At 43.7% G+C, this 115,343-nt stretch carries 113 protein-coding genes and 1 pseudogene (2 of these 114 only partly in view); 69 read left to right on the top strand and 45 right to left on the bottom strand.

The features are described from left to right. Positions 1-430: the 3' portion of a neutral zinc metallopeptidase gene (locus LKO26_RS06010; protein ID WP_227586944.1), read on the top strand. It extends 425 nt beyond the left edge of the window; the window shows 430 of its 855 coding nt (coding positions 426-855); its start codon lies beyond the left edge, outside the window; it ends in the stop codon at positions 428-430. A gap of 177 nt (positions 431-607) precedes the next feature. Here the strand turns inward: LKO26_RS06010 and LKO26_RS06015 are convergent, their stop codons facing one another. Then, the gene (locus LKO26_RS06015; RefSeq protein ID WP_227586945.1) at positions 608-2,287 is read right to left on the bottom strand and encodes a DUF6909 family protein; all 1,680 of its coding nucleotides are present in this window, start codon (positions 2,285-2,287) and stop codon (positions 608-610) included. A gap of 259 nt (positions 2,288-2,546) precedes the next feature. Here LKO26_RS06015 and LKO26_RS06020 point away from each other — a divergent pair, with 259 nt between their 5' ends. Together LKO26_RS06020 and LKO26_RS06025 are read left to right on the top strand one after the other, a co-directional pair. Next, a complete protein-coding gene (locus LKO26_RS06020; protein ID WP_227586946.1) occupies positions 2,547-4,748 on the top strand; it encodes a glutamine synthetase III in 2,202 nt (733 codons plus the stop codon). A 438-nt stretch (positions 4,749-5,186) separates the two neighbouring features. Next, positions 5,187-5,891 (top strand): C40 family peptidase, encoded by a 705-nt coding sequence (locus LKO26_RS06025; RefSeq protein ID WP_227586947.1) that lies wholly within the window; start codon positions 5,187-5,189, stop codon positions 5,889-5,891. A gap of 84 nt (positions 5,892-5,975) precedes the next feature. Here the strand turns inward: LKO26_RS06025 and LKO26_RS06030 are convergent, their stop codons facing one another. The 9 genes from LKO26_RS06030 to LKO26_RS06060 all read right to left on the bottom strand — a co-directional run bounded on the left by LKO26_RS06030 (position 5,976) and on the right by LKO26_RS06060 (position 13,189). Then, positions 5,976-6,482 (bottom strand): hypothetical protein, encoded by a 507-nt coding sequence (locus tag LKO26_RS06030; RefSeq protein ID WP_227586948.1) that lies wholly within the window; start codon positions 6,480-6,482, stop codon positions 5,976-5,978. Between the two features lie 80 nt (positions 6,483-6,562). Further along, the gene (locus LKO26_RS12705) at positions 6,563-6,685 is read right to left on the bottom strand and encodes a hypothetical protein (protein ID WP_262907420.1); all 123 of its coding nucleotides are present in this window, start codon (positions 6,683-6,685) and stop codon (positions 6,563-6,565) included. Between the two features lie 33 nt (positions 6,686-6,718). Further along, on the bottom strand, positions 6,719-6,850 hold the full coding sequence (locus tag LKO26_RS12710) for a hypothetical protein (RefSeq protein ID WP_262907421.1): 132 nt from the start codon (positions 6,848-6,850) through the stop codon (positions 6,719-6,721). 295 nt (positions 6,851-7,145) lie between these two features. Further along, positions 7,146-8,375, bottom strand: coding sequence for a rod shape-determining protein RodA (rodA, locus tag LKO26_RS06035; protein WP_227586949.1), 1,230 nt, complete (start codon positions 8,373-8,375; stop codon positions 7,146-7,148). Continuing rightward, positions 8,372-10,384 carry a peptidoglycan D,D-transpeptidase FtsI family protein gene (locus LKO26_RS06040; RefSeq protein ID WP_227586950.1) on the bottom strand — a complete coding sequence of 671 codons (2,013 nt, stop codon included), beginning with the start codon at positions 10,382-10,384 and terminating at the stop codon, positions 8,372-8,374. The genes rodA and LKO26_RS06040 overlap by 4 nt, the downstream gene beginning before the upstream one ends. Continuing rightward, a complete protein-coding gene (locus LKO26_RS06045; protein ID WP_227586951.1) occupies positions 10,381-10,887 on the bottom strand; it encodes a rod shape-determining protein MreD in 507 nt (168 codons plus the stop codon). Before LKO26_RS06045 ends, LKO26_RS06040 begins: the two co-directional genes overlap by 4 nt. After that, complete coding sequence (mreC, locus tag LKO26_RS06050) at positions 10,880-11,734, bottom strand: rod shape-determining protein MreC (protein ID WP_227586952.1); 855 nt, start codon at positions 11,732-11,734, stop codon at positions 10,880-10,882. Before mreC ends, LKO26_RS06045 begins: the two co-directional genes overlap by 8 nt. A gap of 24 nt (positions 11,735-11,758) precedes the next feature. After that, positions 11,759-12,784, bottom strand: coding sequence for a rod shape-determining protein (locus LKO26_RS06055; RefSeq protein ID WP_227586953.1), 1,026 nt, complete (start codon positions 12,782-12,784; stop codon positions 11,759-11,761). A 231-nt stretch (positions 12,785-13,015) separates the two neighbouring features. Next, on the bottom strand, positions 13,016-13,189 hold the full coding sequence (locus tag LKO26_RS06060; protein WP_227586954.1) for a hypothetical protein: 174 nt from the start codon (positions 13,187-13,189) through the stop codon (positions 13,016-13,018). A gap of 14 nt (positions 13,190-13,203) precedes the next feature. On the opposite strand from LKO26_RS06060, the gene LKO26_RS06065 reads away from it, so the two are divergent. Genes LKO26_RS06065 through hemE form a run of 6 tightly spaced genes read left to right on the top strand, consistent with a single transcriptional unit; the run spans position 13,204 to position 18,501 of the window. Then, a complete protein-coding gene (locus LKO26_RS06065) occupies positions 13,204-13,710 on the top strand; it encodes a hypothetical protein (protein ID WP_227586955.1) in 507 nt (168 codons plus the stop codon). Beyond that, positions 13,710-14,591, top strand: coding sequence for a sporulation-delaying protein SdpB family protein (locus tag LKO26_RS06070; RefSeq protein WP_227586956.1), 882 nt, complete (start codon positions 13,710-13,712; stop codon positions 14,589-14,591). The genes LKO26_RS06065 and LKO26_RS06070 overlap by 1 nt, the downstream gene beginning before the upstream one ends. 30 nt (positions 14,592-14,621) lie before the next feature. Continuing rightward, entirely contained in the window at positions 14,622-15,896 is a 1,275-nt protein-coding gene (hemA, locus tag LKO26_RS06075) for a glutamyl-tRNA reductase (protein WP_227586957.1), read from the top strand. Beyond that, positions 15,874-16,797 carry a hydroxymethylbilane synthase gene (hemC, locus tag LKO26_RS06080; protein ID WP_410681560.1) on the top strand — a complete coding sequence of 308 codons (924 nt, stop codon included), beginning with the start codon at positions 15,874-15,876 and terminating at the stop codon, positions 16,795-16,797. Before hemA ends, hemC begins: the two co-directional genes overlap by 23 nt. Before the next feature lie 11 nt (positions 16,798-16,808). After that, positions 16,809-17,483, top strand: a complete 675-nt coding sequence (locus LKO26_RS06085; protein WP_227586959.1) for a uroporphyrinogen-III synthase — start codon at positions 16,809-16,811, stop codon at positions 17,481-17,483. After that, positions 17,476-18,501, top strand: coding sequence for a uroporphyrinogen decarboxylase (gene hemE, locus LKO26_RS06090; protein ID WP_227586960.1), 1,026 nt, complete (start codon positions 17,476-17,478; stop codon positions 18,499-18,501). The genes LKO26_RS06085 and hemE overlap by 8 nt, the downstream gene beginning before the upstream one ends. A 345-nt stretch (positions 18,502-18,846) precedes the next feature. On the opposite strand, the gene LKO26_RS06095 is transcribed toward hemE, so the two are convergent. The 3 genes from LKO26_RS06095 to LKO26_RS06105 all read right to left on the bottom strand — a co-directional run bounded on the left by LKO26_RS06095 (position 18,847) and on the right by LKO26_RS06105 (position 22,228). Then, positions 18,847-19,461 carry a YdeI/OmpD-associated family protein gene (locus LKO26_RS06095; RefSeq protein ID WP_227586961.1) on the bottom strand — a complete coding sequence of 205 codons (615 nt, stop codon included), beginning with the start codon at positions 19,459-19,461 and terminating at the stop codon, positions 18,847-18,849. Between the two features lie 7 nt (positions 19,462-19,468). Continuing rightward, positions 19,469-20,605, bottom strand: coding sequence for a serine hydrolase domain-containing protein (locus tag LKO26_RS06100; RefSeq protein ID WP_227586962.1), 1,137 nt, complete (start codon positions 20,603-20,605; stop codon positions 19,469-19,471). A gap of 81 nt (positions 20,606-20,686) precedes the next feature. Further along, positions 20,687-22,228: a glycine--tRNA ligase gene (locus LKO26_RS06105; RefSeq protein ID WP_227586963.1), complete on the bottom strand. Its 1,542-nt coding sequence runs from the start codon at positions 22,226-22,228 to the stop codon at positions 20,687-20,689. 293 nt (positions 22,229-22,521) lie between these two features. Between LKO26_RS06105 and LKO26_RS06110 the strand changes: the two genes are divergently transcribed. Continuing rightward, entirely contained in the window at positions 22,522-23,547 is a 1,026-nt protein-coding gene (locus LKO26_RS06110) for a quinone-dependent dihydroorotate dehydrogenase (protein WP_227586964.1), read from the top strand. A 7-nt stretch (positions 23,548-23,554) separates the two neighbouring features. Here LKO26_RS06110 and LKO26_RS06115 read toward each other — a convergent pair whose 3' ends face one another. After that, entirely contained in the window at positions 23,555-24,799 is a 1,245-nt protein-coding gene (locus LKO26_RS06115; RefSeq protein WP_227586965.1) for a DUF445 domain-containing protein, read from the bottom strand. A 106-nt stretch (positions 24,800-24,905) separates the two neighbouring features. Between LKO26_RS06115 and msrB the strand changes: the two genes are divergently transcribed. After that, complete coding sequence (gene msrB, locus LKO26_RS06120; protein WP_227586966.1) at positions 24,906-25,361, top strand: peptide-methionine (R)-S-oxide reductase MsrB; 456 nt, start codon at positions 24,906-24,908, stop codon at positions 25,359-25,361. Between the two features lie 110 nt (positions 25,362-25,471). Next, positions 25,472-26,230 (top strand): murein L,D-transpeptidase catalytic domain family protein, encoded by a 759-nt coding sequence (locus LKO26_RS06125; protein ID WP_227586967.1) that lies wholly within the window; start codon positions 25,472-25,474, stop codon positions 26,228-26,230. Between the two features lie 72 nt (positions 26,231-26,302). Here LKO26_RS06125 and LKO26_RS06130 read toward each other — a convergent pair whose 3' ends face one another. The 5 genes from LKO26_RS06130 to LKO26_RS06150 all read right to left on the bottom strand — a co-directional run bounded on the left by LKO26_RS06130 (position 26,303) and on the right by LKO26_RS06150 (position 32,483). Then, positions 26,303-28,948 (bottom strand): TonB-dependent receptor domain-containing protein, encoded by a 2,646-nt coding sequence (locus tag LKO26_RS06130; protein ID WP_227586968.1) that lies wholly within the window; start codon positions 28,946-28,948, stop codon positions 26,303-26,305. A gap of 72 nt (positions 28,949-29,020) precedes the next feature. Further along, complete coding sequence (locus tag LKO26_RS06135; RefSeq protein ID WP_227586969.1) at positions 29,021-29,356, bottom strand: hypothetical protein; 336 nt, start codon at positions 29,354-29,356, stop codon at positions 29,021-29,023. Positions 29,357-29,405: 49 nt separating this feature from the next. Next, complete coding sequence (locus LKO26_RS06140; protein WP_227586970.1) at positions 29,406-30,047, bottom strand: hypothetical protein; 642 nt, start codon at positions 30,045-30,047, stop codon at positions 29,406-29,408. Positions 30,048-30,220: 173 nt separating this feature from the next. Further along, a complete protein-coding gene (locus LKO26_RS06145) occupies positions 30,221-30,907 on the bottom strand; it encodes a response regulator transcription factor (RefSeq protein WP_227586971.1) in 687 nt (228 codons plus the stop codon). 22 nt (positions 30,908-30,929) lie between these two features. Then, complete coding sequence (locus LKO26_RS06150; RefSeq protein WP_227586972.1) at positions 30,930-32,483, bottom strand: sensor histidine kinase; 1,554 nt, start codon at positions 32,481-32,483, stop codon at positions 30,930-30,932. 301 nt (positions 32,484-32,784) lie between these two features. On the opposite strand from LKO26_RS06150, the gene LKO26_RS06155 reads away from it, so the two are divergent. The 3 genes from LKO26_RS06155 to ligD are packed head-to-tail and all read left to right on the top strand — an operon-like array spanning position 32,785 to position 36,122. Further along, positions 32,785-33,564: a Ku protein gene (locus tag LKO26_RS06155; RefSeq protein WP_227586973.1), complete on the top strand. Its 780-nt coding sequence runs from the start codon at positions 32,785-32,787 to the stop codon at positions 33,562-33,564. Positions 33,565-33,582: 18 nt separating this feature from the next. Beyond that, on the top strand, positions 33,583-34,317 hold the full coding sequence (locus LKO26_RS06160) for a DNA polymerase ligase N-terminal domain-containing protein (RefSeq protein WP_227586974.1): 735 nt from the start codon (positions 33,583-33,585) through the stop codon (positions 34,315-34,317). Continuing rightward, entirely contained in the window at positions 34,260-36,122 is a 1,863-nt protein-coding gene (ligD, locus tag LKO26_RS06165) for a DNA ligase D (RefSeq protein ID WP_227586975.1), read from the top strand. Before LKO26_RS06160 ends, ligD begins: the two co-directional genes overlap by 58 nt. 612 nt (positions 36,123-36,734) lie before the next feature. On the opposite strand, the gene LKO26_RS06170 is transcribed toward ligD, so the two are convergent. From LKO26_RS06170 to LKO26_RS06180, 3 genes and pseudogenes are all read right to left on the bottom strand, one after another. Next, positions 36,735-36,920 (bottom strand): hypothetical protein, encoded by a 186-nt coding sequence (locus LKO26_RS06170; RefSeq protein ID WP_227586976.1) that lies wholly within the window; start codon positions 36,918-36,920, stop codon positions 36,735-36,737. A gap of 97 nt (positions 36,921-37,017) precedes the next feature. Beyond that, positions 37,018-37,398 carry a zincin-like metallopeptidase toxin domain-containing protein gene (locus tag LKO26_RS06175; protein ID WP_227586977.1) on the bottom strand — a complete coding sequence of 127 codons (381 nt, stop codon included), beginning with the start codon at positions 37,396-37,398 and terminating at the stop codon, positions 37,018-37,020. A 96-nt stretch (positions 37,399-37,494) separates the two neighbouring features. Further along, positions 37,495-38,034: pseudogene (locus LKO26_RS06180) on the bottom strand (REP-associated tyrosine transposase); the annotation flags it as partial. Between the two features lie 187 nt (positions 38,035-38,221). Here LKO26_RS06180 and LKO26_RS06185 point away from each other — a divergent pair. Further along, complete coding sequence (locus LKO26_RS06185; RefSeq protein WP_227586979.1) at positions 38,222-38,734, top strand: SRPBCC domain-containing protein; 513 nt, start codon at positions 38,222-38,224, stop codon at positions 38,732-38,734. Here the strand turns inward: LKO26_RS06185 and LKO26_RS06190 are convergent. From LKO26_RS06190 to LKO26_RS06205, 4 genes are all read right to left on the bottom strand, one after another. Continuing rightward, complete coding sequence (locus LKO26_RS06190) at positions 38,726-39,076, bottom strand: hypothetical protein (protein WP_227586980.1); 351 nt, start codon at positions 39,074-39,076, stop codon at positions 38,726-38,728. The two genes, LKO26_RS06185 and LKO26_RS06190, sit on opposite strands and share 9 nt — an antisense overlap. Then, positions 39,073-41,121 (bottom strand): S9 family peptidase, encoded by a 2,049-nt coding sequence (locus tag LKO26_RS06195; RefSeq protein ID WP_227586981.1) that lies wholly within the window; start codon positions 41,119-41,121, stop codon positions 39,073-39,075. Before LKO26_RS06195 ends, LKO26_RS06190 begins: the two co-directional genes overlap by 4 nt. Before the next feature lie 83 nt (positions 41,122-41,204). Further along, a complete protein-coding gene (locus LKO26_RS06200) occupies positions 41,205-41,945 on the bottom strand; it encodes a uroporphyrinogen-III synthase (RefSeq protein ID WP_227586982.1) in 741 nt (246 codons plus the stop codon). Between the two features lie 14 nt (positions 41,946-41,959). Next, positions 41,960-42,628 (bottom strand): DUF4271 domain-containing protein, encoded by a 669-nt coding sequence (locus LKO26_RS06205; RefSeq protein ID WP_227586983.1) that lies wholly within the window; start codon positions 42,626-42,628, stop codon positions 41,960-41,962. 78 nt (positions 42,629-42,706) lie between these two features. Between LKO26_RS06205 and LKO26_RS06210 the strand changes: the two genes are divergently transcribed. The 4 genes from LKO26_RS06210 to LKO26_RS06225 are packed head-to-tail and all read left to right on the top strand — an operon-like array spanning position 42,707 to position 46,041. Then, complete coding sequence (locus LKO26_RS06210) at positions 42,707-43,423, top strand: polyprenol monophosphomannose synthase (protein WP_227586984.1); 717 nt, start codon at positions 42,707-42,709, stop codon at positions 43,421-43,423. 2 nt (positions 43,424-43,425) lie between these two features. Further along, entirely contained in the window at positions 43,426-43,794 is a 369-nt protein-coding gene (locus LKO26_RS06215) for a DUF4296 domain-containing protein (protein ID WP_227586985.1), read from the top strand. Between the two features lies 1 nt (position 43,795). Then, entirely contained in the window at positions 43,796-44,932 is a 1,137-nt protein-coding gene (gene tgt, locus LKO26_RS06220; protein WP_227586986.1) for a tRNA guanosine(34) transglycosylase Tgt, read from the top strand. 14 nt (positions 44,933-44,946) lie between these two features. Then, positions 44,947-46,041: an LptF/LptG family permease gene (locus LKO26_RS06225; RefSeq protein ID WP_227586987.1), complete on the top strand. Its 1,095-nt coding sequence runs from the start codon at positions 44,947-44,949 to the stop codon at positions 46,039-46,041. Here LKO26_RS06225 and LKO26_RS06230 read toward each other — a convergent pair. Continuing rightward, a complete protein-coding gene (locus LKO26_RS06230) occupies positions 46,035-46,751 on the bottom strand; it encodes a biotin--[acetyl-CoA-carboxylase] ligase (RefSeq protein WP_227586988.1) in 717 nt (238 codons plus the stop codon). The genes LKO26_RS06225 and LKO26_RS06230 overlap by 7 nt on opposite strands. Before the next feature lie 75 nt (positions 46,752-46,826). Here LKO26_RS06230 and rsfS point away from each other — a divergent pair, with 75 nt between their 5' ends. The 7 genes from rsfS to LKO26_RS06265 all read left to right on the top strand — a co-directional run bounded on the left by rsfS (position 46,827) and on the right by LKO26_RS06265 (position 54,281). Further along, entirely contained in the window at positions 46,827-47,189 is a 363-nt protein-coding gene (gene rsfS, locus LKO26_RS06235; protein WP_227586989.1) for a ribosome silencing factor, read from the top strand. A gap of 19 nt (positions 47,190-47,208) precedes the next feature. After that, positions 47,209-49,236 (top strand): ATP-dependent zinc metalloprotease FtsH, encoded by a 2,028-nt coding sequence (ftsH, locus tag LKO26_RS06240; protein ID WP_227586990.1) that lies wholly within the window; start codon positions 47,209-47,211, stop codon positions 49,234-49,236. A 134-nt stretch (positions 49,237-49,370) separates the two neighbouring features. After that, positions 49,371-49,952, top strand: coding sequence for an LUD domain-containing protein (locus tag LKO26_RS06245; RefSeq protein ID WP_227586991.1), 582 nt, complete (start codon positions 49,371-49,373; stop codon positions 49,950-49,952). Positions 49,953-49,972: 20 nt separating this feature from the next. Beyond that, positions 49,973-50,845: a phosphatidate cytidylyltransferase gene (locus tag LKO26_RS06250; protein WP_227586992.1), complete on the top strand. Its 873-nt coding sequence runs from the start codon at positions 49,973-49,975 to the stop codon at positions 50,843-50,845. A gap of 3 nt (positions 50,846-50,848) precedes the next feature. After that, positions 50,849-51,502, top strand: coding sequence for a phosphatidylserine decarboxylase family protein (locus tag LKO26_RS06255; RefSeq protein WP_227586993.1), 654 nt, complete (start codon positions 50,849-50,851; stop codon positions 51,500-51,502). Positions 51,503-51,572: 70 nt separating this feature from the next. Continuing rightward, complete coding sequence (locus LKO26_RS06260; RefSeq protein ID WP_227586994.1) at positions 51,573-52,139, top strand: hypothetical protein; 567 nt, start codon at positions 51,573-51,575, stop codon at positions 52,137-52,139. Positions 52,140-52,148: 9 nt separating this feature from the next. Then, positions 52,149-54,281: a cation:proton antiporter gene (locus LKO26_RS06265; RefSeq protein ID WP_227586995.1), complete on the top strand. Its 2,133-nt coding sequence runs from the start codon at positions 52,149-52,151 to the stop codon at positions 54,279-54,281. A gap of 18 nt (positions 54,282-54,299) precedes the next feature. Here LKO26_RS06265 and LKO26_RS06270 read toward each other — a convergent pair whose 3' ends face one another. Next, positions 54,300-56,132, bottom strand: coding sequence for an ABC transporter ATP-binding protein (locus LKO26_RS06270; protein ID WP_227586996.1), 1,833 nt, complete (start codon positions 56,130-56,132; stop codon positions 54,300-54,302). 126 nt (positions 56,133-56,258) lie between these two features. Further along, a complete protein-coding gene (locus LKO26_RS06275) occupies positions 56,259-56,648 on the bottom strand; it encodes a DUF4293 family protein (protein WP_227586997.1) in 390 nt (129 codons plus the stop codon). A gap of 156 nt (positions 56,649-56,804) precedes the next feature. Between LKO26_RS06275 and rho the strand changes: the two genes are divergently transcribed. Further along, the gene (gene rho / locus LKO26_RS06280) at positions 56,805-58,547 is read left to right on the top strand and encodes a transcription termination factor Rho (protein WP_227586998.1); all 1,743 of its coding nucleotides are present in this window, start codon (positions 56,805-56,807) and stop codon (positions 58,545-58,547) included. Between the two features lie 251 nt (positions 58,548-58,798). Here the strand turns inward: rho and LKO26_RS12715 are convergent, their stop codons facing one another. Then, a complete protein-coding gene (locus tag LKO26_RS12715; RefSeq protein WP_262907422.1) occupies positions 58,799-58,930 on the bottom strand; it encodes a DUF3972 domain-containing protein in 132 nt (43 codons plus the stop codon). A gap of 73 nt (positions 58,931-59,003) precedes the next feature. Then, positions 59,004-59,141 carry a helix-turn-helix transcriptional regulator gene (locus tag LKO26_RS06290; RefSeq protein ID WP_227587000.1) on the bottom strand — a complete coding sequence of 46 codons (138 nt, stop codon included), beginning with the start codon at positions 59,139-59,141 and terminating at the stop codon, positions 59,004-59,006. Between the two features lie 156 nt (positions 59,142-59,297). Between LKO26_RS06290 and LKO26_RS06295 the strand changes: the two genes are divergently transcribed. The 7 genes from LKO26_RS06295 to LKO26_RS06325 all read left to right on the top strand — a co-directional run bounded on the left by LKO26_RS06295 (position 59,298) and on the right by LKO26_RS06325 (position 64,746). Beyond that, a complete protein-coding gene (locus tag LKO26_RS06295; protein WP_227587001.1) occupies positions 59,298-60,689 on the top strand; it encodes a hypothetical protein in 1,392 nt (463 codons plus the stop codon). Positions 60,690-60,706: 17 nt separating this feature from the next. Next, complete coding sequence (locus LKO26_RS06300; RefSeq protein ID WP_227587002.1) at positions 60,707-61,312, top strand: DUF6705 family protein; 606 nt, start codon at positions 60,707-60,709, stop codon at positions 61,310-61,312. A 47-nt stretch (positions 61,313-61,359) separates the two neighbouring features. Next, positions 61,360-61,941, top strand: a complete 582-nt coding sequence (locus LKO26_RS06305; RefSeq protein WP_227587003.1) for a DUF6705 family protein — start codon at positions 61,360-61,362, stop codon at positions 61,939-61,941. Between the two features lie 208 nt (positions 61,942-62,149). Beyond that, positions 62,150-62,752: a DUF6705 family protein gene (locus LKO26_RS06310; protein ID WP_227587004.1), complete on the top strand. Its 603-nt coding sequence runs from the start codon at positions 62,150-62,152 to the stop codon at positions 62,750-62,752. Positions 62,753-62,794: 42 nt separating this feature from the next. Next, positions 62,795-63,370: a DUF6705 family protein gene (locus tag LKO26_RS06315; RefSeq protein ID WP_227587005.1), complete on the top strand. Its 576-nt coding sequence runs from the start codon at positions 62,795-62,797 to the stop codon at positions 63,368-63,370. 43 nt (positions 63,371-63,413) lie between these two features. Beyond that, positions 63,414-63,986 carry a DUF6705 family protein gene (locus LKO26_RS06320; RefSeq protein WP_227587006.1) on the top strand — a complete coding sequence of 191 codons (573 nt, stop codon included), beginning with the start codon at positions 63,414-63,416 and terminating at the stop codon, positions 63,984-63,986. A gap of 163 nt (positions 63,987-64,149) precedes the next feature. Beyond that, positions 64,150-64,746, top strand: a complete 597-nt coding sequence (locus LKO26_RS06325) for a superoxide dismutase (RefSeq protein WP_227587007.1) — start codon at positions 64,150-64,152, stop codon at positions 64,744-64,746. Between the two features lie 77 nt (positions 64,747-64,823). Here LKO26_RS06325 and LKO26_RS06330 read toward each other — a convergent pair whose 3' ends face one another. Further along, positions 64,824-66,020: an endonuclease/exonuclease/phosphatase family protein gene (locus LKO26_RS06330; protein WP_227587008.1), complete on the bottom strand. Its 1,197-nt coding sequence runs from the start codon at positions 66,018-66,020 to the stop codon at positions 64,824-64,826. 256 nt (positions 66,021-66,276) lie between these two features. Here LKO26_RS06330 and LKO26_RS06335 point away from each other — a divergent pair, with 256 nt between their 5' ends. Next, the gene (locus tag LKO26_RS06335) at positions 66,277-69,075 is read left to right on the top strand and encodes a carboxypeptidase-like regulatory domain-containing protein (RefSeq protein WP_227587009.1); all 2,799 of its coding nucleotides are present in this window, start codon (positions 66,277-66,279) and stop codon (positions 69,073-69,075) included. Between the two features lie 17 nt (positions 69,076-69,092). After that, entirely contained in the window at positions 69,093-71,150 is a 2,058-nt protein-coding gene (locus LKO26_RS06340) for a DUF5689 domain-containing protein (RefSeq protein ID WP_227587010.1), read from the top strand. A gap of 353 nt (positions 71,151-71,503) precedes the next feature. On the opposite strand, the gene LKO26_RS06345 is transcribed toward LKO26_RS06340, so the two are convergent. From LKO26_RS06345 to LKO26_RS06365, 5 genes are read right to left on the bottom strand one after another with little or no spacing between them, the layout of a single operon-like run. Next, positions 71,504-71,974, bottom strand: a complete 471-nt coding sequence (locus tag LKO26_RS06345; RefSeq protein ID WP_227587011.1) for a DUF6702 family protein — start codon at positions 71,972-71,974, stop codon at positions 71,504-71,506. Between the two features lie 60 nt (positions 71,975-72,034). Continuing rightward, a complete protein-coding gene (locus LKO26_RS06350; protein ID WP_227587069.1) occupies positions 72,035-72,766 on the bottom strand; it encodes a TIGR00730 family Rossman fold protein in 732 nt (243 codons plus the stop codon). A gap of 32 nt (positions 72,767-72,798) precedes the next feature. Continuing rightward, entirely contained in the window at positions 72,799-73,512 is a 714-nt protein-coding gene (locus tag LKO26_RS06355; protein WP_227587012.1) for an NDP-sugar synthase, read from the bottom strand. A 15-nt stretch (positions 73,513-73,527) separates the two neighbouring features. Continuing rightward, positions 73,528-73,935, bottom strand: a complete 408-nt coding sequence (locus tag LKO26_RS06360; RefSeq protein WP_227587013.1) for an RNase adapter RapZ — start codon at positions 73,933-73,935, stop codon at positions 73,528-73,530. A gap of 5 nt (positions 73,936-73,940) precedes the next feature. Next, positions 73,941-74,951: an aminoglycoside phosphotransferase family protein gene (locus LKO26_RS06365; RefSeq protein WP_227587014.1), complete on the bottom strand. Its 1,011-nt coding sequence runs from the start codon at positions 74,949-74,951 to the stop codon at positions 73,941-73,943. A gap of 58 nt (positions 74,952-75,009) precedes the next feature. Between LKO26_RS06365 and xrtF the strand changes: the two genes are divergently transcribed. From xrtF to LKO26_RS06400, 7 genes are all read left to right on the top strand, one after another. Next, positions 75,010-75,531, top strand: coding sequence for an exosortase family protein XrtF (gene xrtF / locus LKO26_RS06370; protein ID WP_227587015.1), 522 nt, complete (start codon positions 75,010-75,012; stop codon positions 75,529-75,531). Next, positions 75,528-75,959, top strand: a complete 432-nt coding sequence (locus LKO26_RS06375) for an exosortase F system-associated membrane protein (protein ID WP_227587016.1) — start codon at positions 75,528-75,530, stop codon at positions 75,957-75,959. Before xrtF ends, LKO26_RS06375 begins: the two co-directional genes overlap by 4 nt. A gap of 37 nt (positions 75,960-75,996) precedes the next feature. After that, positions 75,997-76,725, top strand: a complete 729-nt coding sequence (locus LKO26_RS06380) for a WG repeat-containing protein (RefSeq protein WP_227587017.1) — start codon at positions 75,997-75,999, stop codon at positions 76,723-76,725. A gap of 191 nt (positions 76,726-76,916) precedes the next feature. Continuing rightward, on the top strand, positions 76,917-79,025 hold the full coding sequence (locus LKO26_RS06385) for a TonB-dependent receptor (protein ID WP_227587018.1): 2,109 nt from the start codon (positions 76,917-76,919) through the stop codon (positions 79,023-79,025). A 135-nt stretch (positions 79,026-79,160) separates the two neighbouring features. Next, positions 79,161-79,877: a hypothetical protein gene (locus tag LKO26_RS06390; RefSeq protein ID WP_227587019.1), complete on the top strand. Its 717-nt coding sequence runs from the start codon at positions 79,161-79,163 to the stop codon at positions 79,875-79,877. Positions 79,878-79,888: 11 nt separating this feature from the next. Next, positions 79,889-80,404 carry an acyl-CoA thioesterase gene (locus LKO26_RS06395; RefSeq protein WP_227587020.1) on the top strand — a complete coding sequence of 172 codons (516 nt, stop codon included), beginning with the start codon at positions 79,889-79,891 and terminating at the stop codon, positions 80,402-80,404. 34 nt (positions 80,405-80,438) lie between these two features. After that, on the top strand, positions 80,439-81,377 hold the full coding sequence (locus tag LKO26_RS06400; protein ID WP_227587021.1) for an NAD(P)-dependent oxidoreductase: 939 nt from the start codon (positions 80,439-80,441) through the stop codon (positions 81,375-81,377). Here the strand turns inward: LKO26_RS06400 and LKO26_RS06405 are convergent. Next, positions 81,374-83,164: a hypothetical protein gene (locus LKO26_RS06405; protein ID WP_227587022.1), complete on the bottom strand. Its 1,791-nt coding sequence runs from the start codon at positions 83,162-83,164 to the stop codon at positions 81,374-81,376. The two genes, LKO26_RS06400 and LKO26_RS06405, sit on opposite strands and share 4 nt — an antisense overlap. A gap of 168 nt (positions 83,165-83,332) precedes the next feature. On the opposite strand from LKO26_RS06405, the gene LKO26_RS06410 reads away from it, so the two are divergent. Genes LKO26_RS06410 through LKO26_RS06420 form a run of 3 tightly spaced genes read left to right on the top strand, consistent with a single transcriptional unit; the run spans position 83,333 to position 86,831 of the window. Then, positions 83,333-84,595, top strand: a complete 1,263-nt coding sequence (locus LKO26_RS06410; protein ID WP_227587023.1) for a serine hydrolase domain-containing protein — start codon at positions 83,333-83,335, stop codon at positions 84,593-84,595. A gap of 26 nt (positions 84,596-84,621) precedes the next feature. Next, a complete protein-coding gene (locus LKO26_RS06415) occupies positions 84,622-86,382 on the top strand; it encodes an Ig-like domain-containing protein (RefSeq protein ID WP_227587024.1) in 1,761 nt (586 codons plus the stop codon). After that, positions 86,379-86,831: a heme-binding domain-containing protein gene (locus LKO26_RS06420; protein WP_227587025.1), complete on the top strand. Its 453-nt coding sequence runs from the start codon at positions 86,379-86,381 to the stop codon at positions 86,829-86,831. Before LKO26_RS06415 ends, LKO26_RS06420 begins: the two co-directional genes overlap by 4 nt. A gap of 30 nt (positions 86,832-86,861) precedes the next feature. Here the strand turns inward: LKO26_RS06420 and fumC are convergent, their stop codons facing one another. Beyond that, positions 86,862-88,244, bottom strand: a complete 1,383-nt coding sequence (fumC, locus tag LKO26_RS06425; protein ID WP_227587026.1) for a class II fumarate hydratase — start codon at positions 88,242-88,244, stop codon at positions 86,862-86,864. A 182-nt stretch (positions 88,245-88,426) separates the two neighbouring features. Between fumC and LKO26_RS06430 the strand changes: the two genes are divergently transcribed. From LKO26_RS06430 to LKO26_RS06520, 19 genes are all read left to right on the top strand, one after another. Beyond that, positions 88,427-89,488, top strand: coding sequence for a helix-turn-helix transcriptional regulator (locus LKO26_RS06430; RefSeq protein WP_227587027.1), 1,062 nt, complete (start codon positions 88,427-88,429; stop codon positions 89,486-89,488). A 137-nt stretch (positions 89,489-89,625) separates the two neighbouring features. Continuing rightward, complete coding sequence (locus LKO26_RS06435; protein WP_227587028.1) at positions 89,626-89,958, top strand: DUF6150 family protein; 333 nt, start codon at positions 89,626-89,628, stop codon at positions 89,956-89,958. A 98-nt stretch (positions 89,959-90,056) separates the two neighbouring features. Further along, complete coding sequence (locus tag LKO26_RS06440) at positions 90,057-91,664, top strand: fumarate hydratase (RefSeq protein ID WP_262907423.1); 1,608 nt, start codon at positions 90,057-90,059, stop codon at positions 91,662-91,664. A 114-nt stretch (positions 91,665-91,778) separates the two neighbouring features. Next, a complete protein-coding gene (locus LKO26_RS06445) occupies positions 91,779-92,060 on the top strand; it encodes a hypothetical protein (RefSeq protein ID WP_227587029.1) in 282 nt (93 codons plus the stop codon). Between the two features lie 1,273 nt (positions 92,061-93,333). Further along, positions 93,334-93,939, top strand: a complete 606-nt coding sequence (locus tag LKO26_RS06450) for an REP-associated tyrosine transposase (protein ID WP_227587030.1) — start codon at positions 93,334-93,336, stop codon at positions 93,937-93,939. 316 nt (positions 93,940-94,255) lie between these two features. After that, complete coding sequence (locus LKO26_RS06455; protein ID WP_227587031.1) at positions 94,256-94,591, top strand: hypothetical protein; 336 nt, start codon at positions 94,256-94,258, stop codon at positions 94,589-94,591. 191 nt (positions 94,592-94,782) lie between these two features. Then, positions 94,783-95,328 (top strand): hypothetical protein, encoded by a 546-nt coding sequence (locus tag LKO26_RS06460; protein WP_227587032.1) that lies wholly within the window; start codon positions 94,783-94,785, stop codon positions 95,326-95,328. 5 nt (positions 95,329-95,333) lie between these two features. Then, positions 95,334-95,879 (top strand): hypothetical protein, encoded by a 546-nt coding sequence (locus LKO26_RS06465; protein WP_227587033.1) that lies wholly within the window; start codon positions 95,334-95,336, stop codon positions 95,877-95,879. Positions 95,880-96,077: 198 nt separating this feature from the next. Next, entirely contained in the window at positions 96,078-96,551 is a 474-nt protein-coding gene (locus tag LKO26_RS06470) for a hypothetical protein (protein ID WP_227587034.1), read from the top strand. Continuing rightward, positions 96,488-97,006 (top strand): hypothetical protein, encoded by a 519-nt coding sequence (locus LKO26_RS06475; RefSeq protein WP_227587035.1) that lies wholly within the window; start codon positions 96,488-96,490, stop codon positions 97,004-97,006. Before LKO26_RS06470 ends, LKO26_RS06475 begins: the two co-directional genes overlap by 64 nt. Before the next feature lie 663 nt (positions 97,007-97,669). Further along, the gene (gene prfA, locus LKO26_RS06480) at positions 97,670-98,755 is read left to right on the top strand and encodes a peptide chain release factor 1 (RefSeq protein ID WP_227587036.1); all 1,086 of its coding nucleotides are present in this window, start codon (positions 97,670-97,672) and stop codon (positions 98,753-98,755) included. A 94-nt stretch (positions 98,756-98,849) separates the two neighbouring features. Next, entirely contained in the window at positions 98,850-99,335 is a 486-nt protein-coding gene (locus LKO26_RS06485) for a TlpA family protein disulfide reductase (RefSeq protein ID WP_227587037.1), read from the top strand. Between the two features lie 10 nt (positions 99,336-99,345). Next, the gene (locus LKO26_RS06490) at positions 99,346-99,990 is read left to right on the top strand and encodes a thioredoxin family protein (protein WP_227587038.1); all 645 of its coding nucleotides are present in this window, start codon (positions 99,346-99,348) and stop codon (positions 99,988-99,990) included. 230 nt (positions 99,991-100,220) lie between these two features. Beyond that, entirely contained in the window at positions 100,221-102,338 is a 2,118-nt protein-coding gene (gene scpA, locus LKO26_RS06495) for a methylmalonyl-CoA mutase (protein WP_227587071.1), read from the top strand. A 391-nt stretch (positions 102,339-102,729) separates the two neighbouring features. Next, positions 102,730-105,222, top strand: a complete 2,493-nt coding sequence (locus LKO26_RS06500; protein WP_227587039.1) for a hypothetical protein — start codon at positions 102,730-102,732, stop codon at positions 105,220-105,222. A gap of 52 nt (positions 105,223-105,274) precedes the next feature. Further along, complete coding sequence (locus LKO26_RS06505; RefSeq protein WP_227587040.1) at positions 105,275-107,290, top strand: hypothetical protein; 2,016 nt, start codon at positions 105,275-105,277, stop codon at positions 107,288-107,290. A gap of 6 nt (positions 107,291-107,296) precedes the next feature. Then, positions 107,297-107,995 (top strand): hypothetical protein, encoded by a 699-nt coding sequence (locus LKO26_RS06510; protein ID WP_227587041.1) that lies wholly within the window; start codon positions 107,297-107,299, stop codon positions 107,993-107,995. Positions 107,996-108,209: 214 nt separating this feature from the next. Then, positions 108,210-108,644: a hypothetical protein gene (locus LKO26_RS06515; protein WP_227587042.1), complete on the top strand. Its 435-nt coding sequence runs from the start codon at positions 108,210-108,212 to the stop codon at positions 108,642-108,644. 43 nt (positions 108,645-108,687) lie between these two features. Next, positions 108,688-109,680, top strand: coding sequence for an enolase C-terminal domain-like protein (locus tag LKO26_RS06520; protein ID WP_227587043.1), 993 nt, complete (start codon positions 108,688-108,690; stop codon positions 109,678-109,680). Positions 109,681-109,712: 32 nt separating this feature from the next. Here LKO26_RS06520 and LKO26_RS06525 read toward each other — a convergent pair whose 3' ends face one another. After that, the gene (locus LKO26_RS06525; protein WP_227587044.1) at positions 109,713-109,997 is read right to left on the bottom strand and encodes a cytochrome C; all 285 of its coding nucleotides are present in this window, start codon (positions 109,995-109,997) and stop codon (positions 109,713-109,715) included. Positions 109,998-110,054: 57 nt separating this feature from the next. Beyond that, complete coding sequence (locus LKO26_RS06530) at positions 110,055-110,339, bottom strand: c-type cytochrome (protein ID WP_227587045.1); 285 nt, start codon at positions 110,337-110,339, stop codon at positions 110,055-110,057. Between the two features lie 113 nt (positions 110,340-110,452). On the opposite strand from LKO26_RS06530, the gene meaB reads away from it, so the two are divergent. After that, on the top strand, positions 110,453-111,442 hold the full coding sequence (gene meaB / locus LKO26_RS06535) for a methylmalonyl Co-A mutase-associated GTPase MeaB (RefSeq protein WP_227587046.1): 990 nt from the start codon (positions 110,453-110,455) through the stop codon (positions 111,440-111,442). On the opposite strand, the gene LKO26_RS06540 is transcribed toward meaB, so the two are convergent. Beyond that, a complete protein-coding gene (locus LKO26_RS06540; protein WP_227587047.1) occupies positions 111,432-111,959 on the bottom strand; it encodes a DUF4251 domain-containing protein in 528 nt (175 codons plus the stop codon). The two genes, meaB and LKO26_RS06540, sit on opposite strands and share 11 nt — an antisense overlap. A gap of 226 nt (positions 111,960-112,185) precedes the next feature. Between LKO26_RS06540 and LKO26_RS06545 the strand changes: the two genes are divergently transcribed. Continuing rightward, positions 112,186-112,992 carry a M48 family metallopeptidase gene (locus tag LKO26_RS06545; RefSeq protein WP_227587048.1) on the top strand — a complete coding sequence of 269 codons (807 nt, stop codon included), beginning with the start codon at positions 112,186-112,188 and terminating at the stop codon, positions 112,990-112,992. Between the two features lie 77 nt (positions 112,993-113,069). Next, on the top strand, positions 113,070-113,393 hold the full coding sequence (locus tag LKO26_RS06550) for a hypothetical protein (RefSeq protein WP_227587049.1): 324 nt from the start codon (positions 113,070-113,072) through the stop codon (positions 113,391-113,393). Positions 113,394-113,422: 29 nt separating this feature from the next. Here the strand turns inward: LKO26_RS06550 and LKO26_RS06555 are convergent, their stop codons facing one another. The 3 genes in view from LKO26_RS06555 to LKO26_RS06565 are tightly spaced (each overlapping or abutting the next) and all read right to left on the bottom strand, a layout consistent with a single transcriptional unit that may run on beyond the window. After that, positions 113,423-114,052 (bottom strand): outer membrane beta-barrel protein, encoded by a 630-nt coding sequence (locus tag LKO26_RS06555; protein WP_227587050.1) that lies wholly within the window; start codon positions 114,050-114,052, stop codon positions 113,423-113,425. Further along, positions 114,033-114,854, bottom strand: a complete 822-nt coding sequence (locus LKO26_RS06560) for an ABC transporter ATP-binding protein (RefSeq protein WP_227587051.1) — start codon at positions 114,852-114,854, stop codon at positions 114,033-114,035. Before LKO26_RS06560 ends, LKO26_RS06555 begins: the two co-directional genes overlap by 20 nt. Beyond that, positions 114,854-115,343: the 3' portion of an MlaE family ABC transporter permease gene (locus LKO26_RS06565; RefSeq protein WP_227587052.1), read on the bottom strand. It continues 263 nt past the right edge of the window; the window shows 490 of its 753 coding nt (coding positions 264-753); its start codon lies beyond the right edge, outside the window; its stop codon occupies positions 114,854-114,856. Before LKO26_RS06565 ends, LKO26_RS06560 begins: the two co-directional genes overlap by 1 nt.

The raw sequence follows: 115,343 nt of genomic DNA on the forward strand, positions 1-115,343 counted from the left end.
GAATCGTTTTGGCGCAGAGGTTACCGAGTTCTCTGTAGCGTATGTCATGGCTCATGAGATGGGTCACCATGTGCAGAACCTTCTCGGCACGCTTCAGAAAACAGAGCAGCTGAGAAGAAGCGGACGCTACTCCGAAGCTGAAATGAACCGCGTATCGGTCGCCACAGAACTGCAGGCAGATTTTTATGCCGGATTGTGGGCCAGATACACCCAGAACCGCGAAAACTTTCTGGAACCCGGCGACCTGGAGGCCGCCATCAGTGCTGCAGAAGCGGTGGGCGATGATAATATCCAGAAGCGCTCTCAGGGTTATGTCAATCAGGAGAGTTTCACGCACGGAAGTTCTGCACAGAGAAAAGAATGGTTTATGAAAGGCTATAACACCGGCGATATTCGTCAGGGTGATACCTTCAACGCACTGATCAGATAATCTGATTGTAGCCTTTGAACCCGATATAAAATTCCTGTCTGGCTTGCAGACAGGAATTTTTTGATGCATGCACTTCGGACTAGATCGCATTTGAGCCGGCAGTGGTCAAGATATTGAATACATCTGAAAATGACTGAAAACCAAAGGTTACAGCCATTTTATTTTCTGCATGATTGGCTATACCGTAGTTGCGGAATTCAGGATTTTTTCCAGAATACGGAGCGTAATCATATACGTGGGTTTTACACCGGTAAGTCCCAGACCTCCCGAGGAAAGGGTAGATCCTGTTTCCAGTGGGTTATCTGAGGCGTAATAACCGTAGCAGATAAACAAGTCCGGTGAAATATGATGTCTGATTTTGGAAGCCACCTGTATCGCTTTGTGATAATGAGCGCCTTCCATTTCCAGTCCTACAGCATTCCATGTGGTATTCATGAAATAACTCAGGATATCTTTGTTCTGAAGGGATGTGCCCAGTACCGTAATCATAGATCCTTCAAAAGCTTTAACTTCGTCATCTTCAAAATCTTCCACTTTCAGAGCGTTTTCAAATACATAATTGTCGGCTGTTCCTTCAAAAATGTGTGATGTTGGAATCATGATGTCGCCTTTGGCGCCCGTAAGAATTCCCGCTTTACCCATAATCGAAATGGATTTTACATGCATGGTATATATTTCCTGCTGATGCTCGTATGGCCTCAGTAATTCGTCCATAATTTCGAACGCCTGCTCCCCGAAGGCATAATCAAATACCAGAATTACGTCATCTCCTTTAAATTTAATGCTGGAAAAAGGTGTGTTTTTCAGGTTAATTTTGCTCAGGTCTATTATCTGAACATCGATATTACTGCCACTGTCGTCGTTAATGTAAATCAGGCCCTGCTTCTCAGCGTGAGTCAGCACTTTTTCCTGCAGCGGTTTCTTGTTGCTGATTTCTTCGTACAGCGTATAATCTACTTCTTTGGTTGCTTTTTTGCCCACTGCATCATTTCCGAAAAGCATGTTCTTTACAGAATGCATATTGGCCGAAATAATGTGAAGGGGTCTTTTGTGCAAATCATTGGTTGCCAGAACCTCTTTTACCTTATTGGCCCAACGCTCCCCGAAAAGGTGATGTCCTACGCGCTCTCTCAGAATCGCACTGAAGTAAATTTCACGTTCGCGGACACCCGTAAGGTCGTCCAGGCTTACTTTGCCCAGTGAATAGATGATTTTAAACAGCCGGTCCGGATTCAGGTCATCTCCGAAGTTATTGTAAGCGTTCAGTACTTCATCAAATGTTCTTCCCAGCAGTGAAGAAAGGTGAATTAAAGCCACTTCTTTCTCTTTTCTGCTCAGTTTTTTGGCCCCGGTGGCCACTTCTTCAATCACCCGCCAGGTCCGGGTAGGCTTGTATTCTTCGTCTTTGCGGTAACCCAGCTCACGAATTTTGTCTGCTTCTATGTACAGAAAGGTCAGGTGGGTCAGGATATCGTAAATCTCTGAGCGGCCCAGCAACACTTCAATATTCATCTGGTGCTCATCTATCCGGTAGCAGTTTCTGCGGCGCTTTTTGGGAACAATGACTTCAAAACTTCCCTTTTCGAAGCCCTCATCAGAGGTCAGGTGTACAAATGCAGTACTTTCTATGCCTTCCGGCAGGCGGTCCAGTACGTACAGCAGACCGTCCAGTTCCACTTTGTTTCCTACAGACATGGATCCGTAGATTTCGGGAGAAATGGTCATCAGTAAAGTTCGTATGGATTCTCCGGAAACGCCGCCCGGTTTGAAAAAGCCCCTGTAGAAAAGGTGGCGCATAGTGACGTAAAGTCTTTCAATCGCTTCAGTGGTCTCGCGCGCTCTTAGGTTTGTTGCCATAAAATTATATTGGATTTAGGTTATTTATAATTAATGACGCACAAAGATAACGATTTATAATAAAATATGAATTATTGTATTTCCGGTGAAAATAACTGCAAATAATAATTGTTATTTGATATACCCTATTATTTTGCATAGGGTGATATGGTTTTTTGAAAAAAAATTGAGTCCACCCCCTTAAGAAATATGATAATTTTAAATAAAGTGATAAAAAAAGTATTTACATTTGCAGAATAAAATTAAATACTCAGAAGTTATGTCCACTTTAAGATTCAATGCGCTAAAGGAATTGCCTTTCAGAAATTACCGGAAAGACAACTTCGTAGAAGTACCGAAAAAACTCTCAGAATTATTTTGTGAGAATGTTTTTTCAGAAGAAACCATGCGTTCCTATCTCACCAAGGAAGCATTCACGTCCATTCAGGATGCCATTAAGAGAGGTTCTAAGACGCCGCGGAATATTGCAGATCAGATTGCCGTAGCCATGAAAGACTGGGCATTGTCCAAAGGCGCTACGCACTACACACACTGGTTTCAGCCCCTCACGGGTTCTACTGCAGAAAAGCATGACAGCTTCTTTACTCCGTTTGAGAGTGATCGTGCTATTGAGCGGTTCAACGGGAGTATGCTCATTCAGCAGGAGCCGGATGCTTCTTCATTCCCAAACGGCGGAATACGAAATACCTTTGAGGCGCGCGGATATACGGCCTGGGATCCTACTTCGCCTGCTTTTATCATTGGCACCACGCTGTGTATTCCGTCTATTTTCATATCATATACCGGCGAAACACTGGATTATAAAACACCATTGCTGAGAGCGCTCAATGCCGTAGATATGGCGGCAACTGATGTTTGTAAGTCTTATTTTGATAAGAACGTGACCAAAGTAACGGCCACACTGGGCTGGGAGCAGGAGTATTTTCTGGTAGACAGTGCTTTGTATCAATCACGTCCCGATCTGGTATTCACCGGAAAAACTTTACTGGGGCATTCGCCGGCAAAAGGCCAGCAACTGGATGATCATTATTTCGGGTCCATCCCCACCAGAATCCTTAACTTTATGAAGGAACTGGAGATAGAATGTATGAAACTGGGCATCCCGGTGACTACACGGCATAACGAAGTTGCGCCCAATCAGTTTGAACTGGCACCGATGTTTGAAGAAACCAATGTGGCCGTGGATCACAATTCCCTGCTTATGGATATTATGGCAAGAGTTGCGCACAAACATCATTTTCATATTCTTTTCCACGAAAAACCCTTCAAAGGGGTCAACGGAAGTGGCAAACACAATAACTGGTCTCTGGCGACCGATACCGGCGAGAACCTGCTGAGTCCCGGCAAAAACCCAAAGAAAAATCTTCAGTTTCTTACTTTCTTTGTCAATACCCTGAAAGCGGTTCATGACTATTCTGATTTGCTGAGGGCAAGCATTGCCTCGGCCAGCAATGATCACCGTCTGGGAGCCAATGAGGCGCCGCCGGCCATTATTTCAGCTTTCATAGGCAGCCAGTTGTTTGGCGTGCTGGAAGAACTGGAAAAGGTGAGTGACGGCAAACTGTCTCCCGAAGAGAAAACCGATCTGAAACTCAATGTAGTGGGTAAAATTCCTGAAATCCTGCTCGATAATACAGACCGAAACCGGACCTCGCCTTTCGCTTTCACCGGAAATAAATTTGAATTCCGCGCGGTGGGGTCTTCTGCGAACTGTGCCGAACCTATGACGGTTCTGAACGCGATTGTAGCCAAACAGCTTCAGGTATTTAAAAAACAGGTAGACCAGTTGATTGAAAGTAAAAGCCTGAAAAAAGATGAAGCGATTTTCAATACCCTGCGCGAATACATCAAGGATTGTAAAAATATCATGTTTGAAGGAGACGGCTATTCCGGAGACTGGGAGAAACTGGCAAAAAAACGCGGCTTAAATAACCTGAAAACGACCCCTGAAGCTCTGAAACAAGAGTTAAATCCTAAGTTTATTGCTTTGTTTGAAGAGCTGGGCATCTTTAATCACCGGGAGTTTGAGGCCAGAAATGAAATCAAGCTGGAGAAATATTCTGCCGTGGTGGATATAGAAGCAAAGGTACTGTCAGATATTGCCAGAAATCACATCATTCCTGCGGCATTGTATTATCAGAACCGGGTCATTGAGAATGTAAAAGGACTGAAAGAAATTTTTGGCGACCAGGAATATCAGGTATATGCGAAAGAACAAATTGAGCTGATTAAAAATATTTCTGAAAACATTACCGGAATCAAAACGGGAGTAGATGAATTGATTTTGGCCAAAGATAAAGCCGCAGCTGCACCCGGAAGCCAGAAACAGGCAGAACTGTACTGTAATGAGGTGATTCCGAGGTTTAATAAAATCAGAGAGGCCAGTGATGAGTTGGAGATGATGGTGGATGATGAATTATGGCCCATGACCAAATACCGGGAATTGCTGTTTACACGTTAACAGTTCCTTCAAAAATAAATCCCGCTTCGCGGACTGCCCCAAAAAAGTCAGATACTTTTTTGGGGCTTTTTATTATTTGTTAAAACGTATAAATAATTGTTTATCAGTAATTTAATGAAGTGGTTTTAAGGATTGTTTAACAAGAGAGGCGCAGTTTCCTCAGCACGGAGTTGTTTACAGAATTACGCATAAATCTTATAGCATACGCAGATTTACGAATGAAAATGTTAACAATTCTTAAATAGAAATACAGCGCAAGCCCTTATTTTCAGTGCTTTCGCAAGTGATTTTCTTTAACAAACCAAAAAATACTGTTAAACTCTGTTAAAATTATTTCATGAGGTGGCTTCCACAGCAGCTATTGGAGCTGTTTTCTCTAATTTTGCCATGCATTTGAGTGATAATGTTGTAACATTTAACTCAATAAATATAAAATTTATGAAGAAAAACGCACTTTTATATTTAACGCTGATCATTTCAATATTCTCCCTGCAATCATGCGTTACCAATTACGTTGTGGCAGAGCCTTCACTATACAATAAAGAATACAAATCCAATACCAAAGCATCACTGGCCGAACTTAAAAGGCTGGAACAGAATAAACAAACGCTTGTAAACAGTTTTGCGGCAGAGAAAACTGCGAAAATGGCTGCCGTAAATAATCTGGAGAAAAAGGCTGAAATAGCCAGAGCCATTAAACTTACCAAAACTATTGATAATATTCTGGAAGAAGCAGCAACCTATCTGGGTGTGCCTTACAGATATGGCGGAATGACCAGAAGCGGCATAGACTGTTCTGCTTTTGTTCTTTCGGTATTTGGTGCCGCTGCAGGGGTACAACTACCTCGGGTAGCAGCATCTCAGGCCAATGAAGGTGAACGTGTAGAAAAAACCGAACTGCAGAAAGGAGATCTGGTGTTCTTCTCACAAGGCAGAGGTCGCATTTCACATGTAGGAATTGTAGATTCTGTAGATGAAAACGGTGAGGTAAAGTTCATCCATGCGGCAACTTCCAGAGGTGTGATGAAATCCTCTCTGAACGACCGCTACTGGGGTCCGAGATACCGTTTCGCAAAAAGAATCCTGACCACAGATTACGTGGCGAATCTGGAAAATGAAAACCTGGCCAGCAAAATGAATTAATTGATACGCATATATTGCAGAAAGCCTTCGCACAAGCGGAGGCTTTTTTTTTGGTGGTCATGAAGTGGGTTTCGGTACTGAATCCTATTGTGTTTCACCAGATGCTCTGTAGTTGATTAAGGCCATATAGTCAATGAGAAACGGCCAAAGTTCCATATGCTGCGTACCGGGAAGGAGTGGTTTCACGGTGGTTTGCTGAAGTTGTTCCTCATCCGGCGTCTGAAAGGCCGCATCATAGTAAAGCGGAAAGCAGTAATTATTGCGGCTGATCATCACCGTTTTGTAATCGTCCTTGTCATTGCCGTCCCGGTAGTGCCCGATGGCAAAGATCACTTCGATGGTTTCTTTCTGAGGAACAGCACTGAGCAAAGTATTGGTGTCCTGAATGCGGATGCAATCCGTAAATTCTTCGTATTGAATCACCCGGTAGTCGTAGCTTCCGGAAGTGTTTTTGACGAGTTTGAGCGTCATTTTGGACCCCAGTCCGAAAGCCATAGCATTGGCCACGGTGTCAGCAGGTGATTGTGCAGTGAGTTTTGGGGTGCCGGCGCAAAACAGTACAAAGGCCAGCAGGCAGGGTAAGATATTCATGGGTGTAAATCTGATCAATATTCAAACGGAAGGTTTCAGGGATTGTTGTGGTTTCAGAATCGTTATCCGTACAGTGCATTCTATTCCAGATCGATTTCCTGACCGGAGATTCCGTTTAAATCCATGATGGAAAACAGGGTTTCTTCGGTTTGTTTACAGAGCCGTACCAGTTTCTGGATAGTCGGATCTTCTACATCCTCCAAATGCGCCAGTGAAAAACGGTACGTATCTCCTCTTTAGAAAGCGTCTTCCAGATGGCTCATTTCGCCCGTCATGGCCAGGTTAATGATGTGCTCAAAAATGGTATGCCGTACGGATATAAGGCTGTTCAGGGTGTCTGTAATCTCCTGGCGGTTTAGTTTTTTCATCGGTATATTTTCTGTGAATCAGGCCGTAGCCTGCATCTTCAAAAATAGTAAATAGTTTGTTTCATATGCAGATTAATGATAATTTGTTGTCAGTTTTTGCATGAGGCGGGTGAAATTACTCCCTGGCGTCAACATAGCCCTGATCTGAGCGGCTACCCCGCACAGGATTCCCACGGTTTTAACCGTGGGAATCCTGGAGGAGTAATAGCGGAGAGCAGGTGAGTCCCGCCGGTTGAAGCGGCACACGAGGTGCTCCTTATTCTGCATCAAAGTGGTGAAACAAACAGGTATAATCTTATACCAGGGAATTCTTGTCTGCGTAGTTCAGTTTGAAGAAGATAAAGGTCATGATGGAAAATGCCAGCAGCGAACTCCCGCCATAACTGAAGTACGGAAGCGGGATGCCCACCGTAGGAAACAGTCCCATCACCATACCGATGTTGATGGAAAAGTGCATCAGCAGGACCGACGCAAAACTGTATCCGAAAACGCGGTTAAACTGCGATTTTTGCTTTTCTGCCAGGTAATAAATACGCCCGATGTACAGGGCATAAGCAAGAATGAGCAGGGTGCTGCCCACAAAGCCCCATTCTTCTCCCACGGTACAGAAGATATAATCGGTTTCCTGCTCAGGTACAAATTTTCCCTGGGTTACAGAGCCTTGTTTGTACCCTTTACCGGTCAGTCCGCCGGAGCCGATGGCTGTTTTGGAATACAAAAGATTATAACCGGAAGTGTCGCGGAATGCTTTTTCACCTTTGTAAAGTACCTCAATCCGTTCGCGCTGATGCTTGGGAAGTTTCTCCAGCACCGCCGGTGTGGCAAAGGAAATGGCACTGAGAATTGCCAAAACACCCACGACAGATGCAATGCTGAATATATTCCAGTTTATTTTTCTGAAGTTAAACAACAGATATAGCGCGGTGAGGGCCAAAAGCGCGAGCACCACATAGAGCGGATCTACCGCTATGGATACCAGAAATACGGCGGCCAGAATAAAGCCTACGCCAAAGAACCAGCCGGAGAGGCCTTCCCGGAACAAAGCAATAAAGAAAGCGGTAAAAACCAGTACCGAACCCACATCCGGAATGGCCAGCACAACCGTAGCCGGTACTGCAATAATGGCAATGGCGGTAAGCAGGGATCTGCGGTTCTGAATATTAAAATCCGGGCCGGATACATAATTGGCCAGCATGAGTGCTGTGCCTATTTTTGCGAATTCTACCGGCTGCATGGTAAATCCACCGAACTTGTACCAGTTTTTCTGCCCCAGAATTTCGGTGCCGAAAGGGAAGAGCCCGATGAGCAACAGCACGCCGAGTATGTAGAAAATACCGGCCATATTTTCAAACAGCTTGGAGCGGGAAAGAAAGATGACGATTCCGGCTATGCAGGAAATGATGAAGAAAATAAGTTGTTTTTTGCCCAGACCTTCGTCCACGCTGAAAATATTGGCGATGGCAAAGAGGCATATTAAAAAATAAAGCCCGAGCCCGAATTTATCCAGTCCTTCTGTCCACTTCATTTTGCAGGGGTTTTGGGTGGTTTATTCTGTATTCGGATTTTCAGAGAATCACGCTGATACAGTAATGTGGCGCGTTCTTCTGCGGTTTTGGTGGTTTTGAGTTTGGCCTCAATATTTTTCAGCAGTACAGAATCTTTGTCCGGTTCTTTGTACAGACCTTTTCTCTTCAGGTCTGCAATCCATTGTCTTTCATATTCCGGCATAAAGCTGGCGTTCACCATTTTCTTATACAAGTGTTCCCTTTTCAGGTCTCCGGTGAGGTACTGCTCGGCAATCACTGTAGAAGCGGGACCAGCCCACGTGGCCCCGAATCCGGCATGTTCCATCAGTGCCACCACGACGATCTGGGGATCTTCTGCAGGGGCAATCAGTACAAAAACGGAATTATCCTTACCCTGAGGTACTTGCGCGGTACCGGTTTTGGCCAGCTGTGTAAATTCTGTGGATCTCAGGCTTCTGGCGGTACCGTTCAGCACCACTTGCTCCATGCCTTGCAGAATGGGTTCGTAATGTTTGGGATCTACCAGTGTTTTATGTTTAACGCTGAATCTGGGGTCAGGGTTGGGTTTTCCGTCTATGGATTTTACAATGTGAGGGGTGTAATACCAGCCTTTATTGGCAATGGCTGCCATTCCATTGGCCAGTTGCAGTGGGGTGAGCATCACATCTCCCTGACCCATTCCGTTGAAAACGGCACCGGTAGAGAGCGGGCTCCAGTTTTTGGTTTTGGCTCTTTTTTCATAGAATTCACCACTCGGGATTCTGCCGGGTACACCGGTAGCCAGGTCATTATTTAGATAAACGCCAAAGCCGAAACTCTCCATTATTTTTTTCCATTCATCCACACCTTTTGACGGGTTACCCGGATATTTCCCGACGATGGCCAGAAAAGCATAGGAAAAATAACAGTTACTGGATACCCGGATGGCCGGTACCAGCGGATCTGCGCCACCGTGACCTTTGATGCGCAAACCTTTATAGTTGAAACCGCCGCCACACGGAAAAATCGTGTTTTCGTCCATCACGCCCATTTGCATCCCGGCAAGGGCCGTAAACATTTTGAATGTGGAGCCGGGCATGTGTGCAGATTGTGTAGAGCGGTCGAACATGGGTTTATTAAAATCGTCCCGCAATAGTTTGTTGATTTCTTTGGATTTGTTGGGTCCGGTAAAGAGTTTGGGGTCAATGTCCGGACCTGTAGCCAGCACCAGAATTTCACCTGTTTTGGGATCGAGTGCCACTATGGCGCCGCGTTTGTTCACCATCATTTCCTCGGCCATTCTTTGCAGGTCATAATCAATGGTAAGTGTAATATCTTTTCCGGTGACCTCTTCCTTGTCCAGTTCGCCGTCTTTATAGGAGCCAATATCCCGGAGTTTGATGTCTTTCTGGATGTAGCGCATGCCTTTTTCGCCGCGCAGTTGTTTTTCGTAAGACTTTTCTACGCCCGATTTTCCGATGTTATCTCCCGGGCGATAATAGAGGGAATCTTTTTTAATGTCGCTTTCGTTTACCTCATTAGTATACCCCAGCAGGTTACCGGAGGTGGACACTTCGTACTGGCGCTGTGGTCTCTGTACAATATTAAATGCAGGATATTTAAAGATGATTTCCTGTATTCTGGCCACTTCTTCCCGGCTCAGGTTCTTCATGAAAGTCATGGGGGTGAGCTTGGAATAATATTTTTCGTTGCGTATGGCTTCTATTTTTTCTTCGAATTCTTTTTTGGTGAGGCCTGCCAGACTGCAAAATCCCATCGTGTCGAAATCCGGACGCATAAGCGCCTGCGTGAAGGAAATTTCATAAGCCGGCTGGTTGCCCACCAGAATCTTACCGTTTCGGTCAAATATCACTCCCCGCTGCGGAATAATGTATTCTGTTTTAATGGAAGTATTGGCAGCATTGAGTGCGTACCGGTCTGTGAAGAGCTGCAAATACGCCAGCCTTGCTATAAAAATTACAGCAATAAGAATTAATATCGAAACAATTTTGAGATATTGTGGCTTCACACCCTTTGTTTAATTTTAAAAATCAAGACGTACAGTATAATAAATACAAACGAAAAAATACTGGATACTAAGATATTAAGAAAAATATCAAAAAAACGGCTTAACTTGAAAAATTCAATATACTGTACCATGAACTGATGAAAAAAGATACTGGAAAGTACAAACAGCAGAAAGCGGGGCCACTGCAGGGTAGAAAAAGTGAAAAAATCAGTGGTGGTATCTGTGGACGTCCGGAAAATCAACGTCCGGAAATAGGCAATTGCCGTAGTCGCAAAGGCATTGATGCCCCATGTTCCTAAAAACGCATCAATACCCAGTCCCAGCAGAAAGCTGAGGAGTAAAAACTGATACTTATTCCGGAAGAACGGGTAAAACATCACAAAAACAGGATACAGCACCGGCGTGTACTCACCAAACAGGGTAATGCGGTTCAGTACAAATATTTGCAAAGCGATAAGAAATGCAATAAGAATGATGTCTGTAAATAAGGTTCTGCTAATCATTTTCGCGTTTTATGGTGGCAGTAAGGGTATCCTGAATTCTCTCAACCTCGGCTCTTTTCAGATTTTTTACCACATAAATTTTGCTCAGGGTGCCCATCTTTTCACTCAGTTCCACAGAAATATCCCAGAATCCGGTCTTGCTGTCTACTTCATAACCGGCTACCGTTCCAATCATCACGCCTTTCGGGAAGATGGCAGATTTGCCGTCTGTTTCTACTGTGTCTCCCACTTGCAGGGGAACGTATTTCGGAATGTCTGACAAGTGCATAATCCGTGAATTTTCGCCCTTCCAGGTAAGTGTTCCGAAGTACCCGGATTTCTTCAGTGATGCGTTCACCCGAATTTTATTCACACTCAGCACAGACTGTACCAGTGCATAATCATTGGTGGTGTTGATCACGATTCCTGCTATGCCACGGGGAGCGATTACGCCCATTTTCGGGTACACCCCGTCTCTTCTTCCGCGGTTGATGGTGAAATAATTATCTTTCCGGTTGATGCTGTTATACACGATTTCGCCATCTACAAAAGTGTAAATCTGGCCGCCGCCCAGGGTGTCATGAACTTTTCTGAACTCCGGTTTTTTAAGGGCATCTTTTCCATATAATTCCTCCATCAGCGCTTTGTTCTGCGCTACCAGTTCGTCATTAATCTGCTTGAGTTTCAGGTAAGAAGTCCCTTTGTCTATATAGCCGGATGCCCAAGAATTCAGAGCCGCACTTTGGGCCGCAATCCAGGACTGTTGCATGGTGTTTCGGGTAAAGATGAGCACTAATGCTATGATTTGCAGCATTATAAAGAACATAAAAAGACCGTTCTTTGAAAATAATCTCATCAAAAATCCCATCCCAGATATGCAGTGGTGTTAATCCTATTTAATCAGGAAGTTAAATTTGTCCATGTTTTTCAGCGCAATTCCGGTGCCGCGTACAACTGCTCTCAGCGGATCTTCGGCTACAAAAACCGGCAATCCGGTTTTCTTGTGAAGTCTGTCTGCCAGACCTCTTAGCAACGCTCCGCCTCCGGCCAGATAAATTCCGGTTTTGTAAATATCTGCCGCCAGTTCCGGTGGCGTAAGGGAAAGGGTTTCCATTACGGCATCTTCTATACGGATAATTGATTTGTCCAGTGCGCGGGCAATTTCTTTATAGCCCACCATAATTTCTTTTGGTTTACCGGTAATCAGGTCTCTACCCTGTACCGGGATATCTTCCACGTCCACATCCAGTTCTTCCAGTGCGGAGCCTACTTCAATTTTAATTCTCTCGGAGGTTCTTTCTCCAATGTACAGGTTGTGATGGGTTCTCAGGTAATAGGCGATATCATTGGTAAACACATCTCCTGCAATTTTCACAGATTTGTCACAGACAATTCCGCCCAGAGCTACCACCGCAATTTCTGTGGTTCCGCCACCTATGTCAATAATCATATTTCCTTCGGGCTTCTGTACATCAATACCTACCCCTATGGCAGCCGCCATCGGTTCGTAAATCAGGCGAATTTCCTTGGCATTCACCTTTTGAGCAGAATCCCGTACCGCTCTTTTTTCTACTTCTGTAATGCCGGATGGAATACAGATAACAATTCTGAGGGCCGGCTGTATGAGTTTTCCTTTGATTCCGGGAATTTTCTTGATGAATTCCTTTATCATGTGCTCAGAAGCGTGGAAATCTGCAATGACACCGTCTTTCAGCGGGCGGATGGTTTTTATATCTTCGTGTGTCTTCCCCTGCATGTGCTTGGCCTGTTCTCCTACCGCAATCGGTTTGCCGGATGAACGCTCTATCGCCACGATAGACGGCTGGTCTATCACGATCTTGTTGTTATGTATAATCAGTGTGTTAGCTGTTCCAAGGTCAATGGCAATTTCCTGCGTGAACATATCAAATAAACCCATAATCTTCTTCCTGTTTCTAATGTATAAATCAAGTGCACAAAGATATAAATTTAGAACCATTCTAAAACTTGTAGAATGGCAATTTTTGGTTAAAGTTTTATTAAAATTTAGTGTGAAAATGAGAGATATCCATTAGTTTTGTACTGATTTTATGAAATGAAGCGTCGCAGGTATATAGTTCCACTGATCATTGTTTTTGGCCTCATGCTGACCATGATCCTGATTCCGGGGTTAACTTTCGTAGTGCGGGAAATTGCTTTGGTCTTGCTTCTGCTTGCTCAGGTTTTCATCATACGCGGCGGTTACCGGCATGGAGTAATCAGTGGGAGAGCCGTCTGGCGGATGGTTGTGGTCAGTGTTCTGCTGGTGCTCGTCATCTTTTTGCTGACAGTTTTTGGGAATCAAATAACCTATTGATTATGAGTTCTTTTCGCGCTTATTTTCGGCTTGCTCTTTTCGCGGTTTTCATTGCGCTGCTGATCTTGTTGAATTCCGGATTGCAGCTGAATGATGAAGTGTCTGTAAAACGAAATATTCTGAAAATATTTCCTCAGGGTTGGATTTTGTTTATGAACCCGGAACTGAAGGATACTTATGTGCTGTACGAAGCAAATGCCGGAAAATGGTCAAAGGTCACCCTTAAAAACGCAGAGGCCGGGAATCTCTTCGGCATCTCCCGGAAAGCCCGGAAAATCGATTATGAAAGACAGTGGTTTAATCATCATATTGCAGACAGTCTGTGGACTGCACATGCGGATCCGGAGCAGGTGCCTCCTGGTGTCCGTGAAATCACTGTGAAGAAGCATCCGTTTTTTACTTTTCTGAAAGAAGGCCGTTATCTGCTGGTCAAAATTAACCACCGGCTGCCGGTTTCCGGAAAGCTTCTCAATAAGTCTTGTCAATCCGTCATCATCCAATGCGAATAATGGTTGTGAAATCTGTTTTTACTCAGGTATATGGTTTGGGAAGGTCGCTGCTGGCCCTCAGCTTATGGTGTACCCTGATTTTCAGTGGCAGTGAAACATTGTTTCCGCCGGTGCACATGGATTTTCTGGATGGTGAGAGTCTGCTGGTGAAACTTAATATTTTCTATATTTTCCGTGAAAACCTTCTGGTTGCCAAAGTGTTATCCTCTGTAGTGCTGTGGGGTGTTATCCTCGGCTGGTATCCCAGAGTTACGGGAGTTTTGCATTGGTGGCTCACGCTCAATTTTTACAGCGCAAGCTATATCCTGGAGGGGGGAGATCAGTTAATGACCATTGCCACCTTTCTTCTTGTTCCGGTCACACTGCTGGACCGGCGCACCAATCACTGGCAGCAGGAGGTGATGCAGTCACCGGCCGAATTGTGGACCGGACGCCTGGCGTTATTTTTAATCCGCTTGCAGGTAGCTGTGGTGTATTTCATTGCGGCAGCAGGCAAACTGATCCGGGTGGCCGAATGGCGGGACGGAACAGCCCTGTATTATCATTTTAATGACGAGGTGTACGGTGCGCCTCCGTATCTGCTCCGGCCTTTCAACTGGATTTTTGAATCAGAAGGCATACTGATGGTGATGACCTGGTCGGTGTTGCTTTTTGAATTTCTGATGGCTGCGGCGTTGTTTATGAATGTGAAAATCCGCCGGAAATTGTGGCTGCCTGCAGTGTTGTTTCATTTGGCTATTGCGCTGGTTCACGGGTTGTTTTCATTTTTCCTGGTCATGATGGGAATGCTGGTGTTTTATCTTTGGGATCCAGGTTTCCGGATGGCGTTTCCTGGGGTACAAAAGACTGATAAGCATCACCCCGCAGAGGGCGTTTATTAATTAAAATTTGCGTATTTTTGCGGTTGCACTATGAACCAGCTTTCGGATATACATAAAACCTCGAATTTTGCGGTGTTAAGTGTCAGTTATGAGAAGGCTGATGCCGAAACCAGAGGCAAATTTGCTTTTTTCGAGGAGCATATTAAAGATTTTGTACACTCCCTGCATAATGAAAATGTAGGGGATGCTTTTGTGGTATCTACCTGTAACCGTACGGAAATCTACACCACCTCTCCAAATTATCTGCTGGTAGCCGAAGAGTTTTGCAAAACAACAGGGGTCAGCTTTACGGATTTTCTTCATTTTGCCAATATTTATACCCGCGAAGAGGCACTGAATCACCTGTTCCGTGTGGCCGGAGGTTTAGAAAGTCAGATCATCGGCGATTTTGAAATCATCGGGCAGATTAAAAATGCTTACAACCGTTTCAAAAAGGAGAAAGATAAAAGCAATCCCTATCTGGAAAGAGCCATTAACTCTGCCATTCAGATATCCAAGAAAATTAAAAATGAAACCGGCATCTCCAATGGTGCAGCCTCAGTTTCCTACGCTGCTGTCCATTATATTCTTAATCATCAAAAACAACTGGCAGACAAAAATATTTTGCTGCTGGGTACCGGTGAGATTGGTCAGAATACCGTAGAAAATCTGCTGAAACATATTTTTGAACCCAATGTAAAGGTGATGAACCGTTCGCTGGAAAAAGCTGCAAAGATCTCAGAAAAATACAATATTCCCCACATGGCACTGGATTTTCTGGACGATGAACTGAAACAGACCGATATCCTGATTGTAGCCACTGGCGCAGCACATCCCATTATCAATAAATCCCATTTCCCGAACGGGAAGGAAACCCTGGTGATTGACCTGGCGATTCCGCATAATGTAGATAAAAACGTGACCGAGAATCCGAATGTGAAACTGGTAGATGTGGATCAACTTTCCGCACACATTCAGGAAACCATGGCACAGCGCAAAAAAGAAATTCCCAAAGCAGAGGAAATCATCAAGGAAATGACCCGTGATTTTACCGAATGGGAACAAAACCGTAAAATGGCACCGAAAATACACCATTTCAAAGCTGTTCTGAAAAATATGGAACGCAACGAAATGCACAATATACACCGCAAGCACCGCTATATAGACGTAGAGGACATGGAGCTTACAGACAAACTGATTCAGAAAATTACCAACCGCTTCGCGAAATACATCATTGACCATCCGTGGAAGGCAGACGAAGTGAGCAAACTGATGCACGAAATTTTAGTGGAACAACCTCATAATGAATTCAATGAAAAGCATTAAAATAGGCACCAGAAATTCGCCGCTGGCCATGTGGCAGGCGCGGGAAGTAGCCAGACATCTGCAGAACCTGAACCACAAAACTGAAATTGTACCCATCATTTCATCCGGCGATAAAAATCTGACCCAGCCGTTATACGCCATGGGGATTACCGGCATTTTTACCCGGGATCTGGATGCAGCCCTGCTGAATGGTGAAATAGACATTGCCGTGCATTCCCTGAAAGATGTGCCCACCCAGCTGCCCGAAAATATAGAACTGGTTGCCTATCTGCCGCGTGATTTCAGACAAGATGTGCTGGTGAGGAAAAGCAGTGCGGCAGATAAACCGCTCAAAGATCTGAAAGTGGCTACCAGCAGCCTGCGCAGAAGAGCATTCTGGCTGAAAGAGTTTCCCGGAACAGAATTTTCAGACATCCGCGGAAATGTGCAAACCCGACTTCAAAAACTGGAAGATCTGGATTTTGACGCCACTATTTTTTCGCTGGCAGGCATCAAAAGAATGAATCTGAATCTGGAATATGAAGAGTTACCGATCATGATTTCTGCTCCTGCACAAGGAGTGGTTGCAGTAGCGGGACGTGCTGATAATGAGGAAGTAAACCAAATGCTGAGACAGATTACCCATGCCGAAACAGAATTATGTGTAAAGATAGAACGAAATTTCCTGAATGCGCTAGAGGGTGGCTGTACCGCTCCCATAGGTGCATTTGCAGAATGCCTAGAAAATGAAATCCGTTTTACAGGCAGACTGTGCTCGCTGGATGGTAAAAATTGCATTGATGTAGATGAAATTTTCGCTCCGGAGCCGCATCGTGATTATGGTAAGGAAATCGCAGATAAAGTTTTGGACAATGGCGGTCGCCAGTTAATGGAAGAAATTAAAAAATCACTGAAGGATTAGTTTTTACGGTAATGAAGGTTTTATTTGCCAAAAAAAGAGTAGATAAAAAGATGATTTCCGAGAAATTCGGGAATCGTTTTTCATATGATGTGGTAGATGTGATTAAAATGAAACCACTGGCCGTTCAGCCTTTTGATCTGAAGAACAAGTCCCTGATTTTCACAAGCGTGAATGCCGTGGATTCTTTTTTCAATAATGGTTTTAAGCCTAATGAAGATTTTACCGATAAAAATTATAACCGGATCTATTGTGTAGGTCCCAAAACTAAACGGAAGCTTCGGCAGTATGGTTTCGGCTCTTTTAAAATGAAACGACATGCCCAGGAACTCTCAGAATTTATTATCGAAAATTCAGCCAAAGAACAATTCCTGCATTTCTGTGGAAATCTGGCGCTGGATGTGCTGAATAAGACCCTGCCCCTGCAGAATATTTCATATAAAAAAGTCTTTATGTACGAAACGGAACTCCTGTATCCCAAGGTGGAAACTTCGTATGATGCCGTAGCGTTTTTCAGCCCCAGCGGCGTACGCAGCTTTGTAAGACATAATTCCATAGAAGGAAAAGAACTGTTCTCCCTGGGCCACACTACAACTCTGGAGCTCAGAAAGCACACCAAAGATAAAATTTACACCAGTACCGAAAGCCATTTTGAGGATTTACTGGAAACAATTATACATCATGATTAAGAACGACCTGTACCTGAAGGCCCTGAGAGGCGAAACTGTAGAACGTCCACCTGTGTGGATGATGCGCCAGGCCGGCAGATATTTGCCGGAATTTATAGAACTCCGGAATCAATACGATTTCTTCACCCGCTGTCAGACCCCGGAGCTGGCCTCGGAAATTACCGTACAGCCCATCCGCCGTTTCCCCCTGGATGCGGCCATTCTCTTTTCGGATATTCTGGTAGTGCCACAAGCCATGGGCATTGATTTTAAAATGAAGGAGTCTGTAGGACCGTGGCTGGACAATCCCATCCGTACCATGGAGCAGGTGCAGAATGTAGTGGTTCCCGACGTGAATGATACCCTGGGCTACGTTTTTGAAGCTATAGAGATGACACTTGAAAAACTGGATCATGAAATCCCGCTGATCGGATTTGCCGGTTCGCCATGGACCATCCTCTGCTATTGCGTGGAAGGTAAAGGGAGCAAAGCGTTTGATATCGCTAAAGGATTTTGTTTTACCCAGCCCGAAGCCGCACATTTATTGCTTCAGAAAATTACTGATACCACCATCGCTTATCTGAAGCGTAAAGTGGAAAAAGGAGTTTCTGCAGTTCAGATTTTCGACAGTTGGGGCGGCATGCTTTCGCCGGAAGATTATCAGGAGTTTTCTTGGAAATACATCCGTCAGATTGTAGATGCGCTGGCAGAACTGACGCATGTGGTGGTTTTTGGCAAAGGTTGCTGGTTTGCACTGGAAGAAATGACACTGAGTCCGGTGTCTGCCCTGGGTGTAGACTGGACCCTGTCTCCGGAATATGCCAGAACCCTGACAAATCATAACATTACGCTGCAGGGGAATTTTGATCCTGCCAGACTGCATTCATCACCGGAAACCATCCGCAGAATGGTGCACGAGATGATTTCACGCTTTGGCAAAGACCGATACATCGTGAATCTGGGCCACGGCATTCTGCCGAATATTCCCGTAGAAAATGCAGAAGCATTTATCCGCGCAGTAGTGGAGTGGAAGCCTTAGATGATTGTTTTAAAAGTAAAGCCGCAGCACGGTCTGCGGTTTTTTTATGTTCAAAATTCAAGAAGCTTCCCAACTGCCGAAGACTTTTTCGATTTCAAAAATAATGAATATATTTACCACTATGCAGACCATTCGCGCTATTGCATCGCGTGGTAATAAGAAATTAATTATGGAGTAACAGTATGAGAAACAGAAAACAGATGACGCATATCTAGATTCTGTGCAAGCTGTTTTGGTCTTTTAAGGCAGAAGATTACCGGCCACACGAAAGGATTGACTACATGGAAGTTGATTTCGTAAGACACACGGATTAACTCCGCCAATTCCGGGAGCTGAGCTGGCGGCTTACTTTTTCTTCTCGTACTTCCAGTTGCGGCCTTTTTTTTCAGAAATCCATTCCACCGCCTGGGTCATGCGCTTCTGGCGTGTAACCTCCGTTTTGGCATCGGTAATCCAGAGAATATATTCTTTCCGGAAAGAGGGTGACGCTGCTGTAAATATAGAATCGGCAGCAGGATTTTCTTTCAGTGCGGCAGCAAAATCTCCGGGCAAATCCGGCACAGAGGACGGTGCTGCTTTCATATTGGGTTTCACGCCCATATCGGTCAGTTGCATGGCTTCCAGAATGCATTTGGTCAGTTGGGCTTTGGAGGGCAATTCTTCTGTACGGGTCACTTTCCCGAGGCTGGAAGACGGCGAAGCTTCTACCTTCAGCTTCAGTTCCTGCAAGGTTTTCATTTCGCTGTGCAGCCAGAAACCCATGCTGCAGTAATTTTTGAAACCCACCAGCGAACAGAGAATTTTGCCGTTGTACATGAAGGTGGGATAACGCCATTTGATGGTTTCTGTAGCTTCCGGACAGACTTCGTGTACGGTTTCACGGAGGTAGCTCAGCACCGGTCTGGCAAATTCCTGAGCGTTTTCCAGATAATGATCTACTTCTGCACTGTATTTTTCCATGATGATTTTATTTAAAGATTTGTACGGTTTCGTTCACCATAAACCGGACTTGTTCGGGTCTTCCCCGGTCATTCTTGGGCTGGTTATTATAGCTGCCGGTTCTTACGATGACCATCTGCTCCTCCGGAATGACAATGATGTTCTGCCCCTGGTTTCCCTGAAAGAAATAATGTTTAATTTCATGGTCATGATTAATCCACATGCTAAGACCGTAAATGCCGCCGGATTTTTCTGTAGGTGTAATGATCTGCTGCAGAAAGTCGGCGTTCAGCAGGGTGTCGTCTCCCACTTTGCCGCCGTCCAGGAACAATTGCCCGAATTTGGCAAAGTCTCTTGAGACTGCGTGGATGCAACAAAAAGTCTTTTCCATTCCCGTATCATCGGTAGTCCATGCGGCATGACTTTCCATGCCCATCGGAATCCAGAATTTTTCTGAGAGGTAATCTGCCAGCGTCTGGCCCACAGCTTTGCGGATGGCAAATCCCAGGAGCTGGGTCGCCCCGCTTTGGTATTCGAAACGGGTGCCGGGCTGTACCTTCAGTTTCCTGCTGAAGACGGCTTTGGCCACAGAATTCCCGTAATATGCTCTGGCATTGGGCTTGAAGGGATTTTTATAATCTTCGTCCCAGTCCAGTCCGGCTTCCATTTCGGCAAGGTGGCGCAGGGTGAGATGTTCGCCGTGTTCTTTTTGGGCAAATCCGGCGTAAAAATCGGTGAATTTCTGATCAAGGCTTTTTATTTTTCCTTCTTCTATCGCTTTGCCCAACAGCATGGCGGTCACGGTTTTGGCCATGGAAAAGGAATTGGTAAGGGTGCTTTCGTTGTGCCCGTTCCAGTATTCTTCATGCAGCATTTTACCGTTTTTCACGACCAGGAAAGATGCCGTGCGGGTAGACTCCAGATTCTCGCGAAGTGCTGCCGATAGCGGGTGGGTGTTATAGTCTTCATGTTCTTCCCACAATCTTGGTTTTCCTGCTTTTACGGGATTTCCGCTGAAAAGTTTCAGGTCATCTATAGTCGCACTGCGCTGTCCGCGGAGGTAGGTTTTTTTAATCCCTTTGAAAAGATAAGCATAATCGTATATCAGAATTCCGGCGATGACAGCTGCGGCAGCACCGCCCAGAATTGCGGGTAATTTTTTCATTGAACGAAGGTTTAAGCAAATTTAAACAAAAAAGTCCCGGATTGCTCCGAAACTTTTGAGGAATACCTGCGGTATTTTATTCTATATTTTCGACAGAAGATTTCTGAAATTCGTTTTTTCGTCAATGATTCTGCGCAGGTCAGCCACGGGAACGCGTTCCTGTTTCATGGTGTCGCGGTCTCTCAGAGTCACGGTATGGTCTGTCAGGGTATCGTGATCTATGGTGATGCAGAAGGGGGTGCCTATGGCATCCTGTCTGCGGTAGCGCTTGCCTATGCTGTCTTTGTCTTCGTAAATCATGTTGAAATCATACTTCAGGTCGTTGAAGATTTTTTCTCCATATTCGCCCAAACCGTCTTTTTTCATCAACGGTAAAATGGCGGCTTTCACTGGTGCCAGTGCAGGGGGCAGTGACAACACCGTGCGCTCTGAGCCGTCTTCCAGAACTTCGTCCTTCAGTGAGTTGGAGAAGATGGCCAGGAACAGACGGTCCAGACCTACCGAAGTTTCCACCACATAGGGAACATAGTTTTCGTTTCGTTCATTGTCAAAGTACTGAAGTTTTCTGCCGGAATGTTGCTCATGGGCATTCAGGTCAAAATCTGTACGGGAATGGATGCCTTCCAGTTCCTTGAATCCGAACGGGAATCTGAATTCAATATCGGCAGCAGCATTGGCATAGTGGGCCAGTTTTTCATGATCGTGGAAACGATAGTTTTCTTGTCCCAGCCCCAGTGCAAGGTGCCAGTTCAGGCGCTTTTGCTTCCATTCTTCGTAAAAGCCCAGTTCGGTGCCCGGTGGTACGAAGAATTGCATTTCCATCTGCTCAAATTCACGCATCCGGAAGATGAATTGTCTGGCTACGATCTCATTGCGGAATGCTTTTCCAATCTGAGCGATCCCGAATGGCAGTTTGTGGCGGGAGGTTTTCTGTACATTCAGGAAATTCACAAAGATTCCCTGGGCGGTTTCCGGTCTCAGGTACAGGTCAGTGGCATTTTCTGAAGCCGCACCAAGCTTGGTACCGAACATCAGGTTGAACTGACGTACGTCTGTCCAGTTTTTGGAACCGGTGTCCGGATCTGCAATTTCCAGTTCTTCAATCAGGGATTTAATGTCTGCCAAATCGTTGTTGTCCAGTGATTTTGCCATTCTGCCCAGAATGGTTTTCTGTTTTTCCCGGTATTCCAGAACCCGTGGATTGGTGGTTTCAAATTCGTTTTGGTCAAAAGCTTCGCCAAATCTTTTGGCGGCCTTGTCTATTTCTTTCTGGGCTTTATCTTCCAGTTTGGCGCAATAATCTTCCAGCAGAACATCTGCACGGAAGCGTTTTTTGGAATCTTTATTGTCTATGAGCGGATCATTGAATGCATCCACATGGCCGGAAGCTTTCCAGATCGTAGGATGCATAAAAATTGCCGAATCAATGCCCACAATATTATCGTTCAGCTGCACCATGGCTTTCCACCAGTACTGCTTGATATTGTTTTTGAGTTCCGCTCCGTTTTGTCCGTAATCGTAGATTGCTGAAAGTCCGTCGTATATTTCGCTGGAAGGAAATATGAAACCATATTCCTTGGCATGCGAAATCAATCTTCTGAAAACATCTTCCTGTTTTGCCATTTTGTATTAGAATTTGTGCAAAAATAGGAAATTTTAACCTGATTAACTTGTTTTCAGCACTTTTAAAGCGCCAGAGTAAAGCTGTTATTTTGCAGGGTGTGTCACACTTATGAAAAGTGCGTCTGTTTTAGAAACTTTGACCGGGTTACAGCGGGTTATTTTTTTCTGGTTGCAATTGCCTTTTTCTTCTCTTTTAAGTATCTTTAGGCCGTGATTTTCGGGTTGATAAATCCTCAGGATTTACCATTGAAAAAACCCATTTATAAAAGAACGCATTTTAAAAATTCCTGCACATGTACAAATCCTTAATCCGCCCGCTGCTGTTTCAATTTGATCCGGAAAAAATCCACTACTTTACGTTCTCTGCGCTAAAGAATTTTGGTGGACTGGCCAGATTGTTTCTCCCGAAACCCATCGCAGACAAAAGGCTGGAACGTGAGGTTTTTGGTCTGAAGTTTAAAAATCCGGTGGGCCTGGCCGCAGGTTTTGATAAGGATGCCAAAATGTTCAAAGAACTCTCCGGGCTGGGATTCGGATTTATAGAAATTGGCACGCTTACACCCAAAGCACAAGATGGAAATCCTAAGAAAAGATTATTCCGCTTGCCGGAAGATTCAGCCATCATCAACCGGATGGGATTCAATAACGGCGGGGTAGACGCAGCCGTGGAACGACTGAAGAGTAATAAAAATGTCCTCATCGGAGGCAATATTGGTAAAAATAAAGTGACACCCAATGAGCAAGCCGTGCAGGATTACCTGATTTGCTTTGATAAACTCTATCCCGTTGTGGATTATTTCGTGGTCAACGTATCCTCGCCCAATACACCGAACCTTCGTGCACTTCAGGAAAAAGAACCTTTAACGAAACTTTTAGGTGAGCTGATGCAGAAGAATGCTGAAATGCCATCTGCCAAACCCATACTGCTGAAAATTGCACCCGATCTTACAGATGATCAGCTGCTGGATATCATTGACATCGTCAGCGAAACAAAGATTGCCGGAGTTATTGCTACCAATACCACGCTCTCCCGGGACGCACTGGTTTCCGCAAATAAAACCGAAACTGGTGGTCTTTCCGGAAAACCACTCACCAAAAGATCTACAGAAGTCATTCGTTTTTTGTCTGAAAAGAGCAACAGTGCATTCCCGATTATAGGCGTTGGTGGCATTCACAGTGCCAAGGATGCGCTGGAAAAACTGGATGCCGGTGCGACACTGGTTCAGCTTTACACTGGATTCATCTACGAGGGACCTCAGCTGATCCATGATATCAACAGTGAACTGCTGAAGCGTGCAGGCAGACTTCCCAGAAGATAGCAGACGTTTAAATGAAAAAATGGGCAATGGTATAGATTACCAGCCCTACCAGTCCGCCCACCAGAGTTCCGTTTACCCGGATGAACTGTAAATCTTTACCTACTTCCAGCTCAAGTTTCCGGCTCAGTTCCCGGCCCTGCCAGTTGCCTACCGTAGCGCTGATGAGGTTTCCGAAGTGATGGGTGTTTTTCAGAATATATTTGTAAGCAGTGACACGAATCCAGTGATCAATTTTATGCTGTAAAGCAGGATCCCGCTGCAGGTTATCAGCAAGTTCTGCCAGATTCCTGCGGATGTAAAGCTTCAGCGCTGATTCCGGATCTTCGAGTTCAGCAGTCAGTGATTTTTTAATGGATTGCCAGATGTCGCTGGAGTACCGGTGCAGTTTGTCCTCATTCAGGAAATCATTTTTCAGGCTGCGGAATTCCTGTTCCCATTTCTCCTCCGTCTGGATTTCCCGTGAAAAATCTGCAATTTTACGGCTTATTTCAGCCCGGAGCGAATGATCTTGATCGGTTTCCACTTCCTCAAAATATCGGGATAATCCGGATGTAATTTTGTCTGCAATCGCATCATCCACAAACTTCGGAATCAGAAAATAGCTTTCACTTTTTACACGTTCTTTCACCAGACTTTCGTTTTGCAGTACATAATCTTTAATCTGCCGGGAAAGACCGGTGATGATGCGCTGGTGGTCGTTTTTATGTAAAATATAGTCAATGCCGTTGCCCACAATTGTATTGATTTTCAGGTCATCCGTCATTTCCGAAGCCTTTTTTTCAATGAATTTCACCACCGCATCATCTTCCAGTTTTTGTAAAATATCCAGTACAATGTGTGATAATTCCGTGACCAGCATATCCTGATTCCGCTCTTTGGCAAGCCATTCGCCGGTGGCATGGGAAATTTTGAGTTGCTGAATATAAGGCCGGATGTTCTGTGGTGACAGAAAATTATCCACCACGAAACTGCCCAGATTATCACCAATGCGTTCTTTGCTGTTTTCAATAAGATTGGTGTGGGGAATCCGAAGACCCAGCGGATAGTTAAAGAGTGCCGTCACCGCAAACCAGTCGGCCAGAGCACCCACCATCGCAGCTTCTGCAAAGGCACGAACATAGCCGATCCAGTGGGAGTCATTGGTCTTCTGCAGAATGGTGGTTACCACAAAAATAACCGCCATGGCAACAAAGAGGCCGGTGGCAAACATTTTATATTTTCTGAGCTGTGCCTTTTTCGTTTGATCATTCATTATTTCAAATTTAGTAATTTTGAGCATGAAATTTTTTGTTTCACTATTATTATTCCTGTTTCTGCTAAGTTGTTCGCAGACTCAGCAACCCGTAAAAACTACTGTTATGCAAGATTCTTCATCAAAAAACAATCCATATTATTCCCGTACCGATACTGCAAAACTTGCCATTCCTAATGATGAATGGAAAAAAGTACTGTCTCCGGATTTGTACGCCATTGCCCGGGAAGCTGCCACAGAAAGACCTTTCACCGGTAAATACAATGAGTTTGATGAGCTTGGCGAGTATTACTGTGCGGTCTGTGGCAATCATTTGTTCCGCTCCGATTCCAAATTTGCCTCTACCTGCGGCTGGCCCAGTTTTTTTGAGGCGGATAAAGATGGTGTGGCCTATCACCGGGATTCTTCTCACGGAATGGAACGGATAGAGGTGGTTTGTAAACGTTGCGACAGCCATCTGGGGCATGTGTTTAATGACGGTCCGCCACCCACGGGAATGCGTTATTGTATGAATTCTGTGAGCCTCGAGTTTGTAGGTGATTCCGAAAATATGCCAAAGTAACTGGAAATTTTTGCTGTTAATTTTTCTTAAATAGCGTTAAACTTTTCGCATTTAACTGGTTGATTTGTATCGTTTTGTAAATTTGCACCGTCAAATCTATTTAACATAATATGAAAAAGTTAACCATCGCACTGGCGGTCACTTTCGTTGTGGCCACCTCCTATATATCTACCAGCGGGCTGAACACAGTAGCCGAAACATCTGCAGAGGCAGACACCGTTGCTGCACCGGCTAAGGTGCATTTTGCAACCCTGGAAACTCCCGAAGTCAAATCTGTGGCAGAGATGCTGTATGACCGGTTGGATTTCAACGGGATGAATGCCTTGTCTTTTGAGGTGCTGGATAATGCACTCACAGGATTTCAGAATCTGAAAAATGCGGGGAAAATTTCAGAATCGTCTCATCTGCTTACGGTGTGCGATTTCTCGCTCTCATCAAACCAAAAAAGAATGTGGGTCATTGATACCCAAACCGGTGAAATCCTGTTTAATTCCCTGGTGGCACACGGAAAAAATACTGGTGAAGAATTTGCCACGAAGTTTTCCAATACTGAAAGTTCTTACCAGAGCAGCATGGGCTTTTATGTGACCGATGTCACCTACCATGGTGAGAATGGTTATTCCCTGAAACTCCATGGCATGGATCGTGGTTTCAATGACCGGGCATTGTCCCGCGCCATTGTGATGCACGGCGCTGATTATGTGAGCGAAGAATTTGCCGCTCAGCATAAGCGTATTGGCCGGAGCTGGGGTTGTCCCGCTGTTCCCCGTGCTTTGGCAGAACCCATCATCAATACCATTAAAGGTCAAAGTGTGCTGTTCATCTACTATCCGGACCGGAATTATCTGGAAAGTTCGGAGTGGTTGTAGGCATCAGCATCATCAGAAATAAGAAAAGAGAGCTCAGTAAACCGGGCTCTCTTTTCTTTGTATAAAAATTAGTTAAAATTTCAGGTCGAGGCCAATATAAAAATTGGCGGGCATAATGGGTGCGTACACCATGCCACCATCGAAGTAGTTACCAAAGGGATTCTGTGCATCAATGATGGGGCGTTCCTGAGTGAAGGACGTAAGGTTCTCACCACCGGCATACACCCGCACTTTCTCACTGAAATCCCGGCCTATCTGTGCGTTCCATGTGAAGTACGCTTCAGAATATGCCGGCAACTGAAATGCTGCAGGATTGGTGCTCATATCCGGCAGACGTTGCTGACCCACCCAGTTCAACGTTGTGTCAAATGACCACAGGGAACCTTTGTCGGTTTTGGTTGTTACATAACCCAGATTCAGGAAGCCGCGGTGTTTGGCCATGAACGGTACTTCTTTGCGTCCAGAGAGATAATCTGCCTGCACATCATAATATTTGTACGCCAGTCGTACTTCAAAATTCTTTACCGGTGAAAAATCCCACTGCGTCTGCAGGCTGTTGGCCCAGGATTGTCCATCCAGGTTATAGAAGGTGATTTTCTGTGCATTCTGATCCAGATCTGCCAGTACCTGATCGGTGAAATCCGTCCGGAAGAAGTCGGCCACAACGGAAGATTTATTTCCGAACAAACGGAATTCCTGCTGCAGGCTTGCCCCGTAGTTCCAGGCAATTTCCGGTTTCAGTCCATAAATGTCGCCGCCACTGTTCAGGATGTCAATGGCTCTGTTTGAGGCAAAATATGCCTGACTTTCTGCAAAAATATTGGCGGTTCTAAATCCTTTGCCGGCAGAAAGCCGCACAATCGTTTTCGGGGTGATGTCGTATTTAAAGTTCAGCCTTGGGGTAAACTGTGTGCCTGCCAGATTGTGGAAATCTGTTCTGGCTCCGGCCACCACCGTATATTTTTCACCGGTAAGGGTGTATTCAAAAAACAGTCCGGGTACGGTTTCTGTACGTTGATAGTTTGTGGCCAGGTAATCTTCGTCATAACGGTCATACAGGAAGCTGGCTCCGGCTTTATACTTGTGATTGGTATTGCCGAATATGCTTTCAAATATCAGATTTGAATAATAGGTGTGTTGCTTCCCGAAATAATCGCGGAGTCCGAAGAAACTGTCCTGCTGATGATAGGTGTACTGGTTCATCCAGCCCAGACTCTGGTAAGGTTTTCCTTTGAAGATATGTCCGGTTTTATTCCACACCTGGAAGCGTGAAATGTCAATACCTACCCCGTATGCACTTTGTTCGCTCTGATCCAGCCGGTGATTATAATCCATCTGTCCGGCATTTCTTTGATCCTGAAGGAAGTTAATCCCAAAATGCGTGGCCCATCCGGAGTGATCCAGATCGCTGTAATTCAGCAGGTAGGTTGCATTCAGCTGTGTGCCTGTAGGCTGGTCCATGAATCCGTCGTCATTGGTGTCCATTTTGGCCAGCGTTCCGTTGCCGTGCAGCAGCACAGAATGGTTCCAGTGGTCATTCAGCGGTGCTGTGTGGGTGATGTTCATTTCGGTACGGGCATTGGCATCGGCAAAGAGATTAATTCCTGTTTCCGGTTCTGTGCTGTGTTTCAGCAGTTCGGTGTTGATTTGCCCGGTAATGCTTTCGTAGCCGTTGGTGACGGTGCTCCCACCTTTGGTAAGCTGTATTCCGCCAATCCATCTGCCGGGAATGAAATTCAGACCATAAGCAGTAGCAAGACCCCGGATTTCCGGGAGCAGTTCTTTGGTAAGACTGGTGTATTTCTGATCCAGTCCCAGCATTTTGAGTTGCTTGGTTCCCGTCACGGCATTGCTGAAAGAAACATCTACCGTGGCATTGGTTTCAAAACTTTCAGAAAGGTTACAGCAGGCCGCTTTCAGGAGTTCTTTTTCGCCAATGTTAAACGTTAATCCCGCCGATTTTCTGCTCAGGGCGGTAGCCGGATTTGATTTGGTTAACGTAACACCTTCGATGCTTTCGTCCACATGATCGGCATGTTGGGTGAAGTCCTGGCGTGGCTCATCTGTGTGTACACGGTCGCTTTTTACCCCCAAAGGCAGTTCGCGGTCATACAGGCAGCACTCGGGCAGGTTATTGTAGGTATTATCGTTAGCCGTAAATTTCACATTGTCATGGCCTGCATCTGCAATTTTCTGCAGAATATGGTCTGCAGAAGTTTTGGAATGGTCGTATTTCAGATTCAGGGTCTGGGTTTCTGCTTCCCAATGGGCAAACGTTGCGCCGGCGTCTTTAGCTGCTTTTTCAATGCGTGTTTTGCAGGAACCGCAGTTGCCTCTCACAAAATAGTGTTCGGCAGCATCGGCAGTGGTTTCGGTGTGTTGCACTTTGGAACGGGTGTAAAGGCAGCAGCCGGGGAGGCTGGCATAGACTTCATCCGGCGCGGTATATTTTTCATTATCATGACCTGCGTCTGCGATGTTTTTCAGGATGGTGTCTGCGGTAACTTTTGATTCATCAAATTGCAGTTCCAGGGTTTGGGTGGATGCGCTCCAGCTGGCGGTCTTTGCTCCTGATTTTTTAGCGGTATTTTCTATTCTGGTTTTGCACATTCCGCAGTCTCCTTTTACCATAAAGGAAGCCTGGGTAAGAGTTTGTGCCAAAAGATTCTGAGACAGCAAAAGACCGAAAATCAGAAGACTTTTCAATAAATTTTTCATTGTTTTTAAAATAAGTTAAGGTTAAAGTAAACGGAGCCGTAGGCTGATGCCTTCGGCAGTAATCTTTAGAAATTAACCTATTTTGGGGGGCTGCCAGATTTTGGAAAGGATATCAGAGATATCGGGGGTTATATACGTGAATTCCGCAGCTGAAGAAATGTTGCGGATTTCGGAATTGATATGGGTAGTGGGATGTCCGTAGAAATAAGCCACTGTAAAATGACAGGCGCCGCAACTGGTACAGTTGGTGGTGCAGTTCTGATCCTGAGTGTCATGGCAGGACTGCTCTTGCTGATCACTGTGGCAGCCGGAAGTTTCGGTTTTTTCCGTTTGGCAGCAGGACATCTGAGCGCTTTGGGCAAAAAATATCTGCTTTGGTACTACAAAGAGTCCCAAAGCAAATATCATTACAATTATTTTTAATCTTTCTGCCATTGCTTCTGCAAAATTACAGAATTTATTTCAATGGAGCACCTACGGCAATATCACAACGGTGACCGGGTTCGCCATGGGGCGGATTCATTCCTGCTGCTGTAGAGGCTACAGCAGGTTTATTCTGCACATTATACGCATTGGGATCGGGTGTTGCAGTGGTGGCAGCAGTAGCAGGCGGTGTAGCGGGTGCGGCCTTGGCCGGGCTGTTCAGCGGGGCACCGACGGCGATGTCGCAACGGTGTCCGGGCTCGCCATGCGGCGGATTCATACCTGCTGCAGTAGGCGTGTTCTGGCTGGGTTTTGCAGCATTCGGGTCTATCTGCAGGGTATTACCGGACGAGGACGGATCTACCACAATCTGTTGGGTATTGCCGGCTCCGGGTGCGCTGTTCAGTGGCGCTCCTACCGGAATTTCACAACGGTGCCCGGGCTGACCGTGAGGCGGGTTCGTTCCCGGTGCAGTAGTCTGACCGGCTACCGCCATAGGCGCGGGACCAGTACTCTGTGGCAACAGTAATCCTGCGGCACTGCTCTTGGCCGCTTCGGTGGTGTTGGCTACAGGTGCCGGTGTCTCATCCTCCAGATACGTCGGCTTTATTTCTTCTTTTTTACAGGCGGCAAGCGAAAGGATAGCGCCTGTTATCAATAGGTTTCTGATTTTCATATCGTTAAAATAATCTACAAAAATAGCAAATTCTTATCAAATGAACCGGAATTTTACTGTTATCAGCGGCGCTCAATATTAATTATTGTCAACATATGCATAAACACCACTTCAATTCCGCTGCTGATGTTCAAGTATTGCGGGTCATTTTTGATGCAATATGGTGGGCGGTGTCAGTTCTTTACCAGGAGTCTGAAGCCTTCGCCGTGTACATTGATGATTTCCAGACCTTCGTCGTCCTTCAGCAGTTTACGCAGTTTCGCTATGTAAACGTCCATACTTCTGGCGGTAAAGTAATTCTCTTTTTTCCAGATTTTTCTGAGTGCCAAATCCCGCGGCATGAAATCGTTGCGGTGCAGGCACAGTAGTTTCAGCAGTTCATTTTCTTTCGGCGAGAGTTTATATTCAAGGTCGCCAACCCGCAACTGGCGCAGCATGGAATCAAAGAAGATATTGCTGATTTTGAACTGTTCTTGTTCTTCATTTTCTATGCTGGTGCTGCGCTGAAGAATGGCCTTTATTTTATACAGAAGCAGTTCAGTATCAAATGGTTTGGTAATGTAGTCATCGGCGCCCAGCTGGTATCCTTTCAGAATGTCCTCGCGCAGGTTCTTGGCGGTAAGGAAGATTATGGGTGTGTTTTTATCAATCTTCTTCACGTCTTCTGCCAGTGAGAAGCCGTCTTTTTTGGGCATCATCACATCAAATATGCAGATGTCAAATTCATTTTCTGTAAACTCTTTCAGTCCCTGCTCGCCGTCTGTGGCCAGGGTTACCTCAAAATTATTGATGGTAAGATAATCTTTCAGAACGGCCCCAAAACTCTGGTCGTCTTCTACTAATAAGATCCTGTTATTCATTGTTTTAAATTGTATTTATTGTTTAACTTACGGCAGTCATCGGCAGTTTCAGGGTAAAGGTGCTGCCTTTGCCCTGTGTAGATTCTACCAGAATCTGGCCCGCGTGGAGTTCTGTTATTTTTTTCACATAGGAAAGTCCGAGGCCCTGTCCTTTTACATTGTGAACATTTCCGGTTTCTTCCCGAAAGAATTTTTCAAAAATCCTTTTTTTATTGTCGGCATCCAGCCCGATTCCTTTATCTGAGATTTCAATCACGTACCAGCTGCCTTCGTTTTTGGTGGTGACTGTAATGTGCGGTGCCTCGGGCGAATATTTATTGGCATTATCCAGCAGGTTGATGATGGCATTGGAAATATGAAATTCATCTACTTTCACAATATACCGGTGGGCCGTGAAATTCTGGTCCAGCGTGCCGTTTCTTTGTTCCACAATCAGGCCGAAACTCTCGGTAATGCCCTTAATGAGGTTTCGCAGATTGGTTTCCTTCAGGAACAGTTGCACTTCATTCCGCTCCAGTTTGCTCATATTCAGGACGTTTTCTACCTGTTTTTTCATCCGCAGATTCTCTTGTTTAATGAGTTGTGAATAGTATTTTACCTTCTCCGGATTGGTAGATATTTTATCATTGGCCAAAGAATCGGTTGCTACAGATATGGTGGCCAGCGGTGTTTTGAATTCATGCGACATATTGTTGATGAAATCGGTCTTGATTTCGGCAATTTTTTTCTGACGCATCATATAATTAATGGAGGTGATGTAGATGCCCAGGATGGTAAGCAAAGACATGAATGTTCCCAGCAGCATGGGCAGGTTATTTCTGGCCAGGGAGTAGCCTTTTCTGGGAAAAACCAGTGCCAGACTGTACTGGGTGCGGTCTTTGCTGTCTGTAAAAAGCGGATAGCTGTAGCTGTCTGATGTTTTTTCATCTTTATAGATATCATTGGCCACAGATGTTAGTTTATTCTTGGTATCCAGAATTCCGAATCCGAATTTTGTCTCAATTCCTTTCAGTTTCAGCTCCCGGGAAACTACAGAGTCCAGTGTTTTACGATCTACCCGGCGTTCTACAGGGACATTGTTGGCATTCAGTTTGGCAAATTCTTTCAGGGTGTATTCGCCGCTTTGTATAGACTGATTCAGATCTGCGGTGAGCAGTTCGGGTGCATTCTGGTCCCTCTTGATGGTGAGCAGTGCTTCATCTGTGTACATGGTGGTCACCTTCAGGCTGTCACCGGAAAGCGAAATCGGGATATCTTTATTTTCAATGATATTTTTGGAGTAGGTAATGGTGCGTTTGGTAGCAGAATCTTCTACCTGCTGTATGGCGGTAAGTGAGGGCTGATTGCTGCGATTGATGACGTCCTGATCCAGATTTTTATATAGGGCATAGTATTTTTCTACCTCCATATCTGAAAGTTTTTTGGTGGATGATTCCAGTGCGGCGTGCACCTTATTAGAGAATTCCTGCTCCAGTGCTTCGTAATAGCTTTTGAGCCAGTAGAACTGAAGTGCCACGAAAACCACTAGGGAGATGGTCATGAATACCGATATAATGGGTATAAATTTATTGTTCATTGAACCTTTTAATTTCAGGTGTTAAAATTACGTCTTTTAACAATATAAATTTAAAAATCTTAGAGATAAAATAATAAATTTTTCTTAAAAGCGTTTCTTTTAACATTTTATTGTGAAAACAAGAGTATGTTTCACACAGATTGCTGTGGTACGGGAGAAAAGATGTTTACCTGCTGCCTTTGATTGTTATAAATATTCCGCAGAATTGTAGAACGCATCGGTCATATGGTTGTGCTATCTTTGACTTCATCCTGGCTTGCAAAACGCGCAACCCGGACTGTAATCCCTTTAAAACTGGTTTATGAGAGCAATCTGGAACGGCGCCATAGGTTTTGGTCTGGTCAATATTCCCATCAAATTGTATTCGGCTACCGATTCGAGTACGCTGGATCTGGATATGCTGGATCAGAAAGACCTGAGCAACATCAAATATAAAAGAGTGAACGAGAACACCGGCAAGGAAGTCGCATGGGAAAACATTGTGAAAGGCTACAAAATAGAAGATAAATACATTGTTCTGAACGATGATGATTTTGCGGCTGTAAGTCCAGAGAAATCAAAAATTTTGAGCATTGCGCAGTTTGTGAAAGAAGCCGAGATAGATCCGGCATTTTTTGAAACGCCTTATTTTCTGGAGCCTCAGAAGAATGGTGAAGCTGCGTATCAACTTTTGCTGAAAGCACTGATAAAGACCAAAATGGCCGGCATAGGATCCTTTATTCTGAGAGAAAGGGAAGTTCTATGCCTCATCAGACCCTATGAAAATAAAATTCTGATGGTGAACCGGATGCGGTATCCTGCAGAAATGCGGGATTTTGATGATTTGAAAATACCCGGCGGCAAAGCACCAAAAGCAGAGGAGCTGAAAATGGCAGAACAGCTGATTAAATCGCTTGCCACGACTTTCGATCCGAAGAAATATAGCGACACCTACAACGAAGATCTCCTGAAAATCATCAGGCAAAAAGCCAAAGGTAAAAAAGTAAAAATTGCAGATGTGAAAGAGCCGAAAGGCAAAGCTTCAGATTTGATGGCCATGCTGAAAGCCAGTCTGCAGAAGGGAAAGAAAAAAGCCGGCTAACCGCTAAAACAATCAGCTATGTCTCTGCAGGAATACAATAAAAAGCGAAACTTCAAGGAAACTTCTGAACCTTCGGGCAAAAAGAAAACCGCCGGAAACAAGTTGAAGTTTGTCATTCAGCGGCATGCAGCCAGCCGCTTGCATTATGACTTCCGGCTGGAAATGGATGGGGTGCTGAAAAGCTGGGCTGTGCCCAAAGGACCGTCCCTGAACCCTGCAGATAAACGCCTCGCCATGATGGTGGAAGACCACCCGTATGACTACCGCACCTTTGAGGGAACCATACCCGAAGGAAATTATGGCGCGGGCGAGGTGGAAATCTGGGACCAGGGAACCTATGAACCCATTGAGCCGGTAAAAGGAAAATCTGATGACCTGGTGATGCGGGCCGAACTGCACAGGGAATCCCTGAAATTTGTGCTGCACGGCGAAAAACTGAAAGGCGAATTTGCCCTCGTCAAAATCAAAAATGCCAAAGATGAAAACGCCTGGCTGCTCATTAAACATAAAGATAAGTTTGCGGTGGAAGAGGATTATGATGCGGAAGCCTATACGGATGAAGACTCCAGAGTCACTGCCCTGCTGAAGGAGAAGGAGCGTAAAAAAAAAAGGATAAATCCGGAGGGGCAAAATCCTTTAAAAATTATACCCCGGCACTTTCCGGGGAAAAGAAACTATCGGAATTCATACGGCCTATGCTCTGTAAAACAGGCAATAAACCATTTGATGATCCCGACTGGATCTTTGAGATAAAATGGGACGGCTACCGCGCTGTGGCAGATTTGCGCGAAGACAAAGTGCGGCTCTATTCCCGAAATGGTCTGGATTTTTCGCAAAAGTTCAAAAAAGTAACCCGTGCGCTGAAACTGCAGGAGCATGAGATGGTGCTGGATGGCGAAATCGTAGCTTATGACGAGCAGGGCAGGCCCAACTTCCAGTGGTTGCAGCGAATTGGTGATGATCCGGATCTGGTTTTGGCCTTTCAGGTGTTTGATCTGCTGTGGCTGAACGGACATGATACCACCGGTCTCACGCTGCTGCAGCGAAAGGAACTGCTGAAAGAAGCGCTGGTGGAAACCGAAATCATCAAATACTGTGACCATATTACAGAAAAAGGCAAAGATTTCTTTGCAGCGGCAGACGAAACGGGTCTGGAAGGCATCATTGCCAAAAGCTCAGAAAGTCTCTACCGGGAGAATATCCGCAGTTCTGAGTGGTTAAAAATAAAAATCAACAAAACAGATGAAGCCCTCATCTGCGGATTCACAGAACCCCGCGGTTCGCGCAAAAAATTCGGTTCGCTGATTCTGGGCAAGTATCAGGACGGTGATCTGGTGTTTTGCGGACATACCGGTACGGGATTTTCGGACCGGATGCTCGATGAATTGTATGAGAAAATGGCGCCACTGATAGTCACCGGTTCCGCTTTCCGGATAACGCCAAAGACCAATGGTAAGGCCACGTGGGTGAAACCCGAACTGGTAGCAGAAATTAAATTTACGGAACTTACCAAAGACCATATCTACCGCCACCCCGTATTTCTGAGGTTGCGGCAGGATAAAGACCCTGCCCAAATAAACTTTGATGCAGCGCAGGAACCCCCAAAAGAAGAACCCGTGAAGAAAGAAGCCCCCAAACGTAAAGCAGAAAAGAAAGATGTTACCAGAAAGATTGGTAAACAAAGTGTGAAGCTCACCAATCAGGACAAGGTGTATTTTCCGGATGATGAGGTCACGAAAGGCGATGTAATAGCCTACTACCAAACTATTTCCAGATACATTCTTCCGCACCTGAAAGGCAGGCCACAGTCCATGAACCGCTACCCGAACGGCATAAAAGGACTGAGTTTTTACCAGAAAGACGCAGCAGATGAAACCCCGGACTGGATTGAAACCCAGAAAGTATTCTCCGAAAGTTCAGATAAATATATTAATTATATCATCTGCAACAATAAAGAAACCTTGGCCTATCTGAACAATCTGGGATGTATAGAACTGAATGTGTGGACCAGCCGCATTTCCACGGCAGATTTCCCGGATTATCTGGTGCTGGATCTGGATCCGTCTGAAAAAAACACCTTCGGAGATGTTATAGAAACGGCGCAGATGGTGCGGGAGTTGCTGGATGCTGCGGGTGTAAAAAGTTATCCCAAAACATCCGGCAGTTCTGGCATTCACGTTTATATTCCTATGGGTGCGGTCTATACGTATGACCAGGTGAAGGATTTCGGGCATGTACTAATGCAGATGGTTCAGGAAAAACTCCCGGATCTCACTACGCTGGAACGGAGTCTGCAAAAGCGGGATAAGAATAAAATCTATCTGGATTACCTGCAAAACCGCCGCGGGCAAACACTGGCCAGCGTGTACAGTCTGCGCCCCCGGAAAGGTGCGCCGGTGTCTATGCCGCTGGATTGGGACGAGGTGAAAACAGGACTGCAACCCACGGATTTCAATATTTTTAATGCGGCAGAGCGGTTAAAGGCCCGGGGAGATCTGTTTAAACCGGTATTGGGTAAGGCTCCGGATTTACTGAAGGTTCTGGAGCAATTTTCCTGATCATCATCAAACAGATCATGCGACAAAAGGTGTCGTGTTTTATTTGGGTGCGTGGTTTTCTTAGAATTATTCTGAAGTCACCTTGCAGGGTTGTTTTAATTGGTCTTAAAATATGCAGCCCATTCTTATCATTACAATTACCCTTGCCATACCTGCTTGTAAGAAGCTTCTAAAAAACGAAAATGTCTTAATACTCAATTAGTTCTTTGAGATTTTAATATTTGGGCACCATTCTCTGGTAGGAGTCCGTGAGAAATTCATTAAAAAAGCCGTTTCATTAAGTTATGAGACGACTTCTTCCTTATTCATTCAATATTTAATTTGTTTTTTATTCTTCCCAATCTTCAGCATAACCATGTTCGGTTATTGTATATAATATTTCCCCTGTTTCTGCATCTACGGCTATATAATGAGAAATGGGGTCTAAATATCCCTCTAAACGGCAAGTGACAATATAAGTATCTCTTTCTTGCTCATCATATTTTCCATAATTTATATAAGCATTATTTTCTAAATATATTTTTTCTAAAGATGCTATTTCAATGTAGTCCCTCTCTCTCTTTTATATATTTTTTTACATTTTCCAATGCTTTTTCTTTGGTTATCATATTTCTATTCTTCCCAATCTTCGGCATAGCCATGCTCTGTCATAGTAAATAACACTTCGCCTGTTTCTGCATCGACATAGACAAAGTTAGGTACATCTCCATAATAACCTTCGATATCATAATTTACAACATAAACATCTTTTTTTTGGTCTTCATACTTACCGTATGGAACTTCTATTTTCTCCTTCATTTGGACTCTCTCTCTCTATATAGACATAGCTTCTATTCTTTTTCTTTATATATTGTTCGACATTTTGAACTGCCTGTTCTTTTGTTATCATCACTATTTATTTTGAATTTAAGATTATATCAAGATTTGCTTCTTGTCTTTTTTTAGAGATGTCATCTAAATTAAATGGTAAAGTTTCTTTTATTGGATTACCTAAATTGTCCGTGATCCCGTATTTGTGATATCTGTCATTTATGTACCATTCAGCATGCTTTAATTCTTTCCTGTTCAGATACTTTGAATGCTCTACCATCTTGTCATAAACAAACTTCTCTCTCTTCACCAGAGGTTTTTGCATAAATGATTTCATGCCTGTTGCGTTGCAGTCCCGTATATGCATTAGTTCGTGAAGCAGTTCATATACTGTGGCATCTTCCCGTATCACGAGTTTCATTTTTTTACCGTCAGTGATCAAAAGTGCCGCATTCTTAGGACTCATTTCAAAAACTTTTCCTGATGGGTAGAAAAAACCTTCAACTTGAAAAGCCCCCGCTGCCGCACGAATCCTTTCGTGTGGCCGCTTCCCCGCCGTTCCTTAAAGACCAAACATTCTAAAAATGACAACATTGTCCAAAAGGCCTTTTTCATCAGCATAATCTACGGCACTGCTGTATTTGTAATCTTCTGCCCGAAAAACCAAACCTGCGTCAACAGGATTTTGATGTATATAATTAATTTTTTGGTTAATAACATGATTGCTCCATAGTTCAACAGGTTTATTATCGTGTCTCCAGAATTGATAGTGTTTTACATTTGAACTTTTTGAGCTTTCTCTTAGAAAGAAATTCAATAAGAATTCTTTTCTGCTTTCGGTTGGGTTTTCTTTGATGGCTTGTACAATTGCTCTGCTGGTAAATCTTTTTAAGTCACCAATAAGAAGTTCAGGTTTTTGTCCGTCTATGCTCCTAAAAACTAAATGAACATGGCTGGACATGATGCACCAGGCATGAATTTCCAAACCTTTATTCTGCTGACAGAATCTTACACTTTCCAAAAAAATGTCTTTGTATTCGTTCCGGACAAATACATCAAGCCAGCCTACAACCGCAAAACTCACGAAATATAAACCTTCAGGATTATGAAATTTGTAATTTCAGCTCATCTCTATGTTTTCATAAAGATAAAAATACTATAATTTTAGAAATTTCCGGTTAGAATAAAAAACCACATGAGCGGTTCGTGCGGCAGAGGTGTGTATGTTTGCCGGGAGCGAATCTTTGGCCATCCCTTAGAAAAACGTTATTTTTGATAAAACAATTGACATGAGCCACCAGACCATTTTTAAAACCGATCCGAAAGCGGCCACTATTTTTGTCATGAAAGTCCTGCCGGCAGATGTTTCTGAACTGTGGGAATATTTTGCAGACCGCAATCTGCTCAGCAGCTGGTGTGCACCGCAACCCTGGCGCTGCGAAATTTTGTCCATGAACTTCACTCCCGGCGGAAAATGGCATTATGCCATGGCCGGTCCCAATGGCGAACGGGAATATGCCGGCGTACGTTACAACGAAATCCGGAAAAACCGAACGATTTCATGGTCCGATTTTTTTGCAGATGAAAATGGTGTAGAAAATGTCAATCTGCCCCTCACAGACTGGCTCATTGGGTTTACCGGTGTGCAGCAGGGCGCAAAACTCACCATCAACATTCACTGCAAAAGCCCGGAAGATTTTCAGAAACTGCTGGATATGGGTTTTGAAGAGGGTTTTAAAATGACGCTGGATCACCTGTACAAGGTGATGGCTGCGCACAGGGCAACAGCCGGCTCAGAATAAATCCTCGTCCATAAAATACTGAATGATGGCTTTTTTCATGAGGATTTGCTGCTCATTCGGCCGCAGTTCGGGCATGGGTTCCAACGGGTCGAAATGGGGGAATCCGTCATCGTCATAATGCGAAAATTCATAGTACCCAAACGGTTGCAGTAATCTGCAGACTGCTATATGCAGAATATTCAGTTTGTCATCTTTGGTGTATTTCTGGGCGCCGCTGCCCAGTTCCTGTACCCCAATGAGGAACAAAATGGTGTCCAGCGCCGGATTTTTACCGGTGTCAAAGCGTTCTTCAAAAAACTGTTCTACCCGGGCCCATAGCTGGCCTTCTGTAATATTGCTCATGCTGTAATTCCTTCTAGTTTTAGTAAAAATGCAATTTCCAGGGCGTCTTCCTTCAGACTTTCAAAACGGCCGCTGGCTCCGCCGTGTCCTGAGCTCATATCGGTTTTGAAAATGATGAGGTGGTCATCTGTTTTCAGTTCCCGAAGCCTGGCTACCCACTTTGCTGGTTCCCAGTATTGTACCTGAGAATCATGCAGCCCTGTGGTAATGAGCATATGAGGATAGTCGGTTTCCCGCACATTGTCATACGGAGAGTAGGATTTCATATACTCGTAATACTCTTTTTCATTGGGATTTCCCCATTCGTCATATTCCCCGGTGGTCAGCGGTATGGTTTCGTCCAGCATGGTGGTCACCACATCTACGAAAGGGACCTGAGCCACAACGCCATGAAAGAGTTGTGGTTCTTCATTGATGACCGCTCCTACCAGCAGTCCACCGGCAGAACCTCCCATGGCATAGAGATGAGCCGATGAGGTGTAATGTTCCGTGATGAGATGTTTTGCGGCATCTATAAAGTCAAAAAATGTATTCTTTTTATTCAGCATTTTGCCGTCTTCATACCAGTCTCTTCCCAGGTATTCCCCGCCACGGATGTGGGCAATGGCGTAGATGAAGCCCCGGTCCAGCAGGGAGAGCCGTACATTGGAAAAGCTGGCATCTACCGTATGTCCGTAACTGCCGTACCCGTACAGCAGCAGCGGCGTGCGGGCTGACTTCACCGTATCTTTATGGTAAACAAGCGACACCGGAATCCGGGATTTTCCGTCGCGTGAGGGCGCCCATATTCTTTCGGAAACATAATTTCCGGCCACAAATTTTCCGCCCAGTACTTCCTGTTCTTTCAGCAGGGTAGTGGTTTTCTCCTGCATATCGTATTCAAATGTAGAATTCGGCCGGGTGAGGGAAGTATAGCCGTAGCGGAGGGTATGGGTAGCAAATTCCAGATTAATCCCAATGTAGGCCGTATAGGTAGGGTCTGAAAACGGCAGGTAATGAGAGGACTGATTGTTGTGGTCAATGATTTTAAGTTGTAGCAGGCCTTCTGTTCTTTCCTCCAGCACCAGATAGTCGCGGAAGATTTCAAAACCCTCCAGCAAAGTGTCTTCACGGTGCGGAATGAGATCCTGCCAGTGTGCGATGCCGCACTGTGCCACCGGTGTTTTCACAATTTTGAAGTTGGTGGCGTCATTTGCATTGGTGATGATATAAAAATCATTGCCAAAATGTTCTACAGAATATTCCAGATCTGCCATACGCGGCTGCAGAATGGTCCATGGCGCATCCACATCAGTTGCCGGGACAAAGCGGTGCTCGTCTGAAACTGTGCTGGAGCTGGCAATGAAAATGTATTCCAGGGATTTTGTTTTGAAGACGTTGACATCAAATGCCTCATCTTCTTCGTGAAACACCAGCATATCTTCGGACTGTGCGGTGCCCAATTCGTGACGCCATACCTGGTAAGCTCGCAGGTTTTTATCTTTTCTGATGTAGAATACATGCCGGTTGTCTGCAGCCCACACGGATTTTCCGGTGGTGTTTTCCAGCCGGTCCGGCAGCAGTGCGCCGGTCATCAGGTTTTTAAAGTGAATGGTAAAGATTCTGCGACCCAGCGTGTCGGTAGAGAATGCCGCCAGTTGATTGTCCGGACTCACCGCGGCACTTCCCAGATCAAAGTAGGCAAAATCTTTGGCCATAATATTGGCATCCAGCATGATTTCTTCGGGCGCATCCAGTGAAAGGTGCTTCCTGCTGAATACCGGGTATTCCTGGCCTTTTTCGTAGCGTACAATATACCAGTATTCATTAAAGAAATAGGGAATAGACTCATCATCTTTTTTATACCGGGCTTTCATTTCCTCATAAAGCGCTTCCTGCAGAGGCTCGGTATCCTTCATCACGTGCGTGGCATAGTCGTTCTCGGCACGGAGGTAACCGGTCACTTCCGGGTTATCCCGTTCATTCATCCAGAAATAGGCATCGGTTCTGTGGTCGCCGTGTTTTTCCAGTAGGGTATTTATTTTCTTTGCCTTTGGAGCTTGCATAATTGTGTAAAAAGAGTTCAAATGTAAAATAAAAAACCATCTTTTCTGGCTGAAAAGACGGTTTTTGGATATTTTTAATAGAATTATTTATTCATATTGCGGATGTACTTCTCTATGGCCATCGTCATAGAAGGAGTTTCCTTGGTGGGTGCCATCACATCTACCTTCAGTCCGGTTTCTTCGGCTGCACTCTGTGTGGTAGGTCCGAAAACGGCAATTTTGGTATCGCCTTGCTTAAAGTCTTCAAAGTTCTGATGCAGAGATCTGATGCCCTGCGGACTGAAAAAAACCAGCATGTCATAATCCTTGATGGAGATATCTGTAAGGTCTGAGCAAACGGTTCTGTACATGATGGCGCGGGTCCAGTCCAGGTTGGCTTTATCCAGTGTGGCCGGAATATCGGGACTCAGCACATCTGATGAAGGCAGTAAATATTTTTCTGACGGAAATTTCTTGAAAAGCGGAGCCATGTCGGCAAAAGTCTTTTCACCGAAACTGATTTTTCTTTTCCGGTAAACAATGTGCTTTTGCAGGTAGTTCGCAATGGCTTCACTCTGGCAGATGTATCTCATGGAATCAGGAACGCTGAAACGCATTTCTTCTGCCAGTCTGAAATAGTGGTCTATCGCATTTTTACTGGTGAAGATGATACCGGTGTACTGGTTCAGATCTATTTTTTGAGTACGGAGCTCTTTATTATCCAAACCTTCCACATGGATAAAAGGTCTAAAATCTATTTTGATTTTTTCCTTCTTTGCCATTTCCAGATACGGGGAAGACTCGTTCGGCGCAGGCTGAGATACAAGAATAGACTTTATTTTCATTGTGTATTTGTATTTTAAAAAAACAATAGTTTCCAGAGTGCCAGTAAAGGCATAATTTGGAGGGTGCAAATATACAAAAATTTATAATACCATTCCGGGGGCAGGATTTGATTTTTGTGAAACAGGTAGTAAAACTGTTTGAAAATCACAACCAAAGCAAAGGAAATTACATAAATATGCAGCATTTCTGCTTTATGGGTTATAAAATAGTAATGACCTGTACACGCTGCCATGAGGAAGAGCGACAGGACAAAGTAAAACCGGGTGGCGGTAAAGGTAAACGCCGGCCAGCGGCGGGAAAAGCCCACACTCTGGAAGAACAGATAGCTCAGCGCTGCCTTGCACAGATAAAACAGGACCAGTGTCAGAAATGTAAACCCGAATTTGTTCAGCTGCAGCCCCAGAATCTGCAGTTCGCTCACGGCTTTGGGAACGATGGGGATGTGTTGTGAGATGAGTGCTGCAAGTGTAAGGCAAGTTACCAGCGATACAATGACCCAACTGATGAAAAGGTTGCTGGATTCTGCAAATTCCTGCTGCAGGAATGATTTTACACTGGCGTCGCGGTGGAGCGAAATCATCATAAAAACATATAAAAAAGCGCAGCACAGCAATAAAATGATTACCCAATCGTTGTTTTCGGGAATCCGCACGTCATTAGAGATACTGATGAATGAAATCAAACCACAAATTTTTGCAAAAATAGGATTATTTTAAAATGTAAATGCTGTGCAGAAATTAAACTATCTTTGCAGACTGTAATGAAAAAACTCGTTATTATACCTACCTATAATGAAAAGGAGAATATCCGCGGCATTTTGTCTGCGGTGTTTGCCCTGAAGGGTGATTTTCATGTGCTGGTGGTAGATGATTCGTCACCAGACGGAACCGCAGATCTGGTGCGCGAAATGCAGCAGAATCACCCCGAACATCTGCACCTCAGTGTGCGCAAAGTGAAGGACGGACTGGGCAAAGCCTATATCCATGGCTTCAGATGGGCATTGCAGAATGGCTACGACTATATTTTTGAGATGGATGCGGATTTTTCTCACAATCCCGCAGATTTACCAAGACTTTTTGAAGCGTGCAAGAACGCAGATATGAGTGTGGGATCCCGCTATTCTACAGGTGTAAATGTGGTAAACTGGCCCATGGGACGGGTGCTGCTCTCTTATTTCGCATCCGGGTATGTGCGCTTCATTCTGGGAATTCCTGTGCATGATACCACGGCCGGTTTTGTATGCTTTTCCAGACGCGTGCTGGAGGGAATCGGCATTGATAATGTGCGCCTGAAAGGGTATGGATTTCAGGTAGAGATGAAGTTCAGGGCCCATAAAAAAGGTTTTAAAATTGTAGAAGTGCCCATTATTTTCACCAACCGCATTCAGGGCGAGAGTAAAATGAATGGCGGGATTATAGGAGAAGCTGTTTTTGGTGTGCTAAGGTTGAAATGGCAATCCTTAATCGGAAAACTGTAGGAATGAAACAAATACGGTATCTTTTTCTGATTTTGTTTATGGTTTCCTGCTCGAAATATGCAGAGGAACCCAAAAATCTGCTGTCTCAGGAAAAAATGGCGCAGATTCTGGCAGATATTGCCATCAGCGACGAATCTTTCCGGGTGAATGCTGATGCCAATATTGAAACCGGTACCCGCCAGGTCATGCATCAGCATAAGGTAACCGCCACAGATTTTTCTGAAAGCTACAAGTATTACTCCATCACAAAAGAAATAGAAGGTATTCTGGAAAAAGCCCAGACAATTGTCCGGAAAAAACACCCGGAAGCAGCAAAATTTATAAAGCAGGAACAGGAAAAGTCTGCAGAGACCAGTCCGTTCATAAAATAAGATGAAGCAGAACATTTTTGAAATAGAAAAAACTTCAGAAAGCAAAGCCCGTGCAGGAGTGATTACCACAGACCACGGCAGCATTCAGACCCCCATATTTATGCCGGTAGGCACCGTAGCTTCTGTAAAAACGGTACATCAGCGCGAATTGAAGGATGATATCAACGCTGATATTATCCTCGGAAATACCTATCATTTATACCTTCGCCCGGGCATGGATACCATGACCAAAGCCGGCGGACTGCACCGGTTTATGAACTGGGACCGTCCCATTCTGACCGACTCTGGCGGTTATCAGGTGTTTTCTCTGGCTTCATCCAGAAAAATGACCGAGGAAGGCGTGAAATTCAAATCGCATATAGACGGCAGTTATCACTTCATTTCGCCGGAGAAATCTATGGAAATCCAGAGACAGATCGGTGCCGATATTTTTATGGCTTTTGATGAATGTACGCCATATCCGTGCGAGTACAATCAGGCGAAAACTTCCATGGAACTCACCCACCGGTGGCTGAAAAGATGTATAGAGTGGTGCCGTGAAAATCCTGAACTGTACGGTCATCAGCAGCATTTATTCCCTATCGTACAGGGGTCTACGTATTCGGATTTAAGAAAAATTTCGGCAGAGGTGATTGCAGAAAGTGATGCCGCCGGCAATGCCATCGGTGGCTTGTCTGTAGGAGAGCCGGAAGAAGAAATGTACCGCATTACCGATGTGGTGACGGATATTTTGCCGAAAGAAAAACCAAGATACCTGATGGGTGTGGGGACTCCGTGGAATATTCTGGAATCCATAGGCCTGGGAATTGACATGATGGATTGTGTGATGCCTACCAGAAATGCACGAAATGCGATGCTCTTCACCTGGAACGGCGTAATGAACATGAAAAACGAAAAGTGGAAGCAGGATTTCTCTCCGCTGGATGAGTCCGGAACCAGTTTTGTAGATTATGAATACTCCAAAGCCTATGTAAGACATTTGTTTGTTGCTAAAGAATATCTGGCCAAGCAGATTGCATCCATTCACAATCTGGCCTTTTATCTGGATCTGGTTCGGGTAGCCCGGGAGCATATCGTGGCAGGCGATTTTTATCAGTGGAAGGATTCTGTACTGCCGGGTCTGCGCCAGCGCTTGTAAGATTGTAAACAATAATGGGAATTATAGACCGCTATATCATCAGGAAATACCTCGGAACTTTCGGGTTTATTTTGCTGTTGCTTTCTACAGTGGTCCTGGTAATTGATGTACAGGCAAAAAAGCCCAGAATTGAGGAAAACGGCTTTCAGCTTTCCGAATTCCTTACCGGCTATTACCCGTTCTGGATTATTTACCTCATCATGACCTTCATGTCTATTCTGGTATTTATATCCGTGATCTTTTTCACGTCCAGAATGGCCAATAATACCGAAATTGTAGCCATCATCAGCAGTGGTGCCAGTTTTCACCGCTTTGCCAGACCCTACCTCATTACCTCGCTCATCATTGCGGTTTTTGCACTCGTGGTCAATCATTTTGTGCTGCCCTGGGCCAATATCAAGAAAAATGAACTGGAGGTGTACACCATGAATGCGGTGAAGCGGGAATCCATCATTGGGAGTGCTCCTGTCTCCACGCAGCTCAATCCGCACGAGTATATCTTCATCCACAGCTATAACAAGAAAGAAAAACGGGGTTCCGGATTCAGCTATAAAAAGTATGATCAGAACAAGCGGCTGGTGTACCAGTTGCTGGCCTCAGAAATGCACTGGGATGCCAAGCTGAAGAAATTTATTCTGACAGGGTTCTATGAAAAAACCATATTGCCCAATGATACAGAGAAACTGAATAACGGCAGCCAGATTGCCAAAAGTTTCGGTTTTCCGCCGGAGGAATTGTTTCCCGATCAGTTGCTGGGACAGACCAAAACCACTCCCGAGCTGCTGAAATTCATCCAGCGGGAAAAAGACAAAGGAAACAGCAATCTGAATACCTATCAGAACGAACTGTACCAGCGTACATCCATGCCGGTAGCCGTGATTGTGCTTACTTTTCTGGCACTCTCTTTATCCTCTCAGAAAAAACGGGGTGGCCTGGGGGTGAATCTGGCCATAGGGATTGCACTGGCCTTTATTTTTGTATTTTCTTTTGAAGCTTTGAAGGTGGTTTCAGAGAATAAAACGCTCACGCCGCTGCTGGCCATGTGGATGCCCAATATTGTATTTGGCCCGCTGGCTGCTGTTCTCTACTGGAAGCGGGCCAATCAGTAAAGCATCGCAATTTCCTTGTGGTAAAATTTCTGAAGTCCCTCATTCTCCAGATCAATCCATACATATCCGCTGGCATCTGCCGATTTTATAATGCCATTTTGGCGTATTTTGTTTTTTTCAAATACCGAAATCTGATTTTTCCGGTACAGATGGGTATTGTAACCGGCCAGAATTTGCTCCTCCGGCACGGGTGCGGTAATCCCTGCGGCCAGAAACTCAAACAAGTCTTCACTTATTTTTTTCGGACTGTATGTGATTCCGGTTTGCGTTTTCAGCGACCCTGCTCTCGGAATATCTCCGAAAGTTTCCTGCAGTACATTGATGCCCGCACCAATCAGGTAATATTCATGGTTTTGGTGTTTTCTTTTTTCAATCAGAATGCCGCAAATCTTTTTATGTTCCAGAATCAGGTCATTGGGCCATTTAATTTTCACGTCGCGGTTTGTCAATTTGGCCAGAAAATCGCGGATCAGGACCGCGGTATGGAAATTGAATAAAGAATCGGAGTGTTGCAAAGTGCTTTGACGCACGGCTACGGTGAGGGCTATGCTCTCATGGGCAGGGGCGCTCCACGAGTTTCCATACTGCCCGCGGCCATGGGTTTGATTCAGGGTGTAAAGTCCGGCTACAACAGTAGATCCGGGTCTCAGAAACCTTAAGAGTTCATCATTGGTTGAGGTGCACTGAGGGAGGTAAAACAGTTGGGTCATTAAGAAAGTTTTAGTACTTTGCAGGATGTGAAAATAAAGAAAAAAGAATAAATTTGCAGATTATACCAATTTTTAATGAGTAAAAATACAGATAAACAATTACTGATCACACAAATTGTGGACGCTATACAAGATACCAACGGGGAAGATATCATGATTTTTGACCTTTCCGGTATTGAAAATTCAGTAGCCGAAACCTTTGTCATTTGCAGTGGAAATTCCAATACACAGGTTTCTGCCATTGCAGGAAATATTGAGAAAAAAGTACGAAACGAATTGCAGGAACGGCCCTGGCATGTAGAGGGTTCAGAAAATGCGATGTGGGTGCTGGTAGACTATGTGTCTGTGGTGGTTCACGTTTTCCAGAAGCAGGTTCGGGAGTATTACGATATAGAAGAGCTTTGGGGTGATGCTAAAATTACCAGAATCGAAGCTTAATTTTTTTAAAGAGTAAATAATGAACAATAAAGGATTTAACTGGTTTTTCCCAATCGCCATCATGGGATTTCTTCTCTTTTTCGGCAGGGGGCTTTTCATGCCTTCCAATACTGCAGAAATTACAGAGGAAGAATTCTTCACCATGATGAAAGAGGGAAAAGTACAGAATATAAAAGCATACCGTGACAACTTCACCGCAGATGTGTTTCTGACCCCCGATGCCAAATCGGCGCTGGCAAAAAACAGTCAAAAAACCGAGAGTCCCTTTGCGGCGCTGGATACCACACCAAGTGCAGATTATACCCTGAAATACGGAGAACTGAGACTGCTGATGGAGAAGTTTGACAAAACCAAAGCAGAAAACCCACAGATTGCCACCACCATTAACGTAGACACGGCCGGATCCATGATGGAGAGTTTCCTGATGCAGATTGCCATAGGACTCATCATCATGTTCATCATCTATTTTATTTTCTTCAGAAGAATGGCTGGTTCCGGAGGTCCCGGTGGCCAGATTTTCTCCATCGGAAAATCCAGAGCCAAGTTGTTTGATGAGAAAGATAAAATCCAAGTAACCTTCAAAGATGTTGCCGGATTGGAAGGTGCCAAAGAAGAGGTGCAGGAGGTAGTGGATTTCCTGAAAAACTCCGATAAATATACACGTCTGGGTGGTAAAATCCCCAAAGGTGTACTGCTGGTGGGTCCTCCGGGAACCGGTAAAACTTTACTCGCAAAAGCCGTTGCCGGCGAAGCCAAAGTACCGTTCTTCTCCCTGTCCGGGTCAGATTTCGTGGAAATGTTTGTAGGGGTAGGAGCCTCCAGAGTGCGCGATTTGTTTGCGCAGGCCAAAGCCAAATCTCCGGCCATTATTTTCATTGATGAGATTGATGCCATAGGAAGAGCCAGAGGTAAAGGTAATTTTACGGGAGGAAATGATGAGCGCGAAAACACACTGAACCAGCTCCTTACAGAAATGGACGGTTTCGGTACCGATACGAATGTGATTGTAATGGCTGCTACCAACCGTGCAGATATTCTGGATAAAGCACTGATGCGTGCCGGACGTTTTGACCGTTCCATCTACGTAGATCTGCCCGAACTGCACGAGAGAAAACAAATCTTCGAGGTTCATTTGTCCAAAATCAAAATGTCTCCGGATATTGACCGCGATTTTCTGGCAAAGCAAACCCCGGGATTTAGTGGTGCAGATATCGCCAATGTATGTAACGAGGCGGCACTCATTGCCGCAAGAAACGGACATGACTCTGTAACCAAACAGGATTTCCTGGATGCGGTAGACAGGATTATCGGCGGACTGGAGAAGAAAAATAAAGCCATAAAACCTTCAGAAAAAAGAAGGGTGGCGTACCACGAAGCGGGTCACGCAACCATTTCATGGCTGGTAGAACATGCCGCACCGCTGCTGAAGGTCACCATCGTGCCGCGGGGTCGTTCTCTGGGTGCCGCATGGTATCTCCCGGAAGAAAGACAGCTTACTACCACAGAGCAGATGTATGATGAGATATGCGCCACTTTGGGCGGGCGTGCCGCAGAACAGGCTGTTTTCGGGAATATCTCCACAGGAGCACTCTCTGACCTGGAAAGAGTCACCAAGCAGGCACAGGCCATGGTCACCATCTATGGTCTTAATGATAAAATAGGAAATATTTCTTACTACGACAGCTCCGGCCAGTCAGAATACAATTTTGGGAAACCTTATTCAGAGCAAACCGCGAAGATGATAGACGAGGAAATTTCCAAAATCATTGAAACCCAGTACGAACGGGCATTGCATATTCTGGAAACCAATAAAGATAAACTGGATGCGCTGGCCAATAAGTTGCTGGAAAAAGAAGTGATATTCCGCGAAGACCTGGAAGAAATCTTCGGACAGCGGGCATGGGATCCCGAGCTTACGGAAACACCGGTAAGCAGTGCCGAAGAAGCAGATAAGGTTCCGGAGGCAGCGCCCCCGGCAGATTCCGGGACAGAACAGCCGGTGTCTGATGCCAATACGGCAGCACCGGAAAGCAACACTCAGCTATAAAAAACTTAAACTAAAATCCCCGATATCAGCTTTGAGATAAGTGATATCGGGATTTTTGCGTTTTTTAAGAATCATTTAGATGATTACGTGAATATTTTTATATTTTTGTATAGACTTTAATTAAATTCAGAACATTGAGCTTATTTAAGAAAATTGTAGGAAAAATAATGAACCAGCCGGAGGAAGACGAAAACCAAAGCCTGGTAAAATTAGGGGATTCACTTAAAAATGCGGATCTTGACTATAAATTTGCTCAGTTGTTTACTCATTCGGGGGGATTTTTCAATTATTGTGCAGACGAGGCAGAAGCGTTGCAGACCCTGAATCAGATTTTGAAAATAGAAGAAATAAGGTCGGTATTCTGCTGTGACCAGGATCTTAAGAATTTTCTGGACGTGGTCAAGGTGAAATATACCGAGAATCTGGAACTGTTTAATGACGCTGCGTTTATTACCTGTGAATATCTCATTGCATTTGACGGCCGCATCATGCTTTCTCACAATAATATTAAACATTTCCACTCCTCGCGCCTGCCGGATAAGATCATTATTATGGCCAATGTTTCGCAGATCGTGAATAATCTGAATGATGCCATGGGCAAAATAAAACGAAACGGTATGGTGAAAAACCTTACCTCCATCAGTGGCAACCAGAATAAACTGGATGCTCCAGGCAAAAGCAATGCGAAACTTTTTCTGCTTCTGATAGAAGATTAACACCTTAATCCTAATTTGTTTTGGACAAAAATTTAGTTCAGCGCACCATTTCGGGTATTGTTTATGTTTTGATTTTAATGGCTTGCGTGCACCCACTGGGTTCCGGAACCATCAATGCATTATTCCCCGGACTCGTCAGCCAGCATCATTTGTATTTCGGGTTAATGGCGTTTCTTTTTCTGGCTTCTGCATGGGAGTGTATGCGCATCATGAAATTCGGGAACGGCTATGAGCGGTGGCTGGTATTACCATTATCTGTTCTGGCTTTCTACATGTTTGGCAAGCGCTATTTTCTGAATGGATTTTTCTTTGATTTCAGACTGTCTGAAATGCTGGCGCTCTCCCTCATATTCATAGCCGTCATTACCGTTTTTAAATATAAAACCGAATTGTATTATGACAGTGGTAAACTTATTTTCATTGTCATTTATACCGCATTGCCCTTTGGCTTTGCCCTGGCCTTGCCCAAGATATCGCTGTACAGTGACGTCTTTACATTAGAAGTTTTCTACCTCTTTATCCTGATCTGGAGCAGTGATACCTTTGCGTACCTGTCCGGAAAATTTTTCGGGAAGACCAAAATGGCACCTAAAATATCACCAAAAAAAACATGGGAAGGATTCGCCGGAGGGGTAATGCTGACCCTGCTCCTGTCGTTCTTTGTGGAGCGGTATAATCCCGACATGCGTGGTAACTGGATGATTATAGGATTTTTAGTTGCGGTATTTGCGCCGGTGGGTGATCTGGTAGAAAGCCAACTGAAGCGAAATTTCGGGGTGAAGGATTCGGGAAATCTGATTCCCGGGCATGGTGGGGTGCTGGACCGCCTGGACAGTTTCATCATCTGTGCCCCGGTTGTATATTTGTATCTGATTATTGATAAAATTTTATAATTCATGAAACTTCATAAAGAATCCAGAGGAACCATTGTTCTGGCTACTGTAGTTTTTGCCGTTCTGGGCTTCCTGGCGGTATATTTCTTAAAGATGTATGCGCTGCTCATCATTATTCCGCTGCTGGTCATTTATGGCCTCATATTCTGGTTTTTCAGGGTTCCGGACCGTGAGATTACAGATCACCGCGAAAATGTGATTGCGCCGGTAGACGGCAAGGTAGTCATGATTAAAGAAGTGGATGAAGATGAGGTGATCCGTGGAAAAGCCATTCAGGTTTCCATTTTTATGTCCCCGCTTAATGTTCATATCTGCCGCTATCCGGTTTCGGGTACGGTGACTTACAAAAAATATCACCCGGGAAAATATCTGGTGGCCTGGCACGAGAAATCTTCTACAGAGAACGAAAGAACTACGATTGCCGTACAGAGTCTTACAGATCACACGGTAGTGTTCCGGCAGATTGCGGGTTATGTAGCCCGCAGAATTGTGTTCAGCAGTCAGGAAGGTGACGCCGCTAAAGCCGGACACGAGTTTGGATTTATAAAATTCGGTTCTCGGATGGATGTTTTTTTACCATTGGATACGGAAATTCTTTGTAAAATAGGCGATAAAACAAAAGGCGGAACAGATATCATTGCCCGCATGAAGGAGTAATTCAGAGCTTAAAAATCACTGAAATCCGGACATTTCCGGATTTTTTTGTATATTTTCCGAAAGATTTAGCATGCGGAGACTACAACACTACTTATGGGTACTTATGGCGCTGGCGCTGTGGGGAGCCTGCACAGATCAGCAGGACGGCAAGGAAGCGGAACTGCGTAAACGGGACAGCATCCTCACCGAGAAGGAAAAATTATTTGCAGGCAAGGAACTGGAGTATCAGCAACTGCTGCTTCTGAAAGACAGTCTGCAGGCGATTCCGGATTCTGTGCAGGTCGCTGTTTTACCCTTTGATATATCAGGTAAGTGGAACGGTAAAATTGTCTGTACAGAATCCAACTGTACGGATTATGTGGTGGGAGATACCCGCGTGGACGAATGGGAATTTACGGCCGAAGGAAATGATATAGTAGTCAGAAACATCAATAAAGTGGGCATTATCCGTATGTATTCCGGCACGTATGACGGGACATCGGTAAAACTCAGCTCACAGAGTGAACCGGGCGCAGATAAACTCCGGGAATTTACCGTAGATCTTACATCTATGCGTCCCAATAGGATGTCCGGGAGCCGGGAAGTCCGTGTAGACCAGTCCTGTTCTTCAAAATTCACTATTGAACTTACCCGTTAATATACGTTTATGCTTACAATACTAAGTGCGGTAAAACACTTTACACTGCCCATAGAGGATCCTGTGCTGAAATTTCTCGTAATTCTGGTCATCATCCTGGCAGCCCCGTTACTTCTGAACAAGATCAAAGTGCCGCACCTCATAGGACTGATTATTGCCGGAGCTGTCATCGGTCCCAATGGCTTAAATGTCCTGCCCAGAGATGCCAGTGTGGTGGTCATCGGAACTACGGGTTTGCTGTTCATTATGTTTCTGGCAGGTCTGGAAATAGACCTTACAGAGTTTAAAAAGAATAAGTGGAAGAGCATTGGTTTCGGATTGTTTACATTTTCCATTCCATTGCTGTTTGGGGTTTTATCCGGGGTGTACCTGCTGGGATATCCCATGATTGTGGCGGTATTATTTGCCAGTTTGTTTTCATCTCATACCCTCATCTCATACCCGCTGGTCAGTGCGCTGGGTGTTTCTAAAAACCGTGCAGTTAATATTACCGTAGGCGGAACCATGATTACAGATGTACTGGCGCTCCTGGTGCTTGCCGTCTGTGTGGGCATGGCACAGGGGGAAGTGACTTCAGCATTCTGGATTCGGCTGTCGGTATCACTCCTTGTTTTCGGTGGAGTGGTTTTGTATGGTTTTCCCATAATTGCCCGATGGTTTTTTAAAAATGTGCAGGATAAGGTAGCGCACTTTATCTTTGTGCTGGTCATGATTTATCTGGCGGCACTGTTTGCTGAACTTGCCGGGGTAGAAGCCATTATCGGGGCGTTTCTTGCCGGTCTTGCACTCAATAAACTCATTCCGCACACCTCCTCACTTATGAACCGGATAGAATTTGTGGGCAATGCGATTTTCATTCCCTTTTTCCTGATCAGCGTTGGGATGATTATTGATTTTAATGCATTTTTCAAAGACTGGGAAACCATCAAAGTAGCGCTCATTATGACCATTATAAGCATAGGAGCCAAATATCTGGCCGCTGTTGCCACTCGGAAAGCATTTCGCTTTACAGATGATGAGGGAAAACTTATTTTCGGGCTTTCTACCGCATCGGCAGCGGCTACTCTGGCCGCAGTCATGGTAGGGTATAACATCATCATCGGTGAAACGGCAAACGGGGAACCCATCAGATTATTGAATGAAAGTGTTCTGAACGGCAGTATTCTGCTGATTCTGATTTCCTGTACAGTCTCTTCGCTGGTCTCCCATAAAAGTGCAACACGCATTGCTGAAACTGAAAGTACCATGGAAGATGACGGCGAGAGTGAGGAACGTATTCTGATGGCCATCCATTATCCGGAAACGGTAGAGTATATGGCGAATCTGGCAATACTGGCCAAGTCAAAGAAAAATATTGAAGATCTGTATGCACTTAATATTATTGTAGAAAAAGATAATGAATCTTCTGAAAAGCATGCTGCAAAACTGCTGGAGCAAGCTGCTGAAGTTGCAGCCGGTGCCGATGTGAAATTACAGATGCTGAAGCGGCACGACTCTGATGTGGTAAATGGCATTTCCAATGAAGTAAAAGAACATAAAATCACGGATCTCATTGTAGGAATTAACCACGAACGGGGATTTTCTTCAAAATTTGTCTATAATCTTTACCACGGATATCTGGATAATGAATCTACAAATGTCATTGTGTACCACGCTGCACAGCCTCTTTCAACTGTCATTAACTACCATGTACTGGTGCCCAGAAATGCCCAGAAGGATCCCGGGTTCTTTTCTGCATTGCTTAAAATATGGAATATCTCCCGGAATTCGGGCAGTAAACTGACGTTTTATGCCGATGAGAATATGCTGAAAATGCTGGAAAATATTAAGAAGAAAGCGACCATAGATGCAGAATTCATCATTTTTGAACACTGGCGTGACTTGCCGAAGATTTCAGAAAAAATGAAAGCAGATGAAGCGCTGATTCTGTTAATGGCCAAGCGCGGCATGTACGGTTACCTGCCGGAAATGCAGAATGTGCCGCTGTACCTGAACCGCAATTTCAGTGACCGGAACTACCTGCTCATTTATCCGCTGGCCCGGGAGCGTGAAGATACCAGCAATGCCATGCACTCCCGCAGTTTCAACAATCCGGATGATTTTGTGGAAATAGGCCGTTTTATCGGGACGATATTCAAATAGCGGTTAACGATTACCCGCCTAATCAAAATTTTGAAGGTCTACCAACTTTCTGTACACGCCGTCGTGGCTGTACAGTTCGCTGTGTGAGCCTTGCTCCATGATTTTGCCCCGTTCCATCACGATGATCTGATCTGCCTGCTGTATGGTGGATAGGCGGTGGGCAATCACCAGTGAGGTTCGGTTTTGCATCATTTTTTCCAGCGCATCCTGCACGAAACGTTCAGATTCGGTATCCAGTGCCGAAGTGGCCTCATCCAGAATCATAATCGGCGGATTCTTCATAACGGCGCGTGCTATGGAAACCCGCTGCTTCTGTCCACCGGAAAGTTTGCCGCCGGCTTCACCGATTCCTGTATCGTAACCATCGGGCAGATCCAGAATGAAGTCGTGGGCATTGGCTATTCTGGCTGCGCTTTCCACAGACTCACGCCCGGCCTGCAGGTTGCCCAGAGCTATATTGTGCGCTATGCTGTCATTAAACAGAATATTATCCTGAGTCACCAGTCCGAATAATTTGCGGTAGCTGGAAAGTTTTATATTTTTAATGTTAATGCCGTCTACCAGAATTTCACCGGACTGTACATCATAAAATCTTGTGATGAGGTTGGCTACGGTACTTTTGCCACTGCCACTCTGTCCCACCAGTGCCACGGTTTGTCCTTTAGGAATGATCAGCGAAAAATTATCCAGCACCACCCGGTCCTCATAGGCAAAACTGATGTTTCTGAACTCAATTTTATCTGTGAAATCATCAATTTCTAGGGCATTAGCAATTTCTTTAATCTCGAAATCGGCATCCAGTACTTCAAAAACACGTTTGGCAGATACCTCACCTTTCTGGAAATTGGAAATCGCATTGGAGAGTTTTTTTAACGGGTCCAGTATGGTATAAAATAATGAAATGTAGACAATGAATTCTGCACCGGAAAGGCCGTTACCCTGCAAGGTAAGTTTGCCCCCGAAATACACTATCATCCCGATGGTAGTGGCGCCCAGAAGTTCACTCACGGGAGATGCCAGTGCTTTTTTCTTGAATAATTTAAGGGAGAGGTGGCGTATAGAGTTCAGATTGTCATCAAAGCGTTTACGGATCTGCTCTGAGGCATTGAATATTTTAATGACCTTCAGTCCTACCAGCGTTTCATCTACATAGGAGTACATTTTCCCGAGTTCTTTCTGGGCCTCGCCGGTGTCCTTTTTCAGGCTTTTCCCGATCATTGAAATCAGCGTTCCCATAATCGGAAATACAATCAGCGTAAATACGGTGAGCTGAAAGTTAGAGTACAGCAGGTAGCTCATGGTAAGAATAATGACAATGGGCGAGCGGATGATGTCTATGAGGCTGTTCAGAATATTGGCCTCTATTTCGCCTACATCTGATGTGATTCTGGCAAAGACATCGCCCTTGCGGGTATCAGAGAAGAACGAAACCGGAAGTTCCAGAATTTTACGGTGTAAACTGCTACGGAAATCCCGGGACACACCGGTTCTGGAGTAGGTGAGGTAGAATTCTGAAAAATAGGAAAATATATTCCGGAACAGGAACATGGTAATGAACATGATGCAGGTGATGAGGAGCACGAATTCCGGCCCGCGGTTGGCTTCCAGTTCCTGAATAAAGTAGTTGAAGCTGTCTTTCAGATAAGTGCCACTGGAGAAGATATCACCATTGAACACCGGCTTGGTTTCCACCCGTGGATTCTCTTTGTCAAACAAAATATTGAGTACCGGCATAAAGCCCAGCATGGCCACAATATTAAAAATCGCATAGAGTATATTGAACAAAATGCCGGTGGCCAGAGTACTTTTATAGGGTGAAATATAGGAGATGGCCCGTTTGTAATAGTTCATGCATAGATTTTGAACGGCAAAATTACACAAATTGAATTAAATCCATTGTTTGGACTGCTTCCGGAATAAAAAAAACAGTTTCCCGCGGGGAGAAACTGTTCACACTCAAAAAATGTCGATGCATGGTTACCGGATGCGGTCTACAGATTTTACGAGCCTTTCGTCCCGGCGTATGTACAGGTTTGCCATAAACAAACAGAACAACGCAACGGCAGGAAATACGGGCTCAATACCTTTCTCAGGAAATTCCATTCCTCCAGGTAAGGTTAGCAGCCAGAACATCAGTAAGCCAATCAACAATACGTTTACAATCATGTTGAGACCGTTCAGCATGATTTGGTTGGATCTTTTTTTATAACTGAAAAATGAAATCAGAGACAACAGCAGTGAAATCCCGCCCAGCGCAGGAATCACTATGGAACTGCCAAAAACATGGGCATCAAGGCCGGTGTACAGCAGTGAAGCCGCACAAAGTAGTGCCAGCAGCAGAAAAACAGATTGAATTCTCTGTATCATTTTTTTCAGATCGTAAACCGCAAAATTAGCATTAATTTTGCATATTTCAAAAAATAGTGTAGATTTGCATTACAGATTCTAAAAAAGCCGACCGGCTTAATTTTTATCAAAACACCTACATAACAACATTTTTTTACGCAATATATTTATACATATATGTTCAACTTAGAAATACTTAGGTCTAAATCCCGGGTGGAACTGACCAAGATTGCTAAAGAGCTGGACGTGAAAATACCCAGAGGCAGTGACGAGGATACCATTGTTTTTGCCATTCTGGACTTCCAGGCATCCAACTCAAAAAAAGCAAAAGACTATTTTCTGGCAACCGAGCAAAATACGCCCGAAGCAGTAACAGAAAAACCAGCACCGGAAGCGAAACCGGCAAGAAAAACAACGCAGAAAAAGAAAACCCCTGTTAAAGCCGTAGCAGAGTCCGGTGCCGAAGCAGTGCCTCCTGCACCTGAGCCTCAACCACCGGCAGAGCCGAAAGAAACTATGGTTCAGAATTCGGATGAGCCCGCAGAAGCAGAAAAGCCGGCAGCGGAACCCCGAAAGAAAAGAACCCGAACCTCCGGAAAACCTGCAGCACCAGCAGCAGAAAAAGAAAATCCTTCCGAAAAAACGGACACCAAAGAAGAACCTGCTCCGGCAAAGCCACAGCAAAACACTCCCCAGCATCAGAACGGCAACCGACCGCAGCATGCCAATCATCCAAACAAACATCCAAATCAGCAGAGAAACAACGGAAACTCCGAGGGAACTGAATCTAAAAAAGAGTTTAGTTTTGACGGAATGGTGACCATAGAAGGCGTGCTGGAAATACTTCCGGACAATTACGGATTCCTGCGTTCTTCAGATTTCTCCTATATTTCGTCTCCGGATGATGTATATGTGTCTACCGCACAGATCCGCAACTACGGACTGAAAACCGGTGATACCGTGAAGGGCATTGTAAGGCTGCCTAAAGAAGGAGAAAAATACTTCTCCCTGCAGAAACCGGTAGAAGTAAACGGCCGCGACCTGGCATTCATTAAAGACCGCGTGTCTTTTGAATACCTGACGCCGCTCTTCCCGGAAGAAAAATTTAACCTGACCGGCAGTGACGCCACCCTCTCTACCAGAATTGTGGATCTGTTTTCGCCGATCGGGAAAGGACAACGCGCCATGATTGTGGCACAGCCGAAAACTGGTAAAACTATGCTGCTGAAGGATATCGCCAATGCCATCAGTGCCAACCATCCGGAGGCCTATATGATGGTGTTGCTCATAGATGAAAGACCCGAAGAGGTAACCGATATGGAACGAAGCGTGAACGCAGAAGTAATTGCCTCCACCTTTGATGAAGCCGCAGATAAACATGTGAAAGTGGCCAATCTGGTGCTTGCCAAAGCGCAAAGAATGGTAGAATGCGGCCATGATGTAGTCATTCTCCTGGATTCCATTACCAGACTTGCCAGAGCATATAATACGGTAACGCCTGCTTCAGGGAAAGTACTTTCCGGTGGGGTGGATGCCAATGCACTGCATAAACCGAAGCGTTTCTTCGGAGCGGCCAGAAATATAGAAGGCGGCGGCTCATTAACCATCATTGCCACTGCGCTGATTGATACAGGTTCTAAAATGGACGAAGTAATCTTTGAGGAATTTAAAGGTACCGGAAACATGGAACTGCAACTGGATCGTAAGATTGCCAACAAACGAATTTACCCGGCTATTGATCTGGTGTCTTCCAGCACGCGGCGCGATGATTTGCTGCATGATGACCTTACCCAGCAGCGGATGTGGATTCTGCGGAAATACCTTTCAGATATGAATCCCGTAGAAGCCATGGAGTTTGTAGAAAGAAGCATGAAGGGAACTCTGAACAACGAAGAATTCCTGATGAGCATGAACAGATAAAGCTCATTCCTGAGATACCAGCCGCCCCGCAAGGGCGGTTTTTTTGTGCGATATCATATTGCTGTTATATTTTAGAAGCATCTTTTTCAGGAGGATAATCTGATTTTCCTTTTCAATAGAAGCTTGTGCTCAATTCATTTCTTGAGCCATATGGTTTTGGCTGCAATTCTTTAGTTCACGATATTTTCTGATATTTTTACTGACCATGTCATTTGTCTTGGGAATGTTTTTAGGTAAAAGAAATTATTCTTTTATTTTTTCAGTTCACTTTTCAGCTCTTTTACCTGATTTTTTAATTCCTCAATTCTTTCTTCATATTGTTCTATCAGTTTTTCTGATAAGGAATTTATGGTATTAATGGTTCCCACAAACTGAAATGCCATTCCACCCTTTTGATCAGTATTTTCTTGTTCTAAACTATTCGCCTCGTCCATAATAAAACTTTCCGGTTTTACTTCAAAAGGAGTTGCTTTCCCCATTTTCTATCCTTGCATAAGCGGATTGGGATATACTTAGTTGTTCTGCTACCGTTTCCTGTGATAAGCCTTTGGCTTTTCTGAGCCGTTTTATTTTTTCTGCTACAATAGTATTCATGATGATCTGTTGAGGTTTTCAGCAAATGTAAAGAATAATTTTATAATTTTCTTACCCGAAAATAGGTTGAAGATATGCAAAAACAGGTTTTTTTGTTATAATCATTAGTTTTATTTTAGCAATGTAATTTTTAACAATTTAAAACACAAAAATAAAATGATGAGAAAAATTTTTCTTAAATTCTGGCATTTTCTTGTGCTTCTGTCTTTGTTTTCCTGTAGAACAGAAGAACTGGTGTCTTCAGAATTAGTCCAGCAAAGACAAGAATACTTCAATAGAAGCCTCTGGAAAGAAGACGAGGTGTACATTAAAAAAGTAAAGCAGGTTTTTGATGAATACGCAGATCAAGCTCGTATGCAGTCAGAGTACGGAGATGTTTACTGGGATTATGCCACTTCATTAAATACGTATAACGAAAGTTATTTAATTGCCCCGGTACTAAAATCGGGTAAAGTTGCCGGTTATGTAGAGGCGAAGAGAATAGATGATAAAGTTTTTTTTCAGTTTACAACAGATGATCAAAAGGCAAACAAATTTTTCAGCACTTTGATTTTTGCAAAAAAAGACCAGTTACAAGCAGCTGAAACGCCAGATTTGGCTGCGTATAATGACGAAATTCAGTACGCTGCGCAAGCATATACACCCCGTGTTTTAGAATGTAAAACCGTAATAAAAACTTTGTATGTAGGAGAAGCAGAAGGAGGCGGCTCCGGCCAGGGCGGCGAAGTTATAGAGACGTATACAGAAACTATATGTAAATTTGTAGATGGACCCACCCACCAAGATGAATGTATAGGTGAGTATGATGCACAGGGAAATTGTACAGGTGGCGGAAGCGGCGGCGGTGGTGGCGGCTATCCTTATAATCCCGAAGAAGAGGAGCTGATAGATGAGTGTGCTAAAGCCATGCAGAATATAAATGACTTGCGGTTTAAGCAGAAATTTAAAGAGTTGAATACAGATGCTAATCTGAATGGTACCTACGAAAATGGTGTGTTTGAGAGAGCGGCCCCTGCAGGAAATAGTCTGCCATCCTCTTTTATTCCGATCAGTAACCAAGCCTGCACAACTCACCTTTCACTACCAGCAAATCAGAATGGGATTTTTGGTCTATTGCATGTTCATAACAATGTGAACTGTACTAATGGTTATGTAAACGTAAAAGCCCCTTCTCCTGTAGACATGCATACTTTTTTTCATATCTTAATGAAGCAGGCCAATCAGCATAAAGGAAGCTACTCTGAGGCCTATTCGGTTATTATTACAAGTTATGGTAGTTTTATGCTGAAATACAACAGTGCTTCCTGGCCTTCCAATGTCACGGGAAGTGATTTTTTGAAGTGGAAAAATTGGTATAAAGATGCATTTCAGATATTAGAAAATGAAAATCAAATGACGAAAGAAAATGTGCAGAAAACCTTTGCACAGTTTTTGAAGGAAGTGGTGAATGTGGATGGTCTGGATGTCTATATCATTACAGAAAATTCTGCTGCAAAACTTGATTACAATACCACCACCAAACAAACTGTAAAAATAGAATGTCCTTAAAAATAAATATATTTGTTATGATGAAAAAAATAATCTGTATCCTTGCCGTAGTTTTTGGCAGTATGCTGTACAGCCAGAAGGGCACCTTGGTAGATCTTTGTCCTCAGAAAACGATAGTTCCTTTAAGAGCAGCCCTGTTGGAAATCCCCGAAGACCAATGCTACTATATGAAAGATACCCTTAATGAGTTGCCGGATTACGAGGGGACATGGACGGGGACCTGGAACGGTAAAATAATATACATCACTTTCAAAAAGATGAGTGAAAAATATTCATGGATACATAAACGTTACAATGATTTTCTGATAGCCAAATTTAAAACTGTGGATGCCAATGGAAATATTCTTTTTGATAATACCCAAGTAAGTGATGAAAATGTTAAAATAAAAGGGCTGAGTTTCAGGAAAATTGATGGGAAATATTCATTCATATACATAGACCCCGAGTTATGTTATCTTTCAGGAAGCATCAGAATCAATTTTACAGATGCTACCAAAACACAGATGGAGTGGTCTTATGGACAGGATCGGGAATGGGTTCCTACCGACTGTTATTTCTATCATTATCCAGCAAGCCAACACCCTGAACCGCTACCCCAAAACGTTATCCTGACCAAACAATAAGAAATAGAGTGTTTAAGTGAGGTTGGCTTTTCAGACTTGTTACTTTGATGAAAAAATTAATTAAAATAAGTATTTTCTTAATTGCAGCGGTTATTTCAAAAGTTTCTGCACAACCACCAGGAGGAACTCTTGAAGTAACACCAGTTAGTTGTGATGAATATATTCAGAGACCTGGAAACGATAAATTTGTAGGAACATGGATAGGAACTCTAAATGGTAAAACTCTTCAGTTAGAATTAAAAAATGTAAAAGCCAATTATTCTTTATTACTTCCCAACGCAACACTGCAACACGAAATATGTGAAGATATTGTCTATGGTTTTCATAAATTTATTGATAACAACGTAGAAATAGAAAATAATTTAGGAGCGTCATCATTTACGATATACCAAAAAAAGAATTCAATTCTGGCTGGGGTTGATGATAATAATACTAATATACTTACCGGCACGCTGGTTAATAAATCAAAAAACAAAAGCCTGAGATTTAGGATTTCTTATATCGATTCACTACACATAAAAATTGAATCATTAGAAAATGTACCCGGAGTTAGGATTAATGAACCCGGGAAACCAGCTTATGATTCATCAATTGATATTCCAAATGGTCTGATTTTAACTAAACAATAAGCAATGAATGCAGATACTATCGGTAACCGCTGACTAACCCTAATTTATCCTGTTTCGTCCAAAATGTATGAAATGCAGCCTCTCCAGAAGTAATTCTGTGGAGGTTTCTGTTTTAGTGTGGAAAATTCGGGTAGGACTTAGGAGGCCTTATTTTCGCACGTTGAAAGACCGTAAAAATAGAATGTCCTTAAAAATAAATATATTTGTTATGATGAAAAAAATAATCTGCATCCTTGCCATAGTTTATGGCAGTATGCTGTACAGCCAGAAAGGCACCCTGGTAGATCTTTGTCCTCAAAAAACGATAGTCCCTTTGCGAACGTGGACTGAAATACCTGAAGACCAATGCTACTATATGAAAGATACCCTTAATGAGTTGCCGGATTACGAAGGTACGTGGATGGGAACCTGGAATGGTAAAACGATATACATCACTTTTAAAAAGATGAGTGAAAAATATTCCTGGATTGATAAATATTATAGCGATTTTCTGATAGCCAAATTTAAAACTGTGGATGCCAATGGAAATGTTCTTTTTGATAATACTCAGATAAGTGATGAAAATGTTAAAATAGAAGGGCTGAGTTTCAGGAAAATTGATGGGAAATATTCACTCATATATATAGACCCTGAGTTGTGTTATACTACCGGAAGCATCAGAATCAATTTTGCTGATGCTACCAAAACACAGATGGAGTGGTCTTATGGACAGAGAATAAATTGGATTGATACCGATTGTTATTTCTATAACTACCCGGAAAATCAATATCCTGAACCGCTACCCCAAAACGTTATCCTGACTAAGCAATAAGAAACATTCCTGCTCTTCAGCAGGATTTTTTACCTTTATCCCATGATGAAAAAACTATTTTATGGATTGTTGCTTTTTTATGTGATGGGTTGTAGGGCACAACAAGTGCTGCCATTAAATTCTGTGTGGGATGATAGTCCTAACGGTTCATATTTTAAGGATTTAAGCAATGAACTAAATCAATTTGTTGGGACTTGGCACGCTAGTTTTGATGGGAAAACGATAAAATTATTTATTTCCAAAGAATTACAAAAGCCATTTGCCATATTTGATAAATCATTCTATAAAGATGAATTAGTAGTTCGCTATCAGATTTTAAACAGCAGCGGTGTGACCATTCATTCTACACAGAATCTTAATTTCACAGTTAATGAAAAGTTTAAATTTGTAAGTGTAGCCTCAAGGCAGTTAATGAATGAAGTTACATTAGTATATAATGGAGGTGCTTGCGGTGTTGGACTGGGCATTGTGAGTTTTAGAATCACCAGCCCCACACAATTTAAATGGAATTATAAAGTGCAACCAAAAGCACTGACAACAAATAGCTGCCCACCGGGAACTGCTGAACCGGCAATATATTTGCCGACAGTAGAAAACCTGATCTTCACCAAGCAATAACAAAATTTCCTGCTCTTCAGCAGGATTTTTTTAACTTTACCTAATGATGAAAACACTATTTTACGGATTGTTGCTTCTTGCGGTGATAAGTTGTAAAGCACAACAAATCTTGCCATTAAATAGTTCAGCACTTCAGTCGCCCAATAATTCTTATTTTAAAGATCTGAATAACGAACTGGAGTCTTTTGTCGGAAACTGGCAAGCAGATTATCAAAATAGGACAATCAAATTATCTATTTCGAAACAATTACAGGCTCCATTAAATGTGCTATTTGGGAAAAACCTTTATCAAGATATGCTTTTGGTGAGATATGAAGTTAAATCCAACGGAATTATCTATCAAAATAGTCTTAATAAAGATTTTTCAACGGATATTAAGTTCAAGATTAAAAGTACAGGCACTGAAGATAATGGTAATACAGCGATATTAGTATTTGCAGGTGGAAACTGTGGTATCGGTATGGGCGACATTATTTTTCGGAAGATTAATGCAACCCAGTTTTATTGGAGTTATTTTCCAAAAACAGTAAGAATGAACGAAATAAACTGTCCACCCAATCAGGATTTCACTATTTACCTACCGGAAACCGAAAATTTGATTTTCACCAAACAATAACAAACATTCCTGCTCTTCAGCAGAAATTTTATTTACAGCCGCCACGCAAGGGCGGTTTTTCGTTTCCATCAATCACTTTTATATATTTTTTAAGAAATTTTATAACCCAAAGATTTTTGCAAAGCCGTATCTTTGAGGAAATAATCATAAAAAACAAAACATTATGTCTTTTGAATTACCAAAATTAGGGTATGCCTATGATGCTTTAGAACCAACCATTGACGCAAAAACAATGGAAATTCACCATACAAAACACCACCAGGCATACATTGACAATCTGAACAAAGCGATTGAAGGTACAGATCTTGCCGGAAAATCCATTGAAGAAATCTGCAAAACCGGGACAGACAAGCCTGCCGTAAGAAATAACGGCGGTGGTCATTTTAACCACACCCTGTTCTGGGAAATCCTGACGCCGGGAGGCAGCAATGAGCCTGTAGGAAATGTGAAAGCAGCTATTGAAAACTATGGTGGTTTTGATAAGTTCAAAACAGATTTTGCTGAGGCAGCCAAAACCAGATTTGGTTCCGGATGGGCATGGCTTTGCAAAAAAGAAAATGGTGCTGTGGAAGTTTGCTCTACTCCCAACCAGGACAACCCGCTGATGCCCGTAGCAGACTGCCAGGGAACGCCGGTTTTGGGTCTGGATGTATGGGAGCACGCCTATTACCTGAACTATCAGAACAAGAGACCGGACTATGTAACGGCTTTCTTCAGCGTGATCAACTGGGATAAAGTAGAAGAGCTTTACAACAAATAATACCGGGTTACGGTCATGAATACAGAAGCCGCCTCAGCAATGAGACGGCTTCTTTTGTTTTGGTATTATTTCTTCTGTTAAGGTTTGTATTCTTTCTGCAATACGGAAACTGCGGGGAAGTGGTCACTGTAGCCACCGGTGTAGTTGTCACCATCCCAGGATCTGAGCGGATAACCCTTCCACTGTCCGTGAGAATTCACCAGGTATGCAGGGGCATAAATCTCAGCTTTGAATACTGAGTATCCGGGTGAGAGCCGTTCTGAGGAGTACAGGTTTTTGGACACAATAATCTGGTCGAACAGATTGGGTGCATCCCGGTAGGCCAGAGACGCCACTCCGGCTTTGTAAAGTTTGGTCATCAGATTGTAATACGGGGATTTTTCTGAAAGTTCAGAAGGTTCTCCCACGGCGCCCAGATGTTTTCTCAGACTTGGACTCACAGGATCATCGTTGAAGTCGCCCATGGCAATCAGTTTAATATTGGGATCAGCCGTCCGGGCTTTGTCCATTTCGGCTTTCAGGACATTGGCAGCGGCAATTCTTCTAGGCAGAGACCGGGCTTCGCCACCGCTTCTGGAAGGCCAGTGGTTCAGGAAGATGCCCACGTGCTCGCCATCCAGCATTCCTTTTATGACGACCACATCACGGGTATAGCTTCTGTTGCCCTGGTCATTAAATATTTTGATTTCGCTTTTGTATTGTTCCGTAGGTTTGAATCTGCCTTTCTGATAAATCATGGCCACATCTATACCCCGGGCATCGTAGGAATTATAATGTATAATGCCGTAATTGCTGCGTGCAAGTGCAGGTTGTTTAATCAGGTCTTCTATCACCTGTCTGTTTTCTACCTCCAGCAGACCTACAATTACCGGGTTGTCATTGGTATATTGTCTGCCCAGTTCAGAAATCAGCTTGGCCAGTTTTCCCAGTTTGTCATTGTACTTTTCCGGTGTCCAGTTTTTCTTGCTGTTGGCGGTAAATTCATCAGACTGCGCCTGGTAGCGCACTACTTTTTTGCCCTTCAGTAACTCATCGCTCCAGGGACCTTTATATTCTTCCGTAATTTCCAGATGCTTAATGGAATCTACCGGTATACTGCGGTGAAACAGCGGATCATTCACATCTTTGGTTCCGTCTATATAATCTGCAGAGGGTACAGTATCCCACAGGTTTTCCACATTCATAAAAGCTACTGTGGCCCGTTGTACTTGTGTTTTCTGGGAGAAACCCAGCGTGGCAGTGCAGATGGCTGCTACAAAAAGAATTTTTTTCATTCTGTTCTCAAGATATTTTCTGGCGGTAAAATTAATCATTATTTTTCAGCTAATGGTTTTCTTTTTAAAATTGGCAGCAAGAGGAGCGGCACAGGTCCATCATTCCTCCTGCACAGCATGTTTTTGCAATGTTAATAAGTTTTAATGCCTGAAATCAAGAATAATATGTTAAAAATATGTAAGTTAACGAAAATTAAGTTTAATTTTGTAGCCCGCTAATTTCAGCAAATAATAAAGTGAATATAAATACATTGTTATGATTAAAAAGTTATCCTTAATCTCTTTGTTTACATTGCTTCCGGCTTCATTCTATTATGCGCAGACTACGGTCTATGCGTACATTAAAGATGATGCAGGAAAACCCATTGAGAATGCCGAAGTTGATCTGGCACAGTCTGATAATGACGTTACGGCAGACAAAATTGGTTATTTCCAGTTTGTAGATATGCAACCCGGAAAGTACCTGATTACGGTTTCCAGGCAAAATTTTGAATCCAGAATTGTGGAGTTCGAAGTAAACGAAGATGAAAGGAGAAAAGATTTAGGCGTGATTACCCTGAGTATCGCACCGGTTTCTGCAGGTGTTATGATTATTGATGACAGTGGCGCAGATGCAGATGATGGCGGATCTTCCATGCAGCCTACCGTTGGATTACTGGGTGCCAGCCGTGATGTTTTCCAGAGTGTATCCGCATTTGAACTGGGAGCTTACTGGTTCCGCCCGCGGGGTATGGAAAACAGATATGAAGAAATCCTCTTTAATGGAGTGCCGATGTCTAAAAATGATGACGGACGTGTAGACTTCAGCAACTGGGGCGGACTGAATGATGTGACCCGGTATCCGTACGAGAACGCAGACAACCTGAATCCGTCTGAATATACCTTCGGGAATCTGGGTGGCGTGGTGTACTACAACACCAGAGCATCCAGCTACAGAAAACAAACCTCACTGGCCTATTCCTTTACCAACAGAAGTTATTTCCACAGAGCCATGGCTACCTACTCCAGCGGACTTACCAAAAACGGATGGGCATTTACCGTATCCGGAAGCCGCAGATGGGCAGATGAAGGGGTGCTGGATGGGACTTACCAGGATGCATACGCATACTTTGCCGCTATAGAAAAGCAATTCAGCAGCAGACATGCACTGAATCTTACGGCCTTTGGAGCACCTACTTACAGAGCATCCAACTCGCCGAATACCCAGGAAGCTTATGACCTGATGGGTAAAAATTACAACTCCTACTGGGGGTGGCAGGACGGCGAAAAACGAAACTCCAGAATCAGAAGAGTGTTCGAACCGGTTTTCATGCTTACAGATTACCTGAAAATAGGGGAAAACAGCAACTGGAACAACACCCTTTCTTATCAGTTCGGAAGAGATGCACGCAGCAGACTGGACTGGTTCCACGCGAAAGACCCGAATCCGACTTACTACAGAAACCTGCCGGGATATCTGTTCTCTACCTTTGAAAGAGATAATTCTGACGGTGGTGTCGCCATCACCGATGCAGAGCAGGCTCAGTTTGATGCCTATGTGCTGGACTGGAAGAATAACCCGAACAGAAGCCAAATAGACTGGAACTCTCTGTACGCAGCCAATATCAATAACAGATATGATATGGCCGGAAATGAACAGGGTGCCATCTATACCATTGTAAATGATGTGAATGAAGATAAAACTTTAAATTTCAACTCACACTTTGATACCAAACTGGCTTCCAACTGGAAACTGAATCTGAACTTCAACTATCAGAACCTGAAGTCTGATAACTTCCGTGAAATGAAGGATCTTCTGGGGGCATTCTATGCCAATGACCTGAATGCATTTAATAATGATGCACCGCATGATATGGATAATCCGGGCAGAAAAATCATGGAAGGAGACAGAACCCAGTATTCTTATGATTTATTGAAAAACACCTACGCGTTCAACGCTTCTACGGAAGTGGATTTCGCCAAATGGAATCTGGTAGCGTCTGTATTCTCTTCCTATTCGGAGTCTCAGCGTGACGGGCATTTCCGCCATGCCGTATTCAACTCGAAAGGAAAAAGTGATGTTTACACCTCGCTGGATGCAGGTCTGAAGGGCAGAATCACCTATAAAATCAACGGTAAAAACTTTATCGTCTATAATGGGGCATTCTTCTCCCTGGCACCTACGCTTAATGAAATCTTCATCAGCCCGCGTGTCACCAACATGATTACGCCAAGCGTGAAAAACCAGATTGTCAGTTCAAACGATTTAACCTATATTCTGAGAGGTCAGATTGTGAAGCTGAGACTGGGAGCGTATTTAACCAACATCAGCAATGCAACAGATGTTTCCCGTTACTACGTGGATATTTCCAGCGAAACTGCTGACCAGGGGAATGCGCTGGTAGCAGAAATCCTGAATGATGTAGATAAAACCTACAAAGGTGTGGAAATGGGTGCTGAAGTGAAAATTACGCCTACTTTATCCGCCACCGCAGTAGCCAGCATCGGTGATTACAGAATTACCAATAATCCTACAGTGACAACTTTTGATGACGATTACGGATATAGAAATGACTGGGGACAGGCCAATGTAAAAGATTATAAAGTAGCCGGAACGCCGCAGAAAGCGTACTCCTTCGGTCTGAGATACCGCTCTACCAAATTCTGGTGGATTGGTGCTTCTGCAAACTATCTGCAGGATCAGTACCTGGATTTCTCTGCACTCAATAAAACGGAAGCCCTCTATACCAACCCTGCTACAGGTGATTTGTATGACGGCGTAACTCCGGAAGCGGTAGCATTCCTTACCAAGCAGCAGAAATTTGAAGACCAGTTTATGCTGAATGCCAACGTAGGAAAATCGTTCCTGTTTGGTAAATACAGAATGGGTGTCAGCGTAAGTGTCAACAATATTCTGAATAACAGAGATTATGTAACTGGCGGCTTTGAGCAGGGCAGAAATGTAAACTTCCCCGAATCTTATGCAGATGCTACCCGCACCTACCCGCATTTCGGACCAAAATTATGGTATGACAGAGGAAGAACCTTCTTCGCCAATGTATATTTAAGATTTTAACAGCAAAAATTCACGCAATGAAAAACTATAAAACAATTCTGAAGTATATGATGGTCATGGTGGCTGCTCTGTTCATTACAGGGTGTGTGCACGATGATATCTATGATACACCCGATCTGCAGGGGTATGAGTGTAAAACAGCAGATTTCTATACCAATCCGCAGAACGGGTACACCAAGTGGACTCTGGCAGAACTGAAAAACGTGCCGCTGAGTACACCCATTACAGAGAAAGCATACGTGGAAGCTTATGTATCTTCTACAGACCAGAGCGGTAATATTTATAAAACCATCTACGTACAGGATGCACCGGTAAATCCTACACATGGTCTTACCGTGAGTGTGGATCTGGTGAGTACCTACACCAAGTTTCCGCAGGGAAGCAAAGTGTATATTGAGGTAAAAGACCTCTCTGTTACCACTTATGGCGGTGTGAAGCAGCTGGGAATGCAAACTCCGGCCGGAACCCGTATCCCGGAAAATGATGTGCCTAAACATATCTTCAGAGATTGTGACGTAAGAGAAGAAATCATCCCGGTAGTAATGACGCTGGCAGATATGAATGCACAGTCTGAAAACCTGATCGGAGCATTGATTCAGATCAATAATGCTGAATTTGACGCAACGGTATTGTGTTCCGTGTACGCACCGGAAGGAACTACCGTGGACCGCAGAATCAGTGATGGCACTGCAACAAACCGCGTAGTGAGAAACAGTGGGTATGCATCTTTTGCCGGCAATCTGTTGCCTTCAGGAAATGGAACATTTGTGGGAATCTATAGCAAATTCAACTCTACCTATCAGATGTACATCAACAAAGCAGAAGATCTGAATATGACCGGCTTCCCGAGACTTGATGGTATTGCAACAGACCCTTGTGGTATTGATTTAAACTCTGTGACCGTGAAAAGCATTGCCGAAGTAAAGCAAATGTTCACCGGTTCACTGACACCAATTACTGATGATTTCGTAATCAAAGCGAAAGTAACCGCCAATGATGAAACCGGAAACCTGTTTAAATACATCTATGTAGAAGATGCTACAGGTGGTATCCGCATCAACATTGATAAGGACCCGATGTACAACGATCCGAGATTCCGCGTTGGAAAACAAATCTATGTGAAACTGAACGGATTGCATATCGGAAATGTAAGCGGCGAACTTCAGCTGGGTCAGCCGTTTAATAATAACGTAGGAAGAATTGCCGCAGGAGATGTGTACAAATTCTTCTTTGATTCCGGTGAAGCAGTTTCTGCTCCCGTACCTACAGAAAGAACGATTACCCAACTGACCGCAGAAGATGTGGGCAAATGGATCAAAATCAAAGATGTAAGATTTGTAGAAAGTGATCTGGGAGAGCCTTATGCCGTAGGAACTACTACCAACAGAACCCTTACCGACTGTGCCGGAAACCAGATTGTTCTCAGAACCAGTAATTTTGCCAGCTTCGGTGCTAATACCGTAGATGCAGGCCAGGGTGATGTATATGCCATTCTGAGTGTGTTTAATGGTACTTACCAGCTTTGGATTCCTAAGCAAACTCATGCTTTGCTGGAAGGGCCAAGATGTGATAACGCAGTAGCACCGGTTACCTTATTCAGCGAAGAGTTTTCATCTGTACTGAATGCCTCTAACTGGACAGCGGTAAACGTGACCGGAGCACAGGTATGGGTAACTTCTAACCAGGGTTCAGGTGGCTCCTATTATGCAATGATGAACGGTCATTCCAATGGAACCAACCATGCCAATGAAGACTGGTTGATTTCCAGAGAAGTGTCACTGGCAGGATACAGCAACATCAACCTGACTTTCGATTCAGATGTAAGATACAATGGTGATCCTTTGAAACTGTATATTACCAACAACTATTCCGGTGATCCTGCTACCACCACGTGGACCGAGCTTTCTGCGAATTTTGACACCAATACTGGAGCTTGGGGCTTTGTAAACTCCGGAAATGTAAGTTTGAATGCCTTTGCCAATCAAACGGTAAGAATTGCATTTAAATATACTTCCACTACAGCTGCAGCCAATACATGGGAAATAGATAACGTGAAAATTAAAGCAAAACCATAACGGTGACGCAACTTCATACGAAAGCAACCTCATTCCGGGGTTGCTTTTTTTTGATCCATACGGATCATACTGTGAAAGGAAACAAAACAACCATGAGGCAACAAATAAAGCAATCTCAGGAAGATCCAGACACGCAGCAAACCAATCGATATCCGGAAATCCCGTACCAGATTCCGCCCGTCTCCCGTCCCTTATCTCAAGTCACCTGTCTCCAATCTCTTATCTCTTATCTCTCATCTCTTGTCTCTCATCTCTTGTCTCCCATCTCTCCTGATAGCTATCGGGATCCCGTCCGGCGCCACAAAAAAAGTCCTGACGAATCAGGACCTTATGTACGTGTTATCAGAAGCGGTTTAGAATGAAACCTCATTGGTTTCTTTTCCGCGCATGAAGTTCATTGTTTTTTGTTTTCCCCTGTACGCAATATTCACAAGATTGAACTGTTTCGGGAATGTACCCAGCAAGATGGTGTTTTTTATTCTTAAAGTGCTGATGTCTCCTATGCCGCCGGTCTCAAAATAGACCCAAACGGTTTCACCTTTTACCTGGCTGCCGGTGAAGGTCAGTTTTTTAGCGCCGCCGTTTACATAAACATCCATATTGTTGTTTACGTATTTTTTCACCTCGGCTTCAAACTGAGCGGTATTCGGGTTGATTTTAATAGCATCAGAAATATGGCTGGTATTCAGTTTGGTTGTAAATTTCAGGGTTTTGCTACCATCTATGTAATCCACTTTAGTCATAGAGGAATAAAAATCCTGCGATGCAAAGCTCAGCATCACAAAAATTGTTAAAATGGATAATATCTGTAAAATTTTTTTCATTTCGTTATATATTTAATGGTATAAATATATTTCTAAACTAGGTCGCAAAATATATGCCATTTAGAAATTCACACTGATGGAGTACTTGTCATAGAACGCCTTAATGTGTGCCACGGCTTCATCTGCCGAATCTACCACGCGGTACAGAATCAGGTCTTCTTCAGAAATCAGACCGTTTTTCAGTAAGGTATTTTCAAACCACTCCAGCAGGCCGCTCCAGAATTCGCTGCCCACCAGCACAATCGGGAACCGGGCTATTTTCGCCGTCTGAATCAGCGTCAGGGCTTCAGATAACTCGTCCAGAGTTCCGAAACCTCCCGGCATAACGATGAATCCCTGCGAGTATTTCACAAACATTACTTTTCTCAGGAAAAAATAATTGAAATCTATTGAGTAATCTTTGTCAATATACGGATTAAAATGCTGTTCAAAAGGCAGGTCTATATTCAGCCCGATGGATTTTCCACCCGCGTTTCTGGCACCTTTATTACCGGCTTCCATAACGCCGGGTCCGCCGCCGGTAATGATTCCGAATCCCAGTCTGGTGATTTTCTCTGAAATTTCTACAGCCATTTCATAATACGGATCTCCTTCCTTCATTCTGGCAGAGCCAAAAACGGATACACAGGGTCCCAGTTTGGCCAGTTTTTCATAGCCGTCTACCAGTTCTGCCATCACTTTGAAAACCATCCAGCTGTCTTTGGTGATGGTTTCATCCCATGTTTTTTCTTTAAAATGGTTTTGTACGCGCTGGTCTATTTCGTGTTCCGGTCCGGCAATGATCTTGGTCATTCCTTTCCCTCTTTTTATTTTACTCATCGGTTTTATTTAAAGTATTGTTCGGCTTGCAGCACAGATTCGGGTCTGCCTACGTCTACCAAATGGGCATTGTGCTGGTAGCCGTGAATTTTTTCTGTTAACATCAGATCCAGGTATTCTTCCATAATGGAAAACTTACCGGTCCTTTTTATTTTATTGAATATTTCCGGATTTAGGCAATGTACACCACTGAAAGCCAGTGCTTTGAAGCCTTTATTGAATTCTGCCAGACGCTGCTCGCCGGTTTCTACGTTCATCCACCCCTTCAGTACCCTGTCATCATTAAACAACAGTTTCCGTGAACTGCTCCGGTCTGATACCGCCAGAGTTGCAAAATCCTGTTTCTGTTTGTGATACTGTACAAATTCAGTAATGTTGAGATCGGTAAGGATGTCCGCATTCATAATCAGAAAATCTCCGTGGCTGTCCAGAAACCTTTTGGCAAAAACCAGTCCGCCACCGGTTTCCAGCAATTCTTCATGCTCATCTGATATTTCAATTTTTGCGCCGAAATCATCGTTCAGTTTCAGAAAATCCACAATCTGACTCCCGAAATGGTGAATATTGATTACGAATTCATTGATGCCATAGGACTGCAGGTACTTAATGTTGCGCTCCAACAACGGGATACCGTTCACTTTCACCAGCGCTTTGGGGTGGTGATCGGTAAATGGTTTCAGCCGGGTTCCTTTTCCGGCAGCAAATAAAAGTGCTTTCATGGATGTCGGGTCAGGTTAGGCGTTCAGTTGGGGTTGCTCATCATGCTGTACCGTAACGGTAACCTGCGGATATTTCTCCCGGATAAACTTTGCGGTCTGCTCTGCGCTGTACACCGAGCGGTGCTGTCCGCCGGTACAGCCGAAATTAATCTGCAGATGTTCAAAATCACGGCTCACGTAATTGTCTATGGTAATGGAAATCAGATCATGAATGAGTTTCAGAAACACAGGCATCTCGGTCTTCTGTTCCAGAAACTCCTGTACAGGTAAGTCCTTGCCGGTTTGTGGTTTGTATTCATCTATGCGTCCCGGATTCAATATGCCCCGGCAGTCAAAGGTGAAGCCGCCGCCGTTTGTGGTGATGTCTTTGGGAATTCCCCCTTTTTTATATGAAAAACTGTGTATTTCAATCGTTAAACTCATAAAATTTATCCTCTTAAATCATTAATCTTCTCCTGAACTTCCGGGGTGTCCAGCTGCTCAATCAGTTGCTTCAGTTCCGGGAAGTTATTCATTTTTTCCCAATCTGCCGAAAATTTCGTGAGATTTTCAATCCCTTTATCTACGCTTGCCATAAAATGGGCTTTGCGCTGTACGAGCCCGCGAAAGCCGTATGCGCCCAGAACCTGCAGAAACCGGATGAGTTGCAAAGGCCGGAATGACTCATACAGCGGGTTGCGTTCCTGCTCATTCTCAATAAATCCGGCAAAGTAAGCTACCATTTCCCGGCGGAAATCCTCCGGAAAGTCGGCTTTGGCCTGATACAGAAACGAAATAACGTCATACATCCGCGGCCCCTCCATAGCAGACTGATAATCAATGAAGAATACTTGATCAGAATCATTTACCATGATATTCCGGGCCTGAAAGTCACGCAACATGATGCTTTTTGGTCCCAAAGATTCCGTGAGAGCAGCAATCTTTTTAAATTCCTGAATCAGAGCCGCCTTCCGGTAGGGAAGTTCCAGCGCATCTGCAATGAAACTTTTGAAATAGAACAGATCGTTCAGTACAGGAAGTTCGTCATATCTTTCATATTCAAACGTGCGGCTGTAATCTGTTTTTCCCCGTGTTTGCTCCTGCATGTTGCAGAGGTGTTCCAGACTTTGTTTCACCAGTGCTTTTACACGGTCTGTAAGTCCTTCTTCGGCTATGATTTCAGAAAGGGTTCTGCGCCCCTTATGCTCCTGGATGTACAGCGTGCGGTTTGCGGTTACAGCATATACCTTCGGCGTATTGAGTTTCAGTTCCGAAAATAATCCTGAAAAGTACAGAAAACATTCGTTTTCGGCAACATTGTGATTGCTGGTAATGATGTAGTCTATGCCGCCTGAGGTGCCCACAAAATTCCTGCGGGCAGAACCGCTTTGGGGCAAAGCGTAAAAAACCGATGCTTTTTCACCGGTAAACTGTTCTAGAAATTGTTGTGCTTCTTCCAAAATTGCTGACTATTTTACAAATATAATCATTTGCAGGCTATTTTGTTATCTTTGCAGCATGTTCCAGGATTTCAAACCGGTGTTGCTGATACTGCTGAAATTTACAGCCATTTATCTTGTGCTGTTTTTCGGGTATCAGGCCTACCTCACCCAAACGGAGATTCACGGCCTGGATCCGTTCTCTCAGTCGGTGGCAAAGCAGGTCGGTTTTCTGCAGAATAACCTGGGCTATCCCACAGAACTTACACATGATGCCAAAAACCTCACCACCGGATTCCGCGTGAAAGGAATTTATGTTTCCCGCATGGTAGAAGGCTGCAATGCGATATCGGTAATGATCTGGTTTGTGGCTTTCGTGGTGGCTTTTTACCGGGGCATCAAGACCCTGTGGTTTATTCTGGGCGGACTGCTCATATTGCATATCATGAATGTGCTGCGCATTATGGGGCTCAATATGGTTTTGGCCGATATGCCGCAATATGGAAAAATAGCCCATGATTATCTTTTCCCTGCGGTGATTTACGGTACGGTGGTGGCACTCTGGCTGATTTGGATTAAATTTTTTGCGCTGAAAAAATGAAAAAGATATTCCGGTGGTTCATGGTTTTGGTGGGTATCTGCGGCCTGATAGCTGTTCGGGTGATTGAAAATCATGCTTTTTATGATCCTTTTATCGGGTATTTTAAGGAAACCGGTCTGCATAACGATCTCCCGGAATTTGACTGGTCACGGCTGATTCTGCATCATGTTTTCAGGTTTATGCTGAATGTGGCTGCCTCGGCCGTAATCATTCATTTCATGTTCCTGAATAAAAAATGGACGGTACAGGCTGTGGCACTGATGCTGATCTTTTTCGCCATCTGTCTGCCGGTGTACCTTTACTGTATTGCTACCGGATTTGCTGCCGGTGAAGTATTCTCCTTTTATATGCGGCGGTTTGTCATTCAGCCGTTAATATTGCTTTTAATTATTCCTATGTTTTACTACCGGAAACATATTGAAGAATAAGTCTTAATTTTGGCAATGTTTTTGAAAACCAGAATGCATGAAAAAATTTTTGCAGATATTGTTTGCTTTGAATATGCTCTTCCTCACGGCCCAATCCGGAAGTGACAACGCCTCTGTGCAGTTGGCAGCCGAAAGTCAGGAGCACACTCCGGTAAACCGGGACGTGCCGGAGCTGATTCCACAGCAGCGGAATGGCAGCTACGGATTTGTGGACCGGAAAGGCAACATCGTAATCCGGCCGGAATACAGCAATGTGGGATTTTTTACGGAAGACTGCAACCTGCTGAATTCTCCCAATGCAAAAGTCAGAAAATTCGGTTCAGACCAGTTCGCCTCGGTACGGAAGGGCGGTGTGGATTTCAGGATTGATAAAAAAGGGAAAAGGGTGTATCAGTATAAAAATGCCGATCTGGCCAAATGTCCTTTTGAGTTTAAAAAACAACGCTATTTTTCGTATATCCGCCAGGGATATTACGGAATCATTGAGGAGACTTCCTTTACCAATCCGGAGGATTACCGCAATTATATTATTTATCCGCAATACACCTATCTTCATATTATGGAAGGTGATGACCTGAACAATCCCATGATTATTGCCTCCCGGAACAACCGCTTCGGGGTGATTGATATTCACAACAAAGTCATCATTCCGTTTGAGTACAGTGATATCAAACGGAATTACAGCTGGAAACTTGCACGTTTGTTTGAAGTGACCAAAGACGGCAAGAATTATTATTACATTGACGCAAAAAATAAAGGTTATTAATTAAAATATTCGTAATTTCGCGATCAGAAATTAAAGGGGTGCTGTCACAAGCTGAGATTATACCCAATGAACCTGGAACAGGTAATGCTGTTTAGGGAAAATCTGACTCTTCTGCCATGATGCAGAAAGCCGGAAACTGTATAATTTATTTGTTCCCCTTTTATTCAATTAATTTTAAAAAATTTAAAAGAATGAAAGGATTTTTTGTTTTTGGACTTGCTGCAGGTCCGTTCTTTTTTGCGCAGAATCTGACGCAGGACACCATCAGGACACACGAAATTGAAAGTGTGAATTTTACAAAGGCTTTGCCGTTTTCCAAGGAAATCATTAACGTGGAAAAAGACCTGAGCCGCAAGAACCTCGGTCAGGATTTGCCGGTATTGTTGAAGAATCAGACCGCTGTAATTGCCACGTCGGATGCTGGAAACGGCATAGGCTACACCGGATTCAGAATCCGGGGTGTGGCGGGAAATGGCATTAATGTCATGATGAATGGTATTCCGTACAACGATTCCGAAAGCCAGGGCACTTTTTTCGTGAATGTACCGGATCTCACCAGTTCTGCTTCGCAGATTGTGATTCAGCGCGGAGTAGGGACCTCTACCAACGGCGTTTCTGCATTCGGTGCCAGTGTTAATGTCATTTCCAAAGACCCGGCCGATGAATTTTACCTGAAGTCAGATAACAGCTACGGCTCGTTCAACACCTATAAATATTCAGCAGAAATAGGCAGTGGCACATTCTGGAATGACCGGCTGAGTCTCATGGGCCGCTATACCAAAATTCACTCAGACGGCTATATAGACCGTGCGTTTTCTGACCTGGATTCCTACAATTTTACCGCCATGTTCCGGGATGATTCTACCAAACTCCGTCTGCTGGCATTCGGCGGAAAAGAAAAAACCTATCAGGCGTGGAACGGAATTGACCGCGAAACCTGGGAAACAAATCCCCGATTCAACTATTCCGGAGCAATCTATGATGATCAATGGGAAAATATCATTGGCTATTATGATAATGAAACCGATAATTACCGCCAGAATCACTACCAGCTCCTGTGGGAACAGCGGCTCGGCAATCACTGGAATCTGGAAACAACGCTGCATTATACCAAAGGGAAAGGGTATTATGAAAATTATAAACAAGGCGATCCGTTTGCCCGTTACAACCTTCCCGATGCAAATGGCAGTGCCTACTCGGATTTTATCAGAAAAAAGTGGCTGGACAATGATTTCTACGGTGCAGTTTCTACCCTGTACGGAAAGTTTGACCGTCTGGACCTGAATATCGGAGTGGTGGGCAACCAGTATGTGGGCTGGCATTTCGGTAATGTGACGGGCGTGTACCTGCCGCAGATTAATGAACATGAATATTACCGGAACAAATCTGTGAAAGATGAATTTTCGGGCTTTGCCAAAGCCATGTACCGCCTGGGTTCTTTCGAATTTTTCGGGGATTTGCAACTGCGGAATATTGTCTATGATGCCCGTATTGTACAGCAGGGTGACGATGAAGGGGTGAATCTGAACAAAAACTGGTTATTCTTTAATCCAAAAGCGGGTGTCAATTACCGGATTCCTGCCGGGAAACTCTACCTTTCCTATGCCCATGCACACCGCGAGCCCAACCGGGATGACTTGTTTGCCAATCCGGAAACTCAGGCAGAAAAATTACATGACTTTGAAGCGGGAATAGAAAAAAACATCGGTAAGGTAGCGTTCACGGCCAATGCCTATTATATGAATTATGTGAATCAGCTGGTGCTGAACGGGCAAATCAATAATATTGGTGAATTTATCCGCGTGAATTCTGGCAAAAGTTACCGGCTGGGGATAGAACTGGCTGCGCTTGCTAAGCTATCGGAACAATGGAATGTGGGCGGAAATTTTTCATTAAGCAAAAATGAAAACATCGGCTTCAGAAACGAAACGTCAGAAGGAATTGTAGATCTGGGCAATACCCCGATTTCTTTTTCTCCGGAAATGATTGCCAATGTGCTGATCAGTTACCAACCGCTGAAGAACTTCAGTGTGCATCTTCAGAATCAATATGTCGGAAGTCAGTATCTGGACAATACCCATGATGAAAATCTGAAAACCAAGGAATATTTTCTCACCGATTTCAATGCAAAATACACGCTTAGTCTGCGCAAAACCAATGTCGATTTTACGCTGCTGGTCAATAATATTTTTAACCAAAAGTACATCAACAACGGATATGTGTATGATGGGGATCCGTACTATTTTTCCCAGGCCGGAACTAATTTTATGTTCGGGGTGTCTTTTTGGATCAAACCATAAGAAAACGGACAGACGGACTACGGGATTTCATTTTATTTATCCCTTTCATATTCATATTTTTAAGGTCGTCATCAGACGGCCTTTTTTATGGCCGGAATTTATACTTCGGCAAAAAAACGTTAAATTTGCCGGTAAATGAAAATCTCTGCTCTCATTCTTGCGTATCTCACGGAAAATGGCCGGGTCCGGATTACGGGCTTTGGTGATTTTTACCTTGAAAATGCTGCTGCTGTACTCAGCAGCGGGAATAAAATTTTGCTGCCGCCGGCCAAGAAAATTACCTGGTCTCCGGATTATCATGCCGAAGGTGACGATTTTGAAAAATACGTGGCGCATGCCCGCAACAGCAGCCTGCAGGAAGCTGCAGATGAGATAAAAGTACAGGTTACCTACTGGAAAAATAAACTGAACGAAGCCGAAAATTTTGAGGTAGAGGAGCTGGGAGCATTCAAATTTTCTCTGGATGAGGTGCAGTTTGAGGGAAGCAGAATTCAGCATGAAATGTCAGATTTCTATGGCCTAGAGGAGATTAACCTGACCGATCTGAAGAAAAAGAAAGGCAGGAACGCCGAATCCCGAGGATCTTTCCGTATAGGAAAAGTACTGATCTGGACACTGGTGCTGGGAATCCCGGCAGTGGCACTGGCTTATTTCGGAATCACCCAGCCGGAGAAAGTGTTTGGTAAAAAATCATTTGATCTGGCAGATCTTAAAATCTCATCGGGCGAAAAAACAACACCACCCGTCACCGCAGACTCTACCCATATGAACGTGAAAGACTCGCTGGAACATATCGTGCCGGATTCTGCCGCTACGGCTACAGAAACAGCAGTGGGCAGTAATAATAAATAAGTAAATTTTACATGGCAAAAATCAAAAAAGCAATTGATTCGCTTACCGTGATGACCAATATTGTACTTCCGAATGAGACCAATTCGCTCAGAAATCTCTTCGGCGGCGAACTGCTGTCCAAAATGGACCGCTGTGCCTCCATCTCGGCAGCCCGGCATTGCGAAAGACGTGTGGTCACCGCTTCTGTAAATCATGTTTCCTTTAATCATCCGATTCCGGAAGGCGGGATTGTGGTACTGGAGTCCAAAGTATCCCGTGCATTTTCCACATCCATGGAGATTTATGTGGATGTATGGCTGGATGATCCCATTAACCAGAAAAAAATCCACACCAATGAGGGCATCTATACTTTTGTGGCAGTAGATGAATTTAACCGGCCGATTCCGATTCCACAGATGGAGCCGGAAACGGAAGAGGAACAACAACGTTTTGATGCAGCTCTGCGCAGAAAAGAACTCTCACTGATTCTCTCCGGGAGAATGAAACCTGCTGATTCGGTGGAATTAAAGAAATTATTCGGTTCCTGAAACCCTCCTGAACCGGGTAAGACCTGTTTTAAAAATGAAAATCCTTCAACTTGACAAGAATGACCCGCTGATTGCAGAACGGCTCACTGCAAACTGCTTTGAGGTACACGAAGATCACGAATCTGCTTATGAAGAAATTCTGGAGAAAATTCATCTGTACGAAGGCATCATCATCCGCAGCAGAATTCCGCTGGATGAAAATTTCCTATTGCGGTCCTCTCATCTAAAATTTATAGCCCGGGTAGGAGCCGGTATGGAAAATATAAACTGTGCCGTGGCCGAAAAACTGGGTATTCATCTGATCAGTTCGCCAGAAGGCAACCGCGATTCTGTGGCCGAACATGTAGTGGGAATGCTCATGATTCTGATGCATCGTCTGTTTATTGCTTCCGTAGAAGTGAAAAACGGCATCTGGAAACGTGAGGAAAACCGGGGTGATGAACTGATGGGAAAAACCTTTGGCATTATCGGTTACGGAAATATGGGAAAAGCGGTGGCCAGAAGACTTTCCGGATTCGGGTGTACGGTGATTTTTCACGACATCCTGCCCGGTCTGTCAGATCAGTATGCCACTCAGGTCTCTTTGGATCACTTGAAAAGCGAAGCAGATGTCATCAGCCTGCATCTGCCCATCACGCCGGAAACGCATCATCTGGTCGATGCCGCGTTCATCTCGGAGATGAAAAAAGATTTCTATCTGATCAATACCGCCAGGGGGAAAAACGTAAAAACTAAAGATTTAGTTGAGGCGCTGAAATCCGGTAAGGTAAAAGGAGCTGCGCTGGATGTACTGGAGTTTGAGAAATCTTCTTTCGAGCATCTGGAGGGTGATAACGATGACCTTCGCTTCCTGCTGCAGTCTGAGAACGTGCTGGTTACGCCACATATTGCCGGGTGGACCCATCAAAGCAAAAAAAAACTTGCCTGCTTTATTGCAGACAAGATTTTGAAACGCTATAATATTAAAGCTTAAACCAGTTCCGGCGTTACTTTCATATTTTTCACCTGAGCCTCGCAGACATTCAGTTCGCTTTGTATTTTTCCGTTTTCATTGCGGAAGAATGTAGTTACGGAAAACAATTCTCTGTAATAACTGATGCCATCCAGAAGATTATTTTTAAAAGCTTCCAGCTTTTTAATTTTCTGCGGGGTCAATTGCAGGCTGCTCTGAATTTGCTGCTGCAGGTGATCTATGTACAAATACAGTTCTTTGATGAACATATGCGGCCGGTTGCTGTGATTTTCCACGGGTTTTTCGCCATAGATGTGTTTCATCATATCTTTCAGCGACACTTCATTTGAAAAATAAGCCATATTTGGTCCCGGACAAACCACAACACCCTGCTGCTGACCTTTTACCGGAATGCCCATTTCCAGGTGGGAAGCATTGGCCAGACCCACGCATAAACAGGCTTTTTCAGTGATTTCCGCATGCCCGCGGCTGTATTCCTCAGGAGTAAGATCTGTTTTTGCCTTCAGTTCCTGGATTTTCAGATCCTGGTATTTCTTGGAAGCCGTACAGATCCCTTCCGGGTCATGGTCTTTGCTCAGAGCCAGGTATTTCTTCGGGCAGGAACTTCCGGCCTTACCGGCTGCGATTCTGTTGTTTTTATGAAATTCATTGGTGGTACCTTTCACGGTGTTGAAAGGGACACCCAGCGGAGAGATATTGCTTAAATATAAATCTTCTTCGCCGGCACGGGCAAGCAGACTGCGGGTTTGCTGGTCCACAGAAGTGGCTTCAGGTACCAGCAGAAACGGAGAACCCCAGCCTACAGAATCTACCTGATAGTGACTCAGCAGAAACTGATGCTCTTCTGCCGTACCGACGCCTCCCTGCACGGTGATTTTAATTTCCGGTGCTGTGGCGGGAATGGTTTTGTCTTTCGCGTCCAGCGCTTTGGTGAAAAGTGAAAATGCAGACTGTTCCAGTTCATTTTTCTGATTTCTGAATTCTTCTACAATGGGTCCCATCAGCAATCCTTCGGTGGCAAATGCATGTCCGCCGCAGTTCAGTCCGGATTCTATGCGGTATTCTGAAACCCAGAGTCCTTTTTTAGCAAGAAAATTTCCCTGAATCATGGCAGAGCGGAAATCGCTGACTTTCAGAATGATTTTTTTCTGAAAACGACCTTCTGCATCAGGATAGAAATTATCAAAAGTCTCCAGGTAGCTGTACAGCCTTGGGTTCATTCCGGCAGAGAATACCACAGCGGATTGCACCGTGCTGAGGGCAAATCCGCGCAAAGCCGCATGGGCGTCATTATACATCACCGGCAATTGCTCCCCTTTTTCAAAGTTGTCTTTATCCACCTTGGTCATGATGTTCACGTCTATGCTGCCCGGATGAAAATACTGATCCAGCAGTTTTTTCACCTCCTGAATATTGTTTTTCTGAGTGGTGATCACGTTTTCCAGTTTCTCTTTCAGTTCAGAATTGGAAGGAAGTGTGCTCAGAAAATCTTCGAATTTCAGTTTGTTTGTGGTGATTTCCTGTTTAAAGCTGTTGAACTTTTCAGTAACAACCTTATCCAGCAGATTCAGGTAGTTGGTGATTCTTTTGGCCCGGAAATCTTCAGCTTTTTTGGTGATTTCCTCGTAAGGTTGTTTGAAATTTCGGGCATACAGCGCCGTCATTTTTTCAATAAGATCATCATCCATGATGGAGATTACGGAATCTATTCCGTATTGTGCTACCCGCGCCGGACTGTCTATAGTAAAAGCCAGTCCCATTACGGGGATGTGAAAGTTATGTGTCATTGATACAATTGAATATAAATGTAGTAAGTTCTCAAAGATACAGAAATAAGGGCAAGCGCAGTATATGATTTTGGTCACCGCTTCTGTTAAAATAATCTTAATGTTCCGGCAATCACCCGGTTTGTCATAGTGATTTTGCTAAATTGCATGCTGTTTCAAAAATGAGTTATGAAGAATTGTCTATGGTTAAGTGTTCTCTGTTTGTTTCTTTTGTTTTCATGTAAAAAGGAGGTGGGCACAAGCCCTGAAGAACCCGAAACCTTGCTGCCTAATTTTGGCAATGTAAATCTGGATGATGTTTTTCATAAAAAAGACAGCCGGTTGGCCAGCAAAGATTCTGTGCATGCAGTGATTGAGCAGTACTATTCCTCTGTGTGGGAAGGGGGAGATGTATGGGGCGGATTTTTAATTGCCAAAGGCGATGATATTCTCTATGAAGGCTACCGCGGCTTTGCCCAGGATCACCAGCAGTCTCCCATCACCCAAACCACGCCGCTTCATGTGGCGTCCATTAGCAAATCCATTACGGCAATGGCGGTCCTGAAACTGGTGGAAGCCGGTAAACTGGCTCTGGAAGATGAGGTTTCAAAGTATTTCCCGGGATTTCCCTATCCGGGCGTTACAGTGATGTCACTGCTCACCCAGCGCAGTGGTCTGCCCAAATATGAATATTTCATAGAAAAAATAGACCCTGCTCCGGCAGAACTTTCCAAGAAATTCCTGACCAACCAGGACATTATGAATATGATGCTGAAGTACAAACCGGAAGCCGCCCGTGCGCCCGATACCGGTTTTATGTACTGCAATTCCAATTATGCGGTGCTGGCGTTGCTGATAGAGAAAGTGACCGGTACGTATTTTCCGGATGCGATGGAGCAGATGGTTTTTAAGCCCCTGAAAATGAAAAACAGTTTTGTGTTTCAGGAGAAAGATACCCTTACTGCAGCAAAATCTTTTTATAACCGCGGTCCCAAAGTGCATCCCTATGACCGTCTGGATTTGATTTATGGTGATAAAAATGTGTACACCACGCCCCGTGATTTATTCAATTTCTCCAAGGCCATGTATGCTCCGGATTTTCTGAGAGCAGATCTCAAACAAATGATTTTCCAGCCGTACAGCAATGAAAAACCGGGAATCAATAATTATGGCATCGGTTTCAGAATGAAGGTCTATGATGACTCTAAACTCACCTACCATACCGGGTGGTGGCATGGTACCAATTCGGTATTTGCTCACTTGCTGGGATCCAATGTGACCATTGTATCCATCGGTAATAAATTTTCCAGATTGCCCTATACCGCGTTGGCACTGGCAAGCCTTTTCGGGCAATATCCGGTGGAAATTGAGCGTTTAAGAAAAACCCTGGATTTTCCGGCCTTAGATTCGGCGAACAGTAAATCTGATTCTGCAGCGGTAAGTGCAGAATAAATTTTAAATTTGCACAAATTCTACTCATGAAAAAACTGTTTCTGTTGTCAGTTTTGGCTGCTGTTTTATGGTCCTGCGCACGGGTGGGTTCACCCATTGGTGGCGAACGGGACAGCCTGGCACCGCGTGTGCTGGGAACAAGCATAGATACGCCACGCGTTCTGGTACCCAGAGATCTGAAAGAGCTTAGAATTGATTTTGATGAGTATATTACGCTGAAAGAGATCAACAAGAATCTCATTATCTCGCCGCCCATCCGCAAAATTACCAGAATTATGCCTTCCAACCTTGCAACCCGGCATATTCTGATTCAGTGGGAAGATACGTTGCAGGCCAACACCACATATAGTTTTAATTTCGGGAGCTCCATACAGGATAATAACGAAGGAAATGTGCTGCCATATTATAACTTTGCCTTCTCTACCGGAGAGAAAATTGATGATTACTACATCAGCGGCGAAGTAACCGAGGGCGCACAAATCCGGGCATCCGGAGCCAAAATCAATAAAGTGGTCGGCTTATATCAGTACAAAGATTCCATGGATTACCGCCAGAAACCCTATTACATTACCCGGGTAGATGATGATGGCTACTATGAACTGAACTATCTTTCGCCGGGAACCTATAAGATTGTGGCGTTTGAGGATGAAAACGGAAATTCAGTCTTTGACCCCGGTAAAGAAAAAATTGCTTTCAGAAAAGATTCGGTAGTAGTGGAACAGTCCGTCTCGGGAATTCCGCTGCAGCTGTATCCCAGTCAGAAAGCATTGCGGTACACGGAAATGAAAGAAAATCCGGGCGGAGTTCTGATGCTTTTTGAAGGAAACCCGGATCAGGTTGAGGTTTCAGCGGTCTCAGAAAAGCTTAAAAACTATAAAGTCACCCACCGCCAAAAATCGGACAGTGTGCACATCTGGTTTGATGCCGTGAGCCAGAACATTGGCACCGAATCTACAGAAAATTTAAAATTCAGTTACGATACAGGCCAGAAGCAGGATACGGTTTCGGTATTCTATAAAAGGAATAAGGATATGGAGATGACCCTGGCCAACCAGAAAGGTAATTTGCTGCCACCAAAAACGGAATTGGAAATTGTGAGCAATTTTATGATAGACCGTATACAGCCGGAAAAATGGACGCTTACCATAGACAGTACCACAGCCATACCACTTTCTGCCAGAATTTCTGAAACAAATCCCTATAAAATCTTTGTAAAAGGTGAATTTGAGGAAGGAAAATCCTACCAGCTCACTATACCCAGTAAAACAGTTTCCTCTTTTTATGAAAGTACGGCAAATCCGTATCGTTTCGATTTTGAGGCAGACCAAATTCAGAACTATGGCAGTTTTACCGTTCGTCTTAAAAATCAGCCGCCGGGTAAATTCTGGCTGCAGTTGCTGGATGCTTCAGAAAATATCATGTATCAGAGATACACAGATGAGTCCGAACTGAAATTTCCGGTGATGAAACCGGGCGAGTATTTTGTGCGGTTACTGGCAGATCCGAACGGAAACCGGCATTGGGATGTGGCGAGTCTGCAGCAGGAAACTTTTGCAGAAGATGCTTTCGTGTTCTTTAAAAAAGTGACCATAAGACCGCTGTGGGAGCTGGTAGAAGACTGGGATTTTCAGGATCCCCGCAAGTTGGATTTGCTGAAGCCGGAAACTTCTGCGCCACAATCCCCGCAAACCAGTCCGCAGCGCAATCAGCAACAAAATAATCCGCTTCAGCAGAACAGGGGTGGTGCAGTACAAGGCTCATCCAGAACACTACAGGTCAGACCATGATAAAGTTTTCCAGAACAGTCCTTGCAGTCGTCATTGTGCTCGTCCTGATTCAGTTCATCCCGGTAAACCGAACCAATGAACCGGTGCAGGCAGCAGAAGATTTCATACAGGTGATGCAGACCCCGCCGCAGGTTACCGCTCTGCTGAAAAATGCGTGTTATGATTGCCACAGCAATGAAACGGTATATCCGGATTATGCACGGGTGGCACCGTTTTCCTGGTCGGTGAAACACCATGTAAATAAAGGCCGCAGATACGCCAACTTTTCGGTATGGGCTTCTTATAATGATGAATTGAAAATGAATATGCTGAAAAAGTCCGCCCAAACGCTGAAAGACCATACCATGCCCATGCCTGCATACATCAATTTTCATCCGGAGGCCAGCCTGACTCCCGGGGAAAGAGAATTGCTGATTTCCTATTTTGAATCGCTGGCAGCAGAACAATAAAAAAGGCGCCTTTCTCAGACGCCCTTATCCTTATACCATTTTTTCAGGTTTTACCCATTCGTCAAACTGTTGCGCCGTAAGCAGACCCAGATTGACGGCTTCCTCTTTCAGCGTGGTGCCGTTTTTATGAGCGGTTTTGGCAATCATGGCTGCATTTTCATAGCCGATGTGGGTATTCAGTGCAGTCACCAGCATCAGGGACTTATCTACCAGCTCTTTAATGCGTGGCTCATTGGCTTCAATGCCCGTTGCACAATGGTCATTAAACGAAATACAGGCATCTCCCAAAAGTTGAGCAGATTGCAGAAAGTTAGATGCCATGACCGGTTTGAAGACATTCAGTTCGTAGTTTCCCTGAGTTCCCGAAAATGAAATCGCAGTGTCATTTCCCAATACCTGAGCGCAGACCATAGTCATCGCTTCATTCTGAGTGGGATTTACTTTTCCGGGCATGATGGAGGAACCCGGCTCGTTTTCCGGAATAAATATTTCCCCGATTCCGCTGCGGGGTCCGGAAGCCAGCAGCCGGATGTCCTGTGCAATTTTGTACAGGGCCACGGCCAGTTGTTTCAGCGCTCCGTGAGTTTCCACGATGGCATCGTGAGCAGCCAGTGCCTCAAATTTGTTGGGTGCGGTGGTGAAGGGCAGACCGGTAAATTGGGAGATATAGTCTGCTACTTTTTCGGCGTAACCATCCGGTGTATTGAGTCCGGTGCCAACTGCGGTGCCGCCCAGCGCCAGTTCCTGCAGGTGATCCAGAGTATTGCTGATGGCCTTCATGGCGTAATCCAGCTGGGCCACATAACCGGAAAACTCCTGACCCAGGGTCAGCGGTGTGGCATCCATAAGGTGTGTACGGCCGATTTTAACAATATTTTTAAATTTTTCGGATTTTTCATGCAGGGTATTCCGCAGTTGTTCTACCGCCGGCAGCGTATGTTCCACCACTTTTTTGTAGGCGGCAATATGCATGGCGGTGGGATAGGTGTCGTTGGAACTTTGAGATTTATTCACATCATCATTGGGATGGATGTCTGATTTTTCTCCCAGTGTACCACCGCTCAGCACATGAGCACGGTTAGAGATCACCTCGTTTACGTTCATATTGGATTGCGTTCCGGAGCCGGTTTGCCAGATGACCAGAGGAAATTCGCCCTGCAGTTTTCCTTCCAGAATTTCATCGCATACCCGGGAAATGAGATCCCGTTTCTGAGGTGAGAGAATTCCGGCGTCTGCGTTGGTCCAGGCGGCGGCTTTTTTCAGGATGGCAAAAGCCTCAATAATTTCTGCAGGCATGGAGGCTTCCGGTCCTATTTTGAAATTATTCCGGGAGCGTTCTGTCTGCGGACCCCAGTACTTTTCAGCAGGAACCTGCACGGCTCCCATGGTGTCATATTCTGTTCTGTAATTCATTGTAATTTGATTTTTGAAAGTTTAAAGTTACGACTAAAAAATCAGCTCTGCCGAACGAAAATCTCTATTGCGGTGAAGGATAATCTGTATTATAATGAAAAATATTCTCCCGCGTTGGTGAATTATTGTATAAAAGTCCTGTTCCGGCCGTTTTTTTAACTAATTTTGGAGAAAACTGAACCATGTCCGAGAAATCCGAGAGATTGCTTAAAATTTACGCCCGGCTGAAGCGGGGACCTGTGACCATAGAAACCATCAAAGACTGGGCTTCCAAAAATAATATCCGCATTTCAGAACGTACCTTTTACCGTGATCTGAACGAGTTGGAAAGTTCCCTGGTGCTGCCTGGTGAAAGTATTGTGGTTTCCGTAGGCGAAAAAAACCGCAAAACCTGGAAAATAGAATACACCGCCGGCCACGCCACGCTGGATGGTTATGATATCAATTCTTATCTGATGTTCAAAAATTTCATGCCCATGCCGGTAGTGCTGTCCCGCAAGAAATCATTAGATAAAATTGAAAAAATATTCTATAAAAATCATTCCAAGAGCCGTTTTGAGGATTTTGCAACAGCGGCCGATCTGCAGGTGACGTCCAGCCATTTTTATGAACTCAATGAGCCGGTAATTTATGAGAAGATTATAGAAGACTGCATCTGGAGTATTCAGAACAAACGGGAAATGAAGATTCTGAAGACCAAATATGACCACACGTCCCTGGCCAGATCTGTGACCTCACCTATGAAATTTTTGCCGGTGCAATTGCTGTATCACCGCGGGGTGGTTCATCTCTGCGGATTTGTGAAAGAACTGGATAAATTCTGTATTTATGCTTTGGAGCAGATTAAAAAGTACAAACTGACCAATAATATGTTTGATCCGGAACCGTACCGGATAAGGCTGGAACAGGAGATGACCCTCCGGTTTGGGGTGACTGAAAATATGGATCATCATATTTATGATATTGAAATCGAATTTTCAGAAATGTCGGGCTTCTTTGTGAAGAACCATTCCTGGCATCCCGGTCAGCAGTTTACCAGACTTTCCAACGGAAATTTTCTGATGAAGTTCCGGTGCGGCATTAACCGGGAACTCGTGGGCTGGATTTTCCAGTGGCTCAGCAATGCCAAAGTCCGCAAACCGGAAATTCTGAGAGACCTGGTGGCGGGTAAAGCTTCCGAAATTCTGGATATGTATGTGAGCGACCGTCAGTTAGTGTCGGTTAATTCATTTAAAGCTCCATAGTTGGTTGACAAGAGTTGACAAAGCAAAGTCCTACATTTGCACACGAAACACAAATGGTGACGAAAGTTGCGCTACATTTTACAGGGGGTCGGTTATGGTCCTCTTTTTTTGTATATTGAGGGTTCAAATTTTACCGGATGAAAACCTGTTTATTTTTCCTCACCCTCCTTTGCCCGTTTTTGATGTTCTCACAGAAAGTGTTCTCTGTCAATTATGGCAGTCAGGCAGAAGTCCGGGTTTTTGTCACCGATTATGAAAGCCAGGCAGATCTGAAGGTATTTCGGGTAAAGTACAGCTCACAGGCCTCCGGTAATGAAGGCAAGTGGTTTTTTACCGAATATGAAAGTCAGGCACAGAAAAAAATCTATTTCGTGGATTATGAAAGCCAGGCAGATCTCAAAATTTACTTTGCTCCCTATGAAAGCCAGGCCGGCTGGCGGAATAAATCGAAAAAGCATCTTATGTATTAGCCAAATCAGCCCGGATTTCGGTATAGCCGGCTGCTAAATCTCATTTTCTCCCTTCTCTTTTATTCCGTAAATTTGCGCTTTTAAAAAACATTATCAGCATGGAATTTCAGTATCAGGAGCCTTTTCCTATCCTTAAAGACGATACCCAATACAAAAAACTGACCTCAGAATATGTAAAAACCGAACAAATGGGCGGCAGGGAAATCCTTACCGTAGATCCAAAAGGTCTGGAGCTCCTCGCCGAACATGCCATGCGGGATGTGTCCTTCATGCTGCGCTCTGCGCATCTGCAAAAATTAAAAAATATTATAGACGATCCCGAAGCTACAGATAATGACCGTTTTGTAGCCTACAACCTCCTGCAGAATGCCGCCGTGGCGGTAGAAGGCGCTTTGCCCTCCTGTCAGGATACCGGAACTGCCATCTGCATGGGGAAAAAAGGGGAGAATGTGTACACCGGCGTTAATGATGCCGAATGGATTTCCAAAGGCATTTACAATACCTACCAGTCGCAGAACCTGCGCTACTCCCAGATTGTGCCCATCACCATGTTCGATGAGAAAAACTCCGGCTCCAACCTGCCCGCGCAGATTGACATCTATGCCGAAGAAGGCGATGCCTATAAATTCCTGTTTCTGGCCAAAGGCGGTGGCTCTGCTAATAAAACCTTCCTTTACCAGAAAACAAAATCCCTGCTGAACGACAAATCCCTGGAGGAATTCGTGAAAGAAAAAATTATGGACCTGGGAACCGCAGCCTGCCCGCCATACCACCTTGCACTGGTCATTGGCGGCACCTCTGCCGAAGCGAATCTGGCAGCGGTGAAAAAGGCGAGCGCCGGCTATTACGACCATCTTCCCACCGAAGGAAATATGGGCGGACAGGCATTCCGCGATCTGGAATGGGAAGCCCGGGTGCAGGAAATTTGCCGCGAGTCTGCCATTGGCGCACAGTTTGGCGGGAAATACCTGACGCACGATGTTCGGGTCATCCGCTTGCCACGCCATGCCGCATCTTGTCCTGTGGGAATGGGCGTTTCCTGCTCTGCAGACCGGAATATCAAAGGAAAAATTACCCGCGACGGAATCTTCCTGGAGCAACTGGAACAGGATCCGAAAAGATTCCTGCCTGCCACACCACCACACCTGGAAGCGGCTGTAGAAATAGACCTGAACCGTCCCATGAACGAAGTGCTGGCAGAACTTTCCAAATATCCGATTAGAACCCGCCTGAAACTGAACGGTACGCTCATTGTGGCCCGAGATATTGCCCACGCCAAAATAAAAGAACTGCTGGACAGCGGCCAGCCAATGCCCGATTACTTTAAAAATCACCCGATATATTATGCCGGACCGGCAAAAACTCCGGAGGGAATGGCTTCCGGAAGCTTCGGACCTACCACTGCCGGACGTATGGACGTGTATGTGGACGAGTTCCAGAGTCATGGCGGCAGCATGATTATGCTGGCCAAAGGAAACCGCAGCAAGGATGTTACCAATGCCTGCGGCAAATATGGCGGATTCTACCTGGGATCCATTGGCGGACCCGCGGCGGTATTGGCCAAAGAAAATATCAAGTCTGTAGAAGTGGTTGATTTTGAAGAACTTGGCATGGAAGCAGTGCGCAAAATAGAAATCAGGGATTTCCCGGCGTTCATCATTACAGATGACAAAGGAAATGATTTCTTCGAATCCATTTCGCATTAAAAACAGAAACAGCGCCCGTGCGCAGCCGTAAAAAACGAGTTTCGGGGCAAAAATGTGCGCGGAAACTTTTATTATCAGAGAAAATAAATTAATTTTGCCTAAAATCTGAAAACGATGTTAACAATCTTATCTTCATTCTGGCCGGGATACCAGTTCTTTTGGTTCGTATTTTTCGTCATCATGCTCCTTATCGGGTTCTGGTGCATCATCATGTTCTTTGGAGTAGTCATTCCTATGTGGCTTACCTCCGGGCTCAGAGAGTATTTCGGAAAAACAAAGCCATTTGATCCCGAAGAAGTAAGAAGAAAAACACTTCCGGAGCAGGGTGCAGAGGTTATCTACAGCAATCCGAAGGGTGAGGGGCCATTCCTTCACGGCAATCACGGTCATCACTAATGTGGTGTCATCGCGCTCCCATCTGAATACCGGGAAGGGCGATCACAAAGCAAAACCATATATATTGTCAGTTTCAAAATTCGTTTTTGAAACTGATTTTTTTTGGGAGCTGTTTCCCGCTTTCCGCTGTATCTTTTCCGGTGCACTCGCTACCGCTCATTCACCAAAAAAGGATGCCGCTGCAATCGGGGCTATGGGGGCGGACTTAACAGTAAATTCGTGTCTTTGTAAGAGCGTGACCATTTGGTGAAACATCTTACCATAACCAAAAACTCTGCTAAGGAATGATTGAAATTGGGTTGCTAAGCATTAGATATTATGATTATATTTGATTTATTAATCTGAGAAAAGAGTCAGTCTGGTTCAGGGCATGACCAATGCATCCCTAAATGAAAACTTTAGAAAGTTGTCTTTTTGTTTTTTTGATTTTTGTCACGTTAATTTTTGCGGGAATTTATTGGTATGTGATCAAGTTAAACGATGGGTACATGCGGGACTATACAAAAATTGAAAACTCATATTCAAAACTGGAAAGCACATTAAAGGAGCGGAATCAAATCTTATTAAAATCAGAATTTTCAGATCGTGTAAAAATATTAGCGAACAAATCTGATTCCGTTATAAATACAAAATGATTCCAACAAATTAGTTTAGACCGAATTTCACTTGAATGAAAAAACATATAAGGGCGATTCACTCCAATTAACCAACGAAAAAATAAATGCAATTAAGAACGAGTATAACAAAGAACTGAAAAATTTTCATACAGTGTGGAGTCGTTTTCCTTTGAACATAATCAAAGTACGTCAAAACTTTCCTGAATATCACTATTTAAACAGTGATTACGGACAAGAAAACCACGAGAACATGAAGCGAAAGAAAGAAGTTGAGCATTGTGTGGAAACGGGTGAGTTTCAGTAGAATATGGCAAGATATTTTGATGAAAGGAGCAATTAAAAGAGAAAATTTGGAAAGAAAACCGCTGCGCAAAGTCTCCTGACTTTGCACCCGCTACAAGGAATATATAAAAACACAACCAGGGTAATTATTGTCCGTTTCTGATGACCACCCGCACGACCGTAAAAACCACCCGCTATAGTTGCCGCCATTTTTTCTAACTTTTCCCTATCTTTGCAGCCTGTTTCCGGCCGGCAAACGGATCCTGCAACCACAGTCCGACTGAAATCCCCGGCCTGAATCCTGAAACCCCGCTGCGCAAAGTCTCCTGACTTTGCACCAATAAAAAACAACTATTTTTGAAAAAATAAAAGCCATGAAATCCGGCTATGTTATCAGAGACCAGGAAAAGCCACATTTTATTACCTGCACGGTAGTAGATTGGGTTGATGTTTTTTCAAGAAAAATGTATCGGGATATTGTCATTGACTGCTTCAATTTTTGTATTAAAAATAAAGGAATGGTTCTATTTGGTTATGTTATTATGAGTAACCACATTCATCTTCTTGTACAATCCAGGGATGGTAAACTTTCAGACCTTATCCGTGATTTTAAAAAATTTACAGCTACTCAAATACTTAAAAAATTGCATACAGAACCTGAAAGCAGACGTGAATGGATTTTAGAAAGATTTGCAAAAGCAACAGAGAGCCACAGCAGAAACAAAAATTTTCAGGTATGGCAGTATGGTAATCATGCAGAAGAAATTTTCACTTTGAAATTTATGTGGAGCAAACTCAATTATATTCATCTGAATCCTGTACGAGCAGGACTTGTGGAAAAAGCAAATCAGTACATTTATTCATCTGCAAGTAATTATTCGTTTGGCAAAGGACTTGTCGATATTGAAATTGCAGAAAATCCTGTTATTGATGTTTTGGGAAAGAACGAATTTTGGAAATATAATAATTATGATGAATAAGGAAATGAACGGCTCAAAGTCGGGAGACTTTGCGCAGCGGGGGTAAATTCGTGTCTTTGTAAGAGCGTGACCATTTGGTGAAACATCTTACCATAACCAAAAACTCTGCTTAGGAATGGATGAAATTGGGTTGCCGGACATTAGATATTATGATTATATTTGATTTATTAATCTGAGAAAAGAGTCAGTCTGGTTCAGGACGTGTCAAAAACATGCATACAATCCACAACCATCACAAAAACAATTTTATTGATGTGTTATGATAAAAATGAGCAAGTCTTTTCATGCAACCCTAGTTTTATAAACGAAGTAAAATATGAATATTAAAATAAAAGGAGGTTCAAAAATTACAGGAAATTTAGATATTTTCGTAGTACATAATGAGGATGAATTTGAGGGGGAAATTTCTAATTGGGATGAAATTTTAATACACGGTGATCCAGCAGGATTAAAATCTTTTGCAAATTTATTGATTGAAATTGCAGACTTTAATCAAGACAAGATAGACGATGAGAAATTACCTGTTGGAGAGAGACAACATATTAAGTTGAGGCCAGGATTTGAAATTTCTAAAAGTTCAGACGAAGTAATAGTAGGGAGGCTTGATGCCAAAAAGACGGGAGAATACTATGACCGCTTTATTGCAAAATAATAAAACAGAAATCTATAAAAATAAATCCCGCTTTCGGCAGGATTTTCATTTACAGCACTTCAACAATTTTATTAAAGAAGTCTTTAATTTTTTGGTAGTTTTGTAGAACCGGCGGAGTAGGTTCTGTGCTTGCGGGCGGCAATTTCTGGCAAGGGGCATTGATTGGGGGCGTAGTTGCCGGATTGAATCACGTGGCGAGTAGAATTGAGACACAGACAGATTATGCTGACGCTGATGGTGGTTCAGGTGGAGCAACTAATGATAATAAAGGAGATGTATTAAACTGGTTTAATGAAAGTGACGGTGGCCTCTATAAAGTTGCACAAAACGATCCGGGTGCTCCGGAAGGAACAGTTAGGATTTATACTCACGGAAATAAAGATAGAATATTAGATCCCAGTGGTCATAAGATTTTAACAGCTGAACGATTTGATGAAGTTTTAATGGAAAGAAGTCCAACTTGGAGAAATTACAGAGAAAATGGAGGCGCTATAAGAATAGAATTGATGTCTTGTAATACAGGAAGAATGGGTAATGGTTTTGCAAGTATGATATCAAAAGCTTTTAGATTTTCTTCAGTTATTGCACCGAATAATTACTATGTTGCATATACAAGAAATGGAGTTTCTTGGGGAGGAGTAGCAGGTCAATATAATTTAATTAATCCTGGCAGATGGAATTACTTTGTTAATGGACAAAACTTAAATCGTAGTATTTATGATATATATAAAAGGTAATGAAAATGAATAATAGAAATTTTGTAATGCTCTTCTTGATTGTAATAATTAGTTGCAGTAAAAACAGTAAAAATATTATGAATAATAATGAACCATTGTCTAATAATCAAGACACTACCAAAATTATTGTAGATACAGCTTCAGTAATTAAGAATAATCAAATAGAAGAATTTCAAAAAAATGTGATTGATAAAGGAGATATTTATTCTTTCAATAGACTCGCTATACATTATGTAGATAAATCTAAATACAAAGAATTACAGAAATATGCCTTGATAATGGCAGATAAATACAATAATGGGGATGGTTATAGTCAGGTTTTTGAATGTATAATCGCACTAAATAATAACAATGAATATAATGACATTACAGATTTTGCAAAAATAAATGAAAAAGCAAAAAATGAAGCGTTAAAATATTTAGAAAAAGGAGCGTCAATAAATGATATTAATTGTATGTCCGAACTCGCAGAGATTTACAGAAACGGAATTGGCGTTGAAAAGGATATTAAAAAAGCCGATGAACTCAAAAAGAAAATAGAAAAATTGTAGTGATTTATAAAATAGCAATCCCGCCGAAAGGCGGGATTGCTATTTTACAGCACTGCTACATTTTTATTAAAGAAGTCTTTAATTTTTTGGTAGTTTTGTAGAACCGGCGGTGTAGGTTCTGTGCTTGCGGGTGGCAATTTCTGGATGGGTGCCATGAGCGGCTTTTTTGTGACAACGTTTAATCATTTAGAGCACAAAATGACCGAACCGGGTGATCCACCAGGAAAAACTAAAAAACTGGTAAACGGAAAGAAAATTTTTAAAGAAGCAGTTAAACATTATCGAGAAGGAGGTGGAAGTGATTTGTGGGTGGATGCTAGCACACTTGATTTAAGTTATGTGTCACAACAAGATTTAATCCTTAATAAAGATGGGAGTTATAGTGTTAACCTAATTGAGGTTGACATGGATCAAGAAGCATCTTTAGCACTCGGTAAAATATCCTTAGATAGAGTTGGTGACTCAAACCATTTTAAAATCAGAAGTGATAAGTACGACTTTAATATTGAATGGAGTAATCTTATGACTAAGAGAAATTTATTTACAGCAGGTGCATATATCTTGCATCATTCTAATATAGGGAATTATAAAATGGGAACAGTTTATTCATGGAATTTTTCAGCAAGAAGTTTTTGGATAAAGTTTCAAAACAGTACATATATAAAACCATGAGATTGTATAGACTTTTTAGAGCAACTATTTTGTTGTTTTTGCTTTATAATTGTAACAAAAGAAACCAAGAAATAGTTATTTCTTCTGATAATATAGGTGAAAGGAATTTAATTTACCAGTTAGGAGATACTTTATCAGCTTCTGGAAGAAATAATTATAATAAAAATTTTAAACAAATTTTGTTTATTAATAAAAATGAGCAGCAAATCATTAGGATAGGGAATGGTTCCGAAGTAATTGGTGCCCGTATAGAGGAATTAAGAAAAATGAGTAATGGATGGATAATTAAGAGAACACCTATAAAATATGACGAAAAACAAAAAACATATTTAATTGAGACTTCTGAAGGTGTTTGGATTAATTACGATTCAGAAATAAACAGTTCATATTATGAATATTATTGGGTTAGTAAAAATATTGATACAATAAAGGGACCGTTTTCAATGAAAAAATAGTTGCTGTTTTTAATCATTTGGCGCACACAGAGTATGTACACCTGATAACGGTTATGATGAATATGGCAATAAAATAAATGATTTAGGAGGAGATAAAACGGATTATATTCTAAGAAGAAATCCTTTTGGCGATGGCTATCAGATTTTAGATGAAATAAATGTAGAGCATATTTTTGGTCCATATGGAAACCGTGAAGGTTATGGATACAGATTGCACCATCAGTTACAAAGCCCCGCTCTGTATGACCCGAGTTTTGATATAATGAAAGTTTATGCCGGAGGAGCTGTTACAGGAAAAGCATTAGGGCTAGGATTAGGCTATCTTTCAACAAGCAATAAAGTTGGACAATGGGCTCCCCCGCTGCGCAAAGTCTCCCGACGCGCTGCGCAAAGTCTCCTGACGCGCTGTACAAAGTCTCCTGACTCGCTGTGCAAAGTCTCCTGACTTTGCACCTGCTACAAGGAATATATAAAAACACAACCAGGGTAATTATTGTCCGTTTCTGATGACCACCCGCACGACCGTAAAAACCACCCGCTATAGTTGCCGCCATTTTTTCTAACTTTTCCCTATCTTTGCAGCCTGTTTCCGGCCGGCAAACGGATCCTGCAACCACAGTGGTCTGCGTGAAATCCCCGGCCTGAATCCTGAAACCCTATAGCATGTCAAAATCTTTAATACCCAAACTACAGGCCATCAAACAGCGGTATAACGAGGTCGCAGATCTCATTATACAGCCCGATATCATCACCGATCAGAAAAAGTATTCTGCCCTGAACAAGGAATACAGCGATCTGGGGAAAATTGTTTCCGTGTTCGATCTGTATATGCAGGCCCTCAATACCATAGAGGAATCTGATGAAATTATAGCAGACGGCTCCGATAAAGATTTTGTGGAACTGGCTAAAATTGAAAAAAATGAAGCCCTGGAAAAAATTCCGGGCCTGGAAGAGGACCTGAAAATCCTCCTCATTCCCAAAGATCCTGCAGATGATAAAAACGTCATCGTAGAATTGCGCGCCGGAACCGGGGGCGATGAAGCAGCCATCTTTGTGGAAGATATCTACAGAATGTACACCATGTACTTCAAAAACAAAGGCTGGCGGCACGAAGTGACCGATTTTAATGAAGCCTCCAAAGGCTACAAAGAACTCATCATGAAAGTGGAGGGCGACGGTGTGTATGGCATCATGAAATTCGAATCGGGGGTGCACCGCGTGCAGCGCGTTCCGGAGACCGAATCTCAGGGGCGGGTGCATACTTCCGCCATTACCGTAGCCGTTTTGCCGGAAGCGGAGGAAGTGGATTTTGAACTGAATCCCGCCGATATTGAAATGCAGACTTCCCGCTCGGGAGGTGCCGGCGGACAAAACGTAAACAAGGTAGAAACCAAAGTACAGCTTACCCACAAACCTTCCGGTCTGGTAGTGGTCTGTCAGCAGGCGCGCTCTCAGCTGGCCAACCGGGAACTGGCCATGGAAATGCTCCGTACCAAACTGTATGATATTGAATTGCAAAAAGTGCAGGGCGATGTGGCGGCACAGCGTAAATCCATGGTTTCTACTGGTGACCGTTCAGCCAAAATCAAAACCTACAATTATCCGCAGGGCCGGGTGACTGATCACCGGGTCAATAAATCCATGTACAATCTGGATGCGTACATGAACGGCGATATTCAGGAAATGATTGATGCCGTGATCATGGCAGAAAACGCCGAGAAAATGAAAGGCGAGGAGGATAATTACTAAGATAGAAAATCATACAAAAACGGGCACCTCAGCAGGATGTCCGTTTTTTTTGTGGCCAAAAAGTTTGGTATCAGAATTTTAGCTAATTTTGAACATGCAAAAATTACGATTTTTCTTCATCTTGCTGCTGATGGCTGCCGGAATGCAGGCTCAGAACATCCCACTGCTCAAATATGAACAACTGGAAAGCAGAATCGCCGGTGAGAAGGCAGAACTGCTGGTGGTGAATTTCTGGGCGACCACCTGTGCACCGTGCGTGAAGGAACTGCCGCATTTTATGGAAGTGAATGCAGAGTATAAAGACGATCCCGGATTTAAAATGCTGCTGGTTTCGCTGGACCGCGCCAAAGATCTGGAACGGGTGAAGAAATTTATGAAAGACAGGGAAATCACTGCAGAGGTGGTGGTTCTGGATGATAATAAAAGAATGAACACCTGGATTCCGCGAATCAATTTGGATTGGGGCGGCGAAATTCCGGTCACGCTGATTTATAAAAATAATGAACAGGTGTATTTTCAGAATGGCGAGATGAGCAAGGAAGAGCTTCAACAAGTCATCAAACAACATTTAAATCCTTAAAATAAACGATATGAAAATACTACAATATGCACTCCTGGTGTGCACTTTTATGGCCGGTGCCGTGTTCAGCAATGCGCAGTCCCTGCAGACTGCCACAGAAACTTACATGAAGACCGGATATGCGGTGGGCGACGAAGCCACAGATTTCAGACTGAAGAATATTGACGGCAAAATGGTGTCGCTCGGTGATTATAAGTCGGCCAAAGGATTCATTGTAATTTTTACCTGCAACCATTGCCCGTATTCCAAAAAGTACGAGGAACGGATTGTAGCGCTCGACAAAAAATATAAAAAACTGGGCTACCCGGTGATTGCCATCAACCCGAATGACGCCACTGTGCAGCCCGAAGACGGCTTCGAAGAAATGAAAACCCGTGCGAAAGAGAAAGGATTTACCTTTCCGTATCTGGTAGATGAGGGTCAGAAAATATACCCGCAATACGGCGCCACCAAAACGCCGCATGTATTCCTGCTGAACAAAGAAAATGGAAAAAACATCGTGAAATACATTGGCGCCATAGACAATAATTATGATGACCCCAATGATGTTTCGGAACATTACGTGCAGGATGCCGTAAACAGTCTGCTGAAAGGTCAGCCCGTGAAAACTACCAAAACAGTCGCCATCGGCTGTACGATTAAGGTGAAAAAATAATTCTTCATTTTCCCTGAAGAAATACAAAATCATGGTTCCGGCCGTGATTTTTTGTGCATGCTGGTGAACGGGTTCAGGACATCCGGCAACAGGAGCGGATTTCAACGGAAAGTTTTAAGATGAAGAACCCCGGTTGAGGCAGGAAGCGGCAGCCGGTGCCTTTTTCCCGGTTCAGCTACCGGGATTTCCCGAAAAACCTTACCTTTACTCCTTCAGAATTTTTAGTCATCATGCGTCAGAAAATACAGAACACCCATCCCGATTTTAACGTAAATTTCGACAGTCCGCTGCCTTATTTCTTTGAGAAAGACGGACTGCAAATGAAATCTTCTTATACCCAAAGCGATTCACAAAACCTTACCGACAAAGAATATGCTGCCGGTGTGGCTCCGTATCTGCGTGGTCCGTACAGCACCATGTATGTGCAGAAACCCTGGACCATTCGGCAGTATGCAGGTTTTTCCACCGCCGAGGAATCCAATGCTTTCTACAAAAGAAATCTGGCGGCAGGTCAGAAAGGACTTTCCGTGGCATTTGATCTGGCAACGCACCGGGGCTATGATTCCGATCATCCGCGGGTGGTGGGCGACGTGGGGAAAGCCGGCGTAGCCATTGACTCTGTGGAAGATATGAAGATTCTCTTCAATGAAATTCCGCTGGATCAGATTTCGGTGTCCATGACCATGAATGGTGCTGTATTGCCTGTGCTGGCATTTTATATTGTGGCAGCAGAGGAACAGGGCGTGTCTCAGGAGAAACTTTCCGGGACCATTCAGAATGATATTCTGAAAGAATTTATGGTGCGGAACACCTATATCTATCCGCCGGCGCCATCCATGAAGATTATTGCCGATATTTTTGAATATACCTCCCAAAATATTCCCAAATTCAACTCTATTTCCATTTCCGGATACCACATGCAGGAAGCCGGTGCCACGCCGGTGCTGGAAATGGCCTATACCCTGGCAGATGGCCTGGAATATGTGCGGACAGGCATTAGCGCTGGGATGAACATTGATGATTTTGCGCCCCGTTTGTCCTTTTTTTGGGCCATCGGGATGAACCATTTTATGGAAATTGCCAAAATGCGCGCCGCCCGTTATATCTGGGCCAGCCTGCTCACGCAGTTCAAACCGCAGAATCCGAAATCACTTGCACTCCGTACGCATTCCCAGACTTCGGGCTGGTCGCTTACCGAGCAGGAGCCTTTTAACAATATTACCAGAACTGCCATAGAGGCTTTGTCTTCGGCACTGGGAGGTACGCAGTCGCTGCATACCAATGCGCTGGATGAAGCCATTGCACTTCCCACAGATTATTCGGCAAAAATTGCCAGAAATACCCAGATCATCCTGCAGCAGGAAAGCGGAATCTGTGATGTGGTAGATCCCATGGGCGGCAGCCACCTGGTAGAAAGCCTTACGCAGCAGATGATTGATGAAGCCATGAAGTTCATAGATGAGGTGGAAAAGGAAGGCGGAATGACCAAAGCCATAGAAGCCGGTATTCCGAAAATGCGGATTGAAGAAGCCGCTGCCATCAAGCAGGCCAAAATAGACAGCGGTGAGGAATTCATCATCGGGGTCAATTCCTTCAGGTCAAATTTGCCACAACCCGAACTGGAAATTCTGGATATTGATAATTCCGAAGTCCGCAGAAAGCAGATTGAGCGGCTGAATGAGGTGAAAGCAAGCCGTGATGCACAAAGAGTTGCAGCGGTGATGGCTCAGTTAAAAGAAGCTGCAAAAACCGGATCTGGAAATCTCCTGGCCATTTGCATAGAAGCCGCCAGAGCCAGAGTGACCCTGGGCGAAATGAGCGATGCGCTGGAGGAGTCGTTCGGAAGGTATAAAGCCAATATCAAAACCATACAAGGCGTATATGCAATGAATGCGAACAAAAATGAATATTTCGATAAAGCCATGGCTCTGGCTCAGAAATTTGAAGATAATGAAGGCCGCAGACCGAGAATTATGGTGGCCAAAATGGGTCAGGACGGTCATGACCGCGGCGCCAAAGTAGTGGCAACTGCCTTTGCAGACATGGGATTTGATGTGGATGTGGCACCGCTGTTTCAGACTCCGGAAGAGGTGGCAAAACAAGCGGTAGAAAATGATATTCATATTCTGGGAATTTCCTCTCTGGCAGCCGGCCACAAAACCCTGGTGCCTCACGTGGTGGCAGAATTGAAGAAACTGGGTGCAGAAGATGTGACCATAGTGGTAGGCGGTGTGATTCCGCAGCAGGATTATGATTTTCTGTATGCCAACGGTGCAGATTTCATCTTTGGTCCCGGCACCAACCTGCCAAAATCTGCCTGCGAAATTCTGGAGAAATTTTTAGGGTAAAAGAATTTTTATCTGATGAACCAACGGCTTCCCGCAATATGGAAGCCGTTTTTTTTGGTACAATTCTGCCTGTAAGGCAAGATGAACCGGGGAGGGAAAAGTATTATGAAAAGTCAGAAGCCATTAAAAAATATTGTATAACTTTAGTGTCTAAATGCTTATTTGAATGGTTTAAAATGAGGTATTCATTTTAACGTCAAACATGCGCGCTGTGTAAATCTCGCGGCTATAGCATATAACCCTTGGCCTGACGCACGGTATTTCATAAACACAGCAGTATTCTCGCTAAAAATTAATAAAATTTCATGTAAAAACGGTATTGATTGAAAAATATTTACTAAATTCACACCTATACAATTGAATCATTTTTTAACCTTGTAAACTTTTAACTATGGCTACTATACCCGTAAAACAAGACATTTTCAGGTTTGTAACATTTAGAACTTCAAACAAGATTCTTTCTCCGGAATTTGAGATTCTGTTGGCTCAACATCCAAAGCCTGAATCCAGTTATTGGGAGCCTGTTTTTGCTGAAGCTGTAGTCGATGCCGAGCTGTTAAATCAATTGATTGAAAATTTCACAGCAATTTCATCCGAAGCTTATTTGAAGGAAATTTACAGTAACGTCCTTGATGTTTCATCTAATGCTTTTTTAAAGAACGAAAAGATTTCCAGCGAGATTTTTCAAGCAGTAGATCCATTATCCGAGGATGATGAAGTCACTTTGTTTGATAATGTTATTTATCAGGTTTTTACGAAGAAAGCTCCACGGCTGCGTGAGCGTATTGCACAACTTATCGCCACAAACTATGCAATTAGAAGAAAAGAAGATTTACAGCAGTTTACCGATAAAAAAATAGTTGACATTAAAGTTGTCATTCCTACAGGTGTTATAGATGCCATAAAGCCAGTGTTTCACGAAAACTGTAATGGTGAAATGCGCGGTGTCGTTAATCTTGGTATTGCCGATTTTAGACGTGTAGAGCAAGAGGTGTGTTGCTATGTTCCGGGCGAAGTATCGCATATTGAGAATGTGATGGCTAAGGAATATAAGGAGCGTTCTACACGAAATTTTGTCCGCACAGAAGATACCACGGAGTCTACACGAGAAACCGAAATTGAAAACTTAACCGACACCACGACCGCAACACGACACGAACTCAGCAGCGAAGTTGCCAAAGTGCTGGACGAAATGAAAACCAATGATTTTGGTGGCTCTTTAGGTGTAAGTGCCAATTGGGGAACGTACTCCATGAACGCCAATATGGCAGCAAATTTTTCCAGTGGTAGTTCTTCTTCTCTGTCCAACACGGAATCAAAGCAATATGCAGAAGAAATAACCGCCAAAGCCCTTGATAGAATTGTACAAAAAACCTCTGAAAAAAGAACTTCGAAAATCATCAAAGAGTTTGAAGAAACTTTTAAACACGGCTACGATAATCGTAATGGGGAGCAACATGTTACCGGAGTTTACCGATGGATAGACATCATTTACAAGAATAACCTTGTAAATTATGGTAAACGTATGCTGGTGGAGTTTATGGTTCCTGAGCCTGCTGAATTTTTTAAAAGAGTACTGAACTATAAAACAGTTCGAGAAGCAGAAGTAAACCCGGAAGATATAGAACAATCTGCGCCAAAAACATTGGCAGAATTGGGCATCAACTCACCAAACGATATTACAAGAGACAATTATAGTGTTATTGCTCAAAATTATGGTGTAGTGCTGAATGCGCCTCTGGAAGCATATAAAGTAGTTAATGTATCAATGCTGCCGCCCTGCCCAAAAAACTCTGATAACAGTTCAAAATCTTACAGTCAGGATATCATGATAGAGCCTGATTATGAGGGTGATTCTGTTTCGGGTAAAGTGGATATTAATTATACTTGGCACAAAGTTGCAGGCGGTCCATCACCGGTTTTCAAAATGGATATTGGCGCATTTAATGTTACTATTGGCAGTTTTCCGAAAGGTGGAAGTATGAACCAAAGCAAACCGTTTGGTGGTATGCTCAATCCAAAATACACAGGCTCAGTTTCTGTAAATTTTGACTACAAAAAAATGAACTCTATTACGGCTTCTATTGAGCTGAAATGCAAACTGAAAGCTTCAAAATATCAAGAATGGCAAAACTACTGTTACCAACAACTTTTGGCAGCTTATAACGCTTTACTTGATGGCTTTAATAATGCCATAGATAATACAAAAGACGAAGAAGCAACAGAGGTAGAAGAAAAATACGTAAACCCTGCTTTTCATCGTATTATAGAACAGCGGGAGTTGAAACGCATTTGTGTTGAAATGTTGATGAAACCGTTTTGTAGAGAACAAGGTAGAAAAAATTATACAGAATACACAGAGTGTAACGGTTTCGAAATCCCACAAATTAATCAATCCCGGGATTTTGCAGGCTATACTGAAATGGTAAGATTTTTTGAGCAAGCCATAGATTGGCAACTGATGTCTTATCTCTTCTATCCTTATTATTGGGCAGACAAATGCGATTGGGCTAAGCTGTTGCAGGAAGAGAATGACGACCCTGTATTTCAGTCTTTCTTACAAAGTGGTATGGCAAGAGTGGTGGTGCCTATCCGTCTTTCATTCTCAGAAGCCTTTGCATTGTATCTTGATACAGGAGACATTGCAATGGGCAATACTATTGGTAGCAGCAACTATCTTTCTATTGTAGAAGAATTGCAAACCATTGAAGGAACAGTAGAAGATACTTGGGAAACACGTGTTCCCACTACCCTTGCTATTATACAAGGGAAATCTGCATTCCTGGAGCAAGAGGGTTTACCTTGCTGTCACACTAACGAAGACAGCGGCTTCATTCCTTGGGAAAATACCTTGCAAAATATTTTACCAACATCTAATCCTTAAAAATACTCATCAGAAGTGCAGTAAACATCTTGTTATATTATTACTGTCTGAAATGTTCAATTATCAAAGCCCGTTCGCAGACCAATCTCTCTTTGCCCAATCAAAAGGCAGGGAGAGGCTTATTGCTTTTTTAAAGGCTAATAAAATTACAGATTTTGTTTATTCCAATGTGTCATCGTTTGATGGGGTTTATGATCTGGCAATTCGTATTTACGGGCAATTAAACAGCCGGGATGAGTTAATATTTAAGATAACAACTGTGCCGCTTACGGAGTTGCCTGCTGCAGGCTTGCCCGCTGTATTCAATTTTAAGGAGCTGGATTATTTAAAAAGCAGTACACATTTTCTTGTTTACAGAATCTCCGATAAACAATGGAATCTCTGTGACAGAACTATAGACAACCGATTTGTTACAACATTTGCAGATGCTTTGGTGCTGGGACGTCGTCAATTCCTAAACGATGAAGAATTTCAGCAGATTTACAATGAGTTCGTCCAGTGCCAGAGTAAGGCGGACATGGATAATCTTGGTACGAGATTTAGGAACTTTGTTCAGAAAGTCAATCAACAATTAGCCAACCCATTTTACCAGAATGTTGATCTTGCCGTTAATGTACAGTTGAAAGACAATGCCGGAAATGTACTGAAAGACACAACTGTAAAGACTAATCCAAAAAGGAAAGTAAACGACATTAAGCTCCAAATCTTTCTTTATCCAGATGGCACCTACCAAATTAACCATCAATTTAGCGAAAACTACCTGAAGGAGTTTGAGCAAAAGTGGACAACAGAAGCCCGGAAACGCGGGCTTGATGTGGATATACCCGAAATGCGGGAAGATATTGTCGCTTTTCTCAACTCTAAAGAAGCCGAGTTAAGTTTTGGAAAAAAATTTTTACGGGAGATACGCACTTGGTACGATGCCAGTGTAGCAGGTTACATAGAAGGCATACAGGCAACCCAAAAAATAACACGCAATATATGGGATGTAGGCGTAATTAATGAAAGCACGTGGTACAGCAAAGATAAAGATCATAAAGAGTGGCCAGCTTATATGCAGTTCAACCCTATTGTAGGGGGTGCGGTAGATGGTGTTATAGATGAGATCGTGGGCATCCCTATGGCTTGTAAGAGTGTGTATGAGATTGCTACCGATGATGAAAAACGCAAGGCATTAGCCAAAGTGTTCACCTCCGAAGGGTTTAGCCAGATGCTCGATGGACTGAAAGAAAGCGTAACAGAACTAAGAGATGATCCCGAAAAAAGAGGACACTTCGGTGGGCAAACTGCCGTCTCAGTAGTATCAATGATGAGCGGGGCAGGCTTGATAGCTAAAACGGGTAAAGCAGATGAACTTGTAGATGGCTTTAGCAAAGTTTCGAAGAAGGTAGATGATGTGCCGAATCCTAATTTCAAGCACCTTGATGATGTCAAAAAATCTGAAAATGTAATACACAATCCTGAAAACAGGAAGCTGGTCAATGAGTTTATGGAAAAGCAGGATGATGTTTCCATAAGTGACTTAGCTGATGAAGTAGCAGAAAACATTGACCTTAAAGATGAATTTAAAGTCAATCCGACCAAATTTATTGACGGCAAGAAGTACGAAGCCAATATCAAGAAACTAATTGATGATAACGACCCTGACTTTTTTAATGAACTTTCTGCTGAAACAGGCATACCACTGTCAGAATTGGCAGGCTATAAAAAACTCAACCAGGTACAAATACGCATACCGGGGCAAAATGGAGGCTTTACCACTATGGACAATGTATTTGTAAAAGAAATGACCGACCCTGTTACCAACAAAAAATATCTGGAAGTAATAGTCAATGAATGTAAACTGTCTGATGCAGCACCTTTTACAACCAGGCAAAAGCAATTTGAAACTGCATTAGGACCACCTCCAATAGGTAAGTTTGACTTGAGAAATATAAAATACCAAGATTTACCAAACCCTACAGATAGAATTCCACAGAACACAGAAATAAGAGTAAAATCCTATGTAAAAACAGTAGGAAATGGTGGAGTAAACAGTAATTTTAATATAACAAAATTATATCCTTAATACATTATGCTAAAAAAAGAACTAAACGAATCTATCATAAATAACATTAGTGAATTTATATCACCATTAGGTTTTAAACCTAAGAAAAACTTTGACCAAATTAGATTTGTAAGAAAATTGTCATCAGGGTTTGAATATTTAGCTATATCTTCTTCTAATTATTATGATACCCATTATTTAAATTATGGTTTTGGAAAGAGAATTGAATCCATTGAGAAAATAGTATTATTATTAGAGGCATTCTTTGAACCAAACCTATTTCTTACAAGTAAAAGCACCTCGACATATTACTTAAATGCAACCTATTACACTAAGGACTATGATAGACATAAACAACCAATAACAGATGAAGAATCTTTGATGTATCACATTGACATCATAAAAGATGTAACGCAAAACTTTGCTTTAGATTTATTTCAAAAGCTTGATGATATTAATTATGTTGATCATCAAATAAATGGAGAAGGAGCTAATTTTTGGTTGAATGAAACAAATAAGCCATTTGGATTACATAGTTTCGAAACATATAGAATTATCATAGCTAAGCTTGTAAAATCAGCAGAAGAGTATAAAAAATTTATAGAAAAAATAATGGCATTAGAAGAGGAAAAGCTCATAGAGTTGAAGAAGCAAGAGCAATATAAAAATCTTACACTTGAAGAGTTGTTTATTCCAAGAGCCATAAAAAAGATTGAAGAGATATAATGAACGAAATCATTATTAAGTAATCTCGTGATTTTTTAGCAATATGAATATCGGTTTCAAATCATAATCCAAGCCGATCAATATTTACTTAATCTTTTCACAGACTTTAACCTTTATGAAACAGCAATTTATATTAGCAACTGAAACAATAAAAAAGAATCCGATAGTAGAAAAAGATTTTTAATTAAACTAAACGTCATTAAAAAAATAAACCATGAACAAACTTACACAAACATTTCTCTTGCTTGTATTTTTAGTGTTTACAAGCATTGCCGGCGCACAGACCGTAAAAATAAAAAAAGACGAAGTTTTTGTAGATAATGAATTGCGCTTCAAAAGTGAAAAAAGACTTAATGCTACCCAATTTTCACTTTACCACCTTACAAACGGCAAAGAAATCCTGACCGTAATCCGAAACCTGAACGGTACCATAGGCTTTTCGGAAGATGATTATATTCAGATTATTTTTAACGGTTTCAATACCAGAGTAGAATCCGAACAAATAAAAGGCAGAACTTTTGCGTGGTATCTGGAACTTCTGCTCAGAGACAAAGTACTACATCCGGATGGCACCATCAACGAAGAAAACCTCCGGAATTTCTTCACCAAATATGACCAGAATATTACCAACAGAACTTTGAGGTACTGACCCCGGAGCCCAAAAGTCATCACCATCCCATATCTGTTGCCCTATGGAACTAAAATTCCGGATCCGGACACTGCAACTCCGGGAAACCTTCTCCATCGCTTATGGCAGTTATCATTCCCGGGACGTGCTGTCGGTAGAGCTTGCACACGCCGGGCATTCCGGCTATGGAGAATGTGTGGAAATTGACTATTACGGCATCCGGCTGCAGGATTTTGTAAATAGTCTCCACGCCATTCAGGCGTCTCTGGAAAACCGGTCCATCGTTCACCCCTCCGGTTTCTATACTTTTCTTTTAAGCCAAAACCTCCACCCGTTCCTGCGCTCCGCACTGGATTGCGCGTATTGGGATCTTTTCGGGAAACTGGAACATCAATCCTTTGCCCGCATCAATGGTATAATAAACCATCAGCTGCCACAAAGCACCTTTACCATTTCCATTGCACCGCCAGAAAAGCAACTGACGGCCATGAAAAACAGTGCCTGGCAAAAGTTTAAAGTGAAATGCAATGGTTATCATCCTGAACAGATAGAACTGCTTTTGAACTCCGGATACGAAATTGCGCTGGATGCCAATGCCAGTTTCACGGCTCAGGATTGCATCAGTTTGCAGCATCATCCGGCTGCCGGGCAATTGCTGTACGTAGAGCAACCCATGGAAACGGGACACTATCAGATACTGAAAAAAAACTGCGGCATCATCTGGATGGCAGATGAAGACCTGCAGAATGAAGCGTCGCTGCCGGCACTCAGACCCTACTACAACGCCATCAATATCAAACTGATGAAATGCGGCGGACTGACGCCGGCGCTGGACCTCATCCGGAAAGCCCGTGCTCTGGATTTCAAAATCATGCTCGGTTGTATGACGGAATCTTCTGCAGGAATCTCCGCCGCATGTACCCTCGCCGGTCTGGTAGATTTTGCAGATCTGGATGGTGCCAATCTTATTGCCAACGACTATGCACAGGGCAGTTTCGTGGAGAATGGCCATATCCATCTGTCCGAAATGCCCGGTTTGGGGATTTCGCTGAGGTAATTGTTGTGGGTTTCTAATGAGCTGATGACGGTTTAGTCATTCTCCGAAATCAGATAGTCATACACCATCTGGTGCTGGTGATCAGTAAGTTTTGCGCGGGGTGCCATACGGCTCAGCGTCCGGATCCAGCGTTGGTCATCATGCTTTTTGGGATCGGGAAGCATATGGCATTTGTTGCAGGAGTTTTCAAAGACAGTTTTGCCCTGCAGCAACTGTTCGGCAGCCGTATATTTGGGTCCGGTTACGGCATGGGACTTGGGTCCGCAGGAGGTGAGAAATGCAGTCAGGAGGATTCCTGAAATCAATAATCTTTTCATGGGTCTTGTATTTGGGGTTCATATAGCCAAAAAAAGCCCACATGGTGAGCTTTTTTCTTAATTCTTCACAGATACCACATAGTCATAGACCATCTGGTGTTGTTCCTCATTCAGTTTTGCTTTGGGCGCCATAGAGTTCATAATGCCTACCCATTCTACAGAATTGTGGGCAGTGGGCTCCGGCAGATCATGACATCTTGCACATGAATTTTCATAAATGGTTTTTCCCTGTGCCAGTCGGTCTGCAGTGCTGGTGGCAGGTCCGGCAGCAGTCACGGGTTTCTGTGTGCAGGAGGCAAGGATCATCATAATGGTTCCTGAAACAAAAATTCCTTTTTTCATTCTTTAACGGTTTGTTTAACTACAAATGTAAAAAAAAAACTTTTGAGCGGGTGTGTTTGGCTTAATATAGAATCATCCTAAATTAATTATCTTTACGCTTGTAGTTTTTAAAGATGAAATATACGGTACACGAACTGGTACAGGGAATCCGGTCCGGAAACAAACTCCTGACCTCCAAAGCCATTACCCTGGTTGAAAGTAAAAAAGCGGAGCACCGCAGCATGGCAGAAGCCCTGCTGAAAGAGATTATGCCCTATACCGGAAATTCGGTACGGATGGGTATTACGGGTGTTCCCGGTGCGGGAAAATCCACATTTATAGAAAGTTTTGGCAAACTGGCGGTATCCCGTGGTAAGAAAGTTGCGGTGCTGGCCATAGATCCCAGCTCTACCCGAAACAAAGGTTCCATACTGGGAGATAAAACCCGCATGGAAGAACTGGCTAGAGAAGAAAATGCATTCATCCGTCCCAGTCCCAGCGGCGGATTCCTGGGCGGGGTGGCCAATACTACTTTCGAAACCATGCTCATTTGTGAGGCCGCCGGATATGATCTGATTCTGATAGAAACCGTGGGTGTGGGGCAAAGCGAAGTGCTGGTGTCGGAAATTTCGGATATTTTTATTTTCCTCAAAATTACCGGAGCCGGAGATGAACTGCAGGGCATCAAACGCGGAATTATGGAAATGGTGGATCTCATTTTCATCAATAAAGTGGATGATGATAATCTGCAGAAAGCCAAAAATACCAAAATAGAACTCATGCGGGCACTGCATTTTATGCCGGAAAAAGAAGCCGGCTGGAAGATTCCGGTCATTCTGGGATCAGCACTGAACCATAAGGGACTGGAGGTAGTGTGGGACAAGACCCGTGAATTTATACAGATGCAGCAACAGAGCGGCCGCTTTACAGAGATTCGCCGCCGGCAGGCTGTCCGCCGGTTCGAATACTGGGTGCGGGAATACATTGTACAGCGCACTAAATCTGAAGAGGATTCAGAAAACACCTATGAAATGCACAAAAAAAATGCTGCCGGCCTGGAATCCAATCCCAGTACGGAAGCAAAAATATTTGTAGACCGGTTGCTGGGTCGTATCAGTTCCTGACGGCTTCGTTTTTCATCATATATCCATCAAAAGAGATGGGTTGGCGGTCATTGGCATCTACAGACAGGAACGCTTTACCGTTTCTGTAGATTTCCAGATTCAGCGTACGGATGTGCGAAACATCGCTCGGAGTAATGCGCAGCAACTGATTCCCCTTTTTGGTTGTGGATTTCTGTATGGTATAATCCTTCGATGTGAAACGCAGACTTTGTTTGTCTGTGTCATAAGCATTGGCGGTGTAAAGTCTCCCGAAATAGGGCAGCGTAGCCGTAAGTTCTTTATCTTTGATGGTCAGTGTATAGCCATAGTCCAGAGACATCATTCTGGAGGCTCCGTAATGCGGAAGGCTGTTTGCAGTGTTCAGCACATCCTGGTTCGTGGCATTGGCTTTGGTGGCCATAAAGGTAAATTCCTCCGCCCGGATGATTTCCTGAATCCCTGCTGTATCCATATATTGCTGAGATGAACAACCGATGGAGAAGAGCAGAATGGGTATCAGTAAAAGAAAATTTTTCATTGTAATTATTTTTAAACAAGATGATCATTAACTGATACAAATTTAACACCGATTTAGCGAATTTTGAACAATCTTTTGGGAAATTAATCATAGATTTCCGGGATGGTTTCAGCGCAGGCTCGGATTAGATTATAAAATCCAACGTATTTACAGGCAATTCTAATGAGCCGATTATTTTAAATGGAATAATAATTGTTAAATTTATCTTATTAAAATCAATAAAGCTATGAAACTAAAAAATCTAATAGGTTTTGGCGCTGTATCCATTGCGGTCATTGCTTGTGCCACCAATCCGGTCACGGGACGTAAATCCCTGCAGCTGGCCAGTGATGCAGAGATTTCTACAATGGCGGCTACCGAATATCAGAAAACGCTGTCTTCTGCCAAAGTGGTCAGTGGTACGGCTCAGGCCAAAAGTGTAACCAATGTAGGCAACAGAATTAAAAATGCGGCCTACAATTATTATAAATCGCTGGGACGCGAGTCAGATCTGGCCAATTATAACTGGGAGTTCAAACTGATAGAAGATAAGCAGCTGAATGCCTGGTGTATGCCCGGTGGTAAGGTGGCCGTTTATACGGGAATTCTGCCGGTAACCAAAGATGAAGCCGGACTGGCCGTTGTGATGGGTCACGAAGTTTCTCACGCACTTGCCGGACATGGCAATGAACGCATCTCTCAGGCCATGGTGGCGCAGTTGGGCGGAGCCGTTATCGGTTCTTCTATGTCCAACAGTCAGTGGGCCTCTGTGTTTGAGCAGGTTTATCCGGTAGGAGCACAGGTAGGCTTATTGGCCTACGGAAGAAAGCAGGAACTGGAAGCAGACCAGATGGGACTGTACCTGATGGGTATGGCCGGGTATGACCCCAGACAGGCGATACCGTTCTGGCAAAGGATGGAAGCCGCATCCAGCGGTTCACAGCGTCCGCCGGAGTTTCTGTCTACTCACCCGGGTCCGGACAACAGAATCGGGCAGCTCAACGCCCATATGGATAAAGCTCTGGCGTATTACCGTGCAGCCGGCGGGAAATAATTTGCATCCATTTTCATCAAAAAAAACAGACCTTTCTGGATTTTTCATAAATTTGGAGAGGTTTTTATGATATTGAAATGAGAAATTTAACATTAATCGGTGTCCTTTTGCTGGCACTTGCCTTCCTGCTGTACTATATAATGCCCGAATTTTCTATAGTGAAACTGTTTGAACCTTACAGTTTAATGGGAATTCTGGCAGGGATTGGTATTGGGCTGATCTTTGGTGGTATTGTAGGCTATGTAAGTAAAGGCTCGGCCATTAAGCAGGAGCAGCAAAGAAAAGCATACAAACAACTGGTGAAGGAAAAGGAAGAACTTGCACGGCAGGCGGCAGAAAATGCCCGGGTGCAACAACAAACGGAGTTTCCTTCACAAGACGAAAATACGCAGACCTACTGATCTGCGTATTTTTTTAATGCGTATTTTTTTTAGAACTGGTATCCTATCCCTGCCAGAAACATGCCCGGTCTGTTGTCATACCGGATGGTCTGGTTAGTGGTTTCATTAATAAATTCACGCTGATCTTCGCTGATGGAGCCTTCATACCGGCCGGAAAAAATCAGCTTCTGAATTTTAAACTGGACGCCCAGCTGGTAGCCTACCGTAAATTCATTGCGGGCATTTTCCACAAAATCATCATACTGATTGTCTGTGCTCAGGTTGTAGCTGGCTACAGGGCCTGCATAGATGCCCAGACTTTCTCCCAGAACATTGAATCCTACCAGAACCGGCAGATCGGCACGATTGCTTTTGGCCTCAACAGTGGTTTTGCTGATGGGGTCTGTAAGCTCATTTTTGAATGTGGTATAGTACAATTCCGGCATCACGAAGAGACCACTTATCAGATTGATTTTTACCGATAAGCCTGCGTTGAATCCTACATTGCTTTTCCCGGATGTTTCATAGGCCTGCTCTGCTACGGTGGTCACATTTTGCCAGCTGGGCGAATCTGTGGGAAAAAGCAGATGGGCTTTGGCACTTACCGAGACCTGAGCTGTTGCTGCAACAGAAGTGCATACCAATGCAGCTGTTAAAATTTTAAGGGGCGTCATTTTCATTGGTTGGGGGTTTGGTTATGATATTCTCTATGGAAGTCTTGTCATTAGAGAGTAAATACTCCCGGAGTTCCTTGAAGAGTTCTGAAGAATAAACGAAGTCTATCAGATGTTTATTGCGTGCCATAATCACATTGTCCTTGTTGCCTTCCCATTCTTTGATCCCCAGCCGCAGGTATACAATTTTCTCTCCGATGGTGAGTACGGAGTTCATATCATGCGAGTTGATGATGGTGGTGGTGTTGTATTCTTTGGTAATGTCTACCAGTAAATCGTCTATAACATTGGACGTGTAAGGATCCAGTCCGGAGTTGGGTTCATCGCAGAACAGATATTTCGGATTATTCACAATGGCCCGGGCTATGGCTACACGCTTCTGCATCCCTCCGGAGATTTCTGAAGGGAATTTTCTGCCGGCTTTATCCAGGTGTACGCGCCCCATTACTTCAAAAACGCGGCGTTTTTTCTCGCGGAAGGTGAGGTTGGAAAACATGTCCAGCGGGAACATGATGTTTTCATCCACCGTCATGGAATCAAACAGAGCACTTCCCTGGAATACGGTTCCTATTTCTGCCCGCAGTTCTTGTTTTTCCTCACGTTTCATTTTGGTAATATCGCGCCCGTCAAACAGGATGCTTCCGCTGGTAGCTTCGTGCACATTGAGCAGGGATTTCAGGAAAACAGTTTTCCCCGAACCACTCTGGCCGATAATCAAGTTCACTTTTCCTTTTTCGAAAACGGTGGAAATTCCTTTCAGAACTTCGGTGTCCCCGAATTGTTTTCTCAGATCTTTTACCTCTATCATCAGCCTAAAATCATTTGAGTTAATATTAATTCAGAAATAATGATGAAGATCATGGTCCACACCACCGCCTGTGTACTGGAGCGCCCTACCTCCAGTGAGCCGCCGGAAACATTATACCCGAAATAGGACGGCACCGTAGCAATGATGAATGCAAAAACAATGGTCTTGATAAAGGCATAATAATAAAACAACATGGGCATATACATCTGCACACCGGTTGTAAATTCTGAAATGGTCCAGTTGCTGGTGAGTAATCCTGCAGCAAAACCTCCGCCAATTCCCACCGCCATACTCAGGGCAATGAGCAGCGGGTTGTAAATAATGCAGGCCAGAATTTTGGGCATAATCAGGAAATTGGGAGAGTTTACGCCCATAATGTCCAGTGCGTCAATCTGCTCGGTAACCCGCATGGTTCCTATGCTGGATGCGATATATGACCCTACTTTGCCCGCCAGAATAAGGCTGATGATGGTAGGAGAAAACTCCAGT

Source organism: Chryseobacterium sp. MFBS3-17 (genome assembly GCF_020687745.1).
GTDB lineage: Bacteria > Bacteroidota > Bacteroidia > Flavobacteriales > Weeksellaceae > Marnyiella.

Bases quoted from the DNA above. Each gene is read 5' to 3' on its own strand.
- LKO26_RS06150 (WP_227586972.1), bottom strand. From the start codon at position 32,483: ATGAACAATAAATTTATACCCATTATATCGGTATTCATGACCATCTCC.
- LKO26_RS06375 (WP_227587016.1), top strand. From the start codon at position 75,528: ATGAAAAAGATATTCCGGTGGTTCATGGTTTTGGTGGGTATCTGCGGC.
- LKO26_RS06215 (WP_227586985.1), top strand. From the start codon at position 43,426: ATGAAACAAATACGGTATCTTTTTCTGATTTTGTTTATGGTTTCCTGC.
- LKO26_RS06485 (WP_227587037.1), top strand. From the start codon at position 98,850: ATGCAAAAATTACGATTTTTCTTCATCTTGCTGCTGATGGCTGCCGGA.
- LKO26_RS06350 (WP_227587069.1), bottom strand. From the start codon at position 72,766: ATGACCAAGATCATTGCCGGACCGGAACACGAAATAGACCAGCGCGTA.
- LKO26_RS12715 (WP_262907422.1), bottom strand. From the start codon at position 58,930: ATGGCATTTCAGTTTGTGGGAACCATTAATACCATAAATTCCTTATCA.
- LKO26_RS06490 (WP_227587038.1), top strand. From the start codon at position 99,346: ATGAAAATACTACAATATGCACTCCTGGTGTGCACTTTTATGGCCGGT.
- LKO26_RS06550 (WP_227587049.1), top strand. From the start codon at position 113,070: ATGAGAAATTTAACATTAATCGGTGTCCTTTTGCTGGCACTTGCCTTC.
- LKO26_RS06430 (WP_227587027.1), top strand. From the start codon at position 88,427: ATGTCCGAGAAATCCGAGAGATTGCTTAAAATTTACGCCCGGCTGAAG.
- LKO26_RS06070 (WP_227586956.1), top strand. From the start codon at position 13,710: ATGGTTGTGAAATCTGTTTTTACTCAGGTATATGGTTTGGGAAGGTCG.
- LKO26_RS06095 (WP_227586961.1), bottom strand. From the start codon at position 19,461: ATGGAAAAATACAGTGCAGAAGTAGATCATTATCTGGAAAACGCTCAG.
- LKO26_RS06530 (WP_227587045.1), bottom strand. From the start codon at position 110,339: ATGAAAAAAGGAATTTTTGTTTCAGGAACCATTATGATGATCCTTGCC.
- rodA (WP_227586949.1), bottom strand. From the start codon at position 8,375: ATGAAGTGGACAGAAGGACTGGATAAATTCGGGCTCGGGCTTTATTTT.
- fumC (WP_227587026.1), bottom strand. From the start codon at position 88,244: ATGAATTACAGAACAGAATATGACACCATGGGAGCCGTGCAGGTTCCT.
- LKO26_RS06330 (WP_227587008.1), bottom strand. From the start codon at position 66,020: ATGAAAAAAATTCTTTTTGTAGCAGCCATCTGCACTGCCACGCTGGGT.
- LKO26_RS06030 (WP_227586948.1), bottom strand. From the start codon at position 6,482: ATGAATATCTTACCCTGCCTGCTGGCCTTTGTACTGTTTTGCGCCGGC.
- LKO26_RS06270 (WP_227586996.1), bottom strand. From the start codon at position 56,132: ATGAACTATTACAAACGGGCCATCTCCTATATTTCACCCTATAAAAGT.
- LKO26_RS06175 (WP_227586977.1), bottom strand. From the start codon at position 37,398: ATGAGTCCTAAGAATGCGGCACTTTTGATCACTGACGGTAAAAAAATG.
- LKO26_RS06295 (WP_227587001.1), top strand. From the start codon at position 59,298: ATGATGAGAAAAATTTTTCTTAAATTCTGGCATTTTCTTGTGCTTCTG.
- hemE (WP_227586960.1), top strand. From the start codon at position 17,476: ATGATTAAGAACGACCTGTACCTGAAGGCCCTGAGAGGCGAAACTGTA.
- LKO26_RS06320 (WP_227587006.1), top strand. From the start codon at position 63,414: ATGATGAAAACACTATTTTACGGATTGTTGCTTCTTGCGGTGATAAGT.
- LKO26_RS06515 (WP_227587042.1), top strand. From the start codon at position 108,210: ATGAACAAACTTACACAAACATTTCTCTTGCTTGTATTTTTAGTGTTT.
- LKO26_RS06410 (WP_227587023.1), top strand. From the start codon at position 83,333: ATGAAGAATTGTCTATGGTTAAGTGTTCTCTGTTTGTTTCTTTTGTTT.
- LKO26_RS06310 (WP_227587004.1), top strand. From the start codon at position 62,150: ATGATGAAAAAAATAATCTGCATCCTTGCCATAGTTTATGGCAGTATG.
- LKO26_RS06230 (WP_227586988.1), bottom strand. From the start codon at position 46,751: ATGACCCAACTGTTTTACCTCCCTCAGTGCACCTCAACCAATGATGAA.
- tgt (WP_227586986.1), top strand. From the start codon at position 43,796: ATGAAGCAGAACATTTTTGAAATAGAAAAAACTTCAGAAAGCAAAGCC.
- LKO26_RS06525 (WP_227587044.1), bottom strand. From the start codon at position 109,997: ATGAAAAGATTATTGATTTCAGGAATCCTCCTGACTGCATTTCTCACC.
- LKO26_RS06500 (WP_227587039.1), top strand. From the start codon at position 102,730: ATGGCTACTATACCCGTAAAACAAGACATTTTCAGGTTTGTAACATTT.
- LKO26_RS06160 (WP_227586974.1), top strand. From the start codon at position 33,583: ATGTCTCTGCAGGAATACAATAAAAAGCGAAACTTCAAGGAAACTTCT.
- LKO26_RS06195 (WP_227586981.1), bottom strand. From the start codon at position 41,121: ATGCAAGCTCCAAAGGCAAAGAAAATAAATACCCTACTGGAAAAACAC.
- LKO26_RS06260 (WP_227586994.1), top strand. From the start codon at position 51,573: ATGCGGAGACTACAACACTACTTATGGGTACTTATGGCGCTGGCGCTG.
- hemA (WP_227586957.1), top strand. From the start codon at position 14,622: ATGAACCAGCTTTCGGATATACATAAAACCTCGAATTTTGCGGTGTTA.
- LKO26_RS06395 (WP_227587020.1), top strand. From the start codon at position 79,889: ATGGCAAAAATCAAAAAAGCAATTGATTCGCTTACCGTGATGACCAAT.
- LKO26_RS06255 (WP_227586993.1), top strand. From the start codon at position 50,849: ATGAAACTTCATAAAGAATCCAGAGGAACCATTGTTCTGGCTACTGTA.
- LKO26_RS06385 (WP_227587018.1), top strand. From the start codon at position 76,917: ATGAAAGGATTTTTTGTTTTTGGACTTGCTGCAGGTCCGTTCTTTTTT.
- LKO26_RS06340 (WP_227587010.1), top strand. From the start codon at position 69,093: ATGAAAAACTATAAAACAATTCTGAAGTATATGATGGTCATGGTGGCT.
- LKO26_RS06105 (WP_227586963.1), bottom strand. From the start codon at position 22,228: ATGGCAAAACAGGAAGATGTTTTCAGAAGATTGATTTCGCATGCCAAG.
- LKO26_RS06465 (WP_227587033.1), top strand. From the start codon at position 95,334: ATGAATAATAGAAATTTTGTAATGCTCTTCTTGATTGTAATAATTAGT.
- LKO26_RS06400 (WP_227587021.1), top strand. From the start codon at position 80,439: ATGAAAATCCTTCAACTTGACAAGAATGACCCGCTGATTGCAGAACGG.
- rho (WP_227586998.1), top strand. From the start codon at position 56,805: ATGTTCAACTTAGAAATACTTAGGTCTAAATCCCGGGTGGAACTGACC.
- LKO26_RS06390 (WP_227587019.1), top strand. From the start codon at position 79,161: ATGAAAATCTCTGCTCTCATTCTTGCGTATCTCACGGAAAATGGCCGG.
- LKO26_RS06275 (WP_227586997.1), bottom strand. From the start codon at position 56,648: ATGATACAGAGAATTCAATCTGTTTTTCTGCTGCTGGCACTACTTTGT.
- ligD (WP_227586975.1), top strand. From the start codon at position 34,260: ATGCTCTGTAAAACAGGCAATAAACCATTTGATGATCCCGACTGGATC.
- LKO26_RS06545 (WP_227587048.1), top strand. From the start codon at position 112,186: ATGAAACTAAAAAATCTAATAGGTTTTGGCGCTGTATCCATTGCGGTC.
- LKO26_RS06025 (WP_227586947.1), top strand. From the start codon at position 5,187: ATGAAGAAAAACGCACTTTTATATTTAACGCTGATCATTTCAATATTC.
- LKO26_RS06405 (WP_227587022.1), bottom strand. From the start codon at position 83,164: ATGACACATAACTTTCACATCCCCGTAATGGGACTGGCTTTTACTATA.
- LKO26_RS06265 (WP_227586995.1), top strand. From the start codon at position 52,149: ATGCTTACAATACTAAGTGCGGTAAAACACTTTACACTGCCCATAGAG.
- LKO26_RS06015 (WP_227586945.1), bottom strand. From the start codon at position 2,287: ATGGCAACAAACCTAAGAGCGCGCGAGACCACTGAAGCGATTGAAAGA.
- LKO26_RS06155 (WP_227586973.1), top strand. From the start codon at position 32,785: ATGAGAGCAATCTGGAACGGCGCCATAGGTTTTGGTCTGGTCAATATT.
- LKO26_RS06560 (WP_227587051.1), bottom strand. From the start codon at position 114,854: ATGATAGAGGTAAAAGATCTGAGAAAACAATTCGGGGACACCGAAGTT.
- ftsH (WP_227586990.1), top strand. From the start codon at position 47,209: ATGAACAATAAAGGATTTAACTGGTTTTTCCCAATCGCCATCATGGGA.
- LKO26_RS06380 (WP_227587017.1), top strand. From the start codon at position 75,997: ATGAAAAAATTTTTGCAGATATTGTTTGCTTTGAATATGCTCTTCCTC.
- LKO26_RS06325 (WP_227587007.1), top strand. From the start codon at position 64,150: ATGTCTTTTGAATTACCAAAATTAGGGTATGCCTATGATGCTTTAGAA.
- LKO26_RS06435 (WP_227587028.1), top strand. From the start codon at position 89,626: ATGAAAACCTGTTTATTTTTCCTCACCCTCCTTTGCCCGTTTTTGATG.
- LKO26_RS06020 (WP_227586946.1), top strand. From the start codon at position 2,547: ATGTCCACTTTAAGATTCAATGCGCTAAAGGAATTGCCTTTCAGAAAT.
- LKO26_RS06210 (WP_227586984.1), top strand. From the start codon at position 42,707: ATGAAAAAACTCGTTATTATACCTACCTATAATGAAAAGGAGAATATC.
- LKO26_RS06510 (WP_227587041.1), top strand. From the start codon at position 107,297: ATGCTAAAAAAAGAACTAAACGAATCTATCATAAATAACATTAGTGAA.
- LKO26_RS06555 (WP_227587050.1), bottom strand. From the start codon at position 114,052: ATGAAAATGACGCCCCTTAAAATTTTAACAGCTGCATTGGTATGCACT.
- LKO26_RS06045 (WP_227586951.1), bottom strand. From the start codon at position 10,887: ATGATTAGCAGAACCTTATTTACAGACATCATTCTTATTGCATTTCTT.
- LKO26_RS06115 (WP_227586965.1), bottom strand. From the start codon at position 24,799: ATGAATGATCAAACGAAAAAGGCACAGCTCAGAAAATATAAAATGTTT.
- LKO26_RS06450 (WP_227587030.1), top strand. From the start codon at position 93,334: ATGAAATCCGGCTATGTTATCAGAGACCAGGAAAAGCCACATTTTATT.
- msrB (WP_227586966.1), top strand. From the start codon at position 24,906: ATGCAAGATTCTTCATCAAAAAACAATCCATATTATTCCCGTACCGAT.
- LKO26_RS06475 (WP_227587035.1), top strand. From the start codon at position 96,488: ATGGAATTTTTCAGCAAGAAGTTTTTGGATAAAGTTTCAAAACAGTAC.
- LKO26_RS06360 (WP_227587013.1), bottom strand. From the start codon at position 73,935: ATGAGTTTAACGATTGAAATACACAGTTTTTCATATAAAAAAGGGGGA.
- LKO26_RS06145 (WP_227586971.1), bottom strand. From the start codon at position 30,907: ATGAATAACAGGATCTTATTAGTAGAAGACGACCAGAGTTTTGGGGCC.
- LKO26_RS06505 (WP_227587040.1), top strand. From the start codon at position 105,275: ATGTTCAATTATCAAAGCCCGTTCGCAGACCAATCTCTCTTTGCCCAA.
- LKO26_RS06170 (WP_227586976.1), bottom strand. From the start codon at position 36,920: ATGAAGGAGAAAATAGAAGTTCCATACGGTAAGTATGAAGACCAAAAA.
- LKO26_RS06305 (WP_227587003.1), top strand. From the start codon at position 61,360: ATGAAAAAATTAATTAAAATAAGTATTTTCTTAATTGCAGCGGTTATT.
- LKO26_RS06455 (WP_227587031.1), top strand. From the start codon at position 94,256: ATGAATATTAAAATAAAAGGAGGTTCAAAAATTACAGGAAATTTAGAT.
- LKO26_RS06345 (WP_227587011.1), bottom strand. From the start codon at position 71,974: ATGAAAAAAATTTTACAGATATTATCCATTTTAACAATTTTTGTGATG.
- LKO26_RS06085 (WP_227586959.1), top strand. From the start codon at position 16,809: ATGAAGGTTTTATTTGCCAAAAAAAGAGTAGATAAAAAGATGATTTCC.
- LKO26_RS06225 (WP_227586987.1), top strand. From the start codon at position 44,947: ATGGGAATTATAGACCGCTATATCATCAGGAAATACCTCGGAACTTTC.
- LKO26_RS06520 (WP_227587043.1), top strand. From the start codon at position 108,688: ATGGAACTAAAATTCCGGATCCGGACACTGCAACTCCGGGAAACCTTC.
- LKO26_RS06335 (WP_227587009.1), top strand. From the start codon at position 66,277: ATGATTAAAAAGTTATCCTTAATCTCTTTGTTTACATTGCTTCCGGCT.
- xrtF (WP_227587015.1), top strand. From the start codon at position 75,010: ATGTTCCAGGATTTCAAACCGGTGTTGCTGATACTGCTGAAATTTACA.
- LKO26_RS06445 (WP_227587029.1), top strand. From the start codon at position 91,779: ATGTTAACAATCTTATCTTCATTCTGGCCGGGATACCAGTTCTTTTGG.
- LKO26_RS06130 (WP_227586968.1), bottom strand. From the start codon at position 28,948: ATGAAAAATTTATTGAAAAGTCTTCTGATTTTCGGTCTTTTGCTGTCT.
- prfA (WP_227587036.1), top strand. From the start codon at position 97,670: ATGTCAAAATCTTTAATACCCAAACTACAGGCCATCAAACAGCGGTAT.
- LKO26_RS06355 (WP_227587012.1), bottom strand. From the start codon at position 73,512: ATGAAAGCACTTTTATTTGCTGCCGGAAAAGGAACCCGGCTGAAACCA.
- LKO26_RS12710 (WP_262907421.1), bottom strand. From the start codon at position 6,850: ATGAAAAAACTAAACCGCCAGGAGATTACAGACACCCTGAACAGCCTT.
- scpA (WP_227587071.1), top strand. From the start codon at position 100,221: ATGCGTCAGAAAATACAGAACACCCATCCCGATTTTAACGTAAATTTC.
- LKO26_RS06100 (WP_227586962.1), bottom strand. From the start codon at position 20,605: ATGAAAAAATTACCCGCAATTCTGGGCGGTGCTGCCGCAGCTGTCATC.
- meaB (WP_227587046.1), top strand. From the start codon at position 110,453: ATGAAATATACGGTACACGAACTGGTACAGGGAATCCGGTCCGGAAAC.
- LKO26_RS06110 (WP_227586964.1), top strand. From the start codon at position 22,522: ATGTACAAATCCTTAATCCGCCCGCTGCTGTTTCAATTTGATCCGGAA.
- LKO26_RS06415 (WP_227587024.1), top strand. From the start codon at position 84,622: ATGAAAAAACTGTTTCTGTTGTCAGTTTTGGCTGCTGTTTTATGGTCC.
- mreC (WP_227586952.1), bottom strand. From the start codon at position 11,734: ATGGGATTTTTGATGAGATTATTTTCAAAGAACGGTCTTTTTATGTTC.
- LKO26_RS06065 (WP_227586955.1), top strand. From the start codon at position 13,204: ATGAGTTCTTTTCGCGCTTATTTTCGGCTTGCTCTTTTCGCGGTTTTC.
- LKO26_RS06470 (WP_227587034.1), top strand. From the start codon at position 96,078: ATGACCGAACCGGGTGATCCACCAGGAAAAACTAAAAAACTGGTAAAC.
- LKO26_RS06290 (WP_227587000.1), bottom strand. From the start codon at position 59,141: ATGAATACTATTGTAGCAGAAAAAATAAAACGGCTCAGAAAAGCCAAA.
- LKO26_RS06135 (WP_227586969.1), bottom strand. From the start codon at position 29,356: ATGATATTTGCTTTGGGACTCTTTGTAGTACCAAAGCAGATATTTTTT.
- LKO26_RS06185 (WP_227586979.1), top strand. From the start codon at position 38,222: ATGAGCCACCAGACCATTTTTAAAACCGATCCGAAAGCGGCCACTATT.
- LKO26_RS06055 (WP_227586953.1), bottom strand. From the start codon at position 12,784: ATGGGTTTATTTGATATGTTCACGCAGGAAATTGCCATTGACCTTGGA.
- LKO26_RS06190 (WP_227586980.1), bottom strand. From the start codon at position 39,076: ATGAGCAATATTACAGAAGGCCAGCTATGGGCCCGGGTAGAACAGTTT.
- LKO26_RS06140 (WP_227586970.1), bottom strand. From the start codon at position 30,047: ATGAAAATCAGAAACCTATTGATAACAGGCGCTATCCTTTCGCTTGCC.
- rsfS (WP_227586989.1), top strand. From the start codon at position 46,827: ATGAGTAAAAATACAGATAAACAATTACTGATCACACAAATTGTGGAC.
- LKO26_RS06315 (WP_227587005.1), top strand. From the start codon at position 62,795: ATGATGAAAAAACTATTTTATGGATTGTTGCTTTTTTATGTGATGGGT.
- LKO26_RS06440 (WP_262907423.1), top strand. From the start codon at position 90,057: ATGGAATTTCAGTATCAGGAGCCTTTTCCTATCCTTAAAGACGATACC.
- hemC (WP_410681560.1), top strand. From the start codon at position 15,874: ATGAATTCAATGAAAAGCATTAAAATAGGCACCAGAAATTCGCCGCTG.
- LKO26_RS06200 (WP_227586982.1), bottom strand. From the start codon at position 41,945: ATGAAAATAAAGTCTATTCTTGTATCTCAGCCTGCGCCGAACGAGTCT.
- LKO26_RS06540 (WP_227587047.1), bottom strand. From the start codon at position 111,959: ATGAAAAATTTTCTTTTACTGATACCCATTCTGCTCTTCTCCATCGGT.
- LKO26_RS06300 (WP_227587002.1), top strand. From the start codon at position 60,707: ATGATGAAAAAAATAATCTGTATCCTTGCCGTAGTTTTTGGCAGTATG.
- LKO26_RS06420 (WP_227587025.1), top strand. From the start codon at position 86,379: ATGATAAAGTTTTCCAGAACAGTCCTTGCAGTCGTCATTGTGCTCGTC.
- LKO26_RS06125 (WP_227586967.1), top strand. From the start codon at position 25,472: ATGAAAAAGTTAACCATCGCACTGGCGGTCACTTTCGTTGTGGCCACC.